Raw genomic sequence first — 115,343 nt, forward strand, 5'->3', positions numbered from 1 at the left:
TTCTTCTGTCCCTCCATTACAAGGATGGACAGTTTGCATTAGATTCAGACGTTGTGCTATTGCTCGTAGTAAACATTTTCATCACAGGGTTGTGAGCGGTAGGCTCATGAATGTTTTTTGTTCTCCGCGGCACGGACCACGCGGGCCAGGTTCGTGAATTTTGTTCGCAGCTATGAACAAAAGGGATGGAGCGGCCGACAATATATAAATAATGGAAATCCATCATTACCGATCCATCATTACCGATAATGAGGAGCTGCATATGAAAGTCATTTTGATTGACGATGAACGGCTTGCGCTGGATTACTTGGAGCATCAACTGCTGCAAGTGGCCGATATTGAGATCATAGGCAAATATATGGACCCGCTGCTGGGGCGTCAGCGGATTTTGCAGGAACCGGCCGATCTGGTTTTTCTGGATATTCATTTGCCCGAGGTGAACGGGATCGAGCTTGCGGAACAGCTTTTGGAGCAGAAGCCGAATTTGAATATCGTGTTCGTGACGGCGTATGACGATTACGCCGTCAAAGCTTTTGAGCTCAATGCGCTCGACTATGTCGTCAAGCCGGCTGGAACGGAGCGGTTGGCCAAAACCTTGCAGCGTCTTCAAGGTTACGTGAGCCTCCGCAGCGAGGACAAGCCAGCCGCCGGTTCATTCATTCGGATGAACGTCCTGCAGCAGGTGCTGATCGAAACGGAGATGGGCAAGCTGTCGCCGCTGCACTGGCGGACGTCGAAGGCGCATGAGCTGTTTTTGTTTTTGCTCCAGCATCGGGGCGGGCTGGTTCGCAAGTCGGTGCTGATCGACCTGCTTTGGCCCGACTACGACACGGACAAAGTATATGCCCTGCTCTATACAAGCATTTATCATATCCGCAAAACGCTGGAGCCGTTCGGCGGGCGCTTCGTGATTTCCAGTAGGGCCGACGGGTACATACTGAATCTTCATGATGTCATGCTGGATGCGGAGGAATGGGAGCTTAAAGTCAAGTCGGCCCCGCCCATCTCGGCGGAAACGATCGGATATTATCATGACGTCATACAGCTGTATACCGGAGATTATTTGCGGGAGTACGGTTACTGGTGGGCGGAAAGCGAGAGGCAGCGCCTGAAGACGTTTTGGCTGCGTACGGCGTTTCAGATGGCGGAATGGTACGTGTCATGCAGCAATCCGGGAGCTGCAGCCGAGATGTACCTCCAGATCACCGAGCGGCAGCCGATATCGGAGGAAGCGCATTTTGCCTTGATGAATATGTTCGCGGATGCGAATAATTATGTGGCAGTAGCCCGTCAGTATCGGCTGCTGTCGAACGTGTTGCTCGAGGAGCTGAACGAGCTGCCGAATCCTTACATTACGGAGTGGTACGACCGTCTGATGTCGGAAAACAAAGGCTGAGCCGTCTCATCGCGGCTCAGCTCTTGCTGCGTGAGAGTCTGGAAGAAGGCGTTATGAACCCATCGAATCGGCAGCGCGGCAGCCTCTCCTTCGTTCCATCCTCCCCCCGCCATTTCCAGTTCACTCGAACGAATAACCCCTTAGCTTGTTGCGCAATTCAATTTGTTTGAAATTGCAAAAGCGAATGATGTCGGAGCGAACAGCTTCCTTCACTGCGGTAAATTCCAACGAAATTTTATATCGCTTATTTTTGATTTTCACATTATTAAGGATTTTTCCGATAAAGGCAACGCTTTTTTGCGACCGGGACGTTTCCAGCTTCAGCTCGCCCGTTACAAGCTCGCCCTCCTCCAGCTTGTGCGGGCACAGGAACGAGAGCCCTCCGCCGCTGAGGTCATGGGTCAAATACGTGCCGTATGGCTCGGCTTCTTCCTGGGCTGCCGCAACCGCGCTCAGGCTCAGCTCCGTTTCTACGGGCACCCGGAAGAATCGCCGCCGGTGCGCTTTTTTGATCGCGTTCTTCGAAGGGCGGACGACGGCCAGCTTGTTTTTATATAAACAAAGGGTGGAATCGAATGTACATAAGCCTTGCTGCTGATCGTGAAAGTACACGGTAATGGGAAAGCCGTCGCTCACCGGCATGAACGTGTTGTTGTTATTCACTGGATGCTGAATGATGAACAGATCATTTACATCCGCCATAATTTGCGTCATATACACTTCCTTGTCATACGTGTGCAGCTCGAATAATTGATTGTTCCAGAACTCGACGTCTTGCGCCTGATCGCTCATCAATAACCCTCCTTTTGAACTATGACTATTATATCAACGAATTCTATACATTTTCTAAACATCGGTAAAAATAGTTGGAAAATAACTGCAAATCGATGCAAATCTTTGCATTGTCAAGAAATGGTTGAGATGAGGTCAGCGCTATAGGCGGGCTTCATCCCTCGTTAACGGCATGAAATTTTTACAGGTGTAAATTATTTACATATGATATAATAGAGCAACTTTCTATACTAGATTATCGTCCTATAATAGGGGGAATGTTTGTGAAAAAGAAAATAGGTTTGCTTGCCGGCCTGGTTCCGCTGCTGATCGGCACCTTTTCGCTGGGTGTATATGCCGCCTCGGATATCCGGCTCATGGTTAACGGAAAACAAGTAAATGCCGATATACAAATTATAGACGCGACGAGCTATGTACCGCTGCGGGCCATATCCGAGCTGCTCGGCGCCAACGTCAAATGGGATGAAGGCAGCCGTACGATTACGATTAACGATAAAAACTTACCGTTTCTTCGTTCCTACGACGTGTCGGTCGATATAACGTCCGGGCCCTTGACGATGACCGTTTCCAAGGTGACGCTGGATTCCGCTTATGCGAAGGACAAGTATACCGCCCCGATCAAGGCGGTGATCCTGGACGTGGCGATTGAGAACATAAGCGATAATTCGATAAGCTGGTATCCGACCCGAGGGAGCCTGTATTTGGACACGAACGAAAAAGCGGAAGCGTCCCGGTCCGCTTATTATTCCGATCCGGTAGACGGCGTGTTCGAAGGCAAGATGAAGAAGAAGGGCAAAATTGTCGTTCAAGTGAACAGCAACCTGGACGAGATTACGAAAATCAACTTTTTAATGGACGGGGCGACAGACGGTCATACGTTCAAATCGGTTCAGACGAATCCGATCTTGCTGCCGATTACAAAATGATGAGACACAGCGTGACAGCTCTGCGTAAATAAATGAGAGAACGAGGGGGGGAGTCTATGAAAAAGTTTGTTTCCGGCGTGATCGTAGGCATCGCCGCATCCGTCACCGTGTCGGCTTACGCGGCGGACGGCATTCAGAGCATCGAGGCGTTTCTGCGGCCTTCCTTGCCGGTGACGCTGGACGGCAATTTGCTCAAGCTGGAGAGCGCACCGCTGATGTATGACGGATCGACCTATTTGGGGCTGCGCGATGTGGCCAAGATTGCCGGCATACAGGTGTATTGGAACGAGAAAGGACAAACCGTCGAGCTCAATACGCCGAGGAAGGGCAGCGACCAATCGGTTGTGGAAACGTGGTACAACCGTTTGAGAGCGATCGAAGTGAACGGCATCACGTATTTTCATTATGACGACTTTGTCAAGGAGAGCAGCTCGGGCGATGCCAAGGCGATTTCCATCGATCCGGACCGAAGAGTGGTCATATTCTATAAAGCTTCCGGCGTCGTCGACAAAACGATCGATATGAACCAGCGCAGCGACGTTTACAGCTATAAGGGAGCGGTCTACATCAACGTCAAATATTTGCCTGCGTCGTCGTAACGAGAGGCGGCAACATCCATCGGGGAGGGTGACATTTCGTGAAAAAAATGATATTGGTCGGCACGCTGCTGCTGGCATCCGCCGGCATCGCAAACGCATCGGGCGTCAATGGAGACTACAACGGCAATCCGATCGTGAAAATATATTATGACGGAACGGAAATTCAACCGGAAGACGTCCCGGCGATTAATTATAACGGCAGAACGATGGTGCCGATCTATTATTTGGCGAAGCTGGGCACCGAGGCCAAGTGGAGCCAGGATACGTACAGCGTCGACGTGAAGCTGGCGGCTGCGCAGCCTGCTCCCGCCGCCGTCGTCCAGCCTGCAGCGCAGCCCGACCCGCAGAAGACGCGTCTGCAAAAGGAGCAAATGCTGCTGAAGGATACCTACGAGTGGTTGAGCGATGTGGACCAGTCGATCATGATGTATATCCTGGTGCTGCAGCAGAACGGCAATTCCAGCATCCCGAACTACTACAACATGGATGCCGGTCATAAGAAGCTGACCGATCAATACCTCGAAGCACAGCAGTTCGCGCAAAAGGCGAGCGCGCAGCTGAAGCGGATCAAGGACCACAAAATAACGGAAATTACAAGCCAGCAGCTGAAGCTGCTTGATCAGCTCCGTTCGGCCGTAGAGCTGGTGCGCAATTTGAGCACGCTCAAGGATACGAATCAGATCAGCGTCTTGCAGACGGCCTTCCAGCAGCAGCTGCTTAATGTCACGCAGGCGGCGCGGGAAAATATGGATAACACGAACAAGCTGATCCACGATCTGGCTGCCAAAAACCTGGAAGACATGATACAGAATGGGGAGTAAGATTCGGGTGAAGATGAAGAAATGGAGAACGATTCTGCTTGCCGGCATGATGGGTACCTGCTTTGCGGCAGGAGCTTATGCGGAAGATGTCCTTCAGCAGGTTCAGGCTTATTTGCGCCCCGATTTCAACGTGCAGGTCGACGGTACGCCCGTGAAGCTGAGCACGCCGCCGCTTGTGTATAACGACAAAAGCTACCTTGCTTTAACCGATATATCCAGTTACCTCGGCGCAAACGTCTATTGGAAGGAACAAAATAAAACGATCTATATCAATTCGCGTAATCAGGCGCAGCGGCCGGACGATCAAGAGCTGGTTTATGAAGAAATCAAGCTCGCGAACCCGTCCGCGTATATGGTGGAATATTTGGGCGGGCAATTTCCGCTGTTGACGTGCTACATTTACAACAATTCGAAAGCGACAAATTATTACCGCCTGACCGATGTGCAGCGCATGGGCATCAATACGGACGGGTTGAAAAAGGTTCGTGACAAATATTCCCAGTGGCTGTTCGTCAGCGAGGAGGAGCTTTCGAAACGCTGGAAAAGCCGCCCGACGGTGTATTACAGCCGGGATAGCGTCAACATTGTGACGACCGAGAAAAACGCCAAAAAACTGGAGTCGATAAAAACCTACATCCAGGACTGGACCAGCTTCGGCGCGAAACCGAGCACCTGCAGCCCGATCATGTGCCCCCGCGATGCCAACAAATTCGAGTCGGATAATGTATATTACAACCGCACCTGGATCATGATGGACGTGGCCGGGGAAGACGAATACAATTATTTGATCAGTGAGAATGGCCATTTGTACATCCTTCACTTGAAGCTGACGAAAGCGCCGATCGACGATGGCACGTATTTGATCAGCAGCTCCAAAGAAGATATTCAGGCGATCCGGTAACGGCGGCCGTAATAAAAGAAGATCGTCCCCATGAACGACAGGGACGATCTTTTTGTTTTCTCTATGCGTCTGGCGGTACCTTAGCGGCGGATATACATTTCGGTCGTGACCGAGTTGCCGTTCGTAAGCTTCGCGGTCAAATCGAACTGCGTTACATTGCCTTCTACGTGAACGGCGCCGTTGGAACCGACAGTAACCGTACCGGTCGGACCGTTCGCCGGATCGCCTACGATGTGCTCCGGCAAGAAGATGATGCCGAGCGCGAAGTTATAGCCCTGCGCTTCTTCTTTGTCATACTTGATGCCGTAGTTGTCATAAGCCTTCAAATTCATAGCTGCATAAGCGTTAAAGTCGCTCGTATATACGCCGTCTGTGACGGTAGCGTATTTTTGGACCTTCGTATCGGCTTCCGCTTTCACGGCGGTCACTTTATCGCTTTTTACCGTAACGGGAAGCGTCGCGGTTTTGGACTCGCCTTGCGCGTTTTTATAGACGATGCTAATCGTCGCCGTTCCGGCTTCATTGCCGAGGACATACCCTTTATGGTCGCTTGACAAGCCTACGCGGGCAACGACCGAGTCGGAGCTCGTAATGGACTGAATAATGCCAGGTACGGCAACCGTATCACCGGAGGCATTGGTCACTTTCAGCTTCACTTCTTTGGCGAACATGCTGAGCGTCGGATCCTCAGCAACGTCCCGGGTGACATAGCCGTTCTCGCCCGTGGCGGCTTCGGTCAGGTCACTGTCGATGACGTTGGCGATGGCGCCCAGACCTTCCATTGTAATGCCGGTATCGCCGGTAGATACGCTCGCATCGTACGAGAACGAATACGTGACGGATGCGCCGCCGAATCCTCCCAGCGACACGGTATAGGTGCCGGTCGACAATTGTGCGTCGTCCTTCAGGGAAAGCGTAGCCGTCTGCTTGTCATCGGACCAGGAAACGGAGACCGGAACGGTTTCCGCATTTTTTTGCAGCGTGAACGAAGCCTTGGCAGTGTCGACCGCGCGGTCCAGGCTCACCTGAACGGTTTGCGGCCCCATGGCGGACGCATCCTTGATCGCTGCCTGCTCCGTCGACGGCGTTGTGGTCGACGGCTCGTCCGGTTTGGCGGTGTTGCCAGCCAGCTGCGACGTTTCGTATGCGCCGATGACCAGATCGGTACGGGTCGCAACGCTTGCGCCGTCTTTACCTGCCGTCTGAATACCGAGCTCCGTTGCTTGCTTGACGGCGTCGGCGTACCATGGGCTGCCGGTGACGTCGACGTTCTTCTTGAGTCCTTTCAGCAGCACGGTGTCGAGCTGGCCGACCGTCACGTTGTCGCCCGGTGCAAACGTCGTGTCGGTGATACCGTCGATCAGGCCGGCTTTTTTGGCTGCCTCAATATAAGGAACCGCCCAGCCGTTCGCAGCGTCGTCCGCTTGGACATCGGAGAAGCTGGAAGACGTTACCGAGCTGTCCACCTGAAGTCCGAGAATCAAGGTGACGACCTTGGCGAACTGCGCCCGGGTCATCGTTTGGTTAATGCCGAACGTATCGGCCGAGACGCCTTCGAACACGCCTTTGGCGAGCAAAGCGTCGATTTTGGCTTTCAAGCCGGCATCCACTTGGACAAGATCGGTAAAATCCGCCGTTGTTTTCGTTGCCGCGGCAGGCGTTTCGGCCATAACGGCGGTGGCGGACATCGAGAAGGCGATGGCGGCAGTAGCAATAACTTTTAAGCTCTTGTGCATGAGTATGAGTTCTCCTTGGAATCGCGAGTATAGTATTTCATAAGTGTAGTGCATAATGGATAGTGCCACAATCAAACGGCGGTAAAATCGCTGCATACCTACAGACAATATGCGGTTATAACTCATTATACATATGGAACCTTAACGTACTATTAAAATATCGCATTTGGCACCTGTTAGAAAGAGGGAAATATTAGTTTAATACATTTTACGGCGCATTTACAATACATGCCTTGCCGGTTAACATCCACCGATTATGCTTAGGTCAAATCGAAACGAGAGAGGTGAACGTCCCAATGATACCGTTCAATCGCAAGAAAACAATTCGGCTTGTGCTGCTGGCGGCATCGTTGTCCGTGATTGCGGCTGCGGCGCAAATCTCGCAGGCCGTTGCCCGCGGCGAAGCGGATAGCGTAGGGGGACCGGAGCGGCTAAATGCTGCGATCATCGGGAAACCTGTAAGCGAGGACCAAGGAACGCCGGAAGCGTATCAACTGCCGGGCTCGTCCTTCCAGCCGCCGGAAGTATCGATTCTGGAAGCCCAGGATGTGCGGGGGCAGACGGTGTCGGTACGCGGCGTCGTCGTGACGGAGCCGGTCGTTTGGCAGGCGCGCGGCGGGAAGCTGTCGCTTCACATCGAGGACGATACGGGCGGGATGCATATTCTCGTGTCTCCGCGGTCCGCGATCCAGAAGGGCGATGCCGTAAGGATTACCGGAACGGTGTCCGAGTACGAAGGATTGATTGAGATAAGACCCGAGCCCGAACAGATCCGGGCCGATTCCGGCGGACAGGCGCCGGAACCGGAGGCGCTTCATGCAGAGGCGCTGCTTGCAGCCCACAAAACCATGCCTTATATGGGCAAACGGGTGAAAGTAAAAGCGCAAATGGGCCAAGTCCCCGAGCAGCCCCGTGCGGGCGCTTATCACATCCCGATTGCGGCAGGGGAAAACGCGGCGTTAACGCTCTACATTCGCGAAGATATGGTGGACCTGTCGCACGTCGAAGAGAAGGGCTGGTATGAAATTACCGGCATCTTAAGCCAGTATAATGGTTATCGGATTATGCCCGCGAGCGGAGGCGACATTCGTCCGCTGTAGTCCGGGCGTTCAGACGTCCGGGCGGTGCGGTTTTCGTCCGGGAACGCGGATGCGGAATGAACAATCCGTTTCGGCGGTTCTTTGGGAATTTTGCGTCGTTACCGTGTGATTGGCTTCTCGTTTGTACCGTTTTTTTCGGAAATCCTGGCCTTACGCTGCGGAGCCTGCGGATTGTCCCTCTGATTTTATTGTAGAGCGCAGGGTCCTTATGATGCTTGAATAAATTATAATGCGGGCGCGTATTTGCCTCAATGAGCCAGACATTCCCCTCCCGATCGATGCCCATATCCAGACCGAGCTCCGATATGAGCGGAAATCGCCGTTCCAGCACCTGCGCAATTTGATGGCCGAGCCTGTGCAAGGTTTGTTCCAATTCGTCAATCTGTTCGCCCTGCCAATCCGTGCTTTCCTGAATCGCGTTATGGACGATAATCGATTTGCCGCCGCGGCAATGATTCGTCACCACCTGACCTTTGACTCCGAGCTTGCCCATGGAGCCCATGAATACCCACTTCGTTCTGGGCTTGAGCAGAAGTACGCGGAAATCGATTTTACGGTCCTGGATGTCGAGCAAATCGATTCCTTGCTGGATCACATAGCTTTTCTTCCCGATGATCTGGGCGAGATAGGCGTACAAGCAGTCGATCGCGATCGTTTTCTTGTCGGTAAGCGTCTGTACCTGAACCCAGTCCTCGTCGCGCGTCAGCTTAATGATGCCCCTCCCGCCGCCTCCGTAACAAGGCTTCACATATACGACCCGATATTTATCTAAAAAAACCAGGAGCTGTCCGTGCGAAAGTTTTGCCGTTTCGGGCAGATGCGGACGCAATTCCGTATGCTCCCACAGCGCTTCATGCTTTCGCCATTTGCTCCACGGGTACATCTTGCCGAATAAACTCATCTTCTTGCACCTCCCAATCTTTTTCATGCCTATGTTCCTAATTTACTATATGCGGACATTCGTGTATGCGCGCCTGCACAAGGGCCTAATGGGCTGACGAGCTTTGGGCTGACGGCCAGGACAACATGTTGATATGGGGAAAATTGGAATATAATTTGATAGGCAACCGTCATAACGGACGTAATTGCTGGCTTCCAACCATGGAACAATATGGTATGATGAAAGCGATGTTCTCTTGGGGAAGGAGCGATACGATGAACGATTGCCGCAATGCATCGAAGCTGGATGTACAGGCTTACCTGAAGCGCATCGGCTACGACGGCCCGCTCGACGGCAGCGCTGAGACGCTGGCCCGGCTGCAGGAATGCCACCTCCACACGGTGCCGTATGAAAATCTCGATATGGTCCGCCGCATTCCGCTGTCGCTGGAGATCGAAGACTTGTTCGGCAAAATCGTCGAACGGGGCCGCGGCGGCTATTGCTTTGAGCTGAACGCGCTGTTCGGCTGGCTGCTGCGGGAGCTCGGTTATCCGGTCACGGATTTCATGGCCCGCTTTTGGCGCGACGAGCCGAATCCTCCGCCGAAGCGACGCCATCGCGTATTGCAGGTTGAAGCCGAAGGAGCTTCCTATGTATGCGATGTCGGGGTAGGCGGCATTGTGCCCCGCCGGCCGCTTCGAATGGTCGAGGGGCTCGAACACCGGCAGGGAGACGAGACCTACCGGCTGGAGCGCGACCCGTATTACGGCTGGCTGCTGTGCGAGCATAAGCGCGACCAGTGGAGCCGGATTTATTCGTTTACGGAGGAGCCGCAGCTGCCCAAGGATTTCGTCATGGCCACGTACTGGTGCGAGAACGCGCCGGACTCGATCTTCACAGCCAGTCCGATGCTGGCCATCCGGACGGCAGAAGGCCGCAACACCGTCGCCGGAGAGGAATTTCGCATCTTTACCGCTGACGGCGTGAAGTCGTTTGTTCCGGAGAACGATGAACAATATCGCGAAGCGCTGCGAACGTATTTCGGCATTACGCTCGGTCCGACGGAGCGTTAGGTCGGGTTGGAAGCGTCCCGGGTCCAAAGGACTCACGGGGCGTTTTTTGTTTTTTGCGCATACGGCAGGCCATTGATCGGGGATGGGGGCGGCTCTTCGGCGGGAGTTCGTTTAGGCTGTACGTCCGGCGGTACGGAGCCTCCCGTTCCGTACGAAGCCGCGAATGGTTAGGTACGCTAAATTTATTTTTTAAGCATAGAGGAAAATCGAAAATCGCGATGAATATAATACCGCGTAAACCATATTTTGGGCGGCCGATCATTTGAGGTCTGCAGCGAAGAGGCGAGAGGAGGGAGAAGACGATGCTCGAATTGACGAAGCTGTCGAAGACGTACGATGACCATCGCGCCGTAACCGATGTTTCCCTGCGGATCGACCCTGGAGAATTCGTTACGATTCTGGGGCCGAGCGGCTGCGGCAAGACGACGGTGCTTCGCATGCTGGCCGGGCTGGTGCAGCCGAGTTCGGGCCGGATCGTTCTGGACGGCCGGGATATTACGATGCTGCCGCCGTACAAGCGCGATCTGAACATGGTGTTCCAGCAGTACGCCTTGTTCCCGCACATGACGGTGGAGGACAACATCTTGTTCGGGCTTCGGATGAAGAAGGTGGCAGCGGAGGAGCAGCGCAAGCGGCTGGCGCAGGTAGTGGAGCTGACCCGTCTGACCGGGTTGGAGCGGCGCAAGCCGCAGCAGCTGTCCGGCGGACAGCAGCAGCGCGTGGCCGTTGCGCGGGCGATCGTGAATCGGCCGAAGGTGCTGCTGCTGGACGAGCCGCTTGCGGCGCTCGATCTGCAGCTGCGCAAAAGCTTGCAGCATGAGCTGAAGCAGCTGCAAAAGCGGCTGGGCATTACGTTTATTTACGTTACGCATGACCAGGAGGAGGCGATGACGCTATCCGACCGCATCGTCGTCATGAACGGGGGCGTCTGCGAGCAGATCGGCGTGCCGCGCGAAGTATACGCAAGCCCGGCGAGTGTGTTCGTCGCTTCGTTCATCGGCGAGAACAATACGCTGCAAGAGCAGGGGCGGACCTACGCGATCCGGCCCGACAAAGTGAAGCTGGTCGCGCTCCGGGACAAACTGCCGGAGGGGAACCGGACGGGAATGATCGAAGATATGGCCGATACCGGCAGTCTGCTCAAGTTATACGTGCGGCCGGATGGCGGCGGACCAAGCTTGCTGGTGTATAAGTACGGCGACGAAGCGCAGGGCTGGCGGACGGGGCAGAAGGTGGCCTATGGCTGGGCTTCGCGGGACGAGGTGGTGCTCGTCCGGTGAACAGAGGAACATGGTTGACCGTACCCGCCGTCGCGTGGCTGGGGCTTTTTTTTGCCGTTCCTGTGCTCGGGATCGGCGCGTTGTCGTTCATGAGCCGGGATAGCTACGGCCGCATCGTTTACTCCTTTACCGCGGAGAATTACTTGCGCGCGCTCGATCCGATTTATGTGCACATCGTCGGAGAGACGCTGCTGCTCGCCCTCGTGACGACGGCGCTGTGCGCGCTGCTCGGCTATCCGTTCGCGTATGCGATGACGCGGTTTGAGCGCAAATGGCAGGGCGTGCTGCTGCTGCTTATTCTCGTTCCGTTCTGGATCAACATGCTGGTGCGTTCGTTCGCCTGGGTCATCTTATTGCGTTCGCAAGGCGTCGTCAACACGGTGCTGGAGCGGTGGGGGTGGATCGGCGAGCCGCTGCAGCTGCTGTACAACAAACAAGCCGTATTTCTCGGCATGGTGTACACGCTGCTCCCGTTCGTTATACTACCCGTCTATGTGACGCTGGAGAAGATCGACAAGTCGTGGCTTGAAGCGGCCTCCGATCTCGGAGCGGCGCCGCGCCGCGCGTTCTGGGCGGTCGTATGGCCGATGTCGCTGCCCGGGGTGTTCACCGGCTGCATGCTGGTGTTCGTCAGCTCGATCGGCATGTTCGTCATCCCCGACATTATGGGAGGGGCGAAGTCCCAGCTGCTCGGCAACGTCATTCAGAACCAGTTCCTGTCGGCGAGAGACTGGCCCTTCGGTTCAGCTCTATCGGTGTATTTGATCATCTTGTCGCTGGCGGCCATCGGCGTCATGCAGTCGTGGGTCAGCCGATTGACCGGGACCGGCGGAGCGAAGCGGGGTGGGATGAGATGACCGGAACCCGCCGTCGGTGGTCCGTCTATGTTTGGGCTATCCTTGCTTTTTTGTACATACCGATTGCGGTCGTCATGCTGTACTCGTTCAATGACTCGCGGGTGAACGCGGTATGGCAGGGCTGGACGTGGAAATGGTATGCATCGCTCGTGACGAACGACCGGGTCATCGAAGCGCTGCTGAACAGCCTGCTGGTTGGCGTCGTCTCGACCGTGATCGCCACCGCGCTTGGAACCGGCGCGGCGCTCGGGCTCGAGCGGTACCGGATGAAGGGCGAGCAAGCGGCGCGGGCGCTGCTGATGCTACCGGTGGTCGTACCGGACATCGTGATGGGCATCTCGCTGCTCGGCATGTTCAGCCAGCTGCTCATTCCGCTCGGGGCCGGGACGATGATCATCGCTCACGTCACGTTCAGTTTGTCGTTCGTATATGCCGTCGTCTCCGCACGGCTGCAAGGAACGAGCGGCGTATACGAGGAAGCGGCCGGCGATCTCGGGGCCGGGCCGTGGCAGACGTTCCGCTACGTGACGCTGCCGGTCATCAGACCCGGAGTCGCTGCGGGCGCGCTGCTCGCTTTTACGTTATCGCTCGATGACTTCATGATCAGCTTCTTCGTGTCCGGTCCGGGCTCGACGACGCTGCCGCTCTACATTTACGGCTTGGTGAAAAGGGGCATCTCGCCCGAAATCAATGCGCTGTGCACGCTGATGATTGCGTTTACGATAGGCTCCGTCGCCTTGGCGGAACGCATCCGGCGAAGATCATAACAGGCTGAGTCCACGAAAGGGGTTTTCAAGTCGATGAAACGTTACGCAAGCTTGCTCGTATGCCTGCTGCTCGCGCTCGCCGTATTTTCCGGCTGTTCCTTAAAGGAGGAGCTGCGCATTTACAGCTGGGCCGACAATTTCGACGAGGACGTGCTGAAGGAGTTTGAGAAGAAATTCAATGTCAAGGTGCGCTACGATACGTTTTCGAACAACGAAGAGCTGCTGGCGAAGCTGCAAGCCGGAGGCTCGAAGTACGATCTGATCCAGCCTTCCGATTACATGGTAGCGACCATGATCAAGCTCGGGCTGCTCGAGGAGCTGAACAAAGACAATATCCCGAATGCGAAGAACATCGCCGCCAATATGCAAAATCTGCCTTTCGACCCCGGCAACAAATATTCGCTCGTCTACACGTCAGGCGTAACCGGGATCGCATACAACAAAAAGTTCGTCAAAGATCCGATCCAAAGCTGGGCCGATCTGTGGAAGCCGCAGTATAAAGGCAAAGTCATCCTGCTCGACGACCAGAAGGAAGTCATCGGCATGGGGCTCAAAAAGAACGGATTTTCCAACAGCACGAAGGATGAGAAGCAGCTGCAGACGGCCGTCGCCGATTTGAAAAATTTGCTGCCGAACGTGCTCGCCTTCGATACCGACAACATCAAGCAAAAGTTTATCGCCGAGGAAGCATGGATCGGCACGGTATGGTCCGGAGACGCGGCCAAAATCGTCAGTGAAGGCAAAAACATCGATCTCGGCTTCGTTGTCCCGAAGGAAGGCGCGCTGATCTTCGCGGATAATTATGCGATTCCGAAAGGAGCCAAAAACAAGGCGCTCGCCGAAAAGTTCATCAACTACATGTTCGAGCCGGAAGTGAGCGCCAAAAACTACGAGTCGATCGGCTACAGCGATCCGAACGAGAAAGCGCAGACGCTGCACAGCAAAGAGTTCCGCAGCATCCCGATGCTGAACCTGACCGCCGATCAGCTGAAGCAAACGGAATGGATCAAGGATACCGGCGACCAGGCCAAAGCATACGACCGCCTGTGGACCGAGCTGAAAGCGGGCAAAAAGTAGGACGCGGACACGCTGCGGGCGCACTTCATAATAGAAAAACATCTCTTCGTTTGGTAAAGTGAGAGTATTCCGCTGCCAGGCAGGAGATGTTTTTTCTTATCGAGATGGAGGATTGCAATGATACGCTTTGGGGTTATCGGAACGAACTGGATTACGGAGAAATTCATTGAAGCGGCGCGCAAGACGGAAGGCTTTCTGCTGACGGCCGTCTATTCACGCACGGAGGCGAAGGCGCGCGCCTTCGCCGATGCATGGACGATTCCGCATTGCTTCACCGATGTGGAACGGATGGCGGAAAGTCCGGAGGTGGACGCGGTGTACATCGCGAGCCCGAACGCATTCCATGCGAGGCAGGCGATTGCCTGCATGAATCGCGGCAAGCACGTGCTCTGCGAGAAGCCGCTTGCTTCCAACGCGGACGAAGTGCGAGCGATGATCGAAGCGGCCCGGCGCAACGGGGTCGTGCTGATGGAGGCGTTAAAATCGACGACGGTTCCGCAGTTTCAGGCGGTCCGCGAGCATTTGCCGAAGATCGGGCGCGTGCGGCGGTATGCCGCAAGCTATTGCAAATATTCGTCCCGCTACGACGCCTACAAGCAGGGCACGGTGCTGAACGCGTTCAATCCGGAGCTGTCCAACGGCTCCTTGATGGACCTGGGCGTTTACTGCATCTATCCGCTGGCGGCGCTGTTCGGGAAGCCGGAGCAGATCATGGCCGGCGGCATCCTGCTGGACTCCGGGGTGGACGGCCAAGGAAGTTTGATTCTGAAGTACCGGGATATGGAAGCGGTCATTATGCATTCGAAAATTTCAAATTCGGATTTGCCTGCCGAAATCCAGGGCGAGGATGGGACGATGGTTATCGATCAAATCAATGATCCGGGTCATGTGCATATTCGTTACAGAGACGGCAGCGTCGAGAACATCGCGGCGCCGGACGAGATCAGCGCCATGACGTACGAGGTGCGGGAATTTATCGGGTTGCTGCAGCAAAACCGTGCCGAATCGGCTATGAACTCTCATGCCGTTTCATTGATTGCAATGCAGATCATGGACGAGGCGAGAAAGCAGATGGGCCTCCGGTTCCCCGCGGATTCCGCTATGCATTGAGGCCCAGGAAACGCAAATTTTTATATTTACTGCCGAATTATGTAAGTGTATAATGAATGGTGCATAGGAATCACAACGACTAGGCCGATATAACTAAAAAATACGTTTCATTTATGAAATGTCTAATGATAAAGGCAAACCCATCGAAAGGTGGGGACGCAAAGCTACGGGTCTAAAGCGGGGGCGCTACGACAGCCGGGTTGCCGAATTAGGAAGGGATCGCGATGATCAAATCCAGTCTTTATTCGGACTGGATTTTTTTTGTTTTTTGCGGGAACCGCAATAGCAAGAGGCGGGCCGATGACCAGGGATCATCAGCGATGAACATCCAATAACGCGACAGGAGGATGCCGACTCATGATAAAGGGCCACCAAGAAGTATTGGAAATGATGGCAAAAGGACGGCCTTTATCCGATATTTTACATAAGCTGATTCGAATTGTAGAAACGATTTTTGCAGACAAGTTTTGCTCCATCCATCTGGTGGATAAAACCGGGGAGAGGCTTCGGCTTGCCGCCGCGCCGAGCTTGCCCGAAGTGTACAGCCGCTCCATGGAGATGGTGCCGATCGGCCCGGGGATGGGATCGTGCGGGTCGGCGGCATGGTCCAAGCAGACGGTCATCATTTCCGATGTGTGGTCCGACCCGTCCTGCACGTCGTGGAGTGCAACAGCGCGCGTCTCGGGTATCCGGTCGTGCTGGTCGCTGCCGGTCTTGTCGGCGTCGGATCAAGTACTGGGCACCTTCGCCGTTTTTTCCAGGCATGTGTACGTTCCCGATCAAGAACAAGTGAAAGTCGTCGAAATGCTGTCGTTTCTGCTCGGGGAAATTATCGAGAAATACCAGGCCGGCTTGCGCATGGAACGTCTGGCCTACATGGACCCGTTAACGAGTCTGCCCAACCGGCGCTATTTCATAGAACGGCTGGATCAGGCGCTGTCAGCCGCCGAGTCGGAGCGAACCAACGTATGCGTCCTTTTCTTGGGACTGGACTGGTTTAAGCCGATCAACGATACGTTCGGCCACGAAATGGGCGACCGTGTGCTCCAGGTCGTTTCCCGCAAAATCCGCGAAGCGCTGCCGCAGAACAAGGTGCTCGCCCGCATGGACGGGGATGAATTTGCCGTGCTGTCCCGGATCGACCGGATCGAAGAGGCTGAGCTGCTTTGCAAGCAGCTGCTGCGCATTATGGAAGAACCGCTTTATTATGCCGGGCATTTGTTTCATATCAGCGCAAGCATCGGAATCAGCCTGTTTCCGGATCACGGGCGCCGGGCGGAGGATTTGATCCAGCACGCGGACATTGCGATGTGCCAGGTGAAATCTAACGGCAAGAAGGACTTTGGTCTCTACGAGCCGAAGATGAGTGAAAAAATATATAAAAATTTCATGATGGTCAGCGATTTCAACCGGGCGCTCCGGGAGAACGAATTCGTCCTGCACTACCAGCCCCGCTATCATACCGGAACGAACAAAATTCAGTGCGTCGAAGCGCTGATCCGCTGGGACCACCCCGAAAGCGGGCCCATATCCCCGCTCGACTTTATTCCGCTGGCCGAGGAGACCGGCTTTATTATTCCGCTCGGCAAATGGGTTATGAAGGAAGCGTGCCGGCAAAATAAGGCGTGGCAGGATCAAGGACTGCCGCCGGTGCGTGTCGCCGTCAACTGCTCGTCCAAGCAGCTGCAGCAGGATGATTTCATCACGATGATCAGAGAGGTGATCGGGCAAACCGGTCTGAGCCCGGAATGGCTGGAGATTGAGATTACGGAAAGCGGCTTGATGCGGTCGGAGCATACGAACATCGTGAAATTGCGCGAGCTGCGCAGCATGGGCATCCACATTTCGATTGATGATTTCGGAACGGGCTATTCTTCGTTAAACTACCTGATGCAGTTCGATGTACATGCGCTCAAAATCGACCGGAGGTTCGTTCAGCAAATACCGAATGCGGTCATCGCCAATACGATCATTTCCTTGTGCCGAAGCCTGGGGCTTAACGTCATTGCCGAGGGCGTAGAGACGATTGAGCAATATGAATATCTCCGGCGTTACGGCTGCGATGAAGTGCAGGGCTTTCTGTTCGGCAAGCCGCTCCCGGCCAAGATGTTCGAGATGCTGCTTCTCGAGAGCGGGGCATTGAAGAGAAGCGTATTGATTCCGTCCCCGCAAGACTAAATAAGCCGGGTACGGCAGCAGCGCCAGCTTCTGCCTGAATAAAGCGAAAACCCTTGAAGGGTCAAGGGTTTTCTCCAACCATCTCGCAGCTATGTAGGCCAGCAATTATGCCTCAATGCCGCATTTTTTGACAAGCGTAGGCCAGTAAAGCATGAACATCGTCTTCCATTTGTCCTCAGGCAAAGCGTTGAGCCAATTGGCAATCTGATCCAGACCCATGTCACATAGCTTGTGCATAACGATTTCTTTCTCGCAAAGCTCCTCTGAAACAACCACCGGAATCCCTCCAAATCAACTTGTTCAACCAAAACATTATATGCAGCCGACGCCAGAAATGTGACAACGGAAGACAGCGTTTTTTTGTACGGCGGATGAAAAGGGGCGGCAAGCCGCATCCTAATTCCGGGGTGAGCGATATGAAGAAGCGTTTGAGAACGGACGGCGATTTTGAAACGGCATTATGGGCGCAATCGCCTGTATTCGTCAGACATGAAACGATGGAGGCATTCGGCTTCATCGGCGAGCTGCAAGGGTTCAATCCGATCTATGCGACCATCGGAGGCCGGTGGTTTCTTCGCGCCGAGTGCGAGTTTACAGTCATACACTAGCGGCCCGGGATGAAAAGTTCGCCATCACGTGTCTAACCTGCCGCCAAACGGTCAACAATGGGAAGGTAGTCACTTTGATCCGGGAGCGTGGAACAAGATGCAGCCTTTTCATTATCGAATGGCGGAGCTGTGGACGCATCATCAAGCAAGAGAGCTGACGACGGAGGAGCACCGGGAGCTGTTGATATGTCTTCAGGCGAACGCGCTGTTTGCCCGTAAGCTTGGGGAGCTGTATAACTGTGCTTATGCCGCATCGGTCGCGTGCGATGAACAATGGGGGCAGGAGCTGAAGAACAGGATTGATGCGATGGAGCGGGAGTTTGCGATTCAGTTGACGGATTTAAAAAATTTAACGCCTTAGACTCCATTTATTGTAAAACCGGTTACTACTAAATTTTTCTATAGTGAAATTTTATTATTTTTTTATGCTTTATTGCGGTTTCAACCATTGAAAATCGGGTCGACAACAAGGTATAGTAGAGATAGAAAACGATTTCAGTATGACGATCTCTGGCAAAAGGGACGGAGGCTGCAGGCCCGGTCGGACAAGGAGGCGTTTTTTTTATAAGATCGTGGATACAATTCGTATCGGTTAAATGACAAGGGGGTATTGTCATGCAAGGAAAAGAAAAACCGTGCATCGTTGACGGATGCGGACGAATGAGCAGGTCGCGCGGGTTGTGCAATACGCATTACCAGCGCTGGCTAAGGCACAAAGATCCTTCCGTTTCGCTCATCAACCGGAGCGGCAAGAAAGCGGAATGCGTTATGACCGGCTGCCATTCTCCAGCGCAAGCCAAAGGTCTGTGCAAGACCCACTATGCAAACTATCGAAGAAAAACGATTCGTGCCGCCACGCACGCTTGAACCTAGTTTGGAAGCGAAATGAAACCCGAAATTCGCAATTCCCCGAAATGAACTTAGATCCGTAATTATCAAACCCATTGTTTCAATCAAAAAGATCGTTCAAAAAAGATAGTTATATACAAAACAAAGGATATTCACGCCATGGAGCCGATCCCCAGGGCGATGTACAATCAAGCCGTCCGTATTCTCTCAACAGCCTGATATGATTCGCGGCAGGGGATGTTTAAATTCCACCAGCCTTTGTTTACGCATGCAAGCGTGTAATCTTGCGTTCTTCGCGCGCGATTTTTGCATGCTGCGGACCCGGTCGCCGTATGTGCGAGCGGGTTTTGTCCGTTTGGATAACCATTCGAATGAAGCGCTCACGAGCTTTCGTTCGAGACAGATTCGTGGAGGAGGAAGCCAGCAATGAAAAGCACAGGCAATTCGCCGCATCATTCCGAGCCGGAGGGCCGCGGCGTCGATCGCAGAGCCGCGACGGTTGCGCTCGTGCACCCGACGCTCGTGCAGCAAATAGGCCAGCCGGCGTACGTCCTGCCGGGGGACGCGGCGCCGCAGCTCCGCGTTCAGGCCGCCGAGGGCGTGACCTTGACTTTGACGCTGGAGCAAGCGGGAGCGGATGCAGGGGAGCAGTCGACGCCGCAGCTGTCGCAAGTAACGCTTGCGGCAGGCGAGGAGCTGACGATGGACTGGGCGCAGGGCCGCAGTCTGGAGTGCGGCGTATATGCGCTGCATGTCCGGGGAGAGAGCAGCACGGCGCCGCCGTATTTCGATCGTTTCTCGTTTGCGGTATACGACCCGTCGCTTGTGGCGGCGGAGCAGAGCCGTATCGCTTTTCTGGATACGGATGGGCGGATGACGTACATTCCCGATTATAAAGGAAACCGTATTCTTGACTTTTCAAACTGCGGCTACAGGGGAGGCGGCGCCTCGCTGCCCGAAGTGCCGGCGGTGCTGACGCTTGAACCGGAGGAAGGGGATCAGACGGCGCGCATCCAGGAGGCGATTGACCGGTTGTCCTGTCTCCCCTTGTCGGCGGACGGGTTCCGCGGTGCGCTGCTGCTGAAACAAGGAACGTATGCGCTGGAAGGAACGCTTGCGATCCGGGCAAGCGGTATTGTGCTGCGCGGGGAAGGCCAGGGTGAGGACGGTACGGTTCTCCATGCGCGGGGCGAAGGCAGAAGAGATATGCTGCGCGTATGCGGCGGCGCGCTGCGGCTGCTCGAGGATACGGCCTCGGCGATTGTCGACGACTATGTGCCTTCCGGCGCCTGTTCTTTCCATGTCGCCGATGCCGGGCGGTTCGTTCCCGGCGACATGGTGATGGTCGTTCGCCGGGGCAACGAGCAATGGATTCACGCCATCGGCATGGATGCGATCGTACCGAGACCCAACGTCGGCGGGACGAAGCAGTGGGGGCCGTTCGATCTCTCGTTTGACCGGGTCGTCACTTGCGTCGAGGGAGACCGCATTACGGTGGATGCGCCGATCGCATGCGCTATCGAAGCGAAGTGGGGCGGCGGCTCGATCGTGAAATACGACGATGCGGACCGTATTGCTCATGTCGGGATTGAGCGGCTGCGTGTCAGCTCCGATTACGATCCGAACGTTACGAATACTCAGGTGGACGGAAAGCAGGATGCGGTTGAGCCGTATGCTGCGGACGAAAATCACGCCGTCAATTTTGCCGTGCTGGACCATGTGCGGCATGCATGGGTGCGGGACGTGACCGGATGCCACCTGGAGCATGCGCTTGTCGTCATCGACCGCCATGCCAAATGGGTGACGGTGCAGGACTGCACAGTCACGGATATGGTCAGTATCATTACGGGCGGGCGACGTTATTCGTTCCATGTAACCGGCCAGCTCTCGCTTGTGCAGCGCTGCCGAACGGAATCGGCCAGACATGCCTTCGTATTCGATGCCCGCGTGTGCGGTCCGAATGCTTTTGTCGACTGCGAATCGAGCGTCGATTACAATGCGAGCGAGCCGCATCACCGGTGGTCGGTCGGCGGGCTGTACGATCATGTGCGTTCCCCGATCTATATCCGAGACCGCGGCTGGATGGGCAGCGGACACGGCTGGGCCGGAGCCAATTATGTAACGTGGAATACGGAAGGGAAGCTGACCGTGCAGCAGCCGCCGACTGCTCAAAATTATGCCGTCGGGCACGCGGGTACCGAGGAGCCGCCGTTTTTGCCGAACCGACACGATCCGCGGCCGCGTCAGAACGGCTATTGGGATCGCAAAGGGCAGCCTGTGCAGCCGAGAAGTCTGTATTTGCAGCAGCTGGCGGAACGGCTCGGGCCGCAGGCGATTCATCGTATAGACAAAACCTAGTGAGAAACGGCCGCCCGGTGCCCTGCCCCGCATGTCGGGGTTTGAAGCCCATGCGGACGCCCGCGTTATAACACTAAAGGAGGCTCGGGCAACGCCCGGCCTCCTTATTTCATGAATACATATTACCAGCCTAAGCCACGGGAAACGATTACCAGCAAAATGAACAGAACCAATATTGCTGCTGTGCTGGTCCATACGCCACCCATACCACAACTTCCGTATCCTACTCCCATCGTTAGCAACTCCTTTCCAGTGGAACTACTGCATTATATGGTCATACGGTTTGTTTGGACTGGACGTTTATCCCGCTTGACAGCCCAGAGTCCACAATGCGGCCCACAACCGGCGATTCCGACTTCCAAACCGCGGCCCTTCAGAAGCGGACAAGCGGTATTGTTTGGCCGCGGGTCTAGTATCGCTAACCGGCGAGGCAGCTGGTATAGTAAGGATAAGGGGGGATGACGGTGCCCGATTGGTCGTATCAAACGTTGTTTCGACCCGTACTGTTTCGTCTGCCGTCCGAAGCCGCCCGGGATTTCACGCTGCATTCGATGGGGCTGATCAGCCGATTGCCCGGTGGTCCCTTCCTCATTCGGACGCTCGGACATATGGAAGCATGGCCTGTGCTGGCAAGCGAGCTGGCCGGAGTCGCGATCCCGTACCCGGTCGGACTCGGCGGTACGCTCGATCCGAACGGGACAGCGCATAAAGCGATGTCGGCGTTCGGCTTCGGCTTTATCGAGATCGGTCCGGTCACGCCGGAACCGATCGCGGCGAAGAGGCGCATTCAGCGCGAGCCTGAGGCGGAAGCGATCGTCTATCCCGAGCCGTATGCGAACGCAGGGCTTGCAGAAACGGTGCGACGGCTGGGGAGAAAGCAAGGCCACCGGCTGCCGCTGTTCGTTAGAACCCGGCACATGCCGGGAAGCAGCCGGGAAGCAGCTTGCGCGCAGCAGCTCGGCAGTATGCAAGCGCTGGCTCCGTATGCGGGCGGATTTTATATCGACGCGTATGATGAGGCCTGGTCCGCAGAACAGAACGCGGAGCTGGCGGACCGGCTGCGCCGGGAGGTGCGGGAGCGGCTCGGCCCGGATAAGCCGCTGCTGCTCTATGTGCCGCTGGACCTGACGGAGCAGCAAATGGAAGCGTTCGTTGGGCAGGTCCGTCCGGCCGAGTGGGACGGTATCGTCTTGGGCGAAGCGATCCGGTCCGAAGAGGGCGCGGTCGTCGGGAAACCGGCGTTCGCGGCGAGCCTGGCGCGGGTCGGCCGTCTTCGCCGGCTCTGCGGCCGCGGGCTCACGATCATCGCGAGCGGCGGCGTTCACGATCCGCAGGATGCGATCGACCTGCTGGAAGCGGGAGCGACTTATGTGCAGCTGCACAGCGGGCTCGTGTATGCCGGCCCCGGTCTGCCGAAGCGGATCAACGAAGCCGTCATCAGCCGGCGGATTCAGCAGGGAAGCTTGCCGGAGGCGGCGCTTCCGCCGTTCTGGTCGGGTTGGGGCTGGATGTGCCTGCTCGGGATCGGCATGGTTATCGGCGGCATGCTGGCCTGGCTGATCGCGGCGACTGATGTGGTGCTGCCTTATGATTTAGCCTTCCTGGGGCTGAGCCGCGGCGAGCTCGCGGAGGCGAACGCCCGGTTGCTCGGGTTTATGTCGCATGACCGGATAACGCTCGCGGGCACGATGATCTCGATCGGCATCTTGTACTTCCAGCTGGCCTGGCACGGACTGCGCCGGCGGCAGCATTGGGCCAAGACGGCGCTGATGACCTCCGGCCTTGTCGGCTTCAGCAGTTTTTTCCTGTATTTGGGCTACGGCTACTTTGACCCGCTGCATGCCGCGGCCGCCGCCGTGCTGCTCCCGATGTTCGTCCTGTCGATGCGTACCGCTGCGGACGCTCCGCCGCGCGACGGGCCGAGCCGGATCAACGACCGCATCTGGCTTCGGGCGCAATGGGGACAGCTGATGCTCGTCTCGCTCGGTATCGCCCTGGCCATCGGCGGCGTCGTCATTGCGGGCGTCGGCGTGACCGGCGTCTTCGTGCCGCAGGATTTGCAGTACTTGTGCACATCGCCCGCGATGCTGGACGCGATCAACGAGCGGCTGGTTCCCTTGATCGCGCATGATCGCGCCGGCTTCGGCGGGGCGCTGTTCTCGGATGCGCTGGCGCTGCTCATCATGGCGCTATGGGGTATCAACGAGGGGCGACGATGGTTGTGGTGGACGTTTCTGCTTGGGGGCCTGCCGGGCTTTGCCGCCGGCTTCAGCGTTCATTACCAGATCGGTTATACGGACTTCATCCACTTGCTGCCGGCGTATTTCGCCTTTGCGCTGTACATGGCCGGCTTGGCGCTGCTGTACCCGTACATGATGCGGCGCGGGACAGGTGCCCGATAATCAAACAAAAAAAAACAGACTCCGGCATTTATGGATATTGCCGAAGTCTGTTTTTTTTGTTTTTTTCAGCTCATTTCGGTTTGGACACCGGAATGGAGCTGCCCATGTATTCCTCGAACGTCACGCCTTTTTTGGCGATGTCCTTGGCGATGTCTACGCCGACGTACCGCAGATGCCAAGGCTCGTACTGGTAGCCGGTAATCGCCTCTTTGCCTTTCGGGTAACGGATGATGAAGCCGTATTCCGGGGCGTGCTGATCAAGCCACTTCGCTTCCTTCGTATCGCCGAAGCAATCGGTCGCCGCGCATTTGCCGTTCGAGCCGGACACGTCGATGGCCAGTCCCGTCTCGTGCTCGCTGTGGCCCGGCTTTGCGCTGTATTTGTTCGCGGCTTCCTCGCCGTCTTTTTTAACATAGTTATTATATAGCGATGTTTGCGTTTCGTGAGAGCGGTAGGCGGATACGCCGGCAAGCGGCAGGCCGTCTTTCTTTGCGGCGGCAAACAGCTTCTCGAGTGCGGCGGCCGCTTCCTTGCGCATCTTGCGCTTCTCCAGGTGCTCCTTGAACGTAAAAGGAACGTCAGGCTCGACCAAGTCAGCCGGCTTGTAGTTATCCGGCAGCTTGTACGTTTTGTTCACCATCACCGCGTTATCGGCCGGATTGGCGACAACCTGAATGGCCGTATTGCCGCCTTTCGCACCGTTCGCGGGCTCCGCAGGCTGCGACGGCTTGCTCGCCGGCGTCTGCGAGGCTGTTCCGCCGCTTTTTCCAACATCGCTTCCCGGCTTGGAGTTATCCGCACCCGTGCCTGTGACAGGCGTTGTTGCGGCCGATTTGCTGGGGTCAGGAGCGGCCGTCTCGGGCGGCTTGGCCCCGCCGCATCCGGCTGCCAGCAAAAGCGCTCCGCTGACTACAGCCGCCGCGGCCAGCTTCCATGGTTGTTTCAAGTTGAGCATCGTATCATCCCTATCCTGTTGTTGTCTATTCTCATTATACAGACGACGGTGAGGAGATGAAAGTTACGCACACTTACGAAAGCTAGGCAAAAGCCGTCTTCCAATCGCGAATCGCGTATTTCTCATTTGGGACGAGAAGCAATATAATGGAAATACCAACTGAACAGCCGGGAGGAACGAGCCGTATGTCCGAAGCTCAGCGCAAGTTTGTACGCCTGTTTTTTATCGTGTTTGCCGTCTATGCGGCCTTGATCGCGCTTTACGTGTGCTTATTCCCGTCCGGTGGGGTGCCGTCCATGTACCGCGGCACGGCGGCGGACCCGGCCACGTACTTATCCGCGGAGCAACTGCAGCACAGCCGGACGCTCACGGCGGCGCGCAACTGGATTTTTTTCGTCAGCTATCCGTGGGAGTGGGCGGTTTACCTGGTGCTGCTGCTGACCGGCTTGGCCGGACGGTGGCAGGAACGGCTGGAGCGGAATATTCGTCCGGCGGCGCTGCGGTTTCCGCTATATGTGCTGCTGATCAACCTTGCTGTATTTATCGCCTTCCTGCCGCTGCGCATTGCCAGCTATTCGCTATCGAGAAGCTATGGCTTGTCGACGCAAACGATCGGGAGCTGGCTGCGGGACAAGGCGGTCAGCTTCGGGGTCAATTACTTGATTATGATGCTTGTGGCGGCGATTGCCTTCTGGTTCATTCGCCGAGGAGGCCGCTGGTGGGTGAAGCTGTGGCTGCTGTCGGTGCCGTTTACCTTGTTCATGACCTATATTCAGCCTGTCGTGATCGATCCGCTGTACAACGAGTTTACGAGACTGTCCGACCCGAAGCTGGAGCGGCACATACTGGATTTGGCCGCCAAAGCCGACATTCCGGCAGATCGGGTGTACGAAGTGGATATGTCGCAAAAAACGAATGAGCTCAACGCTTACGTGAACGGCATCGGGTCGAGTCTGCGGATCGTGCTGTGGGATACGACGCTGCGCCAGTTGACGGAACCGGAAATTTTACTCATCATGGCGCATGAGATGGGGCACTATGTGATGCATCATCTGGAATGGAGCACGGCAGGGGCGGTTGCTTCTTCGTTCTTCCTGATGTGGATCGGAAGCTGGATTTACGGAGTGGTGCAGAGGCGATGGGGGCGAAGCATGGGGATCGCGCATACCGGCAGCATGGCCGGGTTTCCGCTGGTGCTGCTGATTTTATCCGTGCTTACGTTCGTTTCGCTGCCCGCGGCCAATGCGGTGTCCAGGCAAGCGGAGCATGCGGCGGACATGTATGCCTTCGAGCTGATCGGCAACAGCGACAGCGCCGTGACGATGTATCAGAAGCTGGCTGTTTCCTCGCTGAGCGACGCGAATCCGTCGCTGCTGGTCAAGGTGTTCCGCTCGACGCATCCCAGCATCATGGAGAGGATTATCGATGCGCAATCGTACCGATCTGGCAGACAATAAAATAAACTTGTACTTCCTGGCCGGCGTTGCGACAGCTCCGACGTTCATGGAAGACTTCGGCAGGGAACTCGCAGACCGCCTGCGCGAGAGCGGGCGGGACGTTGCGCATGCGGAGCTGCTGTTCCCTTACGGGGATTGGAGCCGCAAGCTGCTGCATCAACTGCTCGAGATGCGCAACGACTTGTATCCGCTGCGTCCGGCGAAGCTGGCGCCGATCGGGGGCCGGCTGGCGGCGGAGAAGGTAGCCGCTTCGTACGCCGGCGGCCTGGCCCTGCTGATCGGGCACAGCGGAGGGGGCGTTGCCGCGGTGCAGGCCGCCGAGCTGCTGAGCCGGGCCGGCACGGTTGAGGAGCCGCTGCTCCGAGTCGTACAGATCGGCTCGCCCAAGTGTCCCGTGCCGGCCGCGCTGAGGGAGCGAACGCTGTACATTCGCTCGAAGCGCGATCCCGCTTCGCTGCTCGGAAGCTGGGGGGGCATCGAACGCGGAACGTTCGGCCAACCGTGGTGGAACGCGCGCAAGCATGCGCCGTCCGGTCAAGACTGGCTGCCGATTATCGGCAAGCACGCCGACTACTTCCGGCGAAAGCCGCCTTATGTGAGCATGGAGGGCGTCTCCAATCTGGAGCTGACCGTCAGCCGCATATGGCGCTGGCTGCATGAGCGGGCATGAGGAGGGCTTTCGTATTACCCTTGTTGCCGTCACGCTTGTCATTCTCACAGCCGGAGACGCCGGAATCCATCGTTTGCACCCATGGCCCGTTGCGCTTCGCGGCGGTCTCGCAGCCATATTCCTGCTGACCGGCTCCGTCCACTTCGCGTACATTCGAACGGAGCTTATCCGTATGGTTCCCCCCATCATGCTATATCCGGACTTGATCGTGACGATCACCGGTGCGCTGGAATGGGCCGGAGCGATAGGGTTATTATGGCGCCTCACCATTCTATGGGCAGCCGGCGGGCTCTCGCTGCTGCTGATCGTCATGTTTCCCGCCAATGTATACATCGCCTGAATGGCCTGGCGACGAGTCCGGAGGGCGCATTGCTTCCCCGAACCCTTATGCAAATTCTCCTCAAAACGATAACGGCTTGCAGCAAAAAGGCCCAGCTCATCGCCGGACCGTGTATATTACGCTTCCTTGTCGGAATAAAGGCAGTACCCGTTCTTTCCCTCGGTTTTCACCCGATACATCGCGGTATCCGCATGCATCAACAGCGTGTCTGCGTCGGTGCCGTGAATCGGGTACATCGCAATCCCGATGCTCGGCGTTACGTCCAGTTGCACAGCGCCGAACGCCACCGGTTGACATAGCGAATCGATCAGCCTTCCGGCTGCCGCTGCTACAGCTTCCTCCTCCTGCACTTCCGTCAGCAGCACCGTAAATTCATCGCCGCCCATTCGCGCGGCCATGCACCCGCTTACGGCCTCCGCTTTCAGCCGTTCGGCTACCGATTCCAGCACCCGGTCGCCGGCCGCATGGCCGTAGCTGTCGTTGATCTGCTTGAAGTTGTCCAAATCGATAAGCAGCACGGCAAGCTTGGACCGGTTCGCAGAGGCGTTCTCGATGGACAGCCGGATCGATTCATTGAAGCGCCGGCGGTTGGGCAGGCCTGTCAACGTATCGTGATAGGCCAAATAATGAATTGTAGCCTCCGCTTCTTTCTGCTTCGTAATGTCTTTGGCGATGCAGTAGACGCCGACGACTTCCTCGTCGATTACAATCGGCAGCATGATGTTTTGCAGATGAAGCCGGGAGCCGTTCTTGTGCAGGACGCTCGTCTCGATCGATTGCGGCTGGCACTGCAGCTTCGTATCGATGAACCGCTGGCGTACCTTGTCTCCGTCTTCGATTTGCACAACATCCATGACCTGTTTACCGATCAGCTCCTGGGGATGATAGCCCGAGATGCGGCGCAGCGAATCGTTGGCGCTCGTCAATTCGCCGTTCAGGCCGAGGGAGAAGACGATATCCGGATTTTGCTCGAATAGCGACTTGTACCGCTGTTCGCTCATTTTCAGCGCGAGCTCGGCCTGCTTGCGGACAGTAATGTTCCGGATGATGCAGCAGTAGGCGACAGCTTGGCCGCTCTGGTTCCGGATCGGCATGACCGATTCGCTCGCCGGGAAGAGAGAGCCGTCTTTGCGCTGCCGCAGCGTCTCAGTAGCGGTCACGGTATAGCCGAGCGCCTCCAGCTGGCTCGTGAACACCGGCCACAGCGATGGGGGGACGACCGGATTCGGCCGCCCGATAATATCCTGCGTCGACCAGCCGAACAATTCAACGAATGTAAGGTTAATGTAGCTGACGAGATGGCGCAAGTCGCAAACGATAAAAGCGACCGTTGCATTGTTGGTCAGTGCTTCCACCATGCCCAAAGCCAACTGCAAATCGTTCTCCAGGCCGGGCGGCAAGTTTGAACCGGGCGGTATGAACAAACGCATTCCTCCAGCGAAGCTTGAATTGGACAACAGAGGATCGGCGGCATGCGGCCGCAAGGAACACTTCGATCAAGTCCGTTTCGATTATACTATATTAGTTTTGCCGAACGGACAACATTTTTTGCTCCATATGCAGTCCTTGTTCCGGATTGCCCGGCAAGCGCCGCCCGGGCGAACAGACGGAGCTGCGCTTACCAGTCGGCGAATTGCGCCTCCAGCGTCTCCCATTGCTCCGTCAGCCAGATCAATTCCTGCGAAAAACGTTTCGGCGGCGCGTCCTTGAATTGGACTGCGCCTTGAAGCCACCAGTGCGCTTCCCTGCACCAGAGCAGCTGAAATGCCAGCGTCAGCCGGTTATAAGGGAAGATGCGATGCTCCCGGTAACCGTCAAGAAACGCCTCTGCGGCATAGGTGCGCAGCTCTCCTGCCTCCGTATCCAGCGCTGCGGATAGCAGCACGCGGGCGACATCGATTTCCGGATAGCCGAAGGTTACGGTATCGAAATCGATCAGGCCCGTTACCTGATCCTCATCGAACAAAATGTTGTCGACCCAATAATCCCAATGCGCCCATCCGGGCTTGAGGCCGTCGAACACCGACAGATCGATGCCGGACAAGATGCGGCCTTGCTTCTCCATCGCTGCGAGCAGGCGCGCGTCAAGCGCCGGCAGCCGCTGCGCCGCTTCCATATTGCTGCGCCACTCCGCTTGCATCGCCGCGAGGGAGGGCCACCAGCCTCGGGATGCTTCGGCTCCGGTTCCGGCGCGCGGCAAGCTGCGGTCAAGCTGGCGATGCATCAGGCCGGTCGCCTGGCCGAGCCGGTACATGCGCAGCGGGTCTACCGTACCGGCCTTCGCCGTCCGCCCCGCGGCGCACTGCATGGCAACGTAGAAATGTCCCTCCGGCGTCAGGTGAACCGGTTTGCCGTCAGCGGCGGCTTTGACAGCGGGGCAGGGGACGCCGTTGTTGTGCAAATCGTGCTGCGCCTTCAGCGAGCGTTCGATTTTCTCGTATCGCGCGGCGTCGATCAGCGAATAGCGTTTCGGGTGGTAGCATTTCAGGAACAAATCGCCGGCGTCTGTATGCACCGTCCACTTCCGATTATGCAAGCCCAAAAAGTTCGGTGTATATCCAGCAATTCGAACGTCCAAGGTGCGCGCCGCATGTGCGAATACCGACGCTCTTACCGCTGGATCGTCTGTCACACGGACTTCTTCTGACGTCACTGTCATAGGCGATCCCGCCTTTGCCCGGTCTGCTGCGGGTTTGCGACCGGCTCGCGATGCGGTGCCGCAGGTGTGCTCTTGCGCAGAGGCTCGGTGCGTTTCCGTGAATACTCGACGTAATATGGATGCGCAACGATACGGCCGACTGCGTGTTCACGGCAAGCCGTTTCATCGATTGCGCTGTGCGTTTGTTTCATTATGCACACCATCCTGTTCGAAAATCATCATTCCAAGAGCAGACGCTCTACGATGAAAAATATATCGAATGTATGTTCGTAAGTCAATCCGGGAAATTCGCGTTTTGCAGATTCGCGCTCCGCCGCGGGAAGTTACAGCATATGGAAACAAGGCGTTTTCTGAAAATAACGTTCTTTAGTTTTCTTGTCCTTGCTCGCGATTTCTGCCTTTTTTCCCCATGAACGGAATCTGCACACTGACACAAAGCTGCTTTAATAAACGGCACAGCTTTGCTTAAATATAAAACGCAAGACAAAACTTGAATTACAGTTTTGTCTCGCGTTATCGCAGGAGTCTAATCATGGACATTCAACTCTCCGTCGTAATTTACAGCAAGCGATCAAAGAAAGCGCGAAGCGGGTTTGACTCGCCAGATGGTGACTGGAAACGTTCCTGGATAGCGCGGAAATCAGTGTTGTCACTGATCTGGTCGATGCCGCCGAACCTGAAGGCAGCAAGCTTGTGCAGCGATGAATCCTCTATATTAGCAACTAACGCTTCAGAAAAACGATTACCGCCAATTACCGAAAACGGTCGATCGAAGAAGCGAGTTACCTTCACTTCAATTGATTCGGTCAATTGAAGTTCGTTATGCATCCGGGCGACGATCTGATAGGTAGCCGATAGTGCTTGCTCTCGCTCTCGCCACTCTTTTGCGTTTTGTGCTGCTTCCAGATAAGGTAATAACTCATTTGCACAAGCCAGCTGCCTGAAGGCGGTGCCGAACCATTTGGGGTAAGGGGCGTAACGCCGTTCGATTAGAAAACAAAGACTCATGACGTCTCTAATGAGTCGAGATGCAATAAGAGCCGCTCCCAGTTCATCTCCCACAAAGCCTGCTCTGGGCATAAGATGCTCCTCCTGTCCGATACGGTTCCAAACCGATGCCATCAGAAAAAGCCATACATCCTGCGGATAAAAGCGCAGTTGCTCGCGAATGAGTGTCAGCTCGCCGAAATCATCCCGGTAGACGGCTCCGCCTGTAAGTTCTGCCAAGGTCTGAGAAGGGACAGTCAGCCAGTCGAGCAGTTCTAATCCATCGAACAATCTGGCGGGTGAGAGCCCTAATCGGCGGCCGTAATAAGCGGGAACGGTGGTAACAATCGATTGATCGACATGAAGCGGAAAACCATGAAACGAGGCAGGGGCTGCCCTATGGAGGGCCGCAAATATGGCTTCACGCTGAGAAACGTCGGCTTCACGAATGAATATCATCACACGTGGTCCCCAGTCATGGTCGCGCGACATGGGTGTATCGAAACCTAGAACCTCGCTACCCGGGCCGACAAGCGCTGATGCAAACGATAATGTGGGTACGATAGACGAAAGACGAGGCACGACATAATTATCATGAAAACTTTGGCTTAACTGAACTCCGGTGATATGATCGCTCACGAATTGAAACTCCTTTCACCAAGTGGTTACAGCAAATGAAGACTCAGAATAGGTCTATCTGGGTCGTCTTCGTGCGGCACAAGAGAAGCCCGTAATAGCCGTAATATGCGATGGGAAAAACAGAACGGCCACAAGGGCCAGCGCGTCCGGAAGATGCCGGGCTAGCTCTTGCGGCCGTTGATCAGTGCCGCCACTGCGCCGGGGAACGGAGCAGGTATATCCGCTTTTCCCGCCAGCCAGCGCGTAGGCCGGAGACCAGAAGGAGGCGTCAATCGAGCCGGAATCCTTGCGCATCGAGGAACGAGCGCATATGCGCCCGTACCGGCTTGCGGTATTTATCGGCGATGCTCCGCGACCAGTTCGTCACGGCCTTGCCGCCGGCGCGCGTCTGATAGTATTCGCTCATCACTTCATCATAAGCCTGAACGCCTGCCGCTGCCTGCTCCGGCTTGTACGTGTTCTCATGCACGACCGCCTGCTTCGGCAGGCGCGGTCGCGGCGACGGCGCTTGATCCGGCACGCCGATCGTCAGGCCGAACACCGGATAAACGAGCTCCGGCAGCCGAAGCAGCCGGCTGACGCTATCGATCTCGTTGCGGATCGAGCCGATATAGCATACGCCGAGGCCCATCGATTCCGCGGCTACCGCCGCATTTTGCGCGGCCAAGGCGGCGTCGACGGTTGCGACGATAAAGCTCTCCGTATTTTGATGGAACGTCTCGCCCTGCTGCTCCGTCGCCTGCCGGATCCGATGAAGATCGGCGCAAAAAACGAGAAACAAGCCGGACTGCTCCACGTACGCCTGCGAGCCGGCAAGCCGCGCCAGCTCCAACCGGATCGCAGGCTCGGTTACGGCAATGATGCTATAGGCTTGAACGTTGCTCGAGGTCGAGGCGGCCTGGGCCGACGTCACGATGGCGTCGATCTGCTCCGGCGACAGCGCTTGCGATGTAAACTTACGGATCGACCGGTGGCTTTTCAATAAATCGATAACCGGATTCATGGACTCGCAGCACCTCCGTTGTATTGGCCGCCATGGCGCAGAACCTGCATATTCGGGCTCCGCGATTGCGGCAAATGCGTTGCAAGTCCGATATTATCGGATTGCCCCGGAGGAGTCAAACCTGCCGGCAAGAGTGTGTCCTGCGCGGCGGGCATAGTGGCGGCGAAGCCGCGCCGTCCTGCGAAACAGCCGCTCCCCATGCGCGAGCGCTGCGCCGGCAGGCTCGGAGCCAGTTACTATCGGTACGCATCCGGTCCGGCGGAATCTCCCGCCGACAGCTTCTTCAGCGGGACCATCGCCGCTTCAGGAACGTAATACTTGAAGCAGTTCGAGCTAATGTCGCCCAGCAACTGGCGGCGAATCGGGTCGGTCCCTTCCAGCAGCTTCGGCGAGGCGCTGTGATAGTCGATCGGCCGCATCCAGATCGGGCTGTAGCCGATGAACAGCTGGCGGCGTTCGAATGCCTCCGATCGGTTCGGCGACCCGGCGTGCCACAGGTTTTGCGCGAACACGAAAGCGTCTCCCGGCTTGCCGCAGATGGGAACCTCGCCCTCAAGAGGCACATTGACATCGGTCTGGGACGGCTGAAAGTGCGGCAGGAGATGGCTTCCGGGGACGACCTTCGTATTGCCGCGGCCCGGCTCTGACATGTCGCTCAAAATATAACAAACTTTAATATAGTACGTCGCGGTGAGTCCGCCGATGCTTGGAAACTTCGGATGCGGGCCGTCCTGATGCCAGTTAATGAAACTGCCGGTCGCCGTCTTGGCGCCGCTTGGATTCGGTTTGCGCACGGTCAGATGGGAAATATGCAGCTGAATGTTATAGCCCAGCAGACGAACCATCAGCGGCAGAATAGAAGGGTGGTCGATCAGCGACAAGATAGACGGATCTCTCTCGACACTGCGGTATACATTGTAAGCGAGCGCCTCGGGCTCTTCCGCGACGATGCGATCTACCGCTTCGTTCAGCTCTTTCACCCGGGAATCGGAAAGAACGCCGGGCAGGAGCAAATAGCCGTCCCGTTCAAATTGTGCCGAAAGCGTCGAAAGATCGAGATTCAAGTGTTCCAAAGATAGCACCTCCACAATTATTTACTCGTGTAAATTTAACTCAAAACCAAATGAATGGATCGGGTAGTTCCATCCTTCGGCTTCATTATACTCGTGTATATTTCCAGCATCAACCCTTATTTTTCGCTCTACAGACCTATCCGCAGCTCGTTTATGCTCTTGCGCAAATAGCCCTTAGGCAGGGCTTATCCGCAGGGGTTATTGCTTAGGCTTCGCCGTCGAATGCCGGACGATTAGCTCATAACCGAAGCCGGTATCCGCCGGGGCGTCGGCGCCGTTGATTTGCGCCATGATCGCATCGACGGCCTTATAACCAATTTCTTTCCTTGGGTAGTGAATTGTCGTTAGCGTAGGCGTCGTATGGGAGGTCATCAATATATCTTCGCATCCGGCTATCGACAAATCTGCGGGTACGGACAAGCCGCAATCTTTGCAGGCCGACAGTACCCCGATGGCCATCAGGTCGCCCGCACACACGATCGCGGTGAACGGCAGCTCCGGGCTCGCTTGTATTCTTCGGCTCATGCGTTCGTAAGCGGACTCAAGCGTGCCGCCGCTCTGCAGCAGCGATTGCTGCTGAAATTCGAGACCAGCCGCTTCCATTGCCTGCCGAAAAAGAAGAAACCGCGCATGGTGGTAATGATCATGCACCGTATTGGCCATAAACCCGATCTGGCGATGCCCGAGCGATTTGAGATGCTCGACAAGCTCGCACATCGCCGCGAACCATGGAATGTCGATGCTTCCCATGTAAGCATGCTCATGCACCGGCTTCATTACGGATAGGAGGGGGATGCCGAATTTCGAGAAGTGCTCGATTGTCTCCGGCTTCAAGCTCTGCCCCATCAGGATAAGGCCGTCCGTGCGGCCCGTGAAGATCGCCTTTAATTTGTGCTCCTCCGATGGGACATACGTTTGGAAGATAAGCGATTGATCGTGCTGCCTGGCCCGCTGCTCCAGCCCCAAGGAGATTCCCGTTTCAAAAGAGTTGCCCAGATTGTTGAACAGCACGCCGATTTGGTTCGTTTTTTTGGTCTTCAAGCTTCGCGCCGCCATATTGGGGTTATACCCAAGCTCCTCGATCGCCTGGAGCACCTTCCTGCGGGTTTCTTCCCTCACGTTGTTTTTATTGTTCACCACGTAAGATACAACCGCAACGGATACTCCTGCATGCCTGGCCACATCGTCTCTTGTCACCATATTCATTCTCCTTGCCTGTCTTTGTAAATCAACGATAGCGCGGGCTCTAAGCGATGTCAAGTCAATATTTACACGTGTCAAAAGAGCGAATTATCAGCCGCACATGAGCTGAGTATAATTGGAAGGGGAGCCCGTTGTTTAATCGGGCCGAACGGGGGGCTTGCTGTCACCGCTTGTCGCAGTTTACGCAGCGGCGGCAGCGCTCGCCCTATTCAAGAGGGGCTTGCGAAAATACGAAAGCACGGGGAACTAAGAGCGATCGTGGAATCGTGCCTATGGATCATGATACAATGGTTTCGAGTAGATCGTTTATTCATGGGTTCAATAATGAAGCAGATGAATGATTCAATACATAAACAACATGAACGGCAGGTGCTTCGCGCAGCTGCTTCTTTCATGCCACAGGAGGAAGATGGATGACGTTAACGGTTGTCGGCGAAGTGATCGAAATGAACCGGTACCCCGTCAAGTCGCTGGCAGGAGAACGGCTGGAGCGGTGCGCGGTTGAACGATATGGGCTGTATGGCGATCGCAGCCATGCTTTTATCGATGAGCGCAAGGAAGGCTGGGACCGTTTCATCACAGCCAGGTCCATTCCGGCCATGCTCGGTTACAAAGCAAGACTCGCGGGCGGGGAGCACGACAATGATCCATACGCCGTGCGGGTTACAGCGCCGGATGGACGGGAATGGACCTGGGACGACGCCCTGCTGAAGGAGATGCAAGCGCATACCCGCGTACCTATGTCCATGATGCGCTATCGTGCGGAACGGGACGACGAGTTGATGGCAGTCGATACGGGAGCGATCTTGATCGTGACCGACGCCGCTTTACGCAAGCTGGAAGCGCTGTGGGGGAAGCCCTTGGACAGCCGGCGGTTCCGGGCCAACCTTGTTGTGGCCGTAGCCGATCACACATTTCGTGAGGGCGAATGGATCGGGAAGCGGTTGTTCGTAGGGACGGCGGAATTGCGTGTGGACGCGTACTGCGAGCGGTGCTCGATGATCTCCATCGACCCGGATACGCTGGAACGGAATCTTTCGCTGCTGCGAAAAGTGAACGAGGAGATGGAACTGAATTTCGGCGTGTATGCGTCCGTTGTCCAAACCGGCGAGGTCCGTGTTGGTGAAAAAGTATACTTGAGCGACAGCTTGTAATACGGGGGCAGCACTTCTTTAACAGAAAAGTTGTAAAATAAAATTTTTGTATGAATGTAGAAATCGGAACAGCTTATACGTCATAATAACGAAACCATATTTCAATGCAGTTTAACAAGGAGGCGTTTTGAATGAGTTACACTTTGATGTTTTACGAGAGCCAGGAGGATTTTGCGGCAAGAAAGGATCCGGCCCGACAACAAGAGTACTTGGCAAGCTGGACGCACTATGTGCATGCTTTGCGGGAGGCTGGCATTGTGGTATTCGGTTCGGGTCTCTATGCGCCTGAGACCGCTGCCACGATGAAGCGCCGTGGTGGTGAGATGGCTGTTCAGGACGGACCGTTTCCCGAGACGAAGGAGCAACTCGGCGGTATATTTGTGATTGATGTGCCAGATCTAGACACCGCATTGGAATGGGCTGCCAGAGGGCCTGTCGATACGGTTGAGGTCAGACAAAACATTCCCGCGGTGAAGTAGTCATCTATGAAAACTCATCAGGTCATTGAAGAAACGGCACGTGAAGCTTATGGCCGTTTGCTCTCCTATTTGGCTGTAAATTGGCGGGATCTGCAGGCCGTTGAGGATGCCATAGGAGATGCCTTCCTCGCCGCGCTGGAAACTTGGCCCAAGGTCGGCGTTCCGGATAAGCCTGAAGCATGGCTGGTTACTGCCGCCCGCAGGCGGCTTATCGACCGTGCCCGCCGTACCCGTATATCCGAAAGTGCGATGCCGGCACTCCTTGCCATGTCTGAGGGTACACAGGGTCTCAATTCAAACGCTGCCTTTCCGGACGAACGACTGAGGATGATGTTTCTTTGTACGCATCCGGCCATTGATCCTGTAATGCGAACACCGCTTATGCTGCAGACGGTGCTTGGAATCGATGCAGCCCGAATTGCGTCTGCATTCATCATCAAGCCCTCCACCATGAGTCAGCGTCTTACTCGGGTAAAAGCAAAAATTCGTGCCGAACGCATCACTTTTGAAATGCCTGCTGCAGAAGAGCTTCCGGATCGTCTCGATTCCGTTTTAGAAGCCATTTATGCTGCTTACGGGAGCGGGTGGGACGAGGCAGCCATTGCCGATTCGCCTCGCAGGAAATTGGCGGAAGAAGCGATCTATCTGGGAAGGCTGCTTCTCCGATTCGTCCCATCCGAACCGGAGGTATACGGTCTGCTGGCACTCATGCTGCACTGTGAAGCGCGCCGTGAGGCACGACATGACGACGAAGGGAACTATATTCCTCTGTCCGAGCAGCCCTGTACTCGATGGGAACAAAGCTTAATCATGGAGGCGGAACGTTATCTGCATGCCGCCTCGCAAGCCGGTGGAATCGGCCGCTTTCAACTCATGGCTGCGATTCAATCGGTGCATGCCCAGCGTTTATGGACCGGGCGGATCGAGTGGGAGGCGATTGCGCAGTTATACGAAGGCCTCATTCGTATACACCCCGCACTGGGCGCATTAGTCGGTCGAGCCGCTGCGGTTGCGGAGGCTTATGGATTGGAACGCGGCATTGCCTTGCTGGAAGCTATCCCATCTGCAGAGGTAGTGAACTATCAACCCTATTGGGCACTTGCCGGTCATTTGTACAAACGGATGCATCGAACGGAGGATGCCCGTTCTGCTTATAGCCGTGCTATTGGACTAAGCACAGATATATCTGTTCGGCATTTTCTAAGCAGTCAGGCTTCTGGGATATAAATGCGGCAAGGTTAGGGCACCCGCTAGGGTGCCTTAACCTTGCTGTTACGGATAGCGCGGTGAACCCTAATAAATGACGGCAAGTTTTATCAAACGTGCATTTGAAGTCATTTTGAAGTTTCAGAAAAGGAAGAGGATGATGTGAACAAAACCGATCGAATGTTGGCTATTGTCATTGAGTTGCAGCGTAAAGGCGTGCTGCGTGCCGAGGATTTGGCTGCCAAGTTCGAGACGAGTATCCGCACGATTTACCGTGACGTTCAAGCGCTGAGCGAAGCGGGCGTTCCGGTGGCGGGTGCGCCGGGGGTAGGTTACTCCTTAATGGAGGGCTACTTTCTCCCCCCTGTCAGCTTCACGGCGGAAGAAGCGGTAGCGCTGCTCATCGGGGCGGACTTCGTCGAAATGAGGCTGGACGCTGAGTACGGCGCGAAGGCCTGCAGTTCGCAGGAGAAAATCGAGGCGATTTTACCGGAGAACGTGCGCGAGGAGACCGAACGGATCCGATCGACGATTCGGCTGCTGAATGAAAGAGGGGCGAAAACGCGCGGGCAGGAAAAAGAGACGTTCGAGCAGCTGCGCCAAGCGATTCTGCGGAAGCGCAGGGTTCGTTTCCGCTACTCCAAAAACTTGCCGGATCCGGACGGATATCGTCATAGCGAGCGAACGGTTGATCCTTACGGGCTCGTTTTTTCCCAAGGGGTGTGGATGCTTGTTGCGTTCTGCGGGCTGAGGCGAGACATCCGGCACTTTCGGCTGTCTCGCATGAACGAGCTTGCCGTACTGGAAGATCCGTTCAGAATCGTTCCGGGTTTTCGCTTTCAGGATCACCGGCCTGTAGACGATCGGAATGTGACCGTCCGCATGCTGGTCGATCAAGCCATTGCGGACCGGGTTCAGGAGTCGGACAATTTCTATATGGAGTCGTTCGCACCGGGGGAAGAAGGCTGGCTGGCGACGTTCCGTGTTCGGCGGGTGGAAGACCTCCTTCAATGGACGCTCGGATGGGGTGCAGCGGTGCGAGTGCTGGAGCCGGAATCGCTGTGCGAACGGTTGCGCGAGGAAATCAAAAAAATGCTGGGACGCTACTGACAAACTGCTGTCAGTAGCGTTTTTGTATGCTGGATTCAGCTTAAACAAAAAGGAGCTGGGTTCGGCAATGGATACGAAAGAAACGTTGCGAAAATTCGAGGAGACGGTCAGCGGTTACATTCGAGAATTGGATGGCTCAAGTCTTGATCAGCTGCTTTGGAAGCCGGCGGAAGACGAATGGTCGCTTGGTCAGATGTACATGCATTTAATCTGTTCCGCGCAGTGTATGCATTTGAGGAACGTCGCATTGTGCCTTGAACCGGGCGGCAGTCCGGAAGTCTCACGTGCGGGAAAGACGAGGCCGGGGGAGGATTTATTCAAGGCGGGGAGCTTCCCGCCGGATCGTATCCGAGTTCCCCCGTCACCACAATACACGCCGCCGCAACCGGAAAGCAAGGAACAAATTGTCGGCGGGTTGCGGGATACTGTACGTCGGATGGTCGAGATCGAACCAGCGATTGCGCCGGAGTTTGATCCGGTTACCCAAGTGCGTTTAGAACCGGGGAAGGAGATTGTTCGAAATACGGTTCTCCATCCGCGATTCGGCGGATTGAACGCGTTGGAATGGTTCCGACTGATCGAGATGCACTATCGCCATCATATGCTCCAGAAGATGCGTCTGGACGACGCTTGGAGGGAAGCGCATGGGTGAGCCCGGAACGGAAGGTGGAAAGCCTTCCTATTGGATAGGCGTCGTCTCGGCGGCGCACGTGCAGCGAGGGGTTAGTGGCGGCTTCGCCCAGATGTGTCACGGTAAATCTGCGCCGTTACGCAGGATGCAACCGGGGGATTGGCTTGTGTACTATTCTCCTCGCACGGAGATGGGAGACGGCGAGCGGTTGCAAGCGTTCACCGCCATTGGCCGGGTTAGGGACGACCGTGTATACGAATACGCGATGTCTGCTACGTTCATACCTTACCGCCGGAACATCGAATATGTTCCCTGCCGGGAGGCGAGAATCGAAGGCTTGCTTGATCGGCTGTCCTTCACCCGAGGCAAGCGGAATTGGGGCTACCCGTTCCGTACCGGCCACTTCGAGATAAACCGTGAAGATTTCTTGACTATCGCGGAAGCGATGCATGCGGCCATCCGATAAGGGATGGCCTTGTAACTTGCTGTTACGTATAGCGCGGAGAGCCTCATCATAAGTAATGGAAAGTTTTCGCATGGGGTGGGCATAATGGATTCATTGCGTATGAAAGGAAGGAGCTGCATGACTTCGGAAATGGATCATCCCTTTGTCATCTTGCCTGAAGAACAAGCGCCCGAAGGTGCGGCACATTGTGAGCTTTGCGAACTGGCGAAGCAGCGGACTCGCGTCATCTGGGGGGAAGGGAATCCGAGAGCCTCGATGATGATGATACTGGATAACCCCGGGGCCCGGGAGGATCGGCAAGGAAATGAGTTTCTGTGCGGTACCCGAGAAACACTCCAGCTCGGCATGAGGGAGGCGGGTATAGATACGAATGATGTCTATGTCAGCTATTTGCTTAAATGCCGGCCGGTGCGTGCATACAATAAACCCGAGGCTAGAGCGGCATGTTCTCCTCACTTACAGCTACAGCTCTTACAGAAGCAGCCGCTTGTATTATTCGGATTTGGCAATATCGTTGCAGAAGCCGTATTCCCAGATAAGGAGAATGCCAGTGTTAAGGAATTGCGAGGCAGCTGGTATGAGTTTCAGGGTATACCCATCAGCTTCACTTATCACCCGCTTGCAGTAAGAAGGCGACCCAATTTACTGAGGTTCTTCGTTGAAGATCTGAAGGCTTTGAAGGAGAAGTGGGAGGAGATTCAACACGGCAGGCGCTAGAACGAAACTTTGCTTACGAGCGCTTGGCGTTTCTTTTTTCGCTGTGGACAATCTCGTACTCGCGGTATAGACAGCGACGGTTCTGCAGCTTCGAAAAGTGATCGAAGAGAGCGATCCCGCGTTAACGGAAATACGAAAAACCAGAACGTCGAACAGGGCATTCTGGTTTTTTCGCATACATGCATGCTGCTGCGCATCCTGGCTCTGTGCCGATTCGGGTAGCTAGGCTCTTTGCTCGTACAGCTTGACGATTTCGATGATCGTCTTTGTGGCGAGCACCATATTGTCCACGGAGACGTACTCGTATCGGCCGTGATAATTTTCGCCGCCGGTAAATATATTCGGTGTCGGCAGGCCCATATACGACAGCTGAGAGCCGTCCGTGCCGCCGCGAATCGGCTGCACGACCGGCCAAATGCCGAGATTCTCCATCGCTTGATGGGCGATGTCCACGATATGCTTCACCGGCTCGATTTTTTCGCGCATGTTGAAATACTGGTCCTTCAATTCGAGGACGATGCGTTCCTCGCCGTATACCGTTTGCAGCTCCTTGACGATCCGGGTCATCTCGGCCTTTCGTTCGCTGAACCGGTTGCGGTCGAAGTCGCGGATAATATAGCGCAGCTCCGTCTGCTCCACGCCGCCTTGAATCGAAATCAAATGGTAAAAGCCCTCGTAGCCGTCGGTATGCTCCGGCGCCTCGGCAGGCGGCAACTTCGCTTGCAGCTCCATGGCGATTTTGGCGGCGTTGACCATTTTGCCTTTAGCCGTGCCGGGGTGTACGTTTTTGCCCTTGCACGTGATGTGGGCTGCCGCCGCATTGAAGCTCTCGTATTGAAGCTCGCCGAGCGGACCGCCGTCCATCGTGTAGGCGAATGCGGCGTTGAACGCCTCGACGTCGAACCGGTGCGGGCCTCGGCCGATCTCTTCGTCCGGCGTAAACGCCACTCTGATCTTGCCGTGCTTCACTTCGGGATGTTGAAGCAAATAAGCCATCGCCGTCATGATTTCGGCGATGCCCGCCTTGTCGTCCGCGCCGAGCAGCGTGGTGCCGTCGGTTGTAATTAGCGTGTGGCCCTTGTAGCCGGCCAGCTCGGGAAAATCGCGCGGGGAGAGGACGACATTCATAGACTTGTTCAGCACGATGTCCTGCCCGTCATACGGTTCCACAATCTGCGGATTGACGTTCGCCCCGGTGAAGTCGGTCGCCGTATCCATATGGGCCAGGAAGCCGATCGTCGGAATGTCCTTATCCGAATTGGCCGGAAGCGTCGCCATCACGTAGCCGTTCGAATCCAGCGTAATGTCCTGCATGCCGATCGCCTTCAATTCTTCGACCAGTTGGCGCGCCAGCGTGAGCTGACCTGGGGTCGAAGGGCAAGTCTGGCTGTCGTCGTCGGACTGCGTATCCACTTTCGCGTAAGAGATGAAGCGGGATATGATCTCTTGTTTCATCGCGATGGCTCAACTCCTGTATCTGTGAGATATATTCCAGTATAATACAAATCGCTTGCAAGCCGAAATGTGTAATGCGGCCATACCGATCAACGATAGGGCCGCGTGTAGTATGCGTATTTTTTGAAAAATAAGGACGGCGTTACGTTAATAGCTCTTTCACTTTCTTCCATTCGGCCAAATGCCGCTCCAGGCTCTCGATCAGCGCGTCGACGTCGCCGGCGAAGCGGTCTTTCGCATCCGGGGGGAGGTTGTCCCGGGTAAGGAGCGTTTCCTGCGTCATTGGGGCGTATGCCGGCAGGACGGCGGCCAGCTTGCGCAGCTCGTCTTCGATCGAGGCGGCCGTAACGGCGGGAGGCGCGCTTTCTTCCTTTTTCGCCTTTTTGGCCCGCGGACTCGGTTCTTTCGGTTCGGCGGCTTTGGTTCGCTCCGCTTTGTTATGCTGATGGACGGACCATGTCTCCAGCAGCCCCGGTCCTGTCTTGTAGAGCAGCTTGCCTTTGACGGCGTCGGATATTTCGCTATCCTTGAACAGACGGGCGATTTTCTTCACATCGCTCACGGGCATTTCGTCCCGGGCCATAATCAGGGCGAGCGGATCGCGGTATTCGACAGGCAAGTCTTTGAGCGGCATCAGCTGGTCCTCGGTCAGCGCATCCTTGTGGATTTCTGTGCCGTGTACGATCAGCTTGCGCACCGCATTGCCGAACTTCAGCAGGTCGCATTTATTTTTAATGTAGGACTCGGGCTTGCCGAGCTTGCTGGACAAAAATTTGGTCGAGCTGCTGAACTTCGGATCGTGCAGCAGCTTGTGGAACGCCTCCGCTTCCTCGATCGGGGAGAAGCTCTCCCTCGTCAAGTTTTCCGCGATTTGCTCCAAATAAATGTCCATCTCATCCGTGACGTCGGACACGATGCATGGAATGGTCGGGCGGCCCAGCTCCCGGCATGCTTTGTACCGCCGGTTGCCGTAAATGATTTTATAGCGGCCCCCGCCGATCGTCCTTACTTTAATCGGGGACAGCAGACCGAGCTCCTCGATGCTCTTCATTAATTCCTGCAGCGACTCTTCGGCAAACTGGTATCGAGGCTGGTCGGTATCTTCATCAATCAAATCCGTTCGAATTTCGGTAATGTTCATTGGCGATTCTCCTACTATGCGTTATTGGCGCCGATTCCAACAGATTGGCATGCAAATACATAACGTATTATATAACACGGCTTCCGCATTCGAAAAGTTACCCTCGCTTCCACCATATGAATTACAGTTACCTGCTCCAGGTATTCATTTTCTTTCTGAATTCCTTGGGAGAGCAGCCGTTATATTTCTTGAACGTTTTGTAAAAGTGCCCCATATTGAGCATGCCGATCCGCTCGCCCACCTGTTCAATGCTCAAATCCTCCGTGAGCAGCAAGCGTTCCGCCATTTTGATTTTGCAATGGTTCACATAATTCACGAAAGACATGCCGATGGCTTGCTTGAAGCATTTGGTAAAGTGATAGTAGCTCAAGTTGGCCATTTTGCTGGCTTTTTCCAGATCGGGCTTCCCTGCGATGTTTTTTTCGACGTAATCGAACACGGGCTTAAGAAGACTCATCTCTTTGCGTTCTCTGGCCGGGAGCAAGCGCAGCGTATCGTTTCGCATGAACGTAAGAAGCAGTTGACGAATATGCATGCTGATTGCGATTTCATAGCCGTTCTTTTTGCCCCTCGCTTCCTGATAAATCGACTGAATGGTCGTAGCCACGGTTTGTTTGACTTCGCCGTTTTCCGAAAACATATAATTCAGCTTACTGAGCGGCGAGCTCATGCTCATGAAAATTTTCAAATAAGGAAGCATGGTCGGGTCGGTATATTGCTGAAGATCGAACTGAAATACGATATATTTCACCGAATGCGCTCTGTCGCGATGCAGCTGGTTGGGGCCGATGAGCACGACATCCCCTTTGCCAAGCGGAAACATGTCTTGTTCCACGTAAACGTCCAATTGTCCCTCCAAAATATAGAGCACTTCGATTTGCTTGTGATAATGCCACTTATTGCAGAAGTTGTCGGGCTTGACAAGGGTAAAAATGCGCATGGGCACGAGCGGATTCTCATACCGCAGCGATTCGTGCAGAACGTTCAACAGGATCCCCCCAGCAATAAGATCGCAATATAGCGTAGAAAATCACCCGTATCGGCAATAAAAAATCAGATTGCACTCACCTACAATAATATTGTAAACGTTCTGTTTTTGAAAAAAAAGGAACTTCTGAGGAGGAGTGCAATGTTTGCGAGATGGAAACAGAAGCTGTTGATCGTTTCCTTGCTGCTTTTGGTTTGCACGGGAGCCGTAGCCCCTTCGGTGGGAAGATCCGGACCGCCTGGAGAACAACCGCAGTTGGAGCGGAGAAACGGTCTCAACCTGGCAGCCGGGGCTTTTCATGAAACAAGAGACGTCACGGTCGAAACGATGTTTCGATTCAAGGATTCGCAGAACAACGGGAATGGACCGGCCACCTCAGGAAGCGAACTTCATAATGCGATCTATATGATGGAAATCGATGCGAACGATCCGAATATTCATTTGGAGGTCGTTACTTCTGGCCCTTCGGTCGCAAGCAAAGAGATCGTCACCCAAACAGCCGCTGCAAACGACAGAGCGGGACATCGCGTCATCGGCGCCGTTAACGGAGACTTTTTCAATGTAGCCAATGGTGTTCCTTTAGGATTGCAAATTACCGATGGCGAAGTCATCACCTCGACGAACGGCAAGACGCAAACCTTCCTTGCCATCATGCCGGACGGATCGTTTCGTATCGGGAAAGCCGTTACGATTCAGCCGGCGCTGCGCTTGACCAGCGGCTTACGGCTGGATTTTAACGGTGTGAACAAGGTGCGGAACAAAAATTTGACGAACCATGCTTTTTTGATGACGGACCGGTTCGGAACATCGACCTTATCGGAAGGGACGGGCGGAACCGAGATCGTCATTGCGCCGGTGGAACCGGGCGTGAAGCTGAGGCCAGGGCAACCGGTAACGGGGGTAGTGGAACAGGTGTATATGGCGGCCAACAACAGCATTCCAACCGGCAAATTCGTGATCACGGCCAGCGGAAGCAAGGCGGACTGGCTTAAGCAGCATGCAACCGTCGGGACGTCGTTGTCTTTTCAAGTCGATTATGATCAGGGAATCAGCAGTGCGCTTTATGTGATCGGCGGGGCTAACCACCGGTTTGCCGACGTTTTGTTGGATAATGGAGAAATACCCGTGGATGTAAAGGACTTGCTCGTTGCAGATAATTTGGAGCATCATCCAAGGACGATCGTCGCTTCCAAAGGCAGCAAGCTGTACCTTATTGTCGTAGACGGACGTCAGGCAGGGTATTCCGATGGAATGTCCGTGCTGGAAGCAGCCGCATACCTGCAATCGCTCGGCATGGAGCACGCGATCAATCTGGATGGCGGGGGCTCTTCCACGTATGCCGTGCGCCAGCCCGGAGACACGGAACTGAGGGTGCTGAACCGGCCGTCGGACGGAGAACTGCGGCCCGTTGCCAATGCGCTGCTCGTCGTCTCCGGAGAGCCTGAGAATAAAGCGGACGGGGTTGATAATAATCGATGACGCATACACGGTCCAAGTCTTTGTTGGTCATGGCGGCGGCTTCCTTGCTGACGTTGGTTGCGGCATGCGGCGGCTCCGGGAATGGCGTGACGAACGGTCCGTCCTCGCAGAATGAGAATGCAGCGGCGGCCGTCGATGGGCCGGTTAACGATGGCAAACCGATCACGATTCAAGTGTTCCAATCCAGCGCTGGCATTACGGATAGCGAATTTGAAGAGCTGTTCGTGAAACCGGTCAAGAGCAAGTTTCCGAATGTGACGCTGCAGATGGTGCGCGAAAGCGGAAAGTCGATCCCCAATTTGATCACCGCGGGGGAGTTTCCGGATATTATTTTCACCCCTACATTAAATATCCTCAAGTTTGTAGACGCCCAATTGACGCTTGATCATAGCGAGATAGCGAAGAAATACAAGGTAGACCTGGGGCAATTCGATAAAAATGCCATCGATGTCGTCAAGCTTTATTCCGATAAAGGCGAGCTGCTCGCGCTTCCGTTTCGAATTAATTTCTCCGTACTTTATTATAACAAAAGCATATTCGACAAAGCGGCCATCCCGTATCCGAAGGACGGTATTACATGGGAAGAAGTCATTGAGCTTGGCAGGCGGATCGCCAAGAGCAGCCCGGATATCGTTGCGGTCGATCCGAACTCGATGCGTTTAACCGCTCAAAATCTGTTAGTTCCTTTTGTTGATCCGAAAACGGAAAAGGCGGATTTGAACAGCGAGAAATGGAAGTATGTTTTTGATTTATACAAATCGATTCTGGAAATTCCCGATAACAAAAGCGCCAAAAGAGGCGTAGCCGGCTTCGAAAAAGACCAGACCGTCGCCATGTACACTTCGTCGGGGGGACGGCTGGAGGAGATTGAAAGCTTGGCCAAACAGGGCGTTGCGCTCGATTGGGATATGGTTACGTACCCCGTGCCGAAAAATGCCGCCGCCAAAGATATCGTAACGATGGCGCACGTGCTGGCGGTTTCTTCCACCGCGAAGAACAAGGACGATGCTTTCAAAATCGTCTCCTATTTGGCCACCGACCGTGACGTGCAGACGAAGCTGGCGAAGGGAGGTTTCATATCCGCGTTAAAGGATGACAGCCTGAAGAAACATTTCGGAGAAAATTTCAAGACGCTGCAGGGAAAAAACATTCAGGCTGTGTTTAAAAGCCAATACGGTACGATGGCTAAGCCGACCCGATATGACGATGTGGTGGTCAAAGCGATAGACAATGCGGAGAAAACGATGCGGGCAAACGTCGGGAAGGATGTCAATTCGATCATTCGCGGCGCGCAGGAGGAAGCGCAGCGGCTCATCGAGGCGGAGAAGGCGGCTAAAAAATAAAGGGCCCGAGCACCGTGACCTGGAGGAAGAAACGTTGAAAAAACCGAACATTATGCTCATTATGACGGATCAGCAGCGCTTTGATACGCTCGGCTGTTACGGCAACCGCGTGATCGAAACGCCGAATTTGGACTGGCTTGCTTCCGAAGGCACTGTATTTTCGAACGCCTATTCATGTACGCCATCCTGCGTTCCGGCTCGGACTACGCTGAACACCGGTATGGATCCATGGAACACCGGCGTCTTAGGTACGGGGCGAGGGCAAGGGAAAATGGGCCGTGGCTTCAAGCATACGCTGGCCGGCGAGCTTGCGAAGCATGGCTACCATACGCAGGGGATCGGAAAAATGAATTTTTCCCCGCAGCGGGCACTCAACGGGTTCCATCATACGATCCTCGACGAATCGGATCGCGTGGAAACGCCTGGTTTCGTGTCGGACTATAACGCATGGTTCGAGCGCAATAAAACGGGCGACTATGGCAGGACGGATCACGGGCTCGACTGGAACTCCTGGATGTCCCGTCCGTTTCATGCGCCTGAATATTTGCATCCTATCAACTGGACGATCAATGAATCGATGCGTTTTCTCGAAAGAAGAGATCCGGATGTTCCGTTTTTCTTGAAAGTATCTTTTTCCCGGCCGCATTCCCCGTACGATCCGGCGCAGTTTTACTTTGATTTGTACCGGAACAAAGAGCTCCCTGAACCCGTTGTGGGTGGATGGGCGCATAAGAACGACGTGCCGGATGACGCAGCAAAGCCCGATGCGTGGCGAGGCAAACGCAGCGCCGACGAGATTCGCCGGGCAAGAGCGGGGTATTATGGATTAATTCATCAGATCGATCAGCAACTCGGCCGTTTGTTTATGCTGTTAAAGAAGCAGGGGGCGTGGGACAATACGCTGATTATATTCACTTCGGATCATGGAGACATGCTCGGAGACCATCATTTATGGCGTAAAACCTATGCCTACGAAGGTTCGGCGCATATCCCCTTCATCGTACGATTGCCCAAGGCGTTGAGAGCTCCCGCCGTCAAGAGGGCTCCCGGTCCGGTATGCCTGCAGGACGTCATGCCGACGATGCTGGAGACAGCCGGGATCGCGATTCCGGACACGGTGGACGGCCGGAGCGTTCTGCCGCTTATCCGCGGCGAATCTGTTGGATGGCGCGCCTTTGTGCACGGCGAGCATAGTACCTGCTACTCGGAGGAGCAGGAGATGCAGTATTTGACGGACGGCGGTTGGAAATATATCTGGTTTCCGAGAATCGACCGGGAGCAGCTGTTCGATCTGACTGCCGATCCGATGGAATGCCTGGACCTCTCGGAAGATCCCGCTTACCGAAGCGATTTGCTCCTGTGGCGTGAGCGGCTGGTTCAGGAGCTCGAGCCGAGAAAGCTCGGTCTGACCGATGGAGGACGTTTGGTAGGACAGGCTGGAAAGCCGTTCATCGTCTCCCCCCATTACGGCGTACGTATGGAGAACTGGAAACAAATGCTCCAATAGTTGAGGCGTGGCCGTAGAAGACAAGGCATAGAGCTGTCGGAACGTATGCGGCTTCGCGCAATGGCGGAATGCCGTACATCATCCTCTGTATAAAATTCGGATATTTCAAACCATAATATAACAGCTTGCTTGATTCCGACATACAGAGGAGCAGATGAATATGAACAACAAATGGTTGCTGGCGCTGCCGTTATCGTTGGCGCTTGTCTTTAGTATGACACCGGCTGCAGGATCCGTGCAAGCGAAGGCGGGCGAGGAGAAAGGAGCGGCGGTTTGCTTAAGTCCTCAAATGGTCCAACTGAAAGGCGATATGCAGAAGGCTTGGATCGATCATACGATTTGGACGCGAAGCTATATCGTCAGCGCTTTATCTAATCGCCCGGACCAGAAGGCCGTACTGGACCGGCTTTTGCAGAACCAGCAGGATATCGGCAATGTGATCAAGCCTTATTATGGGGAAGCTGCCGGCAATCAGCTGGCCAAACTGCTGAAAGAGCATATTTTGATCGCGGGAAAAATTGTAGCCGCGGCGAAAGCGGGCAATCAGGCGGATGTGAAAAGGTTAGAAGCGGAGTGGCACAGAAATGCCGACGATCGCCAAATTTTTAAGCGCAGCGAATCCGAATTGGCCGTTTAAAACGCTGCAAGATATGCTGTATACGCACCTTCAGTTGATTACGGAAATCGTCCTTGACTGCATCAAAGGGGATTGGGCAGCGGATATTGCGGCAACCGACAAAAACGAGATCCATATGATTCATATGGCGGACATCTTGACGGAAGGCATTGTCAAACAGTTTCCCGAAAAATTTTGAGTCCCTCTGACAGACGGTGCAAAGCGGAATAGCTTCCCATCATCGTCCGAAAGAGGGTCGCGGTCGATGGATGCCGGTAACGTGTTGAATCGAAAAGTAACGGTAGAGCCGCAGGGCATGCGGCTTTTTCTTTTGGGCAAGCCCGCCTAAAATTGTCTTTTATATGAATCTTTCTCCACCGGCCGCCGCCCTGTGACCGAAGTCATGGTGATGACATGCAAAGAGACGTATAATAGGAAGCGGGACTTTCGATATTACACGCAAGGCGGGTGGATCGACTTTGAAAACTGTAGTCATTATCGGCGGCGGGATCACCGGACTATCGGCCGCTTATTTTTTGGAAAAGACGTTGAAATCTCGGTCGTCGCAGGCCAACATTGTGCTGGTGGAAGCCAGCGATGCGCTGGGCGGCAAAATCCGAACCGTTCACGACGGCGAATTCATTATGGAGACAGGAGCGGACTCGATTGTCGCGCGCAAGACGAATGTCGCTCCGTTGCTGGAGGAGCTCGGTCTGCAGGACGACGTGGTGTACAACGCCACGGGCATCTCCTATATATATGCGGACGGCGAGCTGAAGCAGATTCCGAAGGACGCGGTGTTCGGCATTCCGCTCAGCATGGAGTCGCTAGCTACGACGACGCTCGTATCGGCGCAGGGCAAGGTGGATGCGCTCAAAGATTTCTATACCCCGAACGAAACGTTTACGAAGGAAAGCTCCGTTGGGGCGTTTCTCGAACATTTTCTCGGCAAGGAGCTGGTGGAAAAGCAAATTTCGCCGGTCTTGTCGGGCGTATACTCCGGTCGGCTGGAGGACTTGACGATCGCGTCCACGCTGCCGTACTTGCTCGAATATAAAAATAAATACGGCAGCATCATTCAAGGGCTGGCCGAGAACAAGCAGCGGTTTCAGGGGAACGGGGACAGGAAGTTTTTGTCGTTCAAGCAAGGCGTCTCTTCTCTGGTCGACCGCATGGAAGAGCGGCTGACGATGACGCGCATTTACAAAGGCGTACGAGCCGAGGAGGTCGGGAAGCTTCCGGAGCGTTATGTCGTTTCGCTGTCCAACAACGAGCAGGTGGAGGCGGATTTCATCGTACTGAGTACGCTGCACCCGGCAGCGCAGCGTCTGCTTGGCGACGAGCGGCTGGATGAAGATTTCGACCGGTTGAAGAACAGCTCGCTTATTAGCGCGTACCTGGGGTTCGACCTTCAGGACAGCGAGCTGCCCAAGAACGGAACAGGCTTCATCGTCGCGGAAGGCAGCGACCTGAAGTGCAACGCCTGTACGTGGACGAGCCGCAAATGGGAGCATACGTCGGAGAAGAACCGGCTGCTGGTCCGTTTATTTTACAAGAGCACCGGCCGGGATTACGATACGCTTCAACAGATGACCGAGGCGCAGCTACTGGAGGTCGCGCGGAAAGATATCGAAGACAGCCTGGGCATTACCGGCGTTCCGGTATCGTTCGAAGTCACCAAATGGCATGAGACGATGCCCAATTACCATTTGCAGCACCCGCAAGCGGTACAATCGCTCGAGGACAAACTGGCCGAGTACTACCCTAACGTGATCTTGGCCGGCTGCTCCTATTATGGCGTCGGCATCCCGGATTGCATCCTGAACGGCGAGCGGACCGCGCAGCAGATTGTGGATCGATTGTAGACTACCGGAAGCTTCGCGATATTCACTGTGATGATGAAGACATAGATCGGGCAGATCTTTCTTACGGCTAAATCCCGACATTGCATATGATATAATGTAAGCATGATCGTACCGATGGAAGGGTGGGAGCGACATGAAGCTAATTCAGGATGTTCATAAACTAATAAAGCTAACGGGTGAACGGGCTAAGCTGGATGCCAAGGCAAACGGCACTTACATCGTTTATAAAACGGAGAAAGGCCAGATCGTCAAGGAATATGCCAATGGGCAGGTTGAGCTCATTTGAATCTTATTGATCATTTAATCGTCGTTGACAATAGTGATATGACCGGTGAAATTGTCTTCGAAGCAGAGCAGGGTATCCTGAAATATCAAGCAGACGCACTTCCCCAGTGGGTTTTAGGTATCGCACGGAATTTTGAATCAAGATGATTAGGTGTATGACGATGCCTGTTCACAAAATAAAATCCCGAGCCGCCCTAAACGGAGGCTCGGGATCTATTTTTTTCACGTGTTACAAGGTGATGGCTGTCTCCAGTGCGACTTCCATCATTTCGCGGAACGACGTTTGTCTTTCTTCCGACGTCGTTTCTTCCCCGGTCAGCAGATGATCGCTCACCGTCAGGATCGTCAGCGCGTTGACGCCGTACTTGGCGGCGACGGTGTACAGCGCGGTAGTTTCCATCTCGACGCCCAGGACGCCGTGAGCCATCAGTCTTTCGACGACCGTCTTGTCATCGCGGTAAAAGGAGTCGGAGCTGAAGATGTTCCCGACATGCGGCTTGATGCCTTTGGCCATCGCCTGCTCATATGCCGTCTTCAGCAAAGCGAAGCTGGCGATCGGAGCGAAGTCAAAGCCGGGGAACACAAGCCGGTTGATGTTCGAATCCGTGCAGGCGGCCTGCGCGAGAATCAGCTCCCGCACGCGGACATGCTCCTGCATCGCGCCGCACGTGCCGACGCGGATCAAGTTCTTCACGCCGTACTCCCGGATCAGCTCATTAGCATAAATGCTGAACGAAGGGATGCCCATGCCTGATCCTTGCACGGACAGGCGCTGTCCGCGGTACGTTCCGGTATAACCGAGCATGCCCCGCACTTCGTTATAGCAGACGACATTTTCCAAATACGTCTCCGCAATAAATTTGGCCCGAAGCGGGTCACCCGGCATCAGTATCGTTCCTGCAATATCTCCTGGTTTGGCTGCGATATGTACGCTCATGATCGTATTCCTCCTGCGATGGTCTTTCTATATTCCATTAGTATAATGCAGTTGCCTTGAATGTACACATGAAATGTGAATAACGTTTACGTTACGATTTGCCGAGAAAGAAGGACAATATTCCCGCCGCGATGAGCGGGCCGACCGGAACGCCACGGAAGAAAGCGACCCCGATAATCGTACCCAGCATTAATCCGGTAACGACGGCAGGCTGATTCGTCATTAAAGCGGCGCCGCGGCCGCCCATATAGGCGACCAGCACGCCGACGGCGATCGCCAGCAGCGACTTCCAATGGAGGAACGATTGGTAGATGGTCTGAAATTCGATCTTGCCGCTGGCGATCGGCGCCAGAATGCCGATGGTCAGTACAATGATTCCGACCGTGAGACCGTATTTCTCGATCCACGGAAACGCTTGATGCAGATGAACGACGCGGAGCAGCAGCAGCGCGACGACGGCAATCGTAATGGAGGAGTTGCTGCTGAGAATTCCGAGCGCCGCCAAAATCAACAGAACAATCGAAGGCATATCGATTTGTGGCATAGTCAGAAGCTCCTTTGATAGGGAATGGAATTTCGTAACGCCGGGCTTGCGCTATACGGACGGCAAATGAAGCTCTTCTCTGGCCTTCGCTTCGCTTTTTTCCGGCCAGTGCACGCCCTGCTCCCATGCCAGAACGAAAGATTCGTATCTGCGCTCTGCCGGAACGGCGTCCAACGGGCCGAAATACCGCTCGATCGCGAGCAGCTGCGATGCGTGCGCCCGCAGCGCTTCCGCCTTCATCTGCCACTGCGGCTCCGTATCGATCGTGAGTGCCGGTCGGCGCCCTTGCTGCCGCAATTCGTCCGACATGACATAGTACAGCCGCTCCACGGCCGGACATTGGCCGTTCAGCACCGCTTTCGTCGCGAGCCGGGAGATCGCCATATGATCGGGGTGGCGGTTGCCGCCGTCTTCGGGAAAGGTGAACACCGCCTTGGACCGGTGCCGGTTAATAAATGCCGCGACCCGTTCCACGGCCTCGCGCTCCTCCGCGGCGGCGAGCCGGCCGTCGGGATAACCGAGGTGAACGACCTCCGAGAGGCCGAGGACGGCCGCCGCGCGGTTCATTTCGCGCTCGCGCAGCGCTCCGAGCTGCTCGCCGGTCAGATGGCCGAAGGCGCCGTTCTTCTTCCCGGCATCGCCCCGGGTGGCGAGCAGCAGGGCCGGCGGGTGGCCCGCATCGGCAAGCTGCCGAATAAGACAGGCGCTCAGAAATGTTTCATCATCGGGGTGCGCGTAAATCAAGCTGACGCTGGACATCGTTTGCTCCGTCCCTTCCACGTGGATTCCTGATTTATTATAGCCGAAGAACGGGACGTTTTACCAAACCTTGGGCCAAATGCAGAGGCCCCATGCCGCCGCCGAAGAGCGGGACCGCTCCGGCTTTCGCCCGATTTCCGAGTGCGCTATACTTAGCGGTAGAGGAGGGCCGCTATCATTTATGGATACGATTACACATACGTTATTTGGACTTACTTTATACGGCGCGGTGGATAAAAGCGGCATGTCGAAGCACGAGAAGCAGGCACTGCTCTTCACGACGGTCGCCGGCTCGCAAATTCCCGATATCGACGTCATTTCCGCCTGGTGGGATTCGGCCGGCCGTTACCAGATGTGGCATCGCGGCCTGACGCATTCCATCTGGCTCGTGCCGGTCTGGGCGGCGCTGCTGGCCGGTCTGGCGCGCCTGCTGTGGCGCACCAAGGGCTGGAGTTTGTTCTTCATCGCACTGCTCGCCGTGTTCATTCACGATACGAGCGATCTGTTCAATGCCTGGGGGACCGGGTACTTCGAGCCTTTCTCGCCGATGCGCATCACGTTCGGCACGGTGCCGATCGTCGATCTCGTCTTCTGGGCGGTCATGCTCCTCGGCTTTGTCACCGTCCGGTGGGGCGGGCGGTTGAAGCGCATCCCGTCTCACCGCCTATACCGCTTGGTGTGGATGGTGATGGCGCTTCATGTGCTGATCCAATCCGTTCAAGGCTATACATTGTATCGCCAGGCTGCGCCGCTATATGACGAAGTCGCCTTGTCGGCGGACTTTGTTCCCGGCGTGTTTACCGTGATCGGGAAGAAGGGCGATAAGGTCGATCTGTCCAGAGGGACCGTATGGACAGGACTGCGGCAGCAAATGCAGCTCGTATCGAGAGAGGATACGAATCTGGATCGGCTGTTCGAGCAAAATCCGAAGGCGAAGACACTGTACGAATGGTCTCCTTTTGTCGTGATCGTCGATGACGAGAAGCGGATCGGGCTGTATGACCCGCGCTTTTACCGCAACGGGCAATCGTTCTTGTTCGAGTTTATCGAGAAGTAGGCAGTGAAAATGAGCGCGGCGCATAATTGTATTGACGGAGGTGAGGGTCATCGAACGGGAGCATGCGGTTGAACGAATCAGTAATGCGGTTGTGGAAGTAAAGACGGCACACGCGTATGGAACCTTCCGAAGCAGGAGGCCGTGTCGTTGCTATCCGCCGTACCTGCGGTCGCAGAAGAAATCACTTCCTTCCATACGGCGGTTCAATCGTATTACCCGCAGCAGGACTGCGTGGAGAAGGCGCTGCAGGTTATTCATGACGGCATGGCGTTTCTTGACGCAGCCAAACGCTGCTGGGAATCGATCCGCTGATCAAGGAACAAATTCGCCGATCGAATCTTTGCCAAGCCAACGAATCTCATTCGCCCGGCACCCTCGTTAGAGGGTGCTTTTCATATGCTTATACCAACTGAATGGCTACGCCTTTGGAGGCGAGCTGATCAATATCTTCCTGCGGAGCCTGCCGATCCGTAATCATCATGTCAAAATGCTCGACCGGGCAAACGAATGCCGGATGCACCTTGCCGAATTTGCTGTGGTCCGCGACCAGAATCGACTTGGCGGCATGGCGCATCATCACATTTTTGACCTCGGCGGATGTCAGCGACGGCGCGGTAATGCCGCTCTTGATATGAATCCCCGATGTACCGAGGAAGCAAAGGTTCGCGCGGAAGTAAGAAATCATTTTTTCCGCGAGCGGTCCGATAATGCTGACCCTTGGGTTGACATCGCTCATGATGCCGCCGCAGACAAAGATGGAAATATCTTTTCGTTGGCTGAATATATGGGCAAGCTCAATGCTGGTAGTCACGATCGTGATATTGGAGAAAAGCGCGAGCTTGCTCGCAATTTCCAAATTGGTCGTGCCGCCGTCCATAAAAATGGTATCCCCTTCATTGACCAAATCGACCGCGGCTTTAGCAATACGCTGCTTTTCGTCCAGTAAGCGAACAGGGGGGAGCGCCATTTTTTGGTTTTTCGAAATGATGGCGCCGCCGTTAACCCGCTGGATTTGAGCGATCTCTTCCAAGAAGGCCAGGTCACGACGGACAGTGGCGGGAGACACGTTGAGGCTTTGACACAGCTGGTCTATATTCATGAATTGATTGGTTTTGATCAGTTCCATGATAGCGGCAAGACGCATTTCCTTCTTTTTCATTCGTGTCATTCCTTATATTTTCATTATTAAAAGTATACAAAGATCGTCATGGCCTTGTAAAGACAAGACGGATTATGCGGTTTTTAACTCCCTGAAATGATTAATGTTGATCATTTCATTTTGTTAATTTGATAAAACAATGGTTTTATGCTGCTATTTTGCGAAAAACGGATTGATGATAATCAAATTATGATTTAATATAGGGGTATCGAAGGAGATTTCGTGAAAAAATGATTAATAATAGTCATTTTGGATGATGGGGAAGGAGGTTTGCTGCGAAAGGGGCAGGGGAGAGCAAACGCTCGTTAATGATGTGCCGGTCTGGATGAGGCAGCATCGTTCTGCCTGATCGCGCTTCGGCGAGACAAATCGATAAATCAATTTCAGGAGGAATCAGCGATTGCGACTGTACATTATTCGTCATGCAGACCCGGACTACGCTAACAACACGATCACCCCAGCCGGGCATTTGGAAGCGCGAGCTTTGGCTGACAGGATGCAGAAGGAGAACATCGATGTTATTTACAGCTCACCTATGGGGCGGGCGCTTCACACCATGCAGTATACCGCGGAGCGCACCGGTCTGGAACCAACCGTTCAGCCGTGGCTGGCCGAATTGGCCGGCTGGAAGGTGCCCGATGTGTCAGGCAAGCATGCGGTGGCATGGAATGTAGACGGCGAACGGATTCGAGGACATAAGCCGTTTCCTTCAAGCGAGAACTGGCACAGCCACCCGATGTATGATCAGACGGATTTGGCGCACAGATTTTCGCAGCTGAAACAAGATTCCGATCTGTTCCTCAAGGAGCTCGGGTACGAAAGAAACGATGGAGTATATGAGATGTTCCGGCCGAATGAACGGAAGATCGCTGTGTTTTGTCACATGGGCTTCGGCCTGGCATGGATAGCGCATTTGCTCGAGCTGCCGCTTTCCTTTGTGTGGAGCGGATTTTGGCTGGCTCCAAGCTCGGTAACGACCATTGTATTCGATCAAAGAACGGCGACGCGGGCCGTACCCCGTTGTTTGGGGATGGGCGATGTTTCGCATCTTTACCAAGCCGGACTTCCCGTTCAGCCCAGCGGCATCATCGCCAATTTTTATTGAGCGAGCGCATGCATAATATTCGGCGGTGTTGATTGCCGCAAACCATACGATCATAAGGAGGGTGTCGATGCGGCCCAAAGCCAACGCTAAATGGTACTTCATCGCAGCCTTGCTGGTTGTTCTTGCTGCCATGGCCAGTCTTGCCGTAATGGTATGGTTCCCGAACGGCAAATCGGACGAACCAGTCCTGATCAGCTTGAACAAACCGGTAACCGCCATGTCTTCGGAAAAGGCTCACGAGCCTGTTTTCGCCATCGACGGGGATGCGGCCAGCTACTGGGCTTCCTCCCTCGGCACCGCCGGCATGACCTGGATGCAGGTCGATTTGGAAAGCATCCATAAGATCGACCAAATTCATCTACGCAACTGGGTCGATGGGAAACGGTTTTATCACTATTATATTACCGGGAGTATAGACGAAGCGAACTGGTTCCCTATCGCCGTGAAATCGGATGATCGCCCTGCTGCCGACGAGGGGGATCGATTCCAGGTTAAGGCAGTCGCCCGGTACGTCCGCGTCTATGTCACGCATCATTCCGCGAACAACAGCGCCCACATCAGCGACTTCAAAGTATATGGCCATCCTCTCGCAGCGAAAGCCGCCAATGACGCGCATCTCTTGGACATCGAACAGAGTGCGGTCGATCGGGAAACGTATTCTGCCGGTCAGCCGGTCAGTTTGACGTACAGCTTGCGAAATCCTTCCAAAGACAACAAGGTAACGCTATCTGCACTTCATGTGAAAATATTTAAGCTCAGCAATCCGTATGTGCTGCTAGAAATTCCGGTACAGTCCGGATTGACTGTTCTGCCGGGCCAATCGGTCAAGCGAACAGTCCCATCGCTCTGGACCATTCCGAATGATATGCCTGCCGGCTCCTATGGGGTCTACTTCCAATTTCAATATGACAGCGGTTACATCGATGAACGCTATGCCGACTTTATTCGCGTCGTTTCGGGTTCGGAGCGCACGGTCTACCAGATCGACAAGCATAACTACAAGGGGATCGACGTGTACACGCTCGACGGCGGAATGAGCGCGGAATATGCAGTTCAGAAATCGGCGGAGATGCTGGGGGCCACCGTTTCGCATACATGGTATGTGTCGCCCAAGGGAGGAACGTTCCCGGTTTACGGAACGAGGTCTTTTTTACAGCGATCGATCCAGCAGACGGTCGATTTCTACAATAAAGAATTCGGCAAGGAGACGCCATTCGATACCGTCATCATTTCTACCGGAGTGATGCCCGTATCTTATATATCCCGAACGATGAAAGCGCCGGTGCTGCCGCTGCAGTATCTCGTCAGTCTCGATACGATCAAGGAGCTGCGTTCGATTTTGCAGTACGCCAACGCCAACGGAATTCCAAGCTTCGCCTCCATCGGTTACGCGCGTTCGATGCCGATGACCGCAGTGGCGTGGATGAAGCTGCTCGGGCTGCCCGAGGAATATAAACAATTCCTGAATCAGCATCAGGTGAAGCATGTGGTTCTGATGGGCGCCGACGAAACGAACGGCGGGGAAGATCTGGTGCGCAAGGTCGTTGGCGAAGGCGTGAACCCGGTCGGTACAGACCCCGGCGATATGTACGTTGTATATAAGCAGCGGGCCACGGCGCAGGACGTTGCCTTGTTGAACAAAGAAATTAAAGACCTTAGCGAAGCGCCGTTGGAGAAATATTCCCGTCATTTGTCCGACTGGGAAGGCGGTGTGGTCAAGCGGCAGATTGATGGATTCAGTCGTGATTTGAAGGCGTCGACCGGGGTTCGGGAGATCGTGTTCGTCACCGGACGCACCTCGCTGGGACTATACGATTTGCCTACGTTCGCAGTCCTGGAATTTATGAAAAAAAACGAGGAGGTGTTTGCCGCGGATGGACCCGTCGTTCGCGGTGTGACGCTGAGCCCTTATTTGTTGTCGCATCCGTTCTATGAGACGAATATTCGCTATGTGCCCCTCGTTTACTATCAAGGAAATACGACGCAGAATACGATTGACCTCCGCTTGAATGAGATGGTGCGCCAGGCGGTTCGCCGTTATTTCCCGAACATTCGATTTGAGGATTTGAACATATGGATCAATGCTTCCAGGAATGCCGGCGGCAATGTAGCGGAGGAGTTCAAGAGAAGCCTCCGCGAGAAAGGGCTTCTGCATATCGAAGAACAAAATTACGGAGCAGACGAGGAGTGGAAACCGGAAGACGGCATGGAGGCTCCGACCGAGCGCATCGTGGAGCAATGGGCCGCATCGACGACGCCGGAAGCTCTGCAAGCGTGGGACCATCGCCTGACGCCGCTATCCATCGAGGATCTCAAGACGATCGCCCGCATCTATCCGAATGTTTCTGTCACCCCTGAGTAACCTGTGTTTTCCAACGATGATCGGGCTGTTTGGACATCCCGCCGCACCTTGCAAGCATAGCAGCCCTCGAATAAACGATATGAGGAGGCGTTTCAATGAAAAACATAGCGATTGTATCCATCATTGGTGTGCTTGCAGGCTCTTTAACAGGCTGCGCGGGAGGCGGCGCTCCGGAAAGCCCGAAGCAGCCGGCAGCGGAAAAACCGCATGATCCGGTCACTTTAAAAATGTTCACGACCCAGCCGTTCAACAAGGACGATCTGAGCAACCTGATCAATGGACCGCTCCAGAAAAAATATCCTTATATTACCGTCGAGCCGATCGAAACGCCCAACAATTCGCTGACGCAATACATCGCCACCGGAGAGCCGATGGATCTGCTGACGATATACAACGGTCATATCCCGTCGTATAAAGACTTTAATATTTTTACGGATATTACGCCGCTGGCGCAAAAGATTTCATTTGATTTCGGCCGGTTCGATCCGCGGTCATTGGAAACGGTCCGGGCGATCTCGGACAAAGGCGAGCTGTACGGCATTCCTTATAACGTGCAGTTTAACGCAGTGTATTACAATAAGGACATTTTCGACCGGTTCGGGGTGGCGTATCCGAACGATGGGATGACATGGGAGGATGCGATTCGCATTGGCCAGAAGTTGACGCGTCTTCAGGACGGAGTGCAGTACCGGGGATTGGACCCGGAAAGCATCATTCGGCTAATGTACCCGTTATCCGCAACCGTTGTCGACGGCAAGACGAATAAATCTCTTGTGAGTGGCGAGCTGTACAGAAAGCTGTTCGAGACGGGGTACCAAATTTATTCCATTCCCGGAAACAAACCGGCGAAGTGGAGCATCAACTCCACGAACGCGTTTATTAAGGACCGCAATGTGGCGATGTTTGCAGGCGTGAACATCTTTAACTCGCTCGCGCAGTACCAGGACTTGAACTGGGACCTCGCGCAGTACCCGAGCTACAAGGATAAACCGAACGTGTACGGCATGTACGATCTGCACGTCATGACCATCAGCAAAACAAGCAAGTATCCGGACGAGGCGATGAAAGTACTGGAGGTGCTCTTCTCGGATGAGGTGCAGATGATGAGCACCAAAGAAACGGGGCGGGTATCTCCTCTGAAAGACCCGAAGTTCAAAGCGGCCTTCGGCGCAGATATGCCGGTTCTGAAAGGAAAGAGCATTCCAAGCATTTTTAAAAGCCAGCCCGCCTCGGCTCCGCCGTTCTCCATTCATTATCCGAAAGCGAGGGACATCCTCAGCAATCAATTCCAGCAATATGCAGACGACAAAAAGGACATGAATTCCGCGCTGAGGGACGCCGACGAACTGATCAATCAATATATATTGGAAAATACCAAGTGATCCTTGCCAGGAGGACCGGCGACAAGACGACGATATTGATTTCCCATCGTCTGGGGATTACCTCTATCGTCGACCGCATTCTCGTCTTCTCGAGCGGCGAAATTATCGAAGAAGGCAGCCACGAGGAGCTGATGGCGCTGGATGGCCAGTACGCCAAGATGTATCGCGCCCAGGCGTAATGGTATAACGAGGACGTGGAGCTGCAAAGCAAGCTGGTCAATACGTAGTTGTAAGCGCGAGAGAAGCGGCTGCCGGGGAAGGCAGCCGCTGTTTGCCGTGGCCTGAGGTTCTCAAGCGCATTGGCCGATTGGTCTGCGCACTGCTGCTTGGGACATGCGCGGCGAACAGCCAGGACGTGGCGCCGAGGCTTTCGCTCCCGGGGAAGCCCGGATACGGCGAGAGCGGGGGCGCAGACTTGCCGCTTGCGCGCGGTAGCGGCAGGCCGTATTTACGATGCCTTATGCAAGGCCGCTTCGAGCAGCAGCCAGCGTTCATGCTGCCATCTCCATAACGAAGTGACGTAAGCTATCGTATCGGCATTGTAAAATCCGGCGATGCGCTGAACGCCATACAATCCGCAGACGCCGCTAGGGTCCAGACGGACCGGACGAAGAACGCTGTATGCGTTCGGAAGCACGTTCGTCGGCGTGAGCAGCTTGCCGTCGCGGTAATAGCCGGCTTGATCGTAGGCTGCCTTACGGTCAGACAAATCGATGGTATACCGCTGATTCGATTCCTTGATGGCAATGGTCGCCCGATAGCCGTCCTCGAAGCGGCCGGTTATGCCGAGAGGCTGCGGCACGGGAAGCTGCCGAGGAACGTGATGCAATACGGTATACAAGTAATGATCCGACGTTCCGGCGCTGCCGCCCGTCTCGGCGGTGACGTAGATGTCCGCGACGCGATCGCCTGTGAAATCGCAAAACTGCATGGTCGGATTGTACCCGCCCGGCACCGGAATCACGATCGGCCGAGGCTTTGTCCGGTCCGTCACTTCCACCGCCAGCTGCTTGAAGTAGACGGTATCGGGGCTGTATTTTTGCCCGTATAAGGAAACGCGGTCTGGAAGCCGGTCCCCGGTCACATCCACGTCCTTGCTGTCCAATAAAATGTAATCTTGAGCCGGCCTTGCGAGCCCGTTGTTCATCATGCACATCTCTCCCTATTGCTTGCAGTATATGTGGGTCGATGACCCGAGGGCACCCTGAATGCATGCCGGACAAGCCCAAGGAGCGGGAAACCTGTACCCGTCAGGGATGTTATTTCGTTTAGCACATATATATTTTACGTGCCTGATCGTTAAGGGGATCAATGGTGAGGGGGAGATGAGGGGCTCAGGGATGACGCATTACGAGCTGTTGTTTCATTGGAACCGGCTGGACTGGCATTTCCCGGACGCCGTCATGGAGCGGGAGTTCGAGGAGAAGCAGTATTGGAGGAAATGTATGCCGGCCGGGGTGAAGGTGGACCATCACGGCCATATGTACGTGTCGGTGCCGCGGTGGGACTACGGGATCCCGTCAACGATGAACCGGATTGTCATTCGGGACGGCGCACCTGTGCTCGACGCGTTCCCCAGCTGGGAATGGAATGAGCCCGGCGATGTCCGGGCGCTGCAATCGGTGCTCGGGTATGAAATCGACGAATACAACCGGATGTGGATACTGGACCAAGGCAAAATCGCCTACGGTCCATCGCTGGAAGGCTCGCAAAAGCTGGTCATCTGGGATTTGAACAGCAACGCGCTCATCGACTCGATCGTCATTCCGAACGAGATTGCGCCGTACCGGACCTCGTTTCTGAACGATATCGTCGTGAACCATACCAACGGCTTCGCTTATATGACCGATTCGGGCAGCGGCTGGCCGGATCATCCGCTGGCCGGCGGCATCATCGTGTTCGACATGCGGGCGCGGTCGTTCCGGCGCGTGCTGGACCGGCATTTCAGCACGCAGGATGTTCCCGGCTTCCGGTTCGAGATCGATACGCAGCCGGTGTTCCAGCACAAGCCGGTCCGCATCGGAGCGGACGGCATCGCGCTTTCCGCGGACCGTTCCACTTTGTACTACTGCCAGGTGACAGGCCGGAACTTGTACGCCGTCGATACGTCCCTGCTGCGCAGCCTCCATACCCCACTGGAGACGATCGCCGGCGCCGTTCAAGCGCTCGGCAGCAAGAAGACGACGACCGACGGCATGCACGCGGACAATCAAGGCAATGTGTTCTACACGATGCTGGAGGGGAAGGGCATCGGCTTCTACTTCCGCGCAAGCGGCGGCTTTTATTCGCTTCTGTCCGACGACCGGATGCTGTGGGTCGACGGGGTCGCTTTTGACCAGCGAGGGTGGATTATATTTAACAGCAACCGGCTTCACCACATGTTCGACGAGCCGCAAACGATCGACTGGAGCAACCCGTTCAATCTGGCAATCTGGAGAGCTTATATCGGCGCGGATGTGAAGTCGTATTTGTACCCTTAAGTCTCGTTGAATTGAAAAAGCCTCCCATGAACCGTAAAATAAGCAGTAATGGCAATATGCAAAAATCTTGGCCAAGGCGGCAAGCGATCATGCGCCCCTTGGCCTCGAAGGTATGGGCCGGTTATCAAGCAACGAACATGAGGAGGATCTTCCATGAAGCCGCAAGCCAAAGCGCGACCTGTCCTGACCGAAGGACCTATCGCCAAGACGCTTTTTCTTTTTTCACTGCCCATCCTGCTCGGCAACGTGCTGCAGTCGCTCAATGGATCGATCAACTCGATCTGGGTCGGGAAATTTCTCGGCGAGACGGCGTTGGCGGCCACGTCCAATGCGAATATCATTATGTTTTTCCTGTTAAGCCTTGTCTTCGGCGTGTCGATGGCGGCCGTCATCCTCGTCGGACAAAATCTCGGCGCCCAGAAGGTGGACGAAGCCAAGCGGGTCGTCGGCACCAGCGCGGTGTTTTTTGCCGCGATGTCGGTGATCGTCGGTCTGGCCGGCATCATCTTTTCGCCGCATATCTTGGACTTGCTCAATACGCCGCCCGATGCCAAGGAGCTGGCCGTCAAGTATACGCAGATCATGTTCGCCGGCATTCCGTTCATGTTCGGGTACAATCTGGTCATGGCCGTGCTGCGCGGTTCAGGCGACGCGAAGACCCCGTTTTATTTCTTGCTGCTGTCGGCGGCACTGGACATCGTGCTCAACCCGCTGCTCATCGCCGGCATCGGCCCGTTTCCGGAGCTCGGCATCAGCGGATCGGCGATTGCGACGTTTATCGCCCAGTTCGTCAGCTTCGTGCTGCTCTTGATGTATTTGTATGCGAAAAAATATTTTTTGCGCATCACGCGAAACGATCTGCATCTGCTTCGGCTGGACTGGCCGCTCATCGGGGTACTCGTCCGCAAAGGCTTGCCGATGGGACTGAACATGGTCGTCGTTTCGTTCAGCAATCTGGTGCTTATCCATATCGTCAACGCGTTCGGTTCCGAGTCTACGGCGGCTTTCGGCGTTGCCACACAAATTTCCAGCTACGTGCAGATGCCGGCGATGGCGATCGGCGGGGCGGTGACGTCCATGGCTTCGCAAAATATCGGGGCCGGCAAGTGGGATCGGGTCAGCCGCATTACGTGGACTGGCGTCGCCTTCAATATCGGCTTGACCGGTTCGCTTGTCGCGGTCATTCATCTGTTCAACCGCGAAGCGGTGGGCTTGTTCCTGCCGCTGGGCGGCAAGGCGATCGAACTGGGCGTTCATATCAACAATTTGACGCTGTGGTCATTCATTCTGTTCGGCATCTTTAACGTCGTGGCTGGCGTCGTCCGTTCGGCCGGGGCGGTTGTCGTTCCGCTCATCATCTCGTTCATTGCGCTGCTCCTGGTCCGCATTCCGTTCGCCGAATATTTCGGCAGCGCCTATGGCTTCGACATGATCTGGTGGAGCTTTCCGATCAGCTTCGCCATCGGCGCAGCGCTCAACCTGCTGTATTATCGCTTCGGCAACTGGCGTAGTGCTCGCCTGATGGAAGCGGCCAATCGGACCAAACCGGCTTCCTGATCCGAGGCGCGAGCGTGCGGCGTGAACCTGCGATCATGGGTCCGCGTCTGCCCGGGGAAACAGTCTGCCTGAAAATCATCGATATAACGCCCCTCCCGCACATACAGTATAGTATGGAGTTATTTCGCGAGAGTTGGGGAGGACATGATGACATTAAGCGATTGCGAGAAAGTGCCGCGGGTTCGCGAAGGGACCTTCATGAACGGCCGCATCTCGCTGTTTCGAACCGGCTATACGCTCATGATAAGCAACAATCCCGAATATTTGGGCGGACAGCAGCTCAAGCAGCAGGCTTTGGCGGATGAAGGGCTGTACTTGTACAGAGATACGGCAACCGGGCGGGTGCGGGTTTTCCTGTATCATTACAACAATACAAAGTCTACGGTGAAGCTGGCCGTGTCCGTCCGAAATCCGGGTAAAACCGGCATGCACTTGTATCGAAGCCGTACCGGCATCTCGGTACACGGTCAGTCGATCATGGCCGGTACGCAGGCTTGGCACGGCTGGCTGACGAATGCGCCGCAAGGGCAGGACACGTATGTAAGCGCACTGCCCGCAGGCGAGTCGATGCACGTGCTGGAATCGCCGCTCGTACAGGTGAACGAGACGGTGTGCGGCGTGGTCGACTTCTTCGCTTTGTCGGGTTACGGCTTCTATGCTCCGCTCGAAATTACGGTATACGCGTTGGCGGAGCGGATCGCGCCGCGGCTCGCTGCGGCCAAGCCGGACCCGTATTACCAGCAGCTGCCCGACCGGCCGGCCGACGATCCTTGCTTCCGCGGGCAATACATCGAGTACGGGGACCCGTGCTTCGAAGCGTCGGTGCGAGGGACGTTTCCCTCCTGCTCGCGGTACGCGCTTGTGCCGTGGGACGCGTCGGGAGGCGCCCGCTATATGGAGCTGTTCAACCGGCATTCCAGCCCGCGAGCACTGCTGGGCGAATTCGAGCCGGGCATCGACGCGACGACGCATAAAAAAGTATACGTCGCCAATTACGGCGTAGATTACACCTTGCAGTTTTTGTTTGCGGATGAAGGGCACAAACAACATCTCGACGGCTATTTTCAAAATCCGTATGATTCATGGCAATATTTCATCCTGTCCGAAGACGGGGATGCGCGGTATTGCGGCGCGTTTGCCAAAGACGAGGCATGGCATTACAAGAAGCTGCGGTTGGCCGATTCCCGCCTTCACCGGCTGTGGACGACCATTCCGGGAGGCTTTAGCGGCAAGCAGCAAATCGTCTGGAAATAGTCGTCAGCAAATCGTATGATAGCGACCACGCGATTCAGAGGGGCGATATCATCGTGTTCAAGGTGTCGAATGATCGTATGTTTGTGAAGCGGGTCATTGCGCTGCCGGGAGAAACGGTGAAAGTCGCAGGCGATCAAGTCTATATCAACGGGGCGCCGCTCCGTGAGCCGTATTTGAAAGCGGCGATCGAAGGGGCGGCATCGAAGGGGAGCACATACAATGTGCGTGATTACGCGGAGCATACCGTGCCGGAAGGCTGCTATTTCGTTCTGGGAGACAATCGGTCGAACAGCTCGGACAGTCGCGATCTCGGGTTCGTGAAGCGCGAGCAGATCGTCGGTAAAGTGACCTCGGTGAATGGATCGCCGCTGCCATAGGAACGTCAACATAAGTACATGCGGGTCGGAGGAATCACGGTGAAATTTTACGTAGCATCAAGTTTCAAGAACATCGACAAAGTCAGGTACGTCAGCAAGCAGCTCGCGCAGCGCGGCTTCACGCTTACGTACGACTGGACGAACCCGGGCGAAGCGCTGACGCTGGAGCGGCTCAAGGAGATCGGGCAGCTAGAGAAAAGGGCGGTAAGCGAAGCGGATGTCGTCATTGTGCTGCTGCCGGCGGGCAAAGGAATCCATATCGAGCTTGGCCTGGCGCTTGGCTTTGGGAAAAAGATTATTTTGTACGCTCCTGACGATGAAGTGAACCAGATTGAGAAGACGAGCACGTTTTACCAGTTGGACGAAGTCGACCAATGCATCGGCACGTTGGATGAGCTTATTGACTATGTGACGGCAACGTCCATACGCGTCTGATGAGTTAAGCTTGCTAAGCCAGAGCGAGGCAAGCATTGGTTATCGTCAGCTCGTTTAATTGATCCAATGGTAAAAAAATATAGGCTTCCCGATGTGACTTTACGGATGCCTCTCTTGTCTAACCTATGGACCGGATAAAAATCGGCTGAAGCTTGGCCGGCCGTCGGAAAGTGGGGGAGTTACGATCAGGCAGCTTGTGTACTTTTGTTTATTTTTCGGTATCCTTATTTTCAGCAAAAAAGTGATTGTGGCTTGCGGGCTGTTGGTTTTGTTTTTTGCCCTCCTGTTGCTTTGGAAAGATAAGCGATAACAGCAGGAACCTGTGGACCTTCGTCCGATGAGGTGCGTTATGAAAGGAAGGACAGCAGATTGCGCATAGGGCTCATGTCCGGCTGTCCTTCTCGAAGCGTCCGCTACATCGAGCGAACGAAGCTCAGTACGTCGCCGGGCTCCATCCGAGTTCGATAATCCGGATTCACACTCGCGAGCCGGATGGTCCCTTTCGTATCGATCACATACGTCGCGGGCACGGGAAGCTCCCATGATTCGTCGCCGTTAAACTGCTCCAAGGCAAAGCCCAGCGAGCGGTATATGTGCTGCAGCGGTTCTGGAAGCTTAAATTTGAGCGCGTAGGCCTCCGCTGTGTGATTGCCCGAATCGCTTAAGACATGAAAGCTCAATTCGTTCTTGGACTGCATCGACAAGGAGCGGTCCGGCGTAAGCGGACTGATAGCTAACAGCTGCGCGCCGGACTCGCGAATGTCGTCCATGATGCGCTGATACGCCCTTAGCTCCAGATTGCAGAACGGGCACCATTCCCCGCGGTAAAAGGTGAGGATCACGGGCCCTTTGGCGAGTTCCTCTGACAAATTCACGTTGTCCCCCGCATGATTGCTCAAGGTGAAGTCGGGCGCTTTGGCGCCGACCGTAAGCCCTTTAGCGGCTCCGGATTCCCGCAGTTCCCCGATTTGACGCTCGAATGCTTCCGTGACTTCCTTGGGAAGTACCTCCAAGCCATGTTTCGTCATCGCTTCCAGTTGCTGCTGCAACGTGGCAATTTGCGGATTGCTCATTCTTTTTCTCTCCCTTCCGTTGATGCAACCATCGTAGCATGCCTTTCAGGGCCGCTCTACCACTGGACGGAGTCCGGCTGCGGTTGGCGGGAGCACGGTTGCAGCAAAATTGCATCGCATTAAAGACTGCATGCATCGGAGAGAATTTTTGGTTACATCCGGCGAATGAATTGTCCGGGATTGACGCCGTACTTGTCGCGAAACGCTTCGGCAAAATAGCTCGGGTTAGAATAGCCTACGGCATAAGATACGTCGATAACGCTCGCGGCGCCCTCCAGCAGCAGCCGGTACGCCCTTGTGAGACGCTGCTCTCTTAAATAACCGAACACGGTGCTGCCGTATACTTCTTTAAAGCTGACTTTCAATTTATGATCGTTCAAGCCGACCATGCGCGCCAGCTCCAGCAGCGATGGAGGTTCGGTCATTCGCTGCAGCAGGATATCTCTTGCTTGTTCGATTCTGGCCCGGTCGGTCCTGGAAAGCTTGGTGGATGCGGAAGTTCCGTCCAGCAGCAGCGTGCGGAAGCCTAACGACAATAGCTCCAGAAGCCTGCACTCTGTCTCCAGGTTTCTTGCTCCTTGTTGGGCGGCGGCTTGCATCAATTGCGTCAGCAGGACGGAAGCGGCCGGATCGATCCTTTCATGAAACATGCGAAAGGGTTTTCCGCCGATAACCCGGTGAAAGTCGATCGGACGTGCGCCGCCGGCTTCTTCCATAAAATGATGGAAGGCGGTGACCGGCATGCCGACACTCAGCGCCTGAATCGCTTGCCCACGGGTAAAATGCAGGCTAGCTTCTCCCGGATGGGCAAATTGCAGCATATAACTGCCCGCCGGGGCTTCGAAATGTTCTCCAGACACGAGAACGATCCGCGCCCCTTGCAGGCAATAGCTCAATTCCACCATAGGCGCTTCGGTGCGAAAGTTCACTTGCCGATCTTGATGAAGTGTAAAATCCGCCATGGCGACTCCCAGATCGCCGCGGGGAGCAAGCCGGTGAACCGCACCTTCTCCTATTCGGGAAGGCAGCCGCATCCGTTCGGTCCGTTGGTCCGACTGCCTGTGCACCTCAAGATCGTCGAAGAAGCGATTGAACATGTGCTGGACGTCTGGAATCTCCGTAACGACACCCCCTCTGTCGGGTAAAGCTGGATTGTATTATTCATTATAGACGCCCGGAAAACAGATGGGAAACGGGAGAAATGTAGGCTTGACTAGGAGACGCATACCAAAATGACCCGCGGCATCGCTGCCACGGGTCACAGAAATTATTTTTTCTTCTCGGCTTCAACCGCTTTGTTGATTTCCTCGTCCAGATCCCGAAGACCTGAGTTCACATCCCCATTGCTTGACAAGATTTGACTGAATTTTTTCTCTGTCATCGGTTCGGCGATTTCGCGGTACAGGTAGGTCGGGTATTTTACCGGCTTGCTTTTCACGATGCCGGCCAAGTTTTTGCTTTTCAAAGTTTCGTCGCTTTGCCCGAACGCTTTCTGAACGGCTTCATTGTTCAGAGGGGAGACGCGGCCGGCTTTGGAGACGTTCATCTGTACCTCATCGGAGGTTAACACTTCCATCACCTGGAGCACCTGATCCATATGCTTCGTTTGTGGCACGGCTCCTACCATGTACACGGTCGCATTGCCGAACGTGTTCGGCTTGTCCTTGTAGAACGGATGCTGCACGACGTCCCACTTGAGTCCGTCTTTCTCCGCTTCTTTCAGCCGCGACAACAGGTTGGTTTCATTCAGCATGGCGATGGTGCGATCCTTGGAGAACCCGTTCAGTCTGTTCTTGTTCGCATCCTTCGACGGCTCGTTGCCCGGAATCGAATAAACTTGCTGCCCTAATTGGAAGACGCGCTTCCAGCCTTCGCTTGACGTAATGGCTTTCTCCGTTTTGTGGTCAATATATTCTAGGCCGAGCGGCTGCGCTAGCCTCACGATACTCGCGATATCCCAACCGCGGTACTGAACGCCGTTATCGATCCGCGTAACCTTTTTGGCAAGCTCGTAAGCATCCTCCATGGTCATGCCGTCCTTCGGATAAGGAACGCCGAATTTATCGAAGATGTCCTTGTTGTAATACAGCGCATGAAAACTCGTTTCAAGCGGCAAACCGTATAATTCACCTTTTTCGGTCACCGAATATTGAATATCGTCCAGGTAGTTTTGCCCAAATCGTTTCAAGTCCAATTTATTTTGCTGGAATAGCGCTTTCATATCCATGTTGATTCCGCGGTCTTTTAACCCAGGCATGTTGCCGTTGAACGAAATGTACATGTCCGGAACTTCGCCGGCCGCAATAAGCTGATCGTACACCTTGAACGAGTTGGCGCTTACAAGCTCCAGCGTGATATAAGGATATTTCTTGGTGACCGGCTCGATGTACAGCTGTTTGAATTCGTCATTTATCGGCAAATGGACGGCGAATTTGAGCGTAACCGGCGTCGTATCCACGACCTTAGCCGGTGTCTGCGGCTGGTTGCTTCCGCTCTTCTGTCCCGCTTCTTCCTTCCCGCAGCCTGCTGCAGCTGTCATTATCAAGGCGAGTGCCATTCCCATTTTCAAAGTTTTCAAGATGATCCACCCTTTCTCTATATCAGTTGTTGTGCTGCAATCTTGGATACAAATTGTAACCGCTTTCAAGTCATTCGGCTTTTTTAAATGTAGCTCGTCAGGTCCCTTATTGCAAATCATTACACCCCTTTTGAATTTCTTATTCCATTTCATCATAATCACAAAATGATCTTCCGAACATGCACCATTAGTTCATGCACAATATATTTTATTTCAATCAAGAGACAAGTGCCGGGACCGCCGGGCGGCAAACCTCATGTTTGGCTTGCCATATGCCGTTGTCCGTATGCGGTCTCCCGGGGAGAGTTCGGTTCAGACGAATACTTTCTCTTTTCCCGGCTTAGCAGGGCATATACATTATTCATAAACATTCTTTATAAAAAGCAGGGATGGAGGAAGATGCGAATGGAGCGAAAACTGCCTTTATTTATCGTCACGGGCGCCAGCGGCGCAGGAAAAACCACGGTGATGGACGAGCTGCGCGTGCAACTGCCCGACTTTGATGTATTCAGTACGGATGCCGATGCATTTGGTGCGATGGCTGCCTCCTTGGATTATCCAAGCCGGTTTCAAATCCTGTTTCGTTTTGCTTATGGGGTGGCTAAGTCGGGAAGAGGGACGGTCATCTGCGGGACATTGATGCCATGGGATGCGGAGAAATGCGACGCTTACTCCGAATTCAGCGAAGTTTGTTTCATTAACCTGCATTGCGATGACGCCACACGCAACAGCCGGCTTCGCCATCGTGCGGATCAGGCCATCTGGACTGACGAAATGCTCCGCTCTCACGAGACATTTGCCCGGTGGCTTCTCGACAATGCAGATACGGCCTACAATCCGCCGATGCCAACGATTGATACGACCGATACGCCTCCTGCCGAAGTTGCGGAGCAAATCAAGGAATACGTCCTGCGGAAGTGGAAGGAGGTGACCGCGCAGTCACCGAAGTTAAGAAAATAATAAGCATTCGCTGGGGTTGTTATTAAGATCCTCCTCCTACAATGGTATCAACACGTGCAACAAGAAGAGGAGCGACCCCCACCGATGGATGCTGATGAGAAGCAAAAGGTTGGTTTGAAAAGAAAGCGACAGTGGAAAGCGATCATACGCAAAGCCTTGATTATGTTCGTTGTCTGCTTCGGCTATGTTCACCTGTTCGCTTCAAGTGCTACGGCGCAAGACACCATCTCCGAACAGGAGATCGACCGATATATTCAGGCGAAGATGCAGCAAAATCACATTCCCGGCTTGGCAGTTGCTATGGTTCGTCAGGATGGGACGGTACTTTCCAAAGGATACGGGAGCACGGCAGACGGGCAGCCTGTCACGACGCATACGCCGTTTGCGGTCGCTTCGCTAAGCAAATCGTTTACGGCTCTGGCCGTCATGCAGCTGGCCGAGGCGGGCCGAGTGAACCTGGATGCCCCGATTGCGGCGTATCTCCCTGCTTACCGGCCGATCGATCCCCGTGGCCTGACGCTTACCGCAAGGCAGCTATTGCACCATACCAGCGGCCTGACCGACACGGCATACCCCGACATGACCGTAAAGCCGCAGCCGCATGCGCTGGACGAGGTCGTGCAGCGGGTGAATGCCGTCACGCTACACAGCGACCCCGGCAAGGAGTACCATTACAACAACACCAATTACGTGCTATTGGCGGCATTGGTGGAAGCGGTCAGCTCCGAGCGGTTTCCTGATTATTTGCAGCGGCATCTGTTTCAACCGCTGGGCATGCATCATACGCTGGATGCAGTGAGCACCGGACAATTCCGGTCCATGTACGGGAGCCTTTTGCCGCAGGGACATTACTTGCTGTTCGGTCGGCCGGTCGCCGCAGTAGAACCGGAGTGGTTTGTGGAAGGGGCGGCCGGCATCGTCTCTACAGCCGATGACATGGCCCAGTGGCTGCAGCTGCAGTTGAACCGGGGACAATGGAACGAAGCGCAGTTGCTCCGCAGCGAACACTTCGAGGCCATGCATACCCCGGCGGACGCTTCCGGTGCTTACGGAATGGGCTGGACGATTTCCAGGACGGAAGACGGGACCAAGCAGCTGCAGCATGGAGGCATCTTGTGGACTTATAAATCGGAAATGCTCCTGCTGCCGGAGCAGGGCATGGGCGTCGTTATTTTGTTCAACACGGGCTTGAACATCTTTGTCGATTACTACGCCTTTATCAGCGGCCTAAGCGGCTTCCTTACGGATCATCCGCCGGGAGATTCACTTCTCGGCAGCAGCACCTTGGAATGGGGGATGGTCTTTCTCTTGCTCGTTACGGTGTCTCTCGGCATCCGCAGCCTGGCATGTTTGCCGAAATGGGAAGAACGCAATAAACGCCGTTCCGCGCGGCGAATCGTGATTTCCCAGCTGTTCACTCTGATGCCATGTTATATGCTGGTCCTGCTGCTGCACATCCTTACGTGGATTGGAGGAGGCCGGGTGCTCAGCCTGCAAGGCATGTGGATGATGATGCCGAGCGTGATCCTTTGGCTTGCTGTCGCTTCTGTGCAAAGCCTGATGTTGGTGACGCTCCGATTGCTCCGGGTCGTACGCCGGCGTAAGGCTGCCGGACCAGCACTTGTTGGGATAAAGCGTCGGCCCTGAATCCGTGATTTGTTATAGTTCGAACGGTCTCCTCTCGATGGAGGCTTTTTTGCGTGCTTCCATTTTAAGTATTTCACGCCCCAACATTTACCTTCGAAAAATGTCGTTTATGTTGTTCAGAATTTGTTGTGAGCTGACGATTATAATATTGCATGACTAAAGTACTACATAATTAGACAAAAGAAGGGGCGGGATATGTCAAATAATGTAGAGTCTTCGCTAACTTTGTTGGAGCGGGAGTAATCGGCATGTTGCATGGACAAGTGTGAAAACAGTGCTACGGAGGGGGATACTGAAGTGCGAAGACGTTGGAATACCGGCTTGGCCAAGCTATTGATTGCCGTATTGTTATTGCAATACGTACCTTTCTTGCATGGCGGGCTGAATGTGGCTCAGGCCGATGGGACCGTAACGGGGCAAACGTACGGTAACGGTACGGTGCAGACGAATATTTATGCGCCAACGCCGAAAACGGTTGCAGCTAAAACGGATAAATCCAAACTTATGGACTATACATGGGAGGAGATTAAGCTTAATCTTAAGCCGGATCCCAGACAAGCCGCATCGATGATTTATGACGAGAACGCCGGCAATGTGGTTATGTTCGGCGGCGTGGACGACAGCGGCGCATTGTTCGATGAAACATGGATTTGGGATGGAAGGGCCAAAACATGGACGGAGCTGCTGGACCGTAATCCCAGACCGCCTAAACGCAAAGGCGCTGTGATGGCTTACGACGCCGTCAGCAAGAAGGTGCTGCTGTTCGGCGGGGAAAGCAAGACGGGTGTGCTGAACGATACGTGGCTGTGGGATGGCATCAACGCCAGGTGGGAGCAAGTGACCGGACTGGCGGCTGTGCCTCCGGCTCGCGGCGGCTCGCAGATGGCCTATGACGGTGAGCAGCTCGTCTTGTTCGGCGGCTATTCCAGCACTGGCAGTGCGAAGACACTGCTCGGCGACACATGGCTGTGGGATGGAACGGCATGGTCCGAGGTACAGCAGCCGGCCCAGTCTCCGCCAGCAGCCTACGGGGGCCAAATGGCCTATGACGGGAATACGGCGGTACTGTACGGCGGCAATAGCGGATCGGTGACGAAGACCTACGTAGGTACGGGGGGGAACAAAGAAACAAAATCGATCACTCACGACGACAGCTCGCCTATGTTATGGAAATGGGATCGTACTGCCAAGTCGTGGAGCTCGGTCGACGGTCCGGAGTCTTACGGTCGCTGGGGCCACGCGATGGCGTATGACGGACGCCGCGCTGTGTTTTTCAGCGGAGAGCGGGACTATATCCATATGTATTACCCCTCTCTGGTAGAAAACTTGAAATTGCCTTCGAGCATGTATCCGGATATGAAAGGCAAGAGCGACCCTAATGCTGGTATTTTTGATTGGTCCGGCTCCATTGCCTATGGTTGGTCGGGCACCGGATGGGATAACTATCATTACACCTTCACGATGGAAGCACTGTATCAGAATGAACCGAGAAATCTGCCTTTTGCTCTCAGCTATGCAAGCATGGCGTTCGACGGCAAAAACTTCGTGCTGTTTGGCGGGAATCGGAATGAAATATCCGTTATGGATAAGTACGGTACCGAAGGCGGGAAAGTAGTCGATACGCTGCCCGCAGGCAATGTGAACGAGACCTGGGTGTTCGGCTACACGCCGCCAACGGCCCCAGGTATAAAGTTCGATACGGGTGTAGAACCTTTACCTACATTCGATCCTCAGCATGTGAACGATACGGTCAGCGTGATCACGAACGTGTATGACGATGGCTCGAGAACGATCGCTTCCAGAGGCGTAGAGTATCGCAAGAATGGAGACAGCGCTTGGACGCAAGCTCCGTTTACAGGCACGGAGCCGAAAGGAGTCGGTTCCTTCGAGGTTGTGTTATCTGGATTGATTTGGCAGCAGGAGTATGAAATCCGGGGTTATGCCGGTAACGAGATCGGGATGAGCTACACCGAAATCAAGTCATTTACTATGAAAGACGATCCGAATATGCTTCCCCCGGACGTCAGGTATGACCGTATCGGCGCTTCGTTCCTTCATGTCAAGGACAACAAGAGGCTGGTCGCTGTAGGTACGGGCGTCTCCAACCTGCTCCGCAAGCCTTTAGACAAGATTGATTATTACTTGCAGGGCGAGGACGGCAAGAAATACGTATTGGATTACAACGTCCTGAACGACCGCCAGTTGGAATTGACACTGAAACAGCCGGAGGACAAAAACGCGGAAAGGGTGGATTTGCCGCCCGGAAAGTATGATGTTTATTTAAATCATGCATTTTATACGCCGTACGTATTCCCGCAAGGGCTTACCGTGACGGCGCTGGACTTCTACAAGCCGCGCAACTTTGCCCGCGTAGAAGTGCCAAGCACTTCGGCAAGCAATGAAGTGAGCAGCCTGCTGCTGCAAGGTCCGTTTACGGAGGACCCGAATAGCGTAGGGACGTATACTTTGAATGACACGTCGGAGATCGTATCGATCAACGACACGGTGATGTTCAAGGGCACCCGCCTGAGCGTGACCAAGGGCAGCCCGTCCACGATCAGCGGTGAAGGCCGGCTGTACGTGAACGGCGGCGGATCGCTGGGCGCGAACGTGTCGTATACGATTCAGGACGGTCCGTTCACGATTTCGTCGGACAACTTCAGCATTGCCCTGAACAGCGCCGAGGCGACCGATTATTTGAACATGGGTATGCCGGTCAAGGCGAGCTCGCTCGTGTTTGCCAAGGACGGCCTGCGTCTGACCGGGGATCTGCAAGTCGGCTTGCAGGTCGGCAATCAGAACGTGACGGAATCGGTACCGGTCGATGGGATCAAATACCGCAACAACCGTTTTGATTTATCCGGTTCGTTTACGATGAGCAGCAAGTTTCGAGTAGGGCCGTTCAACGTCAGCGATACCCAATTTGTTATGGACAGCCGTGTTCCTTATGTCGGCGTTCAAGGCAAGGGCAGTTTGCCCGATACCGACATCAGCTTCGATCTGAGCATGAAGACGAAGCAGGGAAGGCTGGATGGCTTGAACTTCAGCATGTACAGTAAGGCGAAGCTCGCTTCGACCGGTCTGCAGGTCAACTACCTGTTCGGCAGCGTAGACCAGTTGGCGGACAAAACGCAGATTCCGCAGACGTTCGGCGTCAAAGGCTCGATCAATGACGTCATCGTGCCGGAGCTGAAGCATCCGCAAGCAAATTACAAGTTTAACCTGATCGGAACCGATACGATCGAGATGGACGTATCTTCTTACGGATTTAACGCCCGGGGGATCGAGTACTACTACTGGCTGCCTGTCAAAAACATGAACATGCAGACCGTAGTCAACCCGAGAACGGCGGGCATTAAAGGATTTACGGACCCGGGCTTCGCTTCGAAAGGCGACATCAACGTATTCGAAGTGGTCAAAGGGGCCATCACCACGTATTCCTTCAATAAAAAAGGTCTCAACGGAGTAATCAAAGGTACCGTCTATGTACCGAAGGGTATTCCGCGTATCGGCGGCGCGACAGTGAACAATGTCGCACTCAGCGTCAGCCCGACCGGCATGTCCGGCTCGTTCCGGCATAATGGGGTCGGCGCCAACGTGAAGTATACGTTCAACAACAACACGATTCTGTTCGAGGTGGAAGCGGAGCCGCCGAAGAAGTCGTGGTGGGAGAAAGGTCTGGACTTCATCAACAACGTGAACGATTTTATGGATGCAGCCGAACCGTGGCTGGACATAGCGGAAGAATTGTTCTTGATGAAGCCGGATTCCGGCAAGCAAGTGCGCATCGCCGCAGCGAATCCGCTCAAGCGTGTATTCGATTTGACAACGGTCGGTCTGACCTTCCAGCCGGAAGATACGACGCAGACGGACGTAAAAGCGCGGATGGCTGACGGACAACTGACGACGCTGGACCGTACGCCGCTGATGACGGCCGAAACGAATGCTTCGAACGGTCAAGTGACGACGAGCTTCAAGGTAGGGCGCTCCTACAATGCGCTGATCACACTGACGGGCGACCAGCCATCGGCTGCGTTGAGCCAGCCAGCCGGTTCGAATCAGACGCAAGAGCAGAAGGCGAAGACGGAGCTGTACTATGACAGTGCAAGCGACACAACCTTCATGCGCGTGTCGCTGCAGGAGGGAACTTGGAAACTTGCGACCGCCGGCAGCAGCCGCATCGGCATTCAGGAGCTGCTGTTCGCGGACGAATCGCTGACGCTGAAGACGTTGGCGGAGCTGTGGACGCAAACGCCGGAGCGAGCGGTCACCTCGCTTGTGATGGAAGAGCGCGGAATGTACTTGCTGAAAGTCGGCGCAGCGCAAGGAGAGACGATCGTCTACAAACCGGACGGACGCCCCTACAGCCTGCAAACGGCGCAAAATCAGCCGGACTGGAACACTTACCGCGATGCCGAAGGCAATCTGTATGTGCTGCTGAACGCCGTGGAAGCGGGAACGTGGATGATCAGCGCCGGGACGAGCCCGAAAGCGGCATTGTACCTTGTACCGTCGAATACGGCGATCGGGGATATCGCGCAGTGGGTGCAAGCCCAGGCTTACCCGACGGCGATCGAGCTGAACCGTTCCGACAACGGACAAGCGATTGTGGAAATATACGGAGCGGACGCTCAGACGAAGCTGTATATGCCAAGCGGCGAGCTGTACGCGCTGCAATCCGATCCGAATCAACCCGGCATGAATGCCGTTTATGATGCAGCGCAGCAGAAGCTGACCGTACTGCTGAACGGAGACGACTTAAGCGGACAATGGAGAGCGGTAAGCAGCGGATTTACAAGCGTCATTGCTTATAAATCCAGCAGGAAGCTGAAATCGGTCAAGCCGCTTCTGATGGAAGGGCGGTTTACCAAACGCTTCGAATTGGCGGAGCAAGGCGATTATATGCTGACGATCAGCGGAGGCAACGAAAGCACGGTCATCACCGCACCGGACGGCACGCCGTATACGCTGAACTTTACCACGCCGGACGGCAACGCCTACTTGCAGCCTGCAGCCGATCGAACGGCAAGCGGAAGCAACGGTACTGACCCGCTGCAGCAGACGCAAGTCGATACGCCGAACCCGGCCAATGACGGACGGGACATGCTGTACGTGTCGCTGCTCAACGCGCCTGCGGGCAAATGGAGTATCCAGAACGCGAAGAAAGTGGACTTGCAGATCCAGAAGCTCCTTCCGCAGCCTGCAATCAAGGCTTCGGTAACGGCCGTCGCCGGTGCGGACAACCGCATTCAAGTGACGTGGTCGATGGAGCATGCATCTCCTGACGCTCAAGTAACGGTGATGCTCACCGATAGCGCCGATCAATATATCGGAGAAGTGATTGCCGACGGTCTGAACGCTTCCGGCAGCAAAATCATCGACATCCCGGCGATGACAATGCCGGGCACTTACCGTCTCTCCGTGGCCGGAACCGGCGCAGACAAGCCGCCGGTATATGCGATTGCGGAAGGAACGGTAGAAGTAACCGCGCCGTACACGCTGCAAGCGCCGGAACGGCCCGAGGTGTTCTCAACCGGAAACGGCGAAGTGTCGCTGCGCTTCCCTTCCTTACCGGGTAACGTTATGTTGTACCGGGTATGGGCAGCGGGCGGAGCAAACGGCCAGACCGCCGTGCCGGTAATGGACTTTGCACCACAGCAGGGGAACGTGCAGGTGGCGGTCATTAGCGGTTTGACTGCCGGGTCGTCGTATACTTTGCATGTATCGGCCATGGGACAGGAGCAAGAGCGTCTTGTACTCAGCCCTTCGTCCGCAAGCGTGACGACGGAGCTTCCCGTTGCGCAGCCGGCCGCGTTGACCGTGGCGCTGGATGCGGGAACGCATGAGGTGCAAGAACGCGGATATACGTCGAGCGAAGGCAATAGCGAGACGATGTTCATTACATCGGCCGACCAGGCATCCTTGCGCGTTGCTTCCGACCAGAGTGCAGCGTTGACGCTGACCGTCAACGGGCAGCAGCTTGGCAGCGGTCAAGTACCTGCAGGCGGAACGCATACGTTCGCGCTGCATGAGCTGCTCGGCGTAGGCACGCTGAAAGAGCGCGATTACAGCGTGCTGATCGAAGCGGTCAATGAACGCGGCGACCGCAGTACGGCATACCGCAAGCTGTTTGTGGACCGCACCGGTCCGATGCTGATCGTATCCGGTGGGGATGACGCGCAGGGCAAGCGGATTGCGCTGAACGGCACCATAACGGCGGACAGCAAAATTTATATCGCCGGTCAAACGGACGCCGGAGCGAAGCTCGACATGAACGGGACGAAGGTGCCGCTTGATGACGCAGGACGCTTCGTATACTATGCTCCGCTCGATTGGGTGGCGCAAGCCGACCGCAACAAGTTTACGGTTACGGCTTCAGACGAGGTTGGCAATAAGACCGAGTCCGGCTTTGAAATTATGCGGGACACCGCAGATTCGATCCCAAGCTATCCTGGGGATCTGGCGGCATTGACGACCGGCGGCGCCACGATGATCGCGCCGTATACCTTCGGCAAGACTTCGTATCAGGCGGTCGCTTATTCCGGGAAAGTCCGCATCTATGCGGTCCCGATGGTGCCCTCCTCTGCGGTGACGATAGACGGTCAGGCAATGAACGGCAGCGGCTATGCCGAAATTGAGGTGCCGATCACAGGCCGCACCGTGCAAGTTCAAGTTCAGCCGACGAGCGGGACGGGCAAGACGTATACGCTGCAGATCAGCGGAACCGGCTCCGGCGTGGCCGCACTGCGCACGCTGAAGCTGAATGATGCGACGGCAGGGCAAACCGGCAAAGAGCTTGCCGCCCAGCCATTTACGGGCGGAGAGAATCAATACGCCGTTTATGTCGGCCATACGGTTGACAGCGTGACCTTGACGGCAGGCGCCTTGCAAGAGGGGTCCGTCATTAAGGTCAAAGGACAAGCGGTACAGAGCGGACAAGCGTCGCAGGCGATTCCGCTGAAAGTGGGCGAGAATCCAATTCCGGTGACGGTAACTTCGCCGGACAACTCGGAAACGCGAAGCTACCAGATCGCCGTATGGCGCGAAGCGAATAGCAACGCACAGCTCCAGCAGTTGGGGCTGGCGACGGAAGGAGCGGAGCTCGTCACCGCCTTCCAGCCTGCAAATACGCATTACCAGGTGCTTGTTCCGAATGGAGCCGAAGAGCTCAAGCTCTCGCCTTCAACGCAGCAAGACGATGCAACGATTCGCATGAACAATCAAGTGGTGGCGAAAGGCTCGGTTGTATCGATCCCGTTCAAGCGGGAACAGATGGTGCAGACGACAGCCGTTGAAGTAACCGCACAGGATGGAACGAAGCTGACGTATACCGTTTCCATGCTGCGCAAACAGGCTTCCCCTGCGAAGCCGCCGCTGCTGGCAAGCTTGCAGACGGACAGCGTGCTCGACGGCGCCTTCAATCCGTACAAGCTGAATTACGGCACGGTTGGCACGACGATCAGCGGCAACGTGGCCATTACGGCGACGGCCAACGATCCGGAAGCGACCGTAACGGTAGCGGACGAATCCTTCAAAGGCGGCGGCAGCTTCCTGCCTAAGCTGGAGATGGGGGATAACACCTTAATCGTCAGAGTCGAAGCGGCGAACAAGGCGGCTTCACAGACATACTCCATCGACGTGACACGCGTAGCGGAAGATTCTTCGGATGAACTGCTTCCTAATGCGCGACAAACGACGATTACCGGCGCTGTCGGCGGCTGGACGGATCAAACGACGATCGTCCGAAACCGTACGGAAGACGGGAAAGCGATCGATATCGTGAAGCTGGATGCTGAGAAAGCGAAGTCGATCCTCGACAAAGCGGTTCAGAACAAGGACAGCGTCGCGCGGATTTACGTGACGGATCTGCCGAACGCGCCTGCGGACGAACGGATTGTCAGCTTGACTGCGGACACCGTATCTATGCTTGCCCAAGGCGGCTTGTCGTTACAGGTCGTGCTGCCGGACGCACAGCTCTCCTTGTCGGCGGCATCGCTGCAGCAGCTGAGCAAAGACGGTCAAGATGTGTACTTCCGCGTCGTACCGGTCCGCAGCAGCACCGAGCGCGGTGAAGTCACTTCACGCGTGCAGACGGCCGAACTGGTACGCAGTGCGGCAGGGGACGGGCCGGTCACGGTCATCGGCCAGCCGGTGAAGATCGAAACGAATTACTCCGGGTACACGACCGAGCTCCTGTTCCCGCTGGATGCATTGACGCTGCCGGACAATGAGGCGGCCGCCAAGCAAGTCTTGTCGGAGCTGGCCGTATATATCGAGCACAGCGACGGCGACAAGGCGCTTCAGCAAGGTGAAATTCGTTATAATGCAGAAGGCAAACCAATCGGAATCGCGATTGAAATTCATAAATTCAGTACATTTACGATCATTCAGAAGCATCAAGCGGATGCGGCGAATGTGCTTGCGCCTTACTTGTCCGGCTATCCGGATGGCACGTTCCGTCCGGCGCAAGCGATCACGCGCGCGGAATTGGCGACCATTCTGCATCGCATCGGCGCACGCAGCACCGCAGGTCAAGCGGATGGGGCACAAGCGCAGGGCTACCCTGACGTTACCGCAGCCCATTGGGCGGCGGAAGCTATTGCCGCCATGCAGCGCTCAGGGCTCATGCTCGGCGACGACAACGGGCTATTCCGCCCAGACGATGCGATTACGCGCGGCGAGCTGGCGAGCATTGCGGCCAGATTGCTCCCGCAAACCGCCAAAGACGCGGCTCAGTCGGGCGAATACAGCGATACCGCAGGCCATTGGGCACTCGAAGCGATCAAGCAAGCTTCGCAGGCGGGCATCTTGTCCGGCTATCCGGACGGCTCCTTCCAGCCGGATAACAAGCTGAACCGCGCGGAAGCAGTCAAAGTATTGAACAAAGTATTCGGACGACCGGCGGCGAACGTGCAAGCCTCGAGCTGGCCGGACGTGCCGAAGGACCACTGGGCCGTTCAGGAAATCGAATCGGCTTCCGGCACAGTGACGAAGCAGTCTGATGGCAGTGTATACGTAGTACCAAGCCATTAATTAGGTAACGGCAAAGCCCATGAGCGCTAACATGCTTATGGGCTTTTGTTTTTGTTTCCCCGAGCCGACATCATGCAGGCATTCGGCGCATTTTTCGCAAAAGAAAGCACATGCTTGACCTTCACATAATGTGATGGTTTACAATGGCGGTATCGAACCACATATGGGAGGGATGGTTGTGAATATCGGCGAGTTATCGAGAAGGACGGGGGTAAGCCTGCGGTCGCTGCGATATTACGAGGAGAAGCAATTGCTGACGCCTGCACGGCTGGAGAACGGATACCGAGATTATGCGGAGTCCGACGCGGAAAAGGTCGAATTGATCCAGCTGTATTTTAGCCTCGGTCTGACGGCGGGCGAAATCTTGGACTTTTTTGATTGTTTGTTTCAGAACGGAGGGAAGCTGCAGTGCCTTCCGAACGCGATTGAGTTGGGCGAACGAAAAATAACCGAAATCAGGAAACAAATCGAATTGCTGAGCAAAGCCGAGTCGCGGCTGGAGGAGAGTGTTGCCAAATGGAAGCATGTAATCGGCCGAACGGAGGGGGAGACGCAATGAATCCGATGAGTCAACGCATAGCGCTTGTGACCGGAGCAAACCGCGGAATCGGCAAAGAAATTGCCCGGCAGCTTGCGAGACAAGGCTTGCATGTCTTGGTCGGATGCCGTGACGCAGAGAAGGGACGGGATGTGGCCGATCAGTTACTTGAGGAAGGGGGATCGGCGGAAGCGATAGCCGTTGAAGTGAACCGTCCCGACAGTATTGCTCGACTGATGGACAATGTGACACGGCGCTACGGCCGTCTGGACGTTCTTGTGAATAATGCCGGAATCATTTTGGATCGGGGCACCTCCGTATTGCAAGTGGAGCGGGCGGTTATGCAGGAAACGTTCGAGACCAATTACTTCGGAGCGCTTCACCTGATTCAGGCCGTGGTACCGCTCATGAAGCGGCATCATTACGGACGGATCGTCAATGTTTCGTCGGCGCTCGGATCTTTTCAAGTGCATCGAGGCTTGCTGGGGCTAAAAGGCAGCTCGTCCGCCTACCGCATTTCGAAAACGATGCTGAATGCGCTGACTTGTCTGGCCGCACAGGAAGTCGAAGGCTGGGGCATCAAGGTGAACGCCGTTTGCCCTGGGCGGGTGCAGACCGATATGGGCGGGGCTGATGCGCCTCAGACAGTTGCGGAAGGGGCGGATACGGCCGTATGGCTTGCTACGCTTGCTGAAGACGGCCCGAACGGCGGCTTCTTCCGCGATCGCAAGAAAGCGGAATGGTAATGTACGTTATCACCTCGAAGCTGCAATGGAAGGCGCAGCATCCGATGAACGGTAACCTCCCGGCCATTTATGAGCTATGTGGGCAATACAAGGTACCGATTCTGCTGCATATCGACCCGCCTTTCGGAGAGCCGATCGCAAGGCTGGAAGAAGCGCTTCGCGCCTTTGCGCATGCCAACGTATATAATCCTCCCGAGCGAATCGAGAGCCTGCTAAGCCGCCATGCGAATGTGTACATTGACTTTTTTGCGGGGTTTACCGTTTATGACCCTAATAATCAATATGCTGTAGAAAGCTACATCCCGCTCATTCGGGAATATGCCGAACGCTTCTTCCTGAGCACCGATTCCGCCACGGCGCGAAACCTCGACTATGAAAAGGCGATCAACGCGATGTACGAGGTGATCGACTTGTGCGAGGATGACGAGGTCCGCGAGCGGATCGCGAGAAGGAACTTTTTGGAGATTATCGAGGCGCAGCCGGCTACCCGGACGCAAATCGAATGCATCGAGCGAAGCGCATTGGCGTACGATGTCAGGACGCTGAACAAACGAATCGCCAATGAGCTTATGATCGCCGGCGGGTTGGATAATCGGTAGGACATGGTGCATAGCGGCTGCGCGAACCGGCGTACATAAGAAACATAGGTTGCAAAAATAGCGAGCGAATTGCAACTTTCATCCGAACGTGAACGTTCATGATATGAAGCACATTTTCATAGAAACAGCGAAGAAGAGTGACATACTGCTGCTGCTATAGAAACCGGAGGTAGCGCAATGGCGCATATGCTCATCGTCGAGGACGAGCCTTCCATCAACGATCTGATTGCCATGAACCTGGAGCTCGTCGGCCATACCAGCGAACAAGCATATGACGGTAACCAGGCACTCGCATGTCTAACGAATAATACATATGCCTTGATCATCCTGGATGTGATGCTGCCGGGATTGGACGGCTTTGCTCTTATGGAGCATGTCGGCCAAGAGACGCCGGTCATTTTCCTTACCGCTATGGGCAATTTGTCCGATCGGGTCAAAGGGCTGAAGCTCGGAGCGGACGATTATATTGTGAAGCCGTTCGAAGCCGTGGAGCTGCTGGCGCGGATTGATGCGGTGCTGCGCCGAACGCAGCGGACGTCTCCTCTATTCTCGCTTGACGATACGGTGGTGAATCTGGACAGCCGGGTGGTCACCGTGGACGGTCAAGTGATGGAGATGACGCTCCGTGAATTCGAGCTGCTTGAGACGCTGATCAAGAACAAAAACATCGCGCTGTCCCGCGAAAAGCTGCTTCACCTCGTTTGGGGCTACGATTATATCGGCGAAACGAGAACCGTTGACGTGCATATCCAGAAGCTGCGCAAAAAATTAAACTGGGAGAACCGGATCAAGACGGTGTACAAGCTGGGGTACCGGCTTGAGGTCAGTCCATGAAGTTTTGGCAAAAAACGTTTATCGTCACCCTGACGGTATTTATCGTATCGATCAATATATGCTTGTACCTCGTCGCCAAATACTATTACACCCAGGATATGAAGCGGGATGCGGACAGGGCGCTGGGAGAATTCCATTTTATATCGAGAAACATATACCAGACGCTCGACAGCATGTACTTCAGGGATCAAACGATACCGGTACCCGACTACATGCAAAATGTCATGCGCTCGTATGCGGAGTATTACGCCAAGCAGCACGTTTATTTGCAGCTGTGGAACGCAGGCAAGCCGATCTTTTCCAACACGCCGCCAGAGGCTGACAGCGAGGGGAGCATCCAGCATCTCATGGAGGATGCCGATGGATCGAGCATACAGATGATAAACGATGTAAATTACTTGTTCATCGCCGGCAGCGTTAGCGAGCGCGATGGCCGCTATGCGCTGGTGTACGTGCGCGATAAGTCCGAGTTGTACGAGGAGCAGTCGCAGCTTACCCGCTACTTGATCATCGTAAGCATTTTCATGGAAATTGCGCTTGCCTTGGTGCTGCTATTGCTGCTAAGAAAGCTTACATCCCCGGTGCGTGCTTTGCAGCAAGCCGCTCATGAAATTGCCGGCGGCGTCTACGACCGCCGAATCATGGTCAAAGGCAGAGACGAATTCCAGGAGCTGGCCGCAAGCTTCAATCAAATGGCGGGCAGCATCCAGGAGAAAATCAATGAGCTGGACCGGACCGCACAAAACAAGCAGCGGCTCGTGGACAATTTGGCGCATGAGCTGCGGACACCGCTGACGGCGATACGCGGATATGCCGAATATTTGCAGAATGCCAGCGCCCGGGAGCAGGATCGCATCAAAGCGGCGAATTATATTTTGAGCGAAACGGACAGGATGCAGAACTTGGCCTTCAAGCTGCTCGATCTTGCGCTTCTGAGCAACAGCGTCATCGATATGCATTCGGTCGCCCCCCAGCAGCTGCTGGAATCGGTGAGACAGGCAACGGAACCTAAGCTGCAGGAACGGGACATCCGCTTGAACGTATCCTGTACGCTGCGCGAGCTGTCAGGAGATGCGGTGCTGCTGCAATCTTTGCTGATCAACCTGATCGATAACGCGGCGAAAGCATCCGCTCCGGGCGCTGCCCTTCGCTTATCGGCCTATGAAGAGGCGGCTCCGATTCTGGAAGTACAGGATTTTGGCTGCGGGATGGAGGAAGAACAGATCGCGCTCGTATGCGAACCGTTCTACCGTGTGGACCAAGCGCGTACGCGGCATGCGGGTGGCGCGGGACTCGGACTGGCGCTTTGCCGGCAAATCGCCACGCTGCACGGAGCCGAGCTGACCATTCATTCCAGGCCGGGAGCGGGCACAACGGTGCGGATCGTTTTTTACAACTCCATTACAACTCCCTGAACACTCGATGATACCGGGCGGGCTATGATAGGTTCGTAGTACGACAGAACAAACGGTAAGGGAGACGATCGGAATGGCAAAGATCAACAAAACAATGAACAAAGTATGGGTATTGGGCGTAGCCGTTGTGCTGGTTGCCGGAAGCGGCATCACCATGAATTTCGTCCTGAGCAGCAAGTCGTTTGCGGAGACCGGTAAACAGGTTATTGAACAATATAAGCCGGAGGACACTGTACCCGCTCTGGGCGCGTCCGGCCCAAAGGAAGCCAAAACGGAATACACGGTGATCGACCAGTCGAAATCATTGACAAAGGATGAGCTGATGAACTCTCCCAAAGTCCAAGGGCTCTCACCGGATGAAAAGAAGACGTGGGTCGATGGCGTGGAAGCGACCTATATCCCCAGCGATAAAGATCTTTCCGCAGAACAAGCCGCAGCGTACGGAGCGGCCGTCCTCAAACAATCGTTTGCAGCCAATCTTAGCGGGTATACCGCCCGGGCGATGTTTTTGAGAGGTGCGCTCCCAGGTACCGATACGTGGACCGTTTCGTTCGATCCGGCAGATTCATCGGGCCAAGCGAGCGGTTCTCCCGCAGCTACGGCCAAGTCGTATCATGTTTATATGAACGCCGTCAGCGGTACGGTAATCAACGCCAGCGCCTTCGATGAGACCACTTCGGAATCTGCGCCGAAGAAGGCTGACACGAGCGACCCGGCATGGCGTGACAAGGCGGAGCAAGCGGTGGCCGTTCTGCTGCCCCGCAATCTTTCCATCGTCAGCAGCAAGGTGGTAACGACGGAAAACCCGAGATTCGGCGTGCCGGTGCTATGCGAGCTGTCGAACGGTGCGGCCTATGTGGTAGGCATCTCTACCGAAAGCAAAGAAGTTATCAATCTGTACTTCTTCCAAAACGGATATGACGGCAGTCTGGAAAACTCGATCAATAAGCAAAAGGGGATGAAATAAAGCGAAGAAATCAACGCCAGCCAGAGTGCTGGTGAGACGAGCCGTTGTTTCCATCGGAAGCAGCGGCTTGTTGGTTGCCCATAATTTTTGTATTGAGATGTTTGGCAGTATCTGTTAATTTTAATGGTATGCGTAACTGGCGTAACGCAGGTCACTGCGGGGGAGCGCATATGGCATAAGCCGTACGCCTGGGCAGAGCATTTGATCGTCGATCAGGTGCTTTTTCTATTTTCAGACAAGGAAAGGTCAGGTGCATGGACATGAAGATGGCCTATGTGTTGTTTGACAAGATGACGTCATTGGATTTTATCGGCTTTCATGAGGCGGTGTCTTGGCTAAAGATGTTACAGGCCAAAGAGGGCGTATCGTGGGATTTGTGTGCGAGTAAAGACGAGATCACGGATGACCGGGGAATGACCTTGAAGATCAAACATGTCCTCCCCGATCTGTCCGGGTATGACTTGATCTTTATTCCTGGCGGATTATCCACCAGACAGCTGAGAAGCGATGCAGAGTTTATTTCCTGGATTCGGAGCGCAAGCGATGTGGAATACAAGGTATCGGTTTGTACCGGGGCGCTGCTGCTGGGAGCGGCGGGATTTGTAACCGGAAAACAGGCGACAACGAACCCTTCCGCTTACGAGCTGTTGGCGCCTTACTGCTCCGAGGTCGTGAAGGCCCGTATTGTCCGGGACGGGAATGTATTTACGGGCGGCGGCGTCTCCGCTTCCATCGACTTGGGGCTGTACTTCGTGGAATCGATAACCGGTGCCGACTTTGCACAGCAGGTTCAGAAGAAGTTGGACTACCCGTATTACCGGCCGGGCCAGCTAGCGGACGTGGTTATGCCTTACGGTCCGTAGAAAGGAGATCGATCTTGATGAAATCCATCACCATTAAAGCTCACCTTTCTATTTGACCATATCCATATATTGGACAAGCCATGGTACAATAGCAAAATGGATGTGAGATGACAGCGGCAGGCGGTGAAGCCAATAACGGAATTTGCCTATGGAGGAATCGTATTTAATCGCGAAGGAAAAGTGCTGATGCGAAGTCCGAGCGGTTATTGGGGAGGGTATGTATGGACGTTTGCCAAAGGCGGCGCCGACCCGGCCGATCGTTCGCCTGAGGAAACCGCATTAAGAGAAGTTCTGGAGGAAACCGGGCATGAATGCGTCGTCATCGCTCCAATCCCTGGTGAATTCCAATCGGATACGTGCATGACGAAATATTTTCTCATGAAGCCGACAATGCGAATCATTCAGCACGATCATGAGACCCAGGAAGTCCGATGGGTTGCCCCGGATCAGGCGTTCGATATGATCCAGTTAACCAGGACGGAGAAGGGGAGAACCCGGGATCGGAATGCGCTGCAGCGCGCAATTGAAACCAAAGCGTTATATGAGCCATATTTTGAAAACTGATTTGAACGCTAAGGCTGACAAGTTAACGCAATATCATTTTGAGGAGGAAGCTCGATGTCTTCTTTTATTAAAGTGCTGAATGAAGGTTACGTGCGGTTGGTAGACCACATGGGTTCCGATTTGACAGTTGCTAACGCTGCTCGCGTATCTTATGCGAAGCAATCCCTTGAGCTTACCGAACGGGATGTCAAGCTGATCAAATTCCTCGCTCGCGAAGGGCATACGTCGCCATTTCGTCATGCCATCGCACAATTCGAGGTATACGCGCCACTGATGGTCGCGCGGCAATGGTTATATGCAGCGTGAATTTTTCACTATATAGCCCCGACGGTCAGCGATGATCGTTCGGAACCGCGTGAACTCAGGGAACGTCTAAGGCTTAACAAGCTATGATCATCCTGAGCCAAGCCCTATATAAGCGGTTTCTTACTGCTAATAGGGAAGGTGCAACGACTATCCTTTACGGAGTAGGGTTCAAGCGAACTCGAAGCGCGCGGCATCTCTACAGGGAGATGATGATATAGTCTGTGCTTGCAGGAAACTGCAAGAGATATGACGGAAGCGGTCATGTCGTAACATAACAGGGAAGTATGTAGTTGGCTCGGCCCATTATGAAGGTACGGGCGACAGCTTGGACGCATGGAACGAATCAAGCCGCCGGTACATTACGGAAGAGCCGGTGTTTTACATCCCGCAGGCCGATCAGTGGAGATCCAAGCCCGAGAATTCCAAGCAGGGAAGCGGGGATCTGATCGCCTGGGAATTGGGCGAAAAGCATACGCGTGAATTGATGGGTTACATCGAGCTGGGCATGCAAAAATACGAGAACGCTTTGGCCGACGGTATCTGTGCCGAGCAAGCCCGGTTGTTCTTGCCTGCCTACGGCATGTACGTACGGTGGTATTGGACCGCTTCCGTGCAATCCGTCGCCCATTTCTTGGCGCAGCGGCTCGAGTATGATGCTCAGAAGGAAATCCAGGATTATGCCAAAGCGATTCTTAAGCTCATCAAGCCGCTCTATCCGATTTCATTGGAGCAGCTTATCTCGGATGGCAGCAACAAGGAAGGTTAATTGTCGTGAGAGGTGTTGCCGCGACGGTTCGCTTGCAAGAGCGGTCTTAAGGCGATTTCGTTAAGGCAAGGAGGGCGAGACGATGTCGAAATCTGTGAAAACCTACAATACGGCCGTGGAAGCGACGCTCGAAGTCATCGGGGGCAAATGGAAGCCCGTAATTTTGTTTTATCTTACCTTCGGCAAGAAACGTAACAGCGAGCTTATGCGGCTTATGCCTGCGGTGACGCAGAAGGTGCTGACGGAGCAACTGCGCGAGCTGGAAGAGGACGGGGTCATTCAGCGGATCACGCACAATACGGTCCCGCCCAAAGTGGAATATGAGCTGACGGCGTACGGGTGGAGCTTGAAGCAGATTCTCCATCTCATGTGCAAATGGGGCGACAACCACATTGAGCGGGTGTACGGCGATCAAGCGACGGTTCTGTCCGAAGCGGCGATGCGTTCAGATGGGCAATAGTTTGACCGTACGTACGGTAGTCGGCCTCTACCATGGAGACACCGTCTGCCTGAGAAAGTTTCACGGCCTCCATAAAAAGCTCACCGGTCTCTTCGATTCAGAGACCGGTGTTTTGTCATAGCCGATTAAGGGATCACCTTGCGTCTGCGAAGATCCTCAAAAATATCCATGAACATCGCTTCCGTGTCAATGAATTCGTGGAAGCCGAACCGCCGCGCTTTGGTGCCGTCGGCAAAGAAGTCGTAATCCCACGCAAACACGAAATCGCCGAACCGCCATGAGGATACGTCCTTGTAGCTGTTTTGCTCCAAACCGTATTTGTGAATCACGGCATCCCATAACGCCTCCTTATCCGACATGATCACTTCAAGCTGCATCGGCAGCGGAGGCGCCGTCTCCAGTTGAAAGTAAGCGGCAATCTTGGGCCACAGCTCATTCCAGCGGAACAGGTCGCCGTTCGTAATATTGAAAGCCTGATTGGCACAGCGCTCGTCCGTGGCCGCCCATACTGTTGCTTTGGCCAGCAATCCGGCATCGGTCATTTCCAGCAAGCTATGGTAAGCCCCCGGCTTTCCGGGGAAACGGAGAGGCAGTCCAAGCTCCTTCGACATCGAGGCGTAAACGGCGATGACCATGGCGAGATTCATGGGATTGCCGAGCGCGAAGCCGCAGACGACGGACGGGCGGAGCGCGGACCACGTCCAGGCTTTGCCGGGCTGTCGCTTCTCTAAGAACTGCTGCTGATCGATATTAAATTCCGGCGGCATATGGCCGGCATCCGTTTCGTGGGCCGGCGTCTTGAAGGGCCCCAGATGTGCACCGTACACTTTATAGCCTTGCATGAGACTGATATGCTGAAGTCCGGCGGCGACCGGTTCAATCGCTTCGACCACGTTCACGAGCATGGCGAGATTGGGAGCGACCAGCTCCGCCCACGTCGGACGGTCCTGATAAGCCGCGTAAAATATATGCGTTACCTCTGTCAGACGGCTCAGCTTGTCGCGACTATCTTTTGGGTCGAGCAGATCGGCGGAAACGTAGCGCACGCGCTCCGATGACACGCCGCCTCTTCACGACACCCCGATAATATCCCAATCCGGCAGCGTGACCAAATAGTCGATCAGATTTCTGCCGATGACACCGTTCGCTCCGACGACAAGCGCTGTTTTACGAAGAATTGTTGCTGTATTGCTCATATGAATCTCTCCTTTTCCTGTCCGGGTATACTCCCATTGTGCATCCCTTCGCCGCTGGTGAAAAGTACGCACTTTGAAGTCATATAGTAACCTTGAAGTAATAAATGACCGCTGGGCAATTTAACTATAGACAAATTTTCCGCAACAGGGTTGGAAGCCCATGGTAAACTAATGTAAAAGCAAGATCCGAATGTAGAGGAGAGCACTCCCATGATTGACATATTGCCAATGAAGCTTGAAGATGCATGCCGCATACGCGACATCGACCGATCGGAAATCATAGACCGGGTGTATCGATGCGAGGAAGGCACACTTGAATCAACCGAAGCAGGGCATGAATGCCCGAACTGGAGCGAGAACGACTATCGGGAAATCATCTCCCGCTTTGAGTACGAACTGACAAACAGCGGAACGGCGTTCGGCGCATTTGACGGGGAGCGGCTGGTTGGATTTGCCGTACTTGCCCATCAATTTCGCGGCAAGGACAAGAACCAGCTTCAGCTTGATCTGATGTATGTGACGAGGGAATACCGCAGACAAGGCATCGGACGGCGTTTGCTCGAAGCGCTGAGCCGGGTGGCGATTGCGCAAGGGGCAAAATCTTTATATATTTCATCGACCGAAACGGAGTCGGCGGTACAATTTTATACGAGCTGCGGCTCCAGGCTGACGCAAGAGGTGGACAAGGAATTGTTCGACAAAGAACCGTATGACATTCATATGGTCAGACCCTTACGAGGTGACGGCATGCTGCAGATGCGCAAAGCAACGATAACGGATCATCCGTTTCTAGTTCGCATCGATTTAAAGAACGACGGATATACCGTCGCGGAACAGAATGAGATGACAACGAAGCAGCTCGAAGCGCACAGCAACAAAATCGGGCTGTTTATTACCGATCCGAGCAAGGGCGCTTACATTGTCGAGGATTCCGCACTCCGGAAGCCGATTGCCTTGATCATGTACGCGATTGCGAGCAGGGATGCCACATATCCATGGAAGACCGTGTTCCATGAGATCGATCGCACCTTATTTCAAAGCGACGGCCGGTTTATGGAAGTTTTCCAATTGTGGGTGCATCCGGACTACCGCAGAAGGGGACTGGCGACAAGGTTAAAGCGCGAGCTGGAAGACGAAGCGAAGCGGCGAGAGGTGAATTTGATTTATACCCATACGGAGGAAGTGAACCGCCATGTGATCGAGCTGAACGAGAAGCTCGGCTATCGCGAGGTGCGCCGCGGTCCGATCTGGGATGAGGTTATTCGCGTCAGCTTGATCAAACAACTAAGCAAATAAAATGAAGGTCTGTTGCGAATGTATACGAAATTAAAGTAGAAGACCTCACATAAAGATCTACCAACCCAAGTTGCAGGGAGTGACCGGAATGATCGTGTTAAACTACGGGTGGCAGTTCGCCCTCGTCGTACTGTTGAGCTATTTTGCAGGTAATTTTTGCGCGGCTATCTTCATATCCAAGAAGCTGATTCAACAGGACATCCGGGGGCTGGGTAGCAAAAACGCCGGTACGACGAACATGACTCGCGTCTTCGGACTGAAATATGGAGCGGCTACGCTGCTCATCGATTTGCTTAAAGGATTCGCCTGCGTACTGGTCAGCAAAATGATGCTTACTTCCGTCGGAGGGCCGGATGCGGGCATGCTTGCCGGGTATTTGGCCGGTCTTGCCGTCATATTGGGGCATAATTACCCGGTGCTGCTTGGCATGAAAGGCGGCAAAGGGTTTGCGTCGGGCATTGGCGTCTTTATCGCCATTAATCCGTTGTTTACGCTGGTCGTCTTGTTCCTCGGTGTCATTTTGCTGTTCATTGTCGATCGAATGTCGGTATTCGCGTTAGCCTTTTTTGCGGTACAAGCTGTTTATTCATGTATCGTTCAGGCATACTGGTGGATTTCTGTCTTTGCAGGCGTGTATTTCATACTGGCTGTCATTGCCCACTGGCCTAATATTATACTTTTGGCTCGCGGCGAAGAGAGGAAGCTGGGATTGTTCAAGCTGATTGCTAGAGGAAGATAACTCCATAGAACGATAGGAAAAGAAAGTCGATCCATCGCGCAAACGGCCGAAACTTGCTTCGGCCGTTTGTATTTTGTTTAAAGGACGTTTTACTGCACTATATACCGAATGATCTCAACTTAACGTGAGTTCTGAGCTAACGCTATTCTTTACTGTAGAAAGAAAATAAAGTGTTAGGCCGTAAAATAAAGTACTGGACTGAGAAAATATAGTATTTGAACCACACTAAAAGTCACTGTGAAAAATAGGGGGATGCTAAACTTCAATATCCTTTAAAACTCCTCCTTTGAATCATGCAGACCAAGCGTACGCAAGTTCGACATTAGGAAGGGGAGCACGCACTCAATGAATTGTTCCGCTGGCTCTTCCTGCCATTGACACCACTTCACAACCACCCCATAAATCGACCAGCTTATCATCGTTGCGACCCATTCCATTCTCCGGCGCTCTTCCGCCGGGATGTCTTTGACATGCTCCATGCATGAGATGATGACATTGTACAGTTGTTGCTTGGCATTGTCCTCCATCGCCTGCGACAGGGTCCGCCGTGCATTCAGCTGTTTCGTCATTTCAATCTGCCACTCACAGACCGCCAGCATTAGACTACGCAACAGCTCTGTACCCTGCATTCGCGTACCAGGAGGAATCCGTGTAGATAGAATCTCCGTAAATGCACTGCTCATGGTCAACTCAAGCAATTCATATTTATCTTGATAATGGTTATAAAAAGTTGCCCGGTTCAATTCGGCCCGATCCATAATATCCTGAATCGAGAGGTCTTCAAAGTCCATTTCTGCGAGCAAATCCGTAAAAGCTTTCTGAATATATTTCCTCGTTCGTTTCGCGCGAGGGTCATTCGGGTTCACTAAACCCATCCCGCATCATCTCCTTGTCTCGCGATCCCCATGCCGGGAAAAATACGATTTCGATCGATTGTTGTCTACACAACAGATCGACTCTTTTGCTTATTGATTAATATTGGATATTGCTTTTAATATATTAATTGACAACTGTTGCCTAGTCAACGCATATAGCTTAATACATGGGAGAGTGTGAAAGATGAAGGATTTATTTATAGCAGGAGGCACTTCCGGAATGGGCAGAGGGCTGGCCATCCACTATTTACGCCAGGGCACCAGGGTGACTGTGACCGGCAGCAACCGTCTTCGGGGCAAGGAATTTCTGGACGAGGCTGCACGTCTCGGCGCCGTGGATCGGGTATCTTTTATTCAAGCTGATCTCTTATCATTGTCTGAGAATCGCCGTGTCATTCAAGAGGTTCAACAACGCCATGCATCGCTTGACGGACTGGTACTTACTGCGATGCAGCAATTTCCTAAACGGAAATTGACCCCAGATGGTTTTGAAAGCACATTTGCGCTCTATTATGTCAGCCGATTTATTTTGAGTTATGGTTTGACGGGATTGTTAGAGAGGGGGGCCAACCCGGTCATTGTAAGCATCGGAGGCACCGGAATGACGAAGGGAGTCGTACATTACGATGACCTTACCCTTCAACGGGGGTATGGTCTGCTGAAGGCGACTCTGCAGGGAGGACGGGCTAATGATTTGCTCGGGGTTGCGTATGCTGAGAACCACAAGACCGGGAAGACACGTTTCATCCTTAACCATCCCGGATATACCCATAGCGGCACGAATCATTTGACCCAGCCTTTCAAGGGAATACTGCGCGTAATGGGAAAACTCTTCGCACAGCCGGTGGAGAAGAGTATTCAACCGATCATTAAGCTGATGGACAACCCGTCGCCGCAGCCTCTAATCGCTTGGGACCGGACGAAGGCGGTTGATCTGAATCTTCCCACGCTTAGCAAGAAGGACGCGCTGAAGTTATATCAGCTGACCAAGCATATTCTTTAACATCCGGCTGGAATCGATGCTGGATACACCGCTATCGATTCCGGTAATCCGGAATTGTGGGATTAAGATAATGGAAACTGTAGGCAATAAAATATCAGTAGTCTAACACATTATTTTTGTTAGACAATCAATAAAAGGGGGATTGTGGTTCCCTCCTATATATAATGGGAATCAGAAAGGGTGGCTTGTTGTTCCATTAATTAATTCCATATTTTTATTCTTCAGCACTTGGACAAAAGTGGAAATAAACCAGTTGACAAAAAATAAAGTGATTTTTACAATGAAGTAGTAATATTATGGGAACCAGAAGAGAACCAGCGCAACAAGAAAAAGACAGTCATTGAACAATCGACAAACGCAATCAGGGGGTGATAAAGGGCTCTCTGCAGTACCAGAATCAATGATGAAAGCGCAATCATTTTTAAAGGTTCGGCAGCTATTGATGAATCCATCATAGCGAGGCTGCGGTGAGCATGAACTTATGGCAGCAATAAAAAGACAGCGACGAACGGCTTAGCGATACGATACCTTATTGGAAGCGGTGATGAGCTAATGCATGTCCGAAAAATAATGAAAAAAGGGTTGATTTGCTGTCTTGGAACTTTATTGTGTTTCATCTCGTTGTTTGTCCCGATGAATGTCGGCGTGGCCGGCGCAACCGCGGCCGTACCGCTTGCAAATGCAGGTTTCGAGCAGGAGGTTACCGGCGGTGTGATTCCCGGCTGGAGGCAGACGTACGGTAATGGCGTCACGGCCGTTACATACGGAGTAGTAAACGAAGCCAAGCATAGCGGCAGCTTTAGTCTGCGGTTGGATGACCAATCGGTTACGTCCACGCTCGGACTGGAAAGCAACAAATTTACAGTGACCGGCGGGGTGAACTATTCCGCTTCCGCCATGTTTCAGGTAGAGCGCGAGAGACTCGCCATCTATTTACAGTTTTTTAACGCGGCCGGTACACGCGTCGGCAATACGTCGAGCTGGGTCGATCCGGGGGAAGACGCTTGGATCAAGGGAAGCGTCTCCGGTACGGCTCCGGCGGATGCAATAACCGGCTCAGTGCTGCTGTACTCATCTTCGACGGGAAAGGGGGCGGGATATGTGGACGATGTGAAAGTGGAAGTGAACCCGATCGGGACTTTCGAAAATTTGGGAGAGCCGATATTGAACTTCATTAACCAAGATGCGGCGATCGGGAAGGAACAGGGCAAGGATGTGGCGTATGCCGTAGTGAAAGGCGCGAACGATAGCACCGTGTTCGCCGTGTTCGACCTGCTGAGCGCCAAAGTGATCAAAACGATTCCGATGCCCGGTGTTACCGGAGCTTGGGGGGTCAAGGCGGCGAGCGACGGCAAAATATATGCCGGTACGCACTACGACGGCCATCTGTTCCAATATACGCCAGGGGGCGACAGCCTCGTCGATCTGGGCCGACTGGGCGAAGAGACGCATGTATGGACGCTGGTCGCGGGTGCGAACGGCAAGATATATGCAGGCACTTACCCGAATGCGCATGTATTCGAGTATGACCCGGTAACAAATCTCGTTAACGATCTCGGGCGGGTGCATCCGACTGAGAAGTATGTGCGCTCCCTTGCGTACGATTCGGACCGCAACGTACTGTATGCCGGTGTCGGCGGGTCGACGGCCGGTATCGTTAAAATCAATCTTGCGACCGGCAGCCAGCAGGAAATTTTGCAGCAATTGCTGCCGAACGCTTATTCGAATTACGATTTTGCCATGAATATGGGCTATGCGCTAGGCAAGCTGTTCGTCAGGCTCAACAAGCCGGATCATCTGCTTATCGTAGATGTGGCTACGGAGTCGATCGAATATTACGATCCGAACGGTCTTGGCATGGGATCGCGGACGTTGGCTACGAAGCCGGGGGATACTCAGAACATTTATTTCGGCGGATACATTTTGCGCTCCTACAACATTGCCACCCAGACGTTCGCCGTAGAGTTCTCCGATCCGAATGCAAGGGCAGCGAACTTCTTTGACGGCAAATTCGTTCAACTGAACGACCCGTCATGGCCAGGCTACACGTTTATCGGCGTCAGTGAAAAAGGCCAAATCATGATGCACAACAAGCAGACCGGGGAGCTGTCTACGAATCAGGTGGACAATTACGGTTCGCCGATCTTGATCCAGAGCGTGCATACCGGATTCGACGGCAATATTTACATTGGCGGTTACTTGGGAGCTACAGGGTTTACGTCGTACCGTCCGTCGGACGGGACGTTCACGGAGATCCAGCAGTTCGGGCAAGTGGAATCGGTCGCGAGTGTCAACAATAAGCTGTACATTGGTACTTACGGCAATGCGAGGGTGTATGAATACGATCCGACCGCGGCGTGGACCTCTACGAACCCCCGCCGGGTAGCCGAGCTGGTGAAGGACAATCAGGATCGCCCGTTTGCGATGGCAGGCGTCGATTCGCTCAATAAGCTTTACGTCGGCTCGGTTCCGGATTACGGCTCGCTGAGCGGGGCGCTGACGGTCTATGACGTGCCGACGCGGAAAGCACAAGTATTCAAGGATATCGTACACAACCAAGGCGTCGTTTCCCTTGTGTACAAGGATGGACTTGTATACGGAGGGACGACGATCTACGGCGGTCTCGGCACCAGCGGTCCGTCGGAGAATGAAGGCAAGCTCTTCGTATTCGATACGGCGACGAATACCAAAGTATTCGAGATTGCCCCCGTTCCAGGGCGGAAAGTTGTGAGCGGCTTGCTGGCCGGACCGGACGGCCTGATCTGGGGCGTAGCCGAGGATACGATTTTCAAATTGGACCCGAATACGCGTCAGGTCGTATACAAAGCGGCGAAGCTGGGCCGTTATGCCACAGGCACCGTCTGGGTCGATGCATTCCTCAAGCTGGGGGCGGACGGCAACGTGTACGGGACGAACCGGCAAAAAACATTGTTCATGATCAAGCCGGATACGATGGATTTTGTTGTAATCAAAAACGGCGCGGGCAACTACTTAACGCAGGATGCATACGGCAATTTATATATGGCAAACGACGCAACGTTGTGGAAATATACGCTGCCGGCCGACGAACAATCCGTTGCCGATATGCTGCATAGATCAGCGGAAGCCGGACAAATACCGCAGCCGGTTCAAGCGCAATTGACGAATGCTTTGCGCCAGGCTGCCGATCAATACGGAAAGCAGCATAAAGACCAGGCGGTGAAGCATCTGCGCGATTTTCTAAAGCATCTTCACAACCCGGCATTCGACACATCCGTCTCGCCGAAAGCGAAATGGCCGCTGGATCAGCAGGTGAGAACGCTGCTTGGCAAATGGGATTCCGAGTAGGAGCATCGCTCGGGCGGCTTGCATGGTTTGAACGGAAATAGAATGAAAACTAGCGGGTTGTCGCTGTGTACGATATGGCGGCAGCCCGTTTGTATGTATTCATTCAAAGCAGGGTGGCTCGGGACTCTTCTTGAAGCTGGCGGCAAGTTCGAGTATGCTGAGAATACATATTATATGGACAATGGTGGCGGTCACAATGGAAGAGTCGGAAAAACCGAGCCGCAGGACGTTTCAGGCGCGACTCGATCGGATGGTCGATACGATTCGGGGCGAAATCATGAGTGGTGCTTATCGGGAAGGCGATTTTTTGCCCTCGGAGAAAGCTTATGCGAAGCAATACCGGATCAGCAACAAGACGGTGCGTCAAGGACTTGAAGTGCTCGTAGCCGAACGGCTGATCGAGAAAATACCGCGCGTGGGCAACAAGGTCGCCAAGGTTTCCCGCGGAGATACGACGGTGATCAGGTTCGGCTGCCATACGTCGCTATTTCAGGAAGCGATCATGAGGACGCTGATCGGGGAATTTCATAAGCAGCACCCTGGGGTTCGCGTCGAACTGGTTCCGCTTCCATCCGGGCTGCTCACATATCCAATGGTGAAATCGATGGTCGTGGAGAACGAGATCGATGTGTTTACGATGAATTACAACAGCTATGACGATTTTCGGCTGAACGATGCTTTGGACGAACTGGAAACGCTCGAATCGAATCCTGCCGTCTATCCGTTTCTGAACGAATCGGTGACGCATGAAGGCCGATTAAAGCTGCAGCCGTTCGTATTTTCGCCCCTGATCTTGTGCTACAACAAGAACCATTTTTGGGAGAAGGGCGTGATGGAGCCGGACAGCAGTTGGCGCTGGAATGTGTTGTTCGAGCAGGCGTCAAAGCTCGCGGTGGAGAATGAGCGTCTCGGATTTTATTTCCATTTCCCGTCGAGCAACCGTTGGCCGGTCTTTTTGCTGCAAAGCGGCATCCGTTTCGATCGCAATCCTTCGGGACGTGCCGCCGGCAGCACCGAGCAATTGAAGGAAAGCCTACGCGCTTGCCGGGAGCTGATCTATATGCAAAATCGCTTCCCGCTGTTTTTATCGGAGAAGGACGGGGATGCGGAAGAGCTGTTCTTTAGCGAAAAAGTATCGATGATCATGACGACGTACCTGGCTTTGAACCACCATGAGCCCCGCACGAAATTCGAATACGATATCGCGCCGCTGCCTTACCTGAACGACCCGAAGACGCTGCTGCTGATGATCGGGCTGGCCGTGAGTGGGCAATCGAAGGCAAAAGAGAGCGCTCGTCGCTTCGTCGAATTTCTCGCATCATATCAGGTGCAGCTGATGATTCGCCAGAAGACGCTCAGCATCCCAAGCTTGAAGCCGGCGGCGGAATGGAGCGGCAAGGAGACGATGTATCGGCCGTCGCGGTTCCCGATGTACCGGGACATCATCCCGACGTTTCGTTCGTTCGCCGCCTTGAACATGTCGTCATCGGAATTGTACCGGTTCTATCGTGAGGCGAAGCTGTTCTGGTCGGGACTGGAGACGGAGGAAGCCATCGTAAAACGGTTGGAGCGGTTGCTGTACAAGCCGCAGGAAAGCGCCGAGGATCTTCCGAGGACGGTCTATCCTATGAATCATGTCGAAGAATAGGACGTGTAGCGCCTAGGAAAAAGGAATACGCTCATTAACGCACTGTCGCAGACAGTGCGTTTTATTATGTTTACTGTCGCTGCTGGCCGCACGCTAAAGCAAACCGATCAATTTTTTAATTCCGCTAAGTCGAGCTGGCGAATCCGCACTGGATCGGCGATCATTTCGATCTCGGCGATCTTCCCGCCCACAATCTTGAGTTCGAGTACGAATAGCATTTGACCGCGAGGCGCAACGACGACACCCACAGATCCGTTCACGAGCACCGGCCTCGCCCCTTGGGCACGACCAGCGAAGCCTTTGGCGACAGCTTCCGCTCCTTGAACAATCGGCCATGCAGCGACCGGCGGGAATGCAGGGTCTTGCCGGAGCACAATATCAGGGTCCAGTACCGCAAGAAGCTTCTCAAAATCTCCCGTGCGCGACGCAGCCAGAAAAGCTTCTACAAGCTCCTTTTGTCGATTGAATGCTTCCGAATCCGCAGTCGCCTTCGCCCCCTGAACCCGGCGGCGTGCACGGCTCGCAAGCTGTCTGGCTGCAGCATCGTTACGCCCTATAATCGGGGCAATCTCCGAGAAGGACAGGGCGAAAATATCGTGCAAAACGAAGGCGATACGTTCGGAGGGATTTAAATTCCCAAGGACCATCAGCATCGCAAGACCAACAGAGTCGGCCAGTAATGCTTCGTACTCGGGATCGCTTTCATCCTGACGGCTATGAGCCGGTTCAGGCATCCTCTCCAGCGTAAGCTCCTCACGTCGCGATTTGCGAGTTCGCAGCATATCCAGGCACACCCTCGAGACGATCGTTGTTAGCCAGCCCCCCATATTCTCGACCTCGCTGCTATGGGTGCGGCTAAGCCGTATCCATGATTCCTGCACAGCATCATCCGCTTCACTTACAGATCCGAGCATCCGGTAAGCTACTCTTTGCAAGTGATTCCGATGCGCCTCGAATTGTTCCACAAGCCAATCTTGATCGTTCATACATGACATTCCTTCCTTCGGTTCCTTTTTACTTATATGTCGTACAAAACCTAACAAATGTGACAATGGAAATGTATGCATCTGTCACGTTTCCTCGCTGACTTACGACATCATGAGTGATAAGGGAAACCGGATCATACGAAGAAGATCGAGGGGATCCCGGAGAAACATGCAATCGAAGGAGGTGTGATTCGGAGATATGCCGCTGGGTGTGATGGCGGGCAGCTCGAAAAGTGTGGGCGCAGGTAAGATGAAGGGTATGACGCAGATAATAAAGGGAGGAAATGTTTATGACTGTATTTTCCATCGTTCTTCAAAGTTTGTTGATCTTGTACTATCTCTTTTCAGGAGGAGCGAAGATCGTCGGGGCCCAATACTGGGCCGATATATTCAAGAACCTTAGACTGCCGCAGTGGCTTCGTGTCGTTACAGGTATCGTCCAGTTAGTCGGGGCTGCATTGCTCATCATCGGCTACTGGTATGCAGGGGCGGTCGCATGGGCCGGCGTATGGCTTGGAATCACAATGGTATTGGCGTGCCTCGCCCATTTCAGGGTCAAAGATTCAATCGGCAAAACAGTGCCAGCCATCGTGTTTACCGTGTTAATCATCATTTTAACCATCCTTAATGCAGACAGCCTGAATCTTCCTATATGATAAGTTGCTGGCCAATATAGGGAGTCGTCAGCTTTGTTGCTGCCACATTTGCCGGAACGCTAGCGGGGTGGTGCCTTCCTGCTTTCTGAAGATGTTGATGAAGTGACTGACATGCTCGAAACCGCTATGGTGCGCAATCTCCTTCACGGTCATGGCGGTATGAATCAGCATTTCCTTCGCTTCGTTGATGCGGATATTAATTAAATACTGGTTCGGCGTGCAGCCGGTATATTTTTTAAATTGCTTCAGCAGATGGTATTTGTTGACCGATACCTCTGCGGCAAGCAAATCGAGCGTTAGTTTTTCCGCGTATCTTTTGTCGACCAATTCCACGGTTTTTTTGATAAACGCGGGGATGGAGCCCGGCGACGCCCAGTTTCCCGGAATTTTGACGCAGAGCAGCAGCTCCGTCAACATATCGGTAATGATCTGCGAAGCGACCGGCTCCATTCCTGCGTCCTTCCGGGTATGAACCTCCAGCAATCTCCACAAGTTCGCCGGTATGTTTGATTCCGGGATAATTTCGACGACGGGGGAGTTGTGCTCGCTAAATTGATTATAATAGCCATTGCAGCAAATCCCGTTAAAGTGCACCCACAAGATTTCCCACGGCTCTGTCCCATCCTGCTCATAATACTGATATTCGCGGCAATCGATGTAGAAGACGTGGCCTTTTGACAGCTTGTATTTTTTGCCGCGATACGTCAGGCTCCCCTTACCGGACACGGTATACAAAATCAAATACGAATGCAGCCGTTCTCTTTCCGTAAAATAATCGCTGAGCGCAAAGAAGTGACCGATTTCCTGCACATAGAAAAAAGTATTCCGGGCGGCGGGGCTTGGCGTTGCGATAATGTATACGGATTGATCCGACCATGCATACGACGCCCTCAAATAATAAGTCTTCGTCATTGTACACCCTCACCCGTTCTCATCCTGATAGTTAAAATAGTAACACAAGTGCCATTCGGAATCATGAGTGAAGTTGGACAGTCGCTCGGCAGCCGCTCAACATACTGTTATTTTTGCCCAATTTCCTTCGATGAACCGCAGGGATTAGAAGGCTATAATGAAGGAAAGACATTTATTTCTCGAGCTTGGGGAGGAGAACGACGAATGGAACAAGTGGCACAACATTTTGCAAACCCGCCGAGGGAGTTTTCGCCCGTGCCGATTTGGTGGTGGAGCGGTGACGAGCTGAATCTCGAACGATTGAGATGGCAAATGGAGAAGTTTGTCGAAGGCGGCGTCTATAACTTGCTTGTATTCAATCTGGCGCCGACCGGTCCGCTTTACGGTTCCGATGCCGATCGACCTCATTTTTTTACCGAACAATGGTGGGATGTGTTCGCTAGCGTATGCGAATTTGCCGATGAGCTTGGCATTCGTCTTTGGTTTTACGATCAGATCGGATTTTCCGGGGCAAATATCCAGGCGAATTTGGTGCGAAATGAGTCGTCTTATGCCGGGCAATCGATGGAAACGCTCACAACGCTAGGGGAGGATTCGTTGACGGTTCGCTGCCCTGCGGAGGGAGAACTTCTGGCAGCGGTAGCCGTCCCCGTTGACGACGAAGGCAATGCGGCCGGGGACCCGGTAGAAATTGCTGCAAGCGGAACAGAAGTCACCTTCTCCATGCCCGGCCGGTTTCGTTTACGTCTGATCTACGCCATACGGCGCGGCTTCGATTATTTCTCTGCCGAAGCTTGCCGTTCTCTGCTGGATCAAGTGCATGGCGAGTTCGAGCGCCGGGCAAGCCACTGGTTCCGCGACGTCATCGTCGGTTCTTTTCAGGATGAATTGCCGAACCTCCCGACATGGGGCTCGCAATTTGCGGATCAGTTCCGTCAGCGCAAAGGCTACGATCCACGCTTGATGTATTTGTGGGAAGGCGACAGCGCCGAGGCGCGCCGCATGCGGATCGATTACCAGCAAGTGAGAGCGGAGCTGGCCGAGGAGGCGTTCTTCCGTCCGTTTTTCGAATGGCACGAGCGCCACGGGCTCACTTGCGGGTTTGACCAGATGGGGCCTGCGAGAGGCGGCAATCCTGTGGCGGCCGTCAAATATTACGCAGATTACTTGCGTACGCACCGGTGGTACGGCGCCCCCGGCAGCGACCATCACGGAGAAGCGAAAATCCACAGCTCCCTTGCCCATGTGTACGACAAAAAGCGGGTGTGGATCGAATCCTTCCACAGCAGCGGCTGGGGCGGAACACTGGAAGAGACGTTCGACTGGCTGCTGCCGTGGATTCGGGCCGGAGCGAACCTGTACAATCCGCATGCCGCCTATTACAGCACGCGCGGCGGCTGGTACGAGTGGGCGCCGCCTTCCACCTGCTGGCGGCAGCCTTATTGGCGGCATTATTCGGTATTTTCCGGGGCGGTCAGCCGGCTGTGCTATTTGTTTACGCAAGGGCATCATGTTTGCGAAATCGGGATTTTGTATCCGACGACGGCGGTGCAGGCGAACCTTACCTTGAGCGAACCGCTCCCTCGGGCAAAAGCGGCACTGCAGTGCTACGCGTCGCTGGTTGGCAGCATGCATTGGAACAATACGAGCCCGGGCATCATGGACGGCGATCGGCGCGACTACGATATTTTGAATGACGACGCTTTGGAGCTAGCCGAGATTCGCGGCGGACGACTGTGTATTCGCGAAGAGGCATACCAGGCGATCATTCTTCCCGCCTGCTCCTTGCTGCGGGAGGAAACGGCCAAGATGCTGTGCCGGTTTGTGGAAGACGGCGGGACGCTGATCGCGATCGGCGAGGTGCCGCAGCCGCTGGACGACCGGCAGGATCGCCATGCCGCCAGGCTGGCCGGCTTGTTCGCAGAAGGGAAAGCGGTGTTCGTGGAAACGCCGGAAGAGGTCGTATCCCGCTTGTCGGGCATCAGGCGTACGGTCGATGCGCCCGTTCCGCTGCTTCATCGCAGAATTGGAGACTACGACGCGCTGTTCGTACAAGCGGCATTCCCTTGCGCCACCCATGTCAAGCCGAACATGAAGTGGGTTGAGGTGAGCTACAGCTTTACGCCTGACGAGTACCATCGGACCATGAAGGTCCGGTTGCCGGAATCGGCAAAGGAAGTGGAGCATTGGGACCCGATTACCAGCAAACGGATCATGCTGCCTGTACGACGCGGGTCCGACGGGGCAGAAGTGGAAGTTTCCTTTGCGAGCGGACCTGCGGCCGTTCTCGTCTGGAAGCGCGATGCATTGCCGGAAAGCGATTCCGCACCCGAACAAGCGGCATCGGGACCCATCGCGGCTATGCCATCGATCGCAGCGCAATCGGTGCTGCTGGGGGACAGCAAGTCCGAACCTCTCATGAGCCTTGGCGAAGAATGGGAATGCGAGCTTGTTCCGACGCTGGATAACCGTTACGGGGACTTTGACAAGCCCGACTATGAAGGAGCCCCTGCCACAGCTACATGGTTCATGGAACATCGGGTAGAACAGCCCGGTGAAGACGGACTTTCAGGCGGCTGGCACGAGCCTTCCGCTGCACGCCCGGGGCAGGTGCAGGCCACCTTCGGCACGTTCGCCTGGTGGTGCGGGCCTTATGCCGCAGCCGAATTGCCGCAGCCGGCGGCGGGGCGCGATGCCGGCCTGCTGGACACATCCGCAGCCGGATGGAAGCCTGCGGTGTATTCGTTAAGCCGCGGCATCGCGAAAAATCCGATACACGTGCAAACTCTCGGTCCCAAAGGTCATGTTCCTGAGGAGTTCCTCCTGTTCGGCAAAGTGTCGGCCGGCGAAGGAGTACACGTTCGAACGGGTATTTGGTCGGACACCGTGCAAAACGTGAATCTGGCGGTTGGTGCTCCCGCTATCAAAAAAGTTTGGCTGAACGGTTCTCTTCTGCATGCCGATCATCCCGGCTATTTGAGCGTGGTGCCTGTACGTCTGGAAGAAGGGCTGAACGTTCTCGATTTGCAGTTGTTCCCCGAGAAGGACAACAGCAGCTTGCGTGCATACTGGTGTCTCCTACGACAACCGGAGCGGTTCGCGAGACCGGAATGGCTGAAAGCGCCGGCTGGCGTCGTGAAGGATGACCGGATCGTCTTCAGCACGACCGTCGACATTCCTTTCCCGCCCGAGGAGGGCGTGATCCAGGTCGGTGCCGACGCCACTTGCCGGCTGCTCGTCAACGGTCAGCTGGACGGCCGGCAGGGAGGCTTCGATCCGTATTACAAAAACAGCCGAATTCAGCCGTATGCGGTGAGCAACTTCCGGATGGGAACGAATGAAATTGCCGTCGAGGTGCATGTGCCCGATTACGAGCCGGGCCTCCTGGTAGACGCCGAAGTGCGGGGCCCAGAGAACCAGGTTCTCACGTTCTTCAGCGGTTCGCACTGGCAGGTGCAGCATGCCGTGCCGGAAGCGCAGCCCGCGGCGCTGCTGCGGGGTTCGAGCGGCAGGTCGCATAATCAAGACCCGCCTGCCAGCCACCTGTGGCGCAGACCGCATCCGCTGCCGGGAGCGGCATGGCTGGAAGACGCGCCCGCCGACGATACCGTGGTCAGCCTTGTCCCCGACGCTTTCTTCGGCCAACAACGAACGGAGTGGTTCGGCTGGATCATTCCGCCTGGAGCTGACTGCGCATACTTGCCGGTTGCCGGGACGGCAAGATTATGGATCGACGGCGAGGAAGTGGCGGTGAAGGAGGGAGCAGCGGAGCTTCCCCGGCCGATGGCTGCGAAGCGGCGCGCTGTGCTTCGTGTCGTTCCGGGGCCCGGCCTGACGGGCGGCGCGGTGTTCCGGGCTCCCGTCACTTACCGGATCGCCGAGGGATGCATTCTGACAGGCGATTGGTCGGAGCAAGGCCTGGAATCGTATTCCGGCGGCGTACGTTACCGCAAGCAGCTCCGCCTCGACGATTCGCTTCCGTCATCGCTTGTCCTTGATCTGGGGCGCGTTCGCGGTACGGCGGAGGTGCTTGTGAACGGAAAGAGCGCCGGTATACGCGTCATGTCTCCTTACCGCTTCGATCTATCCGGGCTGTGCGTTCCCGGAGACAATACGATTGACATTATCGTATTTAATACGCTGGCGCCGTACCTCAATGCCGTCAGCCCGACGCACTACATTTTTGAAGGCCAGACCCTATCCGGTATGTTCGGACCGGTCGTTCTTTTCGCAGCCGAATCGTGATTTATTTGGAGGGATTGCAGCATGACCGTTTTGCAGCCGATCAAACCGGCGAAAAAAGCCAGAATCGGCCTATATTCCATCGGACTTCAGGAATATTGGCAGCAATTCGAACATCTTCGTGAGCGGCTATTGGAGTACAATGCCTTCATCGCGGCCCGCATGGAGGAATACGGCGAGGTTTACAACTTCGGCCTCGTCGACACGGAGGGAAAAGGCAGACAAGCGGGCGAATGGTTTAATGCGAACAATGTGGATATCGTTTTCTGTCATTCCGCTACCTACGCGACAAGCTCCGTCGTGCTTCCGGTGCATCAAATGTGCCGGAAGCACGCGGTCATCCTGAATTTGCAGCCGGCTACCCGTGTGAACTATGACTTAACGACGACCGGCGAATGGCTGGCGCACTGCGGAGCATGCCCCGTACCAGAAATCTCGAATGCCTTTGAGCGCGCCGGAATTCGTTTTCGCGTCGTGAACGGGCTGCTCGGGCTGGATTATACGCCAGTCGTGTCGCTGACCGACGAAACGACCCATCTGCGTCCCGAAGCGATAAGGGCGTGGACGGAAATCGCGGAATGGATTCGCAGCGCGGCGGTTGTCAGAACGCTGCAGAACAGCCGCTTCGGGTTTCTTGGCAACACGTATAGCGGCATGCTCGATATGTACAGCGATTTTACGATGCTGCAATCGCAGATCGGATTTCACGTCGAGATATTGGAAATGTGTGATCTGAACCGAATGCTCGAACGGGTGACCCCCGAAGAAATCGCGTCCAAGCGGGAAGAGGCATACCGCATGTTCGAAATCAGCGAGGATTCGCCAGCCGATCCGTTGGCCCGCCGGCCGACGGAGGAGCAGCTGGAATGGGCGTTCAAAGTCGCTGCGGCCCAGGAAAGATTCGTGCGTGAATATGATCTCGACGCACTCGTCTATTATTATCACGGCGCGCCGGGCAATGAATACGAGAAGCTGCAATCCGGCTTTATTCTCGGCCATTCCCTGCTCACGGCGCGAGGCATCCCTTGTGCCGGCGAAGGGGATTTAAAGACAGCGCTCGCCATGAAAATATGCGATATGTTGGGAACGGGGGGGAGCTACTCGGAGCTCGTCGTCGTGGATTACGAGGATCAAACCATTCTGCTCGGACACGACGGACCGTTTCATATCGCGATCTCCGAGGGGAAACCGGTGTTGCGCGGCATGGGATTGTATCATGGCAAATTGGGCAGCGGGATTTCTGTGGAAGCCAAGGTCAGAACCGGTCCGGTCACAACGTTGAACGTGACCCAGGGACGAGACGGCCGGCTGAAAATGATCGCGGGCTGCGGGCTGTCAACCGGCGGGGACATTATGCGGATCGGCAATACGCAGACCCCTGTCCGCTTCAACCAGCACCCTGACGCGTACATGGCCAGATGGTTTGCGGAAGCGCCGACGCACCACTGCGCGCTGTCTATCGGCCACAATGCGCAGCTGTTCCGCAAAGTGGCGGAGCTGCTGGAGTGTTCTTTTGTCACCCTATGCGGGGAGTAAGCGGGTTGCGCCGCATTCATTGTCGGCGCAATCCCGATTTTTCCAAGACGCGGCTGCTGCGGATCGACGCCAAGTCGATACCAGCTTAGCCGTTCGGGAGGTGAGTGCCTGCCGCTATCGCGAAACTCAGCTAGGACATCAGGGAGGGAACGTTTTTGGAAGCGCTTAATCGAGAGGGGATAACAAGAATGCCGAACAAACGAATCAGACTTAGTTTTGCGTTGCTGCCGTTATGTATCCTCACCGCCGCTTGCGGTGGAAACGGCGCGGGTACCGCGACCGACGCGGGGGCTGACAAATCGGGCAAAACCCCTGTGTCCAGCGAACCGGTAACCCTTACCTTTTACATGCATTCCGCAGGGATGTCCGATGACGAGTATAAGCGGTATGTTGTCGAACCGGTGCAAAAAAAATATCCGAACATCACGCTGGTGATGGAGCGCAGCGCGGACAAGAAGGTGGAGGATTTGATCGCCGCAGGCACGTATCCGGATATTATGACGGTGGATACGTATTCCGTCCTCAAGATGAAGGAGCTGGAGATGGCCCAAGAATTGACTTCGCTGGCCAAAGCGAACGGCTTCGACCGGACGAAATATACGCCTACCCTGATGAACGTGAACGATTTGTACGGCAAAAAAGGGGAGTTATACGCCATCCCGTGGGCCGCCCAATACACTGCGCTGTATTATAACAAGGACATTTTCGACAAATTCGGAGTACCGTACCCGAAGGACGGCATGACATGGGATGATGTGCTGGCGTTGGGCAGGAAGGTAATCGGAACGGACGGGAACACCCAGTATTACCCGCTCGGCAGCCAGGTGGATGCGTTCTATATCTACAGCCAGCTGTCCCCGGAGCCCCTCGTCAATCCGGCGACCAGGAAAGCGCAATTTAACAGCGAGCAATGGAAAACGGTATTCCAGCTTATGAAGAACATTACCGATTTGCCGAATAACAAATCCGGGTACGGGACGGGAAGAGACCGGTTTCTGAAAGACAAGACACTCGCCATGCTTCCCGATTGGGGATCTTACGCGAGCAACCTGATGACAGCGGAAAATCAAGGCGGAGCGGGGATGAAGTGGGATCTGGCCTCCTACCCTACGTTCAAAGAAAACCCCGGCGTCGGCCCCGCCAGCGGGCCGTTTCTGATGATGGTTTGCTCCCAGAGCAAGCACAAGCAGGAAGCGTTTCAAGTCATATCGGAAATCGTCAGCAAAGAAAATCAACTGGTCATCGCCAAGGAGGGGCAGAAACTGCCCGCTATGAACGATGAGGAGCTGAAGAAAAGCTTTGCGGCCAACAACCCGATCATGAAGGAGAAAAACGTACAAAGCATCTTCAAAGTGAAATCGGCTCCCATCGGCGTGAGAACGGAGTATTACGACGCAGCCAACAAGCCGCTGAAAGAAAATTTGAAGAAAGTCGCGGAAGGCACCATGGACATGAACACCGCACTCAGGGATGCGGAAGAAAAAGCGAACAAAGCCATTCAGACCCAGTTCGGGCAGTGATTCAGGGCTGCGAAGCGGCGGCGGTTTGTCGAATGATTTTACACGGCCAAGAATTGGCTGAACCACTAGCGACTCCGCCGGCGTCGAAGAAGGCCAACTCGCTGCGCGCTCACGGTTCTCCACCTGCAAAACGCTGAAGTACGACGTTATATGAATGCCCGGACGATGGCTGCTGCCTCGGTTCGGGCTTTTTCTATTATGGACGAGATCGACTCTCTGAAGGATGAAATGCAGCGCGGTCGTTCCGTCCTATGGAAGATAAGTTCAAGATCTTGCTGTATACTTAAGCTTAACCGGTACGATGAGGTGAACAACTGAAGGAGGTTTATACGTAATGAAATCTGACCGTATAAGCATCCCGGCGGGATTTTGGACGGGATTGCAGCAATTGGGGATTGCCCCGCACGATATAGCCCGCCAAGCGCAGCTGCCGCTTCACATCATGACAGAGCCCGCGGTCGAGATCGACCATTATTTCAAAATTTGGAAAGCATACTCCGAGCTCGTTGGCGATACGGCCATCGCGATCCTCCAACTTGCAACCGTCTTTGAAACGGCGCAATATCCGCCGACTGCCTTAGCGACCTACCATGCTCGTAACTATCGCGACGCCCTTAACCGAATGGCACTTTACAAACAGCTTTGTCCTCCGGAAGGTTTGCGTATTTCCGAAGACGGCGAACGCTGTACCATTGAACTGGATTCGATACGCGGGGGGCAGCTCGAACCGCCAGTGCTGGTGGGAACCACTCTGGCTTTTCTCCTGGAGCTGGGTCGGCGGGGCACAGGCCAGCCTTTAAGGGCCCAATCCGTGGAATTTTCCCAATCGATGGGAGATGTAAAGGCTCTTGAAACTTACTTCGGGTGTCGTGTCCGGACAGGAACACCGGCAGACCGATTGACGCTATATCGAAGCGATTTGGACCGTCCTTTTACTTCCTACAATAAAGAGCTGCTGGAGATCCTGACTCCCATATTGGATCGATCTTTGGATGAACACCGCAGCCGCTCCATATCCGAGAAGGTCAAGCGGATCTTGAGGCGCAGCCTAACCGGAGGGGGCTTAGACATTCGAGCTGCGGCGAGCGAATTGGGTGTGAGCAACCGTACGCTGCAGCGTCGTCTTACCGACGAAGGCACAACGTTCAAGCAACTGTTGACACAGACCCGGCATGAACAGGCGCGAGAATACTTGGCAAACCCCGAGCTCGATATCCAAGAAGTGGCTTTCTTAATTGGATATGAGGACCAGAACTCGTTTTATCGCGCCTTTCGGCTATGGGAAGGCGATACTCCCTCGCATTGGCGCTCCGCATATGTAAGGGCGACCGCTGCAGAATCCTCCACCTAGCCGCCTCGTTTATTCCGGTCTTCATAATTGGCGGGTGAAACAAGTAATTTGGCGCACTACACTAGTTACCGGACGATCCAAGCAAAGTAATATAATCTCTATCCGGAGCACAACGATGTTCCAACAATAACTTCTAATTCGGGCTTGCCCTGAATGGCAGCAAAGGAGATATAGGTTATGGATATGGGATTAACGAACAAAACAGCTTTAGTAACCGGATCAACCAAAGGGATCGGGAAGGCCATCGCCATTGAACTTGCCCGGGAAGGCGTCCATGTCCTGGTTAATGGACGTAATCATGAAGAGGTCGAACGAACCGTCAATGCATTGAAGTCAGAGTTCCCGGCGACCTCCCCCCAGAATGCGGCAGCTGATCTTGTGGACATGCAGCAAAGGGAGGCTTTGTTAGCGAAATTTCCTCGTGTCGATATATTAATAAACAATATGGGCATTTATGAAATCATGTCGTATGAGGACATTGACGATGAAATATGGGAGAAGTACTTCCGTACGAATGTCCTTGCCGCTAATGGGTTAGCTAAATATTACTTGCCCGGCATGCTAAAAAACAACTTCGGGCGAATCCTCTTTATCGCTAGCGAAGAAGCCATGATGCCTTCAGGGCAAATGCCGCAGTATTGCATGACCAAATCCATGTTACTCTCACTGTCAAAAAGCCTATCCAAACTAACGAGAGGGGCCGAGGTCACATCCAATACGATTATGCCGGGACCCACGCTTTCCGAGAAGGTATATCAAATCATTGAAGGGATGTTTCCTGACGATATGGACTTTTCGGAAAAAGAGAAAAAGTTTATGGCTGCACACCTGCCTCAATCAGAAATCCAGCGGTTTATCAAGCCTTATGAAATCGGCCGACTGGCTGCTTTCGTATGCAGCCCTTATGCATCGGCATTTAAAGGCTCCCCCATCCGTATGGACGGGGGGATGGTGCCTACTATTTTTTAACTTCAACGTTATTCGGCTGTGCACCACAAACTGAACGGCTGATTTACGGGTTCATGCAAGGTAATTTGTTCGCTTTCGATGTCACAAATCAGCTCGTTACATTGTTATATGTGCAAAACGTAATAAGGAGCTGAGGAAAGATGAACGACTTGACATGTATAATCATCGGAGGCGGCTATGCTGGGCTTGGAGCACTCAAAGCAATAAAGGAAGCGACCCGGGGCATGACGAACGGGCGGCGGATTCGGTTCGTTCTGTTCGACAAGCAGCCCGGTCATATGCGCAAAATGCTGTTGTTCCGGCCGGCCGTAGGCGAGGAAGAGATAATGATTCCCTGGACGCATTATCGGTTTTCAGAAGGAGTCGAATTCGTGCAGGCTGCGGTTACGTCTGTGGATCGCGGGGAAAAACAGATTCGATATGAGGATACGCAAGGAAATGAGGTCCGAATGGGTTATGACCTCTTGGTTGTTGCCGTCGGCAGCATCGTTCGGACGCCTGATCCTGATCAGGGCGGCATTTCGTTAACGGATCCGCAAACTGCGGCAGTCATCCGGGAGCGTTGGCGCGCCAATCTGCGGCAAGCTGTTGGTGAATCCAATGCTAAGGAAAGAAAGCGGCTGATGACAGTCGCAGTTGCGGGGGCGGGCATCAGCGGCGTTGAGACATCCGCTGAGTTGGCGCTTGAGATGCGGAAGGAAGCTTCGTCATTAGGATTGAGCCCGTCCGATGTTTCCGTCTATTTGCTGAGCGGCCAGGAACGGTTATTCCTGGAAGGACCCGAGAAGGTTGGGCGGAAATTAGACCAGGTACTCACCGAATGCGGCGTATCCGTACTTTACAACCGTAAAGTAATGCGGGAGGAAGCAGGAGTGGTTACATTGAATAATGGGGACCGTCTGCCGGTGGGTCTATGTATATGGACGGTAGGTTTGATTCCGAATCCGGCTCTTCGCACGATGGGCCTGCCGCTTACCCCCAATGGTCAAGTGCGGGTGGATGAATCTTATCGCGTCCAAGGGGCGCCGGGTGTATACAGCATTGGCGACTGTACGAGAATCGTCGACCCGAAAAACGGCAAGGCCGACCTGATGAGGGCCGGAGAATGCGGGCTGCAGGCTGATCGACTGGGGCACGTCGTAATGGCCGATCTGGAGGGCCGCCCCGCGCCGGTTCACAAATCCCCGAGCTCGATCATAGAATTTTTCTGCATCGGCCTCGGTGAAAATCGCGGAATGGTGTGGGGACGCAAATGGGGACTTGATCTGATTTTAACGGGAAAGACTGCGTGGAAAGTTAGGAAACTGGCATGGGATGCGGGCAGTAAGCTTCGGTAGAAGCGAGGATCCAAGAGTGAAATATTACAGGCAGAAAAGGTGTGATGGCGAATGGAGGAACTGTACGATCAATACAGAGCACTGCTGTTCACGCTAGCCTATCAGTTGACCGGTTCTGTAGCAGACGCGGAAGATGCGGTTCAGGATGTGTTTGTTAAGGTGTGCGACGTACATCCCGAAAGGTTGAAGGAGCCGAAGGCGTATTTGTGCAAAGTGGTAACCAATCACTGCCTTAATCAGCAGAAATCGGCGCGAAAGAGACGGGAAGTGTATGTCGGTACGTGGCTTCCCGAACCGATTTGGACAAATGGGGCCGATACGCTCGAGATGACAGTCGTCCGCCGCGATCTGCTGTCTTACGCCATGCTCGTACTGTTGGAAAAGCTGACGCCGACCGAGCGGACGGTCTTCGTCCTGCGGGAGGCGCTGGGCTTCGATTATCCGGAAATAGCGGAACTGCTCGACAAGGGAGAGGCGAATTGCCGCAAGCTGATGAGCAGGGCAAGAGGCAAGATGGGAATATCCGAGGAGGAGCCGGTCGCGGCTGAAGCGGTCGAGTTGGAATGGGTTAGCCGGTTCCTCGTATCCCTCGAGCAAGGTGACGTCGATCATGTGAAGTCTTTACTGACCGAGGACGCCATATTTGTCGCCGATGGAGGCGGGAAAGCCACCGCATTCCTGCATCCGGTACAAACGCGCGATCGCGTGGCCCAAGTCCTGATCGACGGGTTCCACGGCATAAGGCCGTATCATCATGGGAAACTCCACTTCGAGGCGGTCCCTCTGAACGGCGAGAACGGTATCGTCATCCGATCTGAGGACGCCATCGTGGCCGCTATATTTATACAGCTCCGACGCGGAAAGCTTGCCAGAATGTATGCGGTATGGAACCCGGATAAGCTTGTCCGAATGTAAGGATATTCTTGAACTCCCTCGGTACGATAGCTCAATAACGACGTCAAGAGGCCGCCGTGATGATCGGCGGCTTTTTGGCATGCTAACTGGCGGTTGTAGTTAATAAGGTCTTGGATTTTTTACTTTACACAAGAACATATGTACTATATATTAGTTGCAATGGATTAATATTCCATATTTTGTTGAGAGGTTATTAAATCTAAAATCTAGAAGCAAAGGATGATAAAAATGGATGTTCACGTAGTGACACTTAAATCATTCAATATTGTCGGTCCAATGATTACTACCAAGCTTTCTGAGGATCGAATAGGGGACTTATGGCGCGAGTTTGGACGGAGAAGGAATGAAATCATTAACCGGGTTGATCCATATTTTGCGTTTGGCTTAAGTGAATATAGTCCAAATCCCAGAGAAAGCTTTAACTATATCGTGGGGTTTTCCGTACATAATCTTGAACATGTCCCGGAAGGCATGGTAGGTAGAACGATACCGATGCAAGAGTATGCACTCTTTGTTTACACAGGTCACCGTATTGGCGAAGTATGGAAGTATTCCGGTAGTTGGCTTGCTGCATCGGAATACAAAAGAGCAGAATCCGCTGATTTTGAGCTTTACGATAATCGCTTCTTGGACAGGGAAGACGGAATGAAAACGATCTCGGTCTATATTCCGATAACCAAAAAGTAAGGCATTCACTGTTTTTTTGTCGGCATAACAATAATTGGAGGGTGATAGAAATGGAGCTAAAGGCTGATCGTTTGAATTATGAAATGGCTGATATTTCAGGCTCCCGGTTCGAAAAGGTTAAAGCAGAGGAATTATATTTTAATGATGTCTGTTTAGTTAGAACACGAATTAACAATGCGAACATGAGTGACATGGCGCTGCATGATGTGAACATGACTGGGTTTAAAATTTCGGATGCGAATTTGAGCCATCT

The 115,343-nt window shown here is 54.5% G+C and carries 100 protein-coding genes, 2 pseudogenes and 2 riboswitches (1 of these 104 running past the window's edge); of the genes and pseudogenes, 75 read left to right on the forward strand and 27 right to left on the reverse strand.

The window, feature by feature from the left end; translation table 11 throughout:
* Window positions 1-262 precede the first annotated feature (262 nt).
* On the forward strand, window positions 263-1,396 hold the full coding sequence (locus tag KXG62_RS18915) for a response regulator (protein WP_218093569.1): 1,134 nt from the start codon (window positions 263-265) through the stop codon (window positions 1,394-1,396).
* Between the two features lie 120 nt (window positions 1,397-1,516).
* On the opposite strand, the gene KXG62_RS18920 is transcribed toward KXG62_RS18915, so the two are convergent.
* Window positions 1,517-2,188, reverse strand: a complete 672-nt coding sequence (locus KXG62_RS18920; RefSeq protein ID WP_218093570.1) for a flagellar brake protein — start codon at window positions 2,186-2,188, stop codon at window positions 1,517-1,519.
* Between the two features lie 263 nt (window positions 2,189-2,451).
* On the opposite strand from KXG62_RS18920, the gene KXG62_RS18925 reads away from it, so the two are divergent.
* Genes KXG62_RS18925 through KXG62_RS18940 form a run of 4 tightly spaced genes read left to right on the forward strand, consistent with a single transcriptional unit; the run spans window position 2,452 to window position 5,435 of the window.
* Entirely contained in the window at window positions 2,452-3,114 is a 663-nt protein-coding gene (locus KXG62_RS18925; RefSeq protein ID WP_218093571.1) for a stalk domain-containing protein, read from the forward strand.
* Between the two features lie 56 nt (window positions 3,115-3,170).
* Window positions 3,171-3,713: a stalk domain-containing protein gene (locus KXG62_RS18930; RefSeq protein WP_218093572.1), complete on the forward strand. Its 543-nt coding sequence runs from the start codon at window positions 3,171-3,173 to the stop codon at window positions 3,711-3,713.
* 47 nt (window positions 3,714-3,760) lie between these two features.
* Window positions 3,761-4,534, forward strand: a complete 774-nt coding sequence (locus tag KXG62_RS18935; RefSeq protein ID WP_246627533.1) for a stalk domain-containing protein — start codon at window positions 3,761-3,763, stop codon at window positions 4,532-4,534.
* Window positions 4,535-4,547: 13 nt separating this feature from the next.
* Window positions 4,548-5,435 (forward strand): stalk domain-containing protein, encoded by an 888-nt coding sequence (locus KXG62_RS18940; protein WP_246627534.1) that lies wholly within the window; start codon window positions 4,548-4,550, stop codon window positions 5,433-5,435.
* Between the two features lie 80 nt (window positions 5,436-5,515).
* Here the strand turns inward: KXG62_RS18940 and KXG62_RS18945 are convergent, their stop codons facing one another.
* Window positions 5,516-7,171 (reverse strand): S-layer homology domain-containing protein, encoded by a 1,656-nt coding sequence (locus tag KXG62_RS18945; protein WP_218093575.1) that lies wholly within the window; start codon window positions 7,169-7,171, stop codon window positions 5,516-5,518.
* A 296-nt stretch (window positions 7,172-7,467) separates the two neighbouring features.
* Here KXG62_RS18945 and KXG62_RS18950 point away from each other — a divergent pair, with 296 nt between their 5' ends.
* Entirely contained in the window at window positions 7,468-8,271 is an 804-nt protein-coding gene (locus KXG62_RS18950; RefSeq protein WP_218093576.1) for a hypothetical protein, read from the forward strand.
* Here KXG62_RS18950 and KXG62_RS18955 read toward each other — a convergent pair.
* Window positions 8,234-9,172, reverse strand: a complete 939-nt coding sequence (locus KXG62_RS18955; RefSeq protein WP_218093577.1) for a YheC/YheD family protein — start codon at window positions 9,170-9,172, stop codon at window positions 8,234-8,236. The genes KXG62_RS18950 and KXG62_RS18955 overlap by 38 nt on opposite strands.
* Window positions 9,173-9,426: 254 nt before the next feature.
* Between KXG62_RS18955 and KXG62_RS18960 the strand changes: the two genes are divergently transcribed.
* From KXG62_RS18960 to KXG62_RS18990, 7 genes are all read left to right on the forward strand, one after another.
* Window positions 9,427-10,224, forward strand: a complete 798-nt coding sequence (locus tag KXG62_RS18960) for an arylamine N-acetyltransferase family protein (protein ID WP_218093659.1) — start codon at window positions 9,427-9,429, stop codon at window positions 10,222-10,224.
* Between the two features lie 302 nt (window positions 10,225-10,526).
* Window positions 10,527-11,504 (forward strand): ABC transporter ATP-binding protein, encoded by a 978-nt coding sequence (locus KXG62_RS18965; RefSeq protein WP_218093578.1) that lies wholly within the window; start codon window positions 10,527-10,529, stop codon window positions 11,502-11,504.
* Entirely contained in the window at window positions 11,501-12,361 is an 861-nt protein-coding gene (locus tag KXG62_RS18970; protein WP_246627523.1) for an ABC transporter permease, read from the forward strand. Before KXG62_RS18965 ends, KXG62_RS18970 begins: the two co-directional genes overlap by 4 nt.
* Complete coding sequence (locus KXG62_RS18975; RefSeq protein WP_218093579.1) at window positions 12,358-13,128, forward strand: ABC transporter permease; 771 nt, start codon at window positions 12,358-12,360, stop codon at window positions 13,126-13,128. The genes KXG62_RS18970 and KXG62_RS18975 overlap by 4 nt, the downstream gene beginning before the upstream one ends.
* A 33-nt stretch (window positions 13,129-13,161) precedes the next feature.
* On the forward strand, window positions 13,162-14,205 hold the full coding sequence (locus KXG62_RS18980; protein WP_218093580.1) for a polyamine ABC transporter substrate-binding protein: 1,044 nt from the start codon (window positions 13,162-13,164) through the stop codon (window positions 14,203-14,205).
* Between the two features lie 117 nt (window positions 14,206-14,322).
* Window positions 14,323-15,315 (forward strand): Gfo/Idh/MocA family protein, encoded by a 993-nt coding sequence (locus tag KXG62_RS18985; RefSeq protein ID WP_218093581.1) that lies wholly within the window; start codon window positions 14,323-14,325, stop codon window positions 15,313-15,315.
* A gap of 123 nt (window positions 15,316-15,438) precedes the next feature.
* Window positions 15,439-15,523, forward strand: a riboswitch (cyclic di-GMP riboswitch).
* 149 nt (window positions 15,524-15,672) lie between these two features.
* Window positions 15,673-17,493 (forward strand): EAL domain-containing protein, encoded by a 1,821-nt coding sequence (locus KXG62_RS18990; RefSeq protein WP_218093582.1) that lies wholly within the window; start codon window positions 15,673-15,675, stop codon window positions 17,491-17,493.
* Window positions 17,494-17,598: 105 nt separating this feature from the next.
* Here KXG62_RS18990 and KXG62_RS18995 read toward each other — a convergent pair whose 3' ends face one another.
* Entirely contained in the window at window positions 17,599-17,769 is a 171-nt protein-coding gene (locus KXG62_RS18995) for a hypothetical protein (protein ID WP_218093583.1), read from the reverse strand.
* A 140-nt stretch (window positions 17,770-17,909) separates the two neighbouring features.
* Between KXG62_RS18995 and KXG62_RS19000 the strand changes: the two genes are divergently transcribed.
* From KXG62_RS19000 to KXG62_RS19015, 4 genes are all read left to right on the forward strand, one after another.
* Window positions 17,910-18,101: a hypothetical protein gene (locus tag KXG62_RS19000; RefSeq protein ID WP_218093584.1), complete on the forward strand. Its 192-nt coding sequence runs from the start codon at window positions 17,910-17,912 to the stop codon at window positions 18,099-18,101.
* Window positions 18,102-18,198: 97 nt separating this feature from the next.
* A complete protein-coding gene (locus KXG62_RS19005; RefSeq protein ID WP_218093585.1) occupies window positions 18,199-18,462 on the forward strand; it encodes a DUF7667 family protein in 264 nt (87 codons plus the stop codon).
* Between the two features lie 254 nt (window positions 18,463-18,716).
* Entirely contained in the window at window positions 18,717-18,968 is a 252-nt protein-coding gene (locus tag KXG62_RS19010) for a hypothetical protein (RefSeq protein ID WP_218093586.1), read from the forward strand.
* A 408-nt stretch (window positions 18,969-19,376) separates the two neighbouring features.
* Complete coding sequence (locus KXG62_RS19015; RefSeq protein WP_218093587.1) at window positions 19,377-21,308, forward strand: hypothetical protein; 1,932 nt, start codon at window positions 19,377-19,379, stop codon at window positions 21,306-21,308.
* A gap of 122 nt (window positions 21,309-21,430) precedes the next feature.
* Here KXG62_RS19015 and KXG62_RS34125 read toward each other — a convergent pair whose 3' ends face one another.
* Window positions 21,431-21,541 (reverse strand): YjcZ family sporulation protein, encoded by a 111-nt coding sequence (locus tag KXG62_RS34125; RefSeq protein WP_246627524.1) that lies wholly within the window; start codon window positions 21,539-21,541, stop codon window positions 21,431-21,433.
* A gap of 231 nt (window positions 21,542-21,772) precedes the next feature.
* Between KXG62_RS34125 and KXG62_RS19020 the strand changes: the two genes are divergently transcribed.
* Window positions 21,773-23,710 carry a dihydroorotate dehydrogenase gene (locus tag KXG62_RS19020; protein ID WP_218093588.1) on the forward strand — a complete coding sequence of 646 codons (1,938 nt, stop codon included), beginning with the start codon at window positions 21,773-21,775 and terminating at the stop codon, window positions 23,708-23,710.
* Window positions 23,711-23,780: 70 nt separating this feature from the next.
* Here KXG62_RS19020 and KXG62_RS19025 read toward each other — a convergent pair whose 3' ends face one another.
* On the reverse strand, window positions 23,781-24,656 hold the full coding sequence (locus KXG62_RS19025; protein WP_246627525.1) for a M15 family metallopeptidase: 876 nt from the start codon (window positions 24,654-24,656) through the stop codon (window positions 23,781-23,783).
* 194 nt (window positions 24,657-24,850) lie between these two features.
* Between KXG62_RS19025 and KXG62_RS19030 the strand changes: the two genes are divergently transcribed.
* The 3 genes from KXG62_RS19030 to KXG62_RS19040 are packed head-to-tail and all read left to right on the forward strand — an operon-like array spanning window position 24,851 to window position 27,132.
* A complete protein-coding gene (locus KXG62_RS19030) occupies window positions 24,851-26,122 on the forward strand; it encodes a M48 family metallopeptidase (RefSeq protein WP_218093590.1) in 1,272 nt (423 codons plus the stop codon).
* Window positions 26,091-26,792 carry a hypothetical protein gene (locus KXG62_RS19035; protein WP_218093591.1) on the forward strand — a complete coding sequence of 234 codons (702 nt, stop codon included), beginning with the start codon at window positions 26,091-26,093 and terminating at the stop codon, window positions 26,790-26,792. The genes KXG62_RS19030 and KXG62_RS19035 overlap by 32 nt, the downstream gene beginning before the upstream one ends.
* Window positions 26,779-27,132: a DoxX family protein gene (locus KXG62_RS19040; protein WP_218093592.1), complete on the forward strand. Its 354-nt coding sequence runs from the start codon at window positions 26,779-26,781 to the stop codon at window positions 27,130-27,132. The genes KXG62_RS19035 and KXG62_RS19040 overlap by 14 nt, the downstream gene beginning before the upstream one ends.
* Before the next feature lie 116 nt (window positions 27,133-27,248).
* Here KXG62_RS19040 and KXG62_RS19045 read toward each other — a convergent pair whose 3' ends face one another.
* The 6 genes from KXG62_RS19045 to KXG62_RS19070 all read right to left on the reverse strand — a co-directional run bounded on the left by KXG62_RS19045 (window position 27,249) and on the right by KXG62_RS19070 (window position 34,693).
* On the reverse strand, window positions 27,249-28,556 hold the full coding sequence (locus KXG62_RS19045; protein WP_218093593.1) for a sensor domain-containing protein: 1,308 nt from the start codon (window positions 28,554-28,556) through the stop codon (window positions 27,249-27,251).
* A 194-nt stretch (window positions 28,557-28,750) separates the two neighbouring features.
* On the reverse strand, window positions 28,751-29,791 hold the full coding sequence (locus tag KXG62_RS19050; RefSeq protein ID WP_218093594.1) for a phosphotransferase enzyme family protein: 1,041 nt from the start codon (window positions 29,789-29,791) through the stop codon (window positions 28,751-28,753).
* A 558-nt stretch (window positions 29,792-30,349) separates the two neighbouring features.
* Complete coding sequence (locus tag KXG62_RS19055; protein WP_218093595.1) at window positions 30,350-31,417, reverse strand: DUF4037 domain-containing protein; 1,068 nt, start codon at window positions 31,415-31,417, stop codon at window positions 30,350-30,352.
* Between the two features lie 268 nt (window positions 31,418-31,685).
* Window positions 31,686-32,420: an oxygen-insensitive NADPH nitroreductase gene (nfsA, locus tag KXG62_RS19060; protein WP_218093596.1), complete on the reverse strand. Its 735-nt coding sequence runs from the start codon at window positions 32,418-32,420 to the stop codon at window positions 31,686-31,688.
* 236 nt (window positions 32,421-32,656) lie between these two features.
* The gene (locus KXG62_RS19065; protein ID WP_218093597.1) at window positions 32,657-33,493 is read right to left on the reverse strand and encodes a phytanoyl-CoA dioxygenase family protein; all 837 of its coding nucleotides are present in this window, start codon (window positions 33,491-33,493) and stop codon (window positions 32,657-32,659) included.
* 198 nt (window positions 33,494-33,691) lie between these two features.
* Complete coding sequence (locus KXG62_RS19070) at window positions 33,692-34,693, reverse strand: LacI family DNA-binding transcriptional regulator (RefSeq protein WP_218093598.1); 1,002 nt, start codon at window positions 34,691-34,693, stop codon at window positions 33,692-33,694.
* Between the two features lie 416 nt (window positions 34,694-35,109).
* Here KXG62_RS19070 and KXG62_RS19075 point away from each other — a divergent pair, with 416 nt between their 5' ends.
* The 7 genes from KXG62_RS19075 (at window position 35,110) to KXG62_RS19105 (ending at window position 40,459) form a co-directional block, all read left to right on the forward strand.
* Window positions 35,110-35,850 carry an MOSC domain-containing protein gene (locus tag KXG62_RS19075; protein WP_218093599.1) on the forward strand — a complete coding sequence of 247 codons (741 nt, stop codon included), beginning with the start codon at window positions 35,110-35,112 and terminating at the stop codon, window positions 35,848-35,850.
* Between the two features lie 131 nt (window positions 35,851-35,981).
* A complete protein-coding gene (locus tag KXG62_RS19080; RefSeq protein ID WP_218093600.1) occupies window positions 35,982-36,329 on the forward strand; it encodes a YciI family protein in 348 nt (115 codons plus the stop codon).
* Between the two features lie 6 nt (window positions 36,330-36,335).
* The gene (locus KXG62_RS19085) at window positions 36,336-37,556 is read left to right on the forward strand and encodes an RNA polymerase sigma factor (protein ID WP_218093601.1); all 1,221 of its coding nucleotides are present in this window, start codon (window positions 36,336-36,338) and stop codon (window positions 37,554-37,556) included.
* 141 nt (window positions 37,557-37,697) lie between these two features.
* A complete protein-coding gene (locus tag KXG62_RS19090; RefSeq protein WP_218093602.1) occupies window positions 37,698-38,645 on the forward strand; it encodes a helix-turn-helix transcriptional regulator in 948 nt (315 codons plus the stop codon).
* Window positions 38,646-38,712: 67 nt separating this feature from the next.
* The gene (locus KXG62_RS19095) at window positions 38,713-39,297 is read left to right on the forward strand and encodes a DinB family protein (RefSeq protein WP_218093603.1); all 585 of its coding nucleotides are present in this window, start codon (window positions 38,713-38,715) and stop codon (window positions 39,295-39,297) included.
* Window positions 39,290-39,742 carry an EVE domain-containing protein gene (locus KXG62_RS19100; protein ID WP_218093604.1) on the forward strand — a complete coding sequence of 151 codons (453 nt, stop codon included), beginning with the start codon at window positions 39,290-39,292 and terminating at the stop codon, window positions 39,740-39,742. The genes KXG62_RS19095 and KXG62_RS19100 overlap by 8 nt, the downstream gene beginning before the upstream one ends.
* A gap of 129 nt (window positions 39,743-39,871) precedes the next feature.
* Window positions 39,872-40,459 (forward strand): uracil-DNA glycosylase, encoded by a 588-nt coding sequence (locus tag KXG62_RS19105; protein ID WP_218093661.1) that lies wholly within the window; start codon window positions 39,872-39,874, stop codon window positions 40,457-40,459.
* Window positions 40,460-40,681: 222 nt separating this feature from the next.
* On the opposite strand, the gene pepT is transcribed toward KXG62_RS19105, so the two are convergent.
* The 3 genes from pepT to KXG62_RS19120 all read right to left on the reverse strand — a co-directional run bounded on the left by pepT (window position 40,682) and on the right by KXG62_RS19120 (window position 44,043).
* Entirely contained in the window at window positions 40,682-41,914 is a 1,233-nt protein-coding gene (gene pepT / locus KXG62_RS19110) for a peptidase T (protein WP_218093605.1), read from the reverse strand.
* A gap of 142 nt (window positions 41,915-42,056) precedes the next feature.
* On the reverse strand, window positions 42,057-43,055 hold the full coding sequence (locus KXG62_RS19115; protein WP_218093606.1) for a ParB/RepB/Spo0J family partition protein: 999 nt from the start codon (window positions 43,053-43,055) through the stop codon (window positions 42,057-42,059).
* Window positions 43,056-43,182: 127 nt separating this feature from the next.
* Window positions 43,183-44,043, reverse strand: a complete 861-nt coding sequence (locus KXG62_RS19120) for an AraC family transcriptional regulator (protein ID WP_218093607.1) — start codon at window positions 44,041-44,043, stop codon at window positions 43,183-43,185.
* A gap of 141 nt (window positions 44,044-44,184) precedes the next feature.
* Between KXG62_RS19120 and KXG62_RS19125 the strand changes: the two genes are divergently transcribed.
* The 7 genes and pseudogenes from KXG62_RS19125 to KXG62_RS19155 all read left to right on the forward strand — a co-directional run bounded on the left by KXG62_RS19125 (window position 44,185) and on the right by KXG62_RS19155 (window position 51,285).
* The gene (locus KXG62_RS19125; RefSeq protein WP_218093608.1) at window positions 44,185-45,522 is read left to right on the forward strand and encodes a phosphodiester glycosidase family protein; all 1,338 of its coding nucleotides are present in this window, start codon (window positions 44,185-44,187) and stop codon (window positions 45,520-45,522) included.
* Window positions 45,519-46,865 carry an ABC transporter substrate-binding protein gene (locus tag KXG62_RS19130; protein ID WP_218093609.1) on the forward strand — a complete coding sequence of 449 codons (1,347 nt, stop codon included), beginning with the start codon at window positions 45,519-45,521 and terminating at the stop codon, window positions 46,863-46,865. The genes KXG62_RS19125 and KXG62_RS19130 overlap by 4 nt, the downstream gene beginning before the upstream one ends.
* 34 nt (window positions 46,866-46,899) lie before the next feature.
* Window positions 46,900-48,372 carry an arylsulfatase gene (locus KXG62_RS19135; RefSeq protein ID WP_246627527.1) on the forward strand — a complete coding sequence of 491 codons (1,473 nt, stop codon included), beginning with the start codon at window positions 46,900-46,902 and terminating at the stop codon, window positions 48,370-48,372.
* 160 nt (window positions 48,373-48,532) lie between these two features.
* A pseudogene (locus tag KXG62_RS19140) lies at window positions 48,533-49,187 on the forward strand (glycosyltransferase).
* A gap of 280 nt (window positions 49,188-49,467) precedes the next feature.
* Window positions 49,468-50,853, forward strand: a complete 1,386-nt coding sequence (locus tag KXG62_RS19145; RefSeq protein WP_218093611.1) for a protoporphyrinogen oxidase — start codon at window positions 49,468-49,470, stop codon at window positions 50,851-50,853.
* Window positions 50,854-50,986: 133 nt separating this feature from the next.
* Window positions 50,987-51,139, forward strand: a complete 153-nt coding sequence (locus tag KXG62_RS19150; RefSeq protein ID WP_218093612.1) for a hypothetical protein — start codon at window positions 50,987-50,989, stop codon at window positions 51,137-51,139.
* Entirely contained in the window at window positions 51,136-51,285 is a 150-nt protein-coding gene (locus tag KXG62_RS19155) for a hypothetical protein (RefSeq protein WP_218093613.1), read from the forward strand. Before KXG62_RS19150 ends, KXG62_RS19155 begins: the two co-directional genes overlap by 4 nt.
* An 82-nt stretch (window positions 51,286-51,367) precedes the next feature.
* Here KXG62_RS19155 and deoD read toward each other — a convergent pair whose 3' ends face one another.
* From deoD to KXG62_RS19170, 3 genes are all read right to left on the reverse strand, one after another.
* The gene (gene deoD / locus KXG62_RS19160) at window positions 51,368-52,075 is read right to left on the reverse strand and encodes a purine-nucleoside phosphorylase (RefSeq protein WP_218093614.1); all 708 of its coding nucleotides are present in this window, start codon (window positions 52,073-52,075) and stop codon (window positions 51,368-51,370) included.
* Between the two features lie 91 nt (window positions 52,076-52,166).
* Complete coding sequence (locus KXG62_RS19165; RefSeq protein ID WP_218093615.1) at window positions 52,167-52,619, reverse strand: DUF441 domain-containing protein; 453 nt, start codon at window positions 52,617-52,619, stop codon at window positions 52,167-52,169.
* A 51-nt stretch (window positions 52,620-52,670) separates the two neighbouring features.
* Window positions 52,671-53,399, reverse strand: a complete 729-nt coding sequence (locus KXG62_RS19170; protein ID WP_246627528.1) for a PIG-L deacetylase family protein — start codon at window positions 53,397-53,399, stop codon at window positions 52,671-52,673.
* Between the two features lie 160 nt (window positions 53,400-53,559).
* Here KXG62_RS19170 and KXG62_RS19175 point away from each other — a divergent pair, with 160 nt between their 5' ends.
* Both KXG62_RS19175 and KXG62_RS19180 read left to right on the forward strand, forming a co-directional pair.
* Window positions 53,560-54,435, forward strand: a complete 876-nt coding sequence (locus KXG62_RS19175) for a metal-dependent hydrolase (protein WP_218093616.1) — start codon at window positions 53,560-53,562, stop codon at window positions 54,433-54,435.
* A 147-nt stretch (window positions 54,436-54,582) separates the two neighbouring features.
* On the forward strand, window positions 54,583-54,747 hold the full coding sequence (locus KXG62_RS19180) for a hypothetical protein (RefSeq protein ID WP_218093617.1): 165 nt from the start codon (window positions 54,583-54,585) through the stop codon (window positions 54,745-54,747).
* Between the two features lie 88 nt (window positions 54,748-54,835).
* On the opposite strand, the gene KXG62_RS19185 is transcribed toward KXG62_RS19180, so the two are convergent.
* Complete coding sequence (locus KXG62_RS19185) at window positions 54,836-55,594, reverse strand: DeoR/GlpR family DNA-binding transcription regulator (RefSeq protein WP_218093618.1); 759 nt, start codon at window positions 55,592-55,594, stop codon at window positions 54,836-54,838.
* 400 nt (window positions 55,595-55,994) lie between these two features.
* Between KXG62_RS19185 and KXG62_RS19190 the strand changes: the two genes are divergently transcribed.
* From KXG62_RS19190 to KXG62_RS19205, 4 genes are all read left to right on the forward strand, one after another.
* A complete protein-coding gene (locus tag KXG62_RS19190) occupies window positions 55,995-56,699 on the forward strand; it encodes a histidine phosphatase family protein (RefSeq protein WP_218093619.1) in 705 nt (234 codons plus the stop codon).
* 67 nt (window positions 56,700-56,766) lie between these two features.
* Window positions 56,767-59,061 carry a discoidin domain-containing protein gene (locus tag KXG62_RS19195; protein ID WP_218093620.1) on the forward strand — a complete coding sequence of 765 codons (2,295 nt, stop codon included), beginning with the start codon at window positions 56,767-56,769 and terminating at the stop codon, window positions 59,059-59,061.
* A gap of 95 nt (window positions 59,062-59,156) precedes the next feature.
* Window positions 59,157-60,443, forward strand: a complete 1,287-nt coding sequence (locus KXG62_RS19200; protein ID WP_218093621.1) for an ABC transporter substrate-binding protein — start codon at window positions 59,157-59,159, stop codon at window positions 60,441-60,443.
* Entirely contained in the window at window positions 60,440-60,622 is a 183-nt protein-coding gene (locus KXG62_RS19205; RefSeq protein ID WP_218093622.1) for a hypothetical protein, read from the forward strand. Before KXG62_RS19200 ends, KXG62_RS19205 begins: the two co-directional genes overlap by 4 nt.
* Window positions 60,623-60,891: 269 nt before the next feature.
* Here the strand turns inward: KXG62_RS19205 and KXG62_RS19210 are convergent, their stop codons facing one another.
* Complete coding sequence (locus KXG62_RS19210) at window positions 60,892-61,593, reverse strand: hypothetical protein (protein ID WP_218093623.1); 702 nt, start codon at window positions 61,591-61,593, stop codon at window positions 60,892-60,894.
* Between the two features lie 190 nt (window positions 61,594-61,783).
* On the opposite strand from KXG62_RS19210, the gene KXG62_RS19215 reads away from it, so the two are divergent.
* The 5 genes from KXG62_RS19215 (at window position 61,784) to KXG62_RS19235 (ending at window position 66,546) form a co-directional block, all read left to right on the forward strand.
* Window positions 61,784-62,923: a major royal jelly family protein gene (locus KXG62_RS19215; protein WP_246627529.1), complete on the forward strand. Its 1,140-nt coding sequence runs from the start codon at window positions 61,784-61,786 to the stop codon at window positions 62,921-62,923.
* 153 nt (window positions 62,924-63,076) lie between these two features.
* Window positions 63,077-64,480 (forward strand): MATE family efflux transporter, encoded by a 1,404-nt coding sequence (locus KXG62_RS19220; protein ID WP_218093624.1) that lies wholly within the window; start codon window positions 63,077-63,079, stop codon window positions 64,478-64,480.
* Between the two features lie 144 nt (window positions 64,481-64,624).
* On the forward strand, window positions 64,625-65,734 hold the full coding sequence (locus KXG62_RS19225; protein ID WP_218093625.1) for a hypothetical protein: 1,110 nt from the start codon (window positions 64,625-64,627) through the stop codon (window positions 65,732-65,734).
* 32 nt (window positions 65,735-65,766) lie between these two features.
* A complete protein-coding gene (gene lepB, locus KXG62_RS19230; protein WP_343223498.1) occupies window positions 65,767-66,111 on the forward strand; it encodes a signal peptidase I in 345 nt (114 codons plus the stop codon).
* A 39-nt stretch (window positions 66,112-66,150) separates the two neighbouring features.
* Entirely contained in the window at window positions 66,151-66,546 is a 396-nt protein-coding gene (locus KXG62_RS19235) for a nucleoside 2-deoxyribosyltransferase (RefSeq protein WP_218093627.1), read from the forward strand.
* A 413-nt stretch (window positions 66,547-66,959) separates the two neighbouring features.
* Here KXG62_RS19235 and KXG62_RS19240 read toward each other — a convergent pair whose 3' ends face one another.
* The 3 genes from KXG62_RS19240 to KXG62_RS19250 all read right to left on the reverse strand — a co-directional run bounded on the left by KXG62_RS19240 (window position 66,960) and on the right by KXG62_RS19250 (window position 70,197).
* Window positions 66,960-67,619 carry a peroxiredoxin-like family protein gene (locus KXG62_RS19240; protein ID WP_218093628.1) on the reverse strand — a complete coding sequence of 220 codons (660 nt, stop codon included), beginning with the start codon at window positions 67,617-67,619 and terminating at the stop codon, window positions 66,960-66,962.
* A 152-nt stretch (window positions 67,620-67,771) separates the two neighbouring features.
* Window positions 67,772-68,716, reverse strand: coding sequence for a helix-turn-helix transcriptional regulator (locus KXG62_RS19245; RefSeq protein WP_218093629.1), 945 nt, complete (start codon window positions 68,714-68,716; stop codon window positions 67,772-67,774).
* A 170-nt stretch (window positions 68,717-68,886) separates the two neighbouring features.
* On the reverse strand, window positions 68,887-70,197 hold the full coding sequence (locus KXG62_RS19250) for an ABC transporter substrate-binding protein (protein WP_218093630.1): 1,311 nt from the start codon (window positions 70,195-70,197) through the stop codon (window positions 68,887-68,889).
* Window positions 70,198-70,602: 405 nt separating this feature from the next.
* Here KXG62_RS19250 and KXG62_RS19255 point away from each other — a divergent pair, with 405 nt between their 5' ends.
* The 14 genes from KXG62_RS19255 to KXG62_RS19320 all read left to right on the forward strand — a co-directional run bounded on the left by KXG62_RS19255 (window position 70,603) and on the right by KXG62_RS19320 (window position 89,895).
* Entirely contained in the window at window positions 70,603-71,157 is a 555-nt protein-coding gene (locus KXG62_RS19255) for a P-loop nucleotide/nucleoside kinase family protein (RefSeq protein ID WP_246627530.1), read from the forward strand.
* A gap of 84 nt (window positions 71,158-71,241) precedes the next feature.
* Window positions 71,242-72,804: a serine hydrolase domain-containing protein gene (locus KXG62_RS19260; RefSeq protein ID WP_218093632.1), complete on the forward strand. Its 1,563-nt coding sequence runs from the start codon at window positions 71,242-71,244 to the stop codon at window positions 72,802-72,804.
* 297 nt (window positions 72,805-73,101) lie between these two features.
* The gene (locus tag KXG62_RS19265) at window positions 73,102-81,837 is read left to right on the forward strand and encodes a cadherin-like beta sandwich domain-containing protein (RefSeq protein ID WP_218093633.1); all 8,736 of its coding nucleotides are present in this window, start codon (window positions 73,102-73,104) and stop codon (window positions 81,835-81,837) included.
* A gap of 172 nt (window positions 81,838-82,009) precedes the next feature.
* The gene (locus KXG62_RS19270) at window positions 82,010-82,396 is read left to right on the forward strand and encodes a MerR family transcriptional regulator (RefSeq protein ID WP_246627531.1); all 387 of its coding nucleotides are present in this window, start codon (window positions 82,010-82,012) and stop codon (window positions 82,394-82,396) included.
* Window positions 82,393-83,121, forward strand: a complete 729-nt coding sequence (locus KXG62_RS19275; RefSeq protein ID WP_218093635.1) for an SDR family oxidoreductase — start codon at window positions 82,393-82,395, stop codon at window positions 83,119-83,121. Before KXG62_RS19270 ends, KXG62_RS19275 begins: the two co-directional genes overlap by 4 nt.
* Entirely contained in the window at window positions 83,121-83,720 is a 600-nt protein-coding gene (locus tag KXG62_RS19280; protein WP_218093636.1) for an amidohydrolase family protein, read from the forward strand. The genes KXG62_RS19275 and KXG62_RS19280 overlap by 1 nt, the downstream gene beginning before the upstream one ends.
* 177 nt (window positions 83,721-83,897) lie before the next feature.
* Window positions 83,898-84,554 (forward strand): response regulator transcription factor, encoded by a 657-nt coding sequence (locus KXG62_RS19285; RefSeq protein ID WP_218093637.1) that lies wholly within the window; start codon window positions 83,898-83,900, stop codon window positions 84,552-84,554.
* Window positions 84,551-85,969 carry a sensor histidine kinase gene (locus KXG62_RS19290; protein WP_218093638.1) on the forward strand — a complete coding sequence of 473 codons (1,419 nt, stop codon included), beginning with the start codon at window positions 84,551-84,553 and terminating at the stop codon, window positions 85,967-85,969. Before KXG62_RS19285 ends, KXG62_RS19290 begins: the two co-directional genes overlap by 4 nt.
* 73 nt (window positions 85,970-86,042) lie before the next feature.
* On the forward strand, window positions 86,043-86,936 hold the full coding sequence (locus KXG62_RS19295; protein ID WP_218093639.1) for a hypothetical protein: 894 nt from the start codon (window positions 86,043-86,045) through the stop codon (window positions 86,934-86,936).
* Window positions 86,937-87,058: 122 nt separating this feature from the next.
* Window positions 87,059-87,137: riboswitch (ZMP/ZTP riboswitch) on the forward strand.
* Between the two features lie 59 nt (window positions 87,138-87,196).
* Window positions 87,197-87,799, forward strand: coding sequence for a DJ-1/PfpI family protein (locus KXG62_RS19300; protein WP_218093665.1), 603 nt, complete (start codon window positions 87,197-87,199; stop codon window positions 87,797-87,799).
* Between the two features lie 123 nt (window positions 87,800-87,922).
* A complete protein-coding gene (locus tag KXG62_RS19305) occupies window positions 87,923-88,363 on the forward strand; it encodes an NUDIX domain-containing protein (RefSeq protein WP_218093640.1) in 441 nt (146 codons plus the stop codon).
* Between the two features lie 54 nt (window positions 88,364-88,417).
* Window positions 88,418-88,669 carry an FAD-dependent thymidylate synthase gene (locus KXG62_RS19310; protein WP_425517359.1) on the forward strand — a complete coding sequence of 84 codons (252 nt, stop codon included), beginning with the start codon at window positions 88,418-88,420 and terminating at the stop codon, window positions 88,667-88,669.
* Window positions 88,670-88,994: 325 nt separating this feature from the next.
* Complete coding sequence (locus tag KXG62_RS19315) at window positions 88,995-89,435, forward strand: FAD-dependent thymidylate synthase (protein WP_343223497.1); 441 nt, start codon at window positions 88,995-88,997, stop codon at window positions 89,433-89,435.
* 82 nt (window positions 89,436-89,517) lie between these two features.
* The gene (locus KXG62_RS19320; protein WP_218093641.1) at window positions 89,518-89,895 is read left to right on the forward strand and encodes a winged helix-turn-helix transcriptional regulator; all 378 of its coding nucleotides are present in this window, start codon (window positions 89,518-89,520) and stop codon (window positions 89,893-89,895) included.
* A 125-nt stretch (window positions 89,896-90,020) separates the two neighbouring features.
* Here KXG62_RS19320 and KXG62_RS19325 read toward each other — a convergent pair.
* A pseudogene (locus KXG62_RS19325) lies at window positions 90,021-91,091 on the reverse strand (SDR family oxidoreductase).
* A gap of 210 nt (window positions 91,092-91,301) precedes the next feature.
* Here KXG62_RS19325 and KXG62_RS19330 point away from each other — a divergent pair.
* Both KXG62_RS19330 and KXG62_RS19335 read left to right on the forward strand, forming a co-directional pair.
* Entirely contained in the window at window positions 91,302-92,387 is a 1,086-nt protein-coding gene (locus KXG62_RS19330) for a GNAT family N-acetyltransferase (RefSeq protein WP_218093642.1), read from the forward strand.
* Window positions 92,388-92,475: 88 nt separating this feature from the next.
* Window positions 92,476-93,126, forward strand: coding sequence for a glycerol-3-phosphate acyltransferase (locus KXG62_RS19335; RefSeq protein ID WP_218093643.1), 651 nt, complete (start codon window positions 92,476-92,478; stop codon window positions 93,124-93,126).
* 272 nt (window positions 93,127-93,398) lie between these two features.
* On the opposite strand, the gene KXG62_RS19340 is transcribed toward KXG62_RS19335, so the two are convergent.
* Window positions 93,399-94,001 carry a TetR family transcriptional regulator gene (locus tag KXG62_RS19340; RefSeq protein ID WP_218093644.1) on the reverse strand — a complete coding sequence of 201 codons (603 nt, stop codon included), beginning with the start codon at window positions 93,999-94,001 and terminating at the stop codon, window positions 93,399-93,401.
* A gap of 184 nt (window positions 94,002-94,185) precedes the next feature.
* Here KXG62_RS19340 and KXG62_RS19345 point away from each other — a divergent pair, with 184 nt between their 5' ends.
* The 3 genes from KXG62_RS19345 (at window position 94,186) to KXG62_RS19355 (ending at window position 99,979) form a co-directional block, all read left to right on the forward strand.
* The gene (locus KXG62_RS19345) at window positions 94,186-95,004 is read left to right on the forward strand and encodes an SDR family NAD(P)-dependent oxidoreductase (RefSeq protein WP_218093645.1); all 819 of its coding nucleotides are present in this window, start codon (window positions 94,186-94,188) and stop codon (window positions 95,002-95,004) included.
* A gap of 621 nt (window positions 95,005-95,625) precedes the next feature.
* Window positions 95,626-98,331 (forward strand): FIMAH domain-containing protein, encoded by a 2,706-nt coding sequence (locus KXG62_RS19350; protein WP_218093646.1) that lies wholly within the window; start codon window positions 95,626-95,628, stop codon window positions 98,329-98,331.
* Between the two features lie 196 nt (window positions 98,332-98,527).
* Window positions 98,528-99,979, forward strand: coding sequence for an extracellular solute-binding protein (locus tag KXG62_RS19355; protein ID WP_218093647.1), 1,452 nt, complete (start codon window positions 98,528-98,530; stop codon window positions 99,977-99,979).
* A gap of 107 nt (window positions 99,980-100,086) precedes the next feature.
* Here KXG62_RS19355 and KXG62_RS19360 read toward each other — a convergent pair whose 3' ends face one another.
* Window positions 100,087-100,965, reverse strand: coding sequence for a sigma-70 family RNA polymerase sigma factor (locus KXG62_RS19360; RefSeq protein WP_218093648.1), 879 nt, complete (start codon window positions 100,963-100,965; stop codon window positions 100,087-100,089).
* A 290-nt stretch (window positions 100,966-101,255) separates the two neighbouring features.
* Between KXG62_RS19360 and KXG62_RS19365 the strand changes: the two genes are divergently transcribed.
* Window positions 101,256-101,621 carry a DoxX family protein gene (locus KXG62_RS19365; protein WP_218093649.1) on the forward strand — a complete coding sequence of 122 codons (366 nt, stop codon included), beginning with the start codon at window positions 101,256-101,258 and terminating at the stop codon, window positions 101,619-101,621.
* 27 nt (window positions 101,622-101,648) lie between these two features.
* Here KXG62_RS19365 and KXG62_RS19370 read toward each other — a convergent pair whose 3' ends face one another.
* Window positions 101,649-102,533, reverse strand: a complete 885-nt coding sequence (locus tag KXG62_RS19370; RefSeq protein WP_218093650.1) for an AraC family transcriptional regulator — start codon at window positions 102,531-102,533, stop codon at window positions 101,649-101,651.
* Window positions 102,534-102,737: 204 nt separating this feature from the next.
* On the opposite strand from KXG62_RS19370, the gene KXG62_RS19375 reads away from it, so the two are divergent.
* From KXG62_RS19375 to KXG62_RS19415, 9 genes are all read left to right on the forward strand, one after another.
* Window positions 102,738-106,778 (forward strand): glycosylhydrolase-like jelly roll fold domain-containing protein, encoded by a 4,041-nt coding sequence (locus KXG62_RS19375; protein ID WP_218093651.1) that lies wholly within the window; start codon window positions 102,738-102,740, stop codon window positions 106,776-106,778.
* 21 nt (window positions 106,779-106,799) lie between these two features.
* Entirely contained in the window at window positions 106,800-108,311 is a 1,512-nt protein-coding gene (locus KXG62_RS19380; protein ID WP_246627532.1) for an L-fucose/L-arabinose isomerase family protein, read from the forward strand.
* A 188-nt stretch (window positions 108,312-108,499) separates the two neighbouring features.
* Entirely contained in the window at window positions 108,500-109,831 is a 1,332-nt protein-coding gene (locus tag KXG62_RS19385) for an ABC transporter substrate-binding protein (RefSeq protein ID WP_218093652.1), read from the forward strand.
* A 334-nt stretch (window positions 109,832-110,165) separates the two neighbouring features.
* Entirely contained in the window at window positions 110,166-111,182 is a 1,017-nt protein-coding gene (locus tag KXG62_RS19390; RefSeq protein ID WP_218093653.1) for an AraC family transcriptional regulator, read from the forward strand.
* 177 nt (window positions 111,183-111,359) lie between these two features.
* Window positions 111,360-112,151 (forward strand): SDR family NAD(P)-dependent oxidoreductase, encoded by a 792-nt coding sequence (locus KXG62_RS19395; protein ID WP_218093654.1) that lies wholly within the window; start codon window positions 111,360-111,362, stop codon window positions 112,149-112,151.
* 140 nt (window positions 112,152-112,291) lie between these two features.
* Window positions 112,292-113,488 carry an NAD(P)/FAD-dependent oxidoreductase gene (locus tag KXG62_RS19400; RefSeq protein ID WP_218093655.1) on the forward strand — a complete coding sequence of 399 codons (1,197 nt, stop codon included), beginning with the start codon at window positions 112,292-112,294 and terminating at the stop codon, window positions 113,486-113,488.
* Between the two features lie 51 nt (window positions 113,489-113,539).
* Window positions 113,540-114,403 (forward strand): RNA polymerase sigma factor SigJ, encoded by an 864-nt coding sequence (sigJ, locus tag KXG62_RS19405; RefSeq protein ID WP_218093656.1) that lies wholly within the window; start codon window positions 113,540-113,542, stop codon window positions 114,401-114,403.
* 228 nt (window positions 114,404-114,631) lie between these two features.
* Window positions 114,632-115,090: a GyrI-like domain-containing protein gene (locus tag KXG62_RS19410; RefSeq protein ID WP_218093657.1), complete on the forward strand. Its 459-nt coding sequence runs from the start codon at window positions 114,632-114,634 to the stop codon at window positions 115,088-115,090.
* Between the two features lie 50 nt (window positions 115,091-115,140).
* Window positions 115,141-115,343, forward strand: the 5' end (the start) of a protein-coding gene (locus tag KXG62_RS19415; protein WP_218093658.1) for a pentapeptide repeat-containing protein. Its footprint extends 250 nt past the window's final position; only the first 203 of its 453 coding nucleotides appear in the window; the start codon lies at window positions 115,141-115,143; its stop codon lies off the right edge, out of view.

It is taken from the genome of Paenibacillus solanacearum, assembly GCF_910593845.1.
GTDB classification, from domain to species: Bacteria; Bacillota; Bacilli; order Paenibacillales; family NBRC-103111; genus Paenibacillus_G; species Paenibacillus_G solanacearum.

Bases quoted from the DNA above. Each gene is read 5' to 3' on its own strand.
- KXG62_RS18915 (WP_218093569.1), top strand. From the start codon at position 263: ATGAAAGTCATTTTGATTGACGATGAACGGCTTGCGCTGGATTACTTG.
- KXG62_RS18920 (WP_218093570.1), bottom strand. From the start codon at position 2,188: ATGAGCGATCAGGCGCAAGACGTCGAGTTCTGGAACAATCAATTATTC.
- KXG62_RS18930 (WP_218093572.1), top strand. From the start codon at position 3,171: ATGAAAAAGTTTGTTTCCGGCGTGATCGTAGGCATCGCCGCATCCGTC.
- KXG62_RS18935 (WP_246627533.1), top strand. From the start codon at position 3,761: ATGATATTGGTCGGCACGCTGCTGCTGGCATCCGCCGGCATCGCAAAC.
- KXG62_RS18940 (WP_246627534.1), top strand. From the start codon at position 4,548: ATGAAGAAATGGAGAACGATTCTGCTTGCCGGCATGATGGGTACCTGC.
- KXG62_RS18945 (WP_218093575.1), bottom strand. From the start codon at position 7,171: ATGCACAAGAGCTTAAAAGTTATTGCTACTGCCGCCATCGCCTTCTCG.
- KXG62_RS18950 (WP_218093576.1), top strand. From the start codon at position 7,468: ATGATACCGTTCAATCGCAAGAAAACAATTCGGCTTGTGCTGCTGGCG.
- KXG62_RS18955 (WP_218093577.1), bottom strand. From the start codon at position 9,172: ATGAGTTTATTCGGCAAGATGTACCCGTGGAGCAAATGGCGAAAGCAT.
- KXG62_RS18960 (WP_218093659.1), top strand. From the start codon at position 9,427: ATGAACGATTGCCGCAATGCATCGAAGCTGGATGTACAGGCTTACCTG.
- KXG62_RS18965 (WP_218093578.1), top strand. From the start codon at position 10,527: ATGCTCGAATTGACGAAGCTGTCGAAGACGTACGATGACCATCGCGCC.
- KXG62_RS18975 (WP_218093579.1), top strand. From the start codon at position 12,358: ATGACCGGAACCCGCCGTCGGTGGTCCGTCTATGTTTGGGCTATCCTT.
- KXG62_RS18980 (WP_218093580.1), top strand. From the start codon at position 13,162: ATGAAACGTTACGCAAGCTTGCTCGTATGCCTGCTGCTCGCGCTCGCC.
- KXG62_RS18985 (WP_218093581.1), top strand. From the start codon at position 14,323: ATGATACGCTTTGGGGTTATCGGAACGAACTGGATTACGGAGAAATTC.
- KXG62_RS18990 (WP_218093582.1), top strand. From the start codon at position 15,673: ATGATAAAGGGCCACCAAGAAGTATTGGAAATGATGGCAAAAGGACGG.
- KXG62_RS19000 (WP_218093584.1), top strand. From the start codon at position 17,910: ATGAAGAAGCGTTTGAGAACGGACGGCGATTTTGAAACGGCATTATGG.
- KXG62_RS19005 (WP_218093585.1), top strand. From the start codon at position 18,199: ATGCAGCCTTTTCATTATCGAATGGCGGAGCTGTGGACGCATCATCAA.
- KXG62_RS19010 (WP_218093586.1), top strand. From the start codon at position 18,717: ATGCAAGGAAAAGAAAAACCGTGCATCGTTGACGGATGCGGACGAATG.
- KXG62_RS19015 (WP_218093587.1), top strand. From the start codon at position 19,377: ATGAAAAGCACAGGCAATTCGCCGCATCATTCCGAGCCGGAGGGCCGC.
- KXG62_RS34125 (WP_246627524.1), bottom strand. From the start codon at position 21,541: ATGGGAGTAGGATACGGAAGTTGTGGTATGGGTGGCGTATGGACCAGC.
- KXG62_RS19030 (WP_218093590.1), top strand. From the start codon at position 24,851: ATGTCCGAAGCTCAGCGCAAGTTTGTACGCCTGTTTTTTATCGTGTTT.
- KXG62_RS19035 (WP_218093591.1), top strand. From the start codon at position 26,091: ATGCGCAATCGTACCGATCTGGCAGACAATAAAATAAACTTGTACTTC.
- KXG62_RS19040 (WP_218093592.1), top strand. From the start codon at position 26,779: ATGAGCGGGCATGAGGAGGGCTTTCGTATTACCCTTGTTGCCGTCACG.
- KXG62_RS19050 (WP_218093594.1), bottom strand. From the start codon at position 29,791: ATGACAGTGACGTCAGAAGAAGTCCGTGTGACAGACGATCCAGCGGTA.
- nfsA (WP_218093596.1), bottom strand. From the start codon at position 32,420: ATGAATCCGGTTATCGATTTATTGAAAAGCCACCGGTCGATCCGTAAG.
- KXG62_RS19070 (WP_218093598.1), bottom strand. From the start codon at position 34,693: ATGGTGACAAGAGACGATGTGGCCAGGCATGCAGGAGTATCCGTTGCG.
- KXG62_RS19075 (WP_218093599.1), top strand. From the start codon at position 35,110: ATGACGTTAACGGTTGTCGGCGAAGTGATCGAAATGAACCGGTACCCC.
- KXG62_RS19080 (WP_218093600.1), top strand. From the start codon at position 35,982: ATGAGTTACACTTTGATGTTTTACGAGAGCCAGGAGGATTTTGCGGCA.
- KXG62_RS19085 (WP_218093601.1), top strand. From the start codon at position 36,336: ATGAAAACTCATCAGGTCATTGAAGAAACGGCACGTGAAGCTTATGGC.
- KXG62_RS19095 (WP_218093603.1), top strand. From the start codon at position 38,713: ATGGATACGAAAGAAACGTTGCGAAAATTCGAGGAGACGGTCAGCGGT.
- KXG62_RS19100 (WP_218093604.1), top strand. From the start codon at position 39,290: ATGGGTGAGCCCGGAACGGAAGGTGGAAAGCCTTCCTATTGGATAGGC.
- KXG62_RS19105 (WP_218093661.1), top strand. From the start codon at position 39,872: ATGGATCATCCCTTTGTCATCTTGCCTGAAGAACAAGCGCCCGAAGGT.
- pepT (WP_218093605.1), bottom strand. From the start codon at position 41,914: ATGAAACAAGAGATCATATCCCGCTTCATCTCTTACGCGAAAGTGGAT.
- KXG62_RS19115 (WP_218093606.1), bottom strand. From the start codon at position 43,055: ATGAACATTACCGAAATTCGAACGGATTTGATTGATGAAGATACCGAC.
- KXG62_RS19125 (WP_218093608.1), top strand. From the start codon at position 44,185: ATGTTTGCGAGATGGAAACAGAAGCTGTTGATCGTTTCCTTGCTGCTT.
- KXG62_RS19130 (WP_218093609.1), top strand. From the start codon at position 45,519: ATGACGCATACACGGTCCAAGTCTTTGTTGGTCATGGCGGCGGCTTCC.
- KXG62_RS19150 (WP_218093612.1), top strand. From the start codon at position 50,987: ATGAAGCTAATTCAGGATGTTCATAAACTAATAAAGCTAACGGGTGAA.
- deoD (WP_218093614.1), bottom strand. From the start codon at position 52,075: ATGAGCGTACATATCGCAGCCAAACCAGGAGATATTGCAGGAACGATA.
- KXG62_RS19165 (WP_218093615.1), bottom strand. From the start codon at position 52,619: ATGCCACAAATCGATATGCCTTCGATTGTTCTGTTGATTTTGGCGGCG.
- KXG62_RS19175 (WP_218093616.1), top strand. From the start codon at position 53,560: ATGGATACGATTACACATACGTTATTTGGACTTACTTTATACGGCGCG.
- KXG62_RS19185 (WP_218093618.1), bottom strand. From the start codon at position 55,594: ATGAAAAAGAAGGAAATGCGTCTTGCCGCTATCATGGAACTGATCAAA.
- KXG62_RS19195 (WP_218093620.1), top strand. From the start codon at position 56,767: ATGCGGCCCAAAGCCAACGCTAAATGGTACTTCATCGCAGCCTTGCTG.
- KXG62_RS19200 (WP_218093621.1), top strand. From the start codon at position 59,157: ATGAAAAACATAGCGATTGTATCCATCATTGGTGTGCTTGCAGGCTCT.
- KXG62_RS19210 (WP_218093623.1), bottom strand. From the start codon at position 61,593: ATGATGAACAACGGGCTCGCAAGGCCGGCTCAAGATTACATTTTATTG.
- KXG62_RS19215 (WP_246627529.1), top strand. From the start codon at position 61,784: ATGACGCATTACGAGCTGTTGTTTCATTGGAACCGGCTGGACTGGCAT.
- KXG62_RS19220 (WP_218093624.1), top strand. From the start codon at position 63,077: ATGAAGCCGCAAGCCAAAGCGCGACCTGTCCTGACCGAAGGACCTATC.
- KXG62_RS19225 (WP_218093625.1), top strand. From the start codon at position 64,625: ATGATGACATTAAGCGATTGCGAGAAAGTGCCGCGGGTTCGCGAAGGG.
- KXG62_RS19240 (WP_218093628.1), bottom strand. From the start codon at position 67,619: ATGAGCAATCCGCAAATTGCCACGTTGCAGCAGCAACTGGAAGCGATG.
- KXG62_RS19245 (WP_218093629.1), bottom strand. From the start codon at position 68,716: ATGTTCAATCGCTTCTTCGACGATCTTGAGGTGCACAGGCAGTCGGAC.
- KXG62_RS19255 (WP_246627530.1), top strand. From the start codon at position 70,603: ATGGAGCGAAAACTGCCTTTATTTATCGTCACGGGCGCCAGCGGCGCA.
- KXG62_RS19260 (WP_218093632.1), top strand. From the start codon at position 71,242: ATGGATGCTGATGAGAAGCAAAAGGTTGGTTTGAAAAGAAAGCGACAG.
- KXG62_RS19270 (WP_246627531.1), top strand. From the start codon at position 82,010: ATGGTTGTGAATATCGGCGAGTTATCGAGAAGGACGGGGGTAAGCCTG.
- KXG62_RS19275 (WP_218093635.1), top strand. From the start codon at position 82,393: ATGAATCCGATGAGTCAACGCATAGCGCTTGTGACCGGAGCAAACCGC.
- KXG62_RS19280 (WP_218093636.1), top strand. From the start codon at position 83,121: ATGTACGTTATCACCTCGAAGCTGCAATGGAAGGCGCAGCATCCGATG.
- KXG62_RS19285 (WP_218093637.1), top strand. From the start codon at position 83,898: ATGGCGCATATGCTCATCGTCGAGGACGAGCCTTCCATCAACGATCTG.
- KXG62_RS19290 (WP_218093638.1), top strand. From the start codon at position 84,551: ATGAAGTTTTGGCAAAAAACGTTTATCGTCACCCTGACGGTATTTATC.
- KXG62_RS19295 (WP_218093639.1), top strand. From the start codon at position 86,043: ATGGCAAAGATCAACAAAACAATGAACAAAGTATGGGTATTGGGCGTA.
- KXG62_RS19300 (WP_218093665.1), top strand. From the start codon at position 87,197: ATGAAGATGGCCTATGTGTTGTTTGACAAGATGACGTCATTGGATTTT.
- KXG62_RS19310 (WP_425517359.1), top strand. From the start codon at position 88,418: ATGTCTTCTTTTATTAAAGTGCTGAATGAAGGTTACGTGCGGTTGGTA.
- KXG62_RS19320 (WP_218093641.1), top strand. From the start codon at position 89,518: ATGTCGAAATCTGTGAAAACCTACAATACGGCCGTGGAAGCGACGCTC.
- KXG62_RS19330 (WP_218093642.1), top strand. From the start codon at position 91,302: ATGATTGACATATTGCCAATGAAGCTTGAAGATGCATGCCGCATACGC.
- KXG62_RS19335 (WP_218093643.1), top strand. From the start codon at position 92,476: ATGATCGTGTTAAACTACGGGTGGCAGTTCGCCCTCGTCGTACTGTTG.
- KXG62_RS19340 (WP_218093644.1), bottom strand. From the start codon at position 94,001: ATGGGTTTAGTGAACCCGAATGACCCTCGCGCGAAACGAACGAGGAAA.
- KXG62_RS19345 (WP_218093645.1), top strand. From the start codon at position 94,186: ATGAAGGATTTATTTATAGCAGGAGGCACTTCCGGAATGGGCAGAGGG.
- KXG62_RS19355 (WP_218093647.1), top strand. From the start codon at position 98,528: ATGGAAGAGTCGGAAAAACCGAGCCGCAGGACGTTTCAGGCGCGACTC.
- KXG62_RS19360 (WP_218093648.1), bottom strand. From the start codon at position 100,965: ATGAACGATCAAGATTGGCTTGTGGAACAATTCGAGGCGCATCGGAAT.
- KXG62_RS19365 (WP_218093649.1), top strand. From the start codon at position 101,256: ATGACTGTATTTTCCATCGTTCTTCAAAGTTTGTTGATCTTGTACTAT.
- KXG62_RS19370 (WP_218093650.1), bottom strand. From the start codon at position 102,533: ATGACGAAGACTTATTATTTGAGGGCGTCGTATGCATGGTCGGATCAA.
- KXG62_RS19375 (WP_218093651.1), top strand. From the start codon at position 102,738: ATGGAACAAGTGGCACAACATTTTGCAAACCCGCCGAGGGAGTTTTCG.
- KXG62_RS19380 (WP_246627532.1), top strand. From the start codon at position 106,800: ATGACCGTTTTGCAGCCGATCAAACCGGCGAAAAAAGCCAGAATCGGC.
- KXG62_RS19385 (WP_218093652.1), top strand. From the start codon at position 108,500: ATGCCGAACAAACGAATCAGACTTAGTTTTGCGTTGCTGCCGTTATGT.
- KXG62_RS19390 (WP_218093653.1), top strand. From the start codon at position 110,166: ATGAAATCTGACCGTATAAGCATCCCGGCGGGATTTTGGACGGGATTG.
- KXG62_RS19395 (WP_218093654.1), top strand. From the start codon at position 111,360: ATGGATATGGGATTAACGAACAAAACAGCTTTAGTAACCGGATCAACC.
- KXG62_RS19400 (WP_218093655.1), top strand. From the start codon at position 112,292: ATGAACGACTTGACATGTATAATCATCGGAGGCGGCTATGCTGGGCTT.
- sigJ (WP_218093656.1), top strand. From the start codon at position 113,540: ATGGAGGAACTGTACGATCAATACAGAGCACTGCTGTTCACGCTAGCC.
- KXG62_RS19410 (WP_218093657.1), top strand. From the start codon at position 114,632: ATGGATGTTCACGTAGTGACACTTAAATCATTCAATATTGTCGGTCCA.